This window comes from Sporosarcina obsidiansis (genome assembly GCF_009651005.1).
Classification (GTDB): domain Bacteria; phylum Bacillota; class Bacilli; order Bacillales_A; family Planococcaceae; genus Sporosarcina; species Sporosarcina obsidiansis.
The window spans coordinates 1-115,343 of the sequence record NZ_WHVW01000004.1 but is presented as its reverse complement, the minus strand read 5'-3'; the positions used below and the strand labels follow the sequence as shown (position 1 = coordinate 115,343).

The 115,343-nt window shown below is 41.9% G+C and carries 117 protein-coding genes and 1 other annotated feature (1 of these 118 running past the window's edge); of the genes, 6 read left to right on the top strand and 111 right to left on the bottom strand.

Translation table 11 applies throughout. The annotated features are described in order from the left end of the window. The 49 genes from fliY to GD002_RS04990 all read right to left on the bottom strand — a co-directional run. A protein-coding gene (gene fliY, locus GD002_RS05230) for a flagellar motor switch phosphatase FliY (RefSeq protein ID WP_153731389.1) crosses the window boundary here: on the bottom strand, positions 1-277 show its beginning. Its footprint begins 881 nt before the window's first position; only the first 277 of its 1,158 coding nucleotides appear in the window; it begins with the start codon at positions 275-277; its stop codon lies beyond the left edge, outside the window. After that, complete coding sequence (fliM, locus tag GD002_RS05225) at positions 270-1,271, bottom strand: flagellar motor switch protein FliM (protein WP_153731287.1); 1,002 nt, start codon at positions 1,269-1,271, stop codon at positions 270-272. Before fliM ends, fliY begins: the two co-directional genes overlap by 8 nt. A 48-nt stretch (positions 1,272-1,319) precedes the next feature. Then, positions 1,320-1,751, bottom strand: coding sequence for a flagellar basal body-associated protein FliL (fliL, locus tag GD002_RS05220; protein WP_153731286.1), 432 nt, complete (start codon positions 1,749-1,751; stop codon positions 1,320-1,322). Beyond that, entirely contained in the window at positions 1,741-1,962 is a 222-nt protein-coding gene (locus GD002_RS05215) for a flagellar FlbD family protein (protein WP_153731388.1), read from the bottom strand. The genes fliL and GD002_RS05215 overlap by 11 nt, the downstream gene beginning before the upstream one ends. A gap of 55 nt (positions 1,963-2,017) precedes the next feature. After that, a complete protein-coding gene (gene flgG, locus GD002_RS05210; RefSeq protein WP_153731285.1) occupies positions 2,018-2,836 on the bottom strand; it encodes a flagellar basal body rod protein FlgG in 819 nt (272 codons plus the stop codon). 86 nt (positions 2,837-2,922) lie between these two features. Beyond that, positions 2,923-3,300 (bottom strand): TIGR02530 family flagellar biosynthesis protein, encoded by a 378-nt coding sequence (locus GD002_RS05205; protein ID WP_153731284.1) that lies wholly within the window; start codon positions 3,298-3,300, stop codon positions 2,923-2,925. A 20-nt stretch (positions 3,301-3,320) separates the two neighbouring features. Next, positions 3,321-4,004 carry a flagellar hook assembly protein FlgD gene (flgD, locus tag GD002_RS05200; RefSeq protein WP_153731283.1) on the bottom strand — a complete coding sequence of 228 codons (684 nt, stop codon included), beginning with the start codon at positions 4,002-4,004 and terminating at the stop codon, positions 3,321-3,323. A 2-nt stretch (positions 4,005-4,006) separates the two neighbouring features. After that, positions 4,007-5,404, bottom strand: coding sequence for a flagellar hook-length control protein FliK (locus tag GD002_RS05195; protein WP_153731282.1), 1,398 nt, complete (start codon positions 5,402-5,404; stop codon positions 4,007-4,009). A 28-nt stretch (positions 5,405-5,432) separates the two neighbouring features. Further along, positions 5,433-6,041, bottom strand: coding sequence for a MotE family protein (locus GD002_RS05190; protein ID WP_153731281.1), 609 nt, complete (start codon positions 6,039-6,041; stop codon positions 5,433-5,435). 1 nt (position 6,042) lies between these two features. Next, entirely contained in the window at positions 6,043-6,495 is a 453-nt protein-coding gene (fliJ, locus tag GD002_RS05185; RefSeq protein ID WP_153731280.1) for a flagellar export protein FliJ, read from the bottom strand. After that, positions 6,492-7,823, bottom strand: coding sequence for a flagellar protein export ATPase FliI (fliI, locus tag GD002_RS05180; protein ID WP_153731279.1), 1,332 nt, complete (start codon positions 7,821-7,823; stop codon positions 6,492-6,494). The genes fliJ and fliI overlap by 4 nt, the downstream gene beginning before the upstream one ends. Before the next feature lie 2 nt (positions 7,824-7,825). Continuing rightward, positions 7,826-8,596 (bottom strand): flagellar assembly protein FliH, encoded by a 771-nt coding sequence (gene fliH, locus GD002_RS05175; protein ID WP_194841476.1) that lies wholly within the window; start codon positions 8,594-8,596, stop codon positions 7,826-7,828. Then, a complete protein-coding gene (gene fliG / locus GD002_RS05170) occupies positions 8,589-9,602 on the bottom strand; it encodes a flagellar motor switch protein FliG (protein ID WP_153731277.1) in 1,014 nt (337 codons plus the stop codon). Before fliG ends, fliH begins: the two co-directional genes overlap by 8 nt. A 14-nt stretch (positions 9,603-9,616) precedes the next feature. Continuing rightward, positions 9,617-11,209, bottom strand: coding sequence for a flagellar basal-body MS-ring/collar protein FliF (gene fliF / locus GD002_RS05165; protein ID WP_153731276.1), 1,593 nt, complete (start codon positions 11,207-11,209; stop codon positions 9,617-9,619). Positions 11,210-11,270: 61 nt separating this feature from the next. Further along, entirely contained in the window at positions 11,271-11,579 is a 309-nt protein-coding gene (gene fliE / locus GD002_RS05160; protein ID WP_153731275.1) for a flagellar hook-basal body complex protein FliE, read from the bottom strand. Positions 11,580-11,612: 33 nt separating this feature from the next. Next, positions 11,613-12,074, bottom strand: coding sequence for a flagellar basal body rod protein FlgC (gene flgC / locus GD002_RS05155; protein WP_153731274.1), 462 nt, complete (start codon positions 12,072-12,074; stop codon positions 11,613-11,615). A 2-nt stretch (positions 12,075-12,076) separates the two neighbouring features. Further along, a complete protein-coding gene (flgB, locus tag GD002_RS05150; protein ID WP_153731273.1) occupies positions 12,077-12,466 on the bottom strand; it encodes a flagellar basal body rod protein FlgB in 390 nt (129 codons plus the stop codon). 372 nt (positions 12,467-12,838) lie between these two features. Continuing rightward, a complete protein-coding gene (codY, locus tag GD002_RS05145) occupies positions 12,839-13,615 on the bottom strand; it encodes a GTP-sensing pleiotropic transcriptional regulator CodY (RefSeq protein WP_153731272.1) in 777 nt (258 codons plus the stop codon). 86 nt (positions 13,616-13,701) lie between these two features. Continuing rightward, entirely contained in the window at positions 13,702-15,096 is a 1,395-nt protein-coding gene (hslU, locus tag GD002_RS05140) for an ATP-dependent protease ATPase subunit HslU (RefSeq protein ID WP_194841475.1), read from the bottom strand. Positions 15,097-15,099: 3 nt separating this feature from the next. Beyond that, positions 15,100-15,636 (bottom strand): ATP-dependent protease subunit HslV, encoded by a 537-nt coding sequence (hslV, locus tag GD002_RS05135; RefSeq protein WP_153731271.1) that lies wholly within the window; start codon positions 15,634-15,636, stop codon positions 15,100-15,102. An 11-nt stretch (positions 15,637-15,647) separates the two neighbouring features. Continuing rightward, positions 15,648-16,547, bottom strand: a complete 900-nt coding sequence (gene xerC, locus GD002_RS05130; RefSeq protein WP_153731270.1) for a tyrosine recombinase XerC — start codon at positions 16,545-16,547, stop codon at positions 15,648-15,650. A gap of 549 nt (positions 16,548-17,096) precedes the next feature. Continuing rightward, entirely contained in the window at positions 17,097-18,407 is a 1,311-nt protein-coding gene (gene trmFO / locus GD002_RS05125; RefSeq protein ID WP_153731269.1) for an FADH(2)-oxidizing methylenetetrahydrofolate--tRNA-(uracil(54)-C(5))-methyltransferase TrmFO, read from the bottom strand. 51 nt (positions 18,408-18,458) lie between these two features. Continuing rightward, the gene (gene topA / locus GD002_RS05120; RefSeq protein WP_153731268.1) at positions 18,459-20,534 is read right to left on the bottom strand and encodes a type I DNA topoisomerase; all 2,076 of its coding nucleotides are present in this window, start codon (positions 20,532-20,534) and stop codon (positions 18,459-18,461) included. A gap of 125 nt (positions 20,535-20,659) precedes the next feature. After that, a complete protein-coding gene (gene dprA, locus GD002_RS05115; protein WP_153731267.1) occupies positions 20,660-21,538 on the bottom strand; it encodes a DNA-processing protein DprA in 879 nt (292 codons plus the stop codon). A 72-nt stretch (positions 21,539-21,610) separates the two neighbouring features. Beyond that, positions 21,611-22,513, bottom strand: coding sequence for a succinate--CoA ligase subunit alpha (sucD, locus tag GD002_RS05110; protein ID WP_153731266.1), 903 nt, complete (start codon positions 22,511-22,513; stop codon positions 21,611-21,613). A gap of 18 nt (positions 22,514-22,531) precedes the next feature. After that, complete coding sequence (gene sucC, locus GD002_RS05105; RefSeq protein ID WP_153731265.1) at positions 22,532-23,692, bottom strand: ADP-forming succinate--CoA ligase subunit beta; 1,161 nt, start codon at positions 23,690-23,692, stop codon at positions 22,532-22,534. Between the two features lie 115 nt (positions 23,693-23,807). Continuing rightward, a complete protein-coding gene (locus GD002_RS05100) occupies positions 23,808-24,095 on the bottom strand; it encodes an EscU/YscU/HrcU family type III secretion system export apparatus switch protein (protein ID WP_153731264.1) in 288 nt (95 codons plus the stop codon). Beyond that, positions 24,092-26,149 (bottom strand): hypothetical protein, encoded by a 2,058-nt coding sequence (locus GD002_RS05095; RefSeq protein WP_153731263.1) that lies wholly within the window; start codon positions 26,147-26,149, stop codon positions 24,092-24,094. The genes GD002_RS05100 and GD002_RS05095 overlap by 4 nt, the downstream gene beginning before the upstream one ends. Further along, entirely contained in the window at positions 26,146-26,919 is a 774-nt protein-coding gene (locus GD002_RS05090; RefSeq protein WP_153731262.1) for a ribonuclease HII, read from the bottom strand. Before GD002_RS05090 ends, GD002_RS05095 begins: the two co-directional genes overlap by 4 nt. A 119-nt stretch (positions 26,920-27,038) precedes the next feature. Continuing rightward, on the bottom strand, positions 27,039-27,890 hold the full coding sequence (gene ylqF, locus GD002_RS05085; protein WP_153731261.1) for a ribosome biogenesis GTPase YlqF: 852 nt from the start codon (positions 27,888-27,890) through the stop codon (positions 27,039-27,041). A gap of 18 nt (positions 27,891-27,908) precedes the next feature. Beyond that, the gene (gene lepB / locus GD002_RS05080; RefSeq protein WP_408020077.1) at positions 27,909-28,469 is read right to left on the bottom strand and encodes a signal peptidase I; all 561 of its coding nucleotides are present in this window, start codon (positions 28,467-28,469) and stop codon (positions 27,909-27,911) included. Between the two features lie 103 nt (positions 28,470-28,572). Further along, positions 28,573-28,917 carry a 50S ribosomal protein L19 gene (gene rplS / locus GD002_RS05075; RefSeq protein WP_153731259.1) on the bottom strand — a complete coding sequence of 115 codons (345 nt, stop codon included), beginning with the start codon at positions 28,915-28,917 and terminating at the stop codon, positions 28,573-28,575. A gap of 126 nt (positions 28,918-29,043) precedes the next feature. Then, the gene (gene trmD, locus GD002_RS05070) at positions 29,044-29,781 is read right to left on the bottom strand and encodes a tRNA (guanosine(37)-N1)-methyltransferase TrmD (protein WP_153731386.1); all 738 of its coding nucleotides are present in this window, start codon (positions 29,779-29,781) and stop codon (positions 29,044-29,046) included. Then, the gene (rimM, locus tag GD002_RS05065) at positions 29,781-30,296 is read right to left on the bottom strand and encodes a ribosome maturation factor RimM (RefSeq protein ID WP_153731258.1); all 516 of its coding nucleotides are present in this window, start codon (positions 30,294-30,296) and stop codon (positions 29,781-29,783) included. Before rimM ends, trmD begins: the two co-directional genes overlap by 1 nt. Positions 30,297-31,121: 825 nt before the next feature. Beyond that, positions 31,122-31,355 (bottom strand): KH domain-containing protein, encoded by a 234-nt coding sequence (locus GD002_RS05060; RefSeq protein ID WP_099638043.1) that lies wholly within the window; start codon positions 31,353-31,355, stop codon positions 31,122-31,124. A gap of 15 nt (positions 31,356-31,370) precedes the next feature. Continuing rightward, positions 31,371-31,643, bottom strand: a complete 273-nt coding sequence (rpsP, locus tag GD002_RS05055) for a 30S ribosomal protein S16 (RefSeq protein ID WP_040758254.1) — start codon at positions 31,641-31,643, stop codon at positions 31,371-31,373. Positions 31,644-31,735: 92 nt separating this feature from the next. Beyond that, positions 31,736-33,091, bottom strand: a complete 1,356-nt coding sequence (gene ffh, locus GD002_RS05050) for a signal recognition particle protein (protein ID WP_153731257.1) — start codon at positions 33,089-33,091, stop codon at positions 31,736-31,738. A 12-nt stretch (positions 33,092-33,103) separates the two neighbouring features. Then, on the bottom strand, positions 33,104-33,436 hold the full coding sequence (locus tag GD002_RS05045) for a putative DNA-binding protein (protein WP_194841474.1): 333 nt from the start codon (positions 33,434-33,436) through the stop codon (positions 33,104-33,106). Positions 33,437-33,498: 62 nt separating this feature from the next. Continuing rightward, entirely contained in the window at positions 33,499-34,518 is a 1,020-nt protein-coding gene (ftsY, locus tag GD002_RS05040) for a signal recognition particle-docking protein FtsY (RefSeq protein WP_153731255.1), read from the bottom strand. Between the two features lie 12 nt (positions 34,519-34,530). After that, complete coding sequence (gene smc, locus GD002_RS05035; protein WP_194841473.1) at positions 34,531-38,091, bottom strand: chromosome segregation protein SMC; 3,561 nt, start codon at positions 38,089-38,091, stop codon at positions 34,531-34,533. A gap of 2 nt (positions 38,092-38,093) precedes the next feature. Continuing rightward, positions 38,094-38,861, bottom strand: coding sequence for a ribonuclease III (gene rnc, locus GD002_RS05030; RefSeq protein WP_153731253.1), 768 nt, complete (start codon positions 38,859-38,861; stop codon positions 38,094-38,096). Between the two features lie 217 nt (positions 38,862-39,078). Then, positions 39,079-39,318: an acyl carrier protein gene (locus tag GD002_RS05025; protein ID WP_029052326.1), complete on the bottom strand. Its 240-nt coding sequence runs from the start codon at positions 39,316-39,318 to the stop codon at positions 39,079-39,081. A gap of 123 nt (positions 39,319-39,441) precedes the next feature. Next, on the bottom strand, positions 39,442-40,188 hold the full coding sequence (gene fabG, locus GD002_RS05020) for a 3-oxoacyl-[acyl-carrier-protein] reductase (protein ID WP_153731252.1): 747 nt from the start codon (positions 40,186-40,188) through the stop codon (positions 39,442-39,444). Beyond that, a complete protein-coding gene (gene fabD, locus GD002_RS05015; protein ID WP_153731251.1) occupies positions 40,188-41,132 on the bottom strand; it encodes an ACP S-malonyltransferase in 945 nt (314 codons plus the stop codon). The genes fabG and fabD overlap by 1 nt, the downstream gene beginning before the upstream one ends. Further along, positions 41,129-42,121, bottom strand: coding sequence for a phosphate acyltransferase PlsX (plsX, locus tag GD002_RS05010; protein ID WP_153731250.1), 993 nt, complete (start codon positions 42,119-42,121; stop codon positions 41,129-41,131). The genes fabD and plsX overlap by 4 nt, the downstream gene beginning before the upstream one ends. Positions 42,122-42,127: 6 nt before the next feature. Continuing rightward, positions 42,128-42,700 carry a transcription factor FapR gene (gene fapR / locus GD002_RS05005; protein WP_153731249.1) on the bottom strand — a complete coding sequence of 191 codons (573 nt, stop codon included), beginning with the start codon at positions 42,698-42,700 and terminating at the stop codon, positions 42,128-42,130. Positions 42,701-42,810: 110 nt separating this feature from the next. Further along, positions 42,811-44,850, bottom strand: coding sequence for an ATP-dependent DNA helicase RecG (recG, locus tag GD002_RS05000; RefSeq protein ID WP_153731248.1), 2,040 nt, complete (start codon positions 44,848-44,850; stop codon positions 42,811-42,813). Between the two features lie 116 nt (positions 44,851-44,966). Beyond that, complete coding sequence (locus tag GD002_RS04995) at positions 44,967-46,625, bottom strand: DAK2 domain-containing protein (protein ID WP_153731247.1); 1,659 nt, start codon at positions 46,623-46,625, stop codon at positions 44,967-44,969. 18 nt (positions 46,626-46,643) lie between these two features. Further along, positions 46,644-47,006, bottom strand: coding sequence for an Asp23/Gls24 family envelope stress response protein (locus tag GD002_RS04990; protein ID WP_153731246.1), 363 nt, complete (start codon positions 47,004-47,006; stop codon positions 46,644-46,646). Between the two features lie 214 nt (positions 47,007-47,220). Here GD002_RS04990 and rpmB point away from each other — a divergent pair, with 214 nt between their 5' ends. Next, positions 47,221-47,409, top strand: a complete 189-nt coding sequence (gene rpmB / locus GD002_RS04985; protein WP_153731245.1) for a 50S ribosomal protein L28 — start codon at positions 47,221-47,223, stop codon at positions 47,407-47,409. 281 nt (positions 47,410-47,690) lie between these two features. Here the strand turns inward: rpmB and spoVM are convergent, their stop codons facing one another. The 13 genes from spoVM to gmk all read right to left on the bottom strand — a co-directional run bounded on the left by spoVM (position 47,691) and on the right by gmk (position 60,535). Then, the gene (spoVM, locus tag GD002_RS04980) at positions 47,691-47,852 is read right to left on the bottom strand and encodes a stage V sporulation protein SpoVM (RefSeq protein WP_153731244.1); all 162 of its coding nucleotides are present in this window, start codon (positions 47,850-47,852) and stop codon (positions 47,691-47,693) included. Positions 47,853-47,865: 13 nt separating this feature from the next. Next, on the bottom strand, positions 47,866-48,519 hold the full coding sequence (locus GD002_RS04975; protein ID WP_153731243.1) for a thiamine diphosphokinase: 654 nt from the start codon (positions 48,517-48,519) through the stop codon (positions 47,866-47,868). Continuing rightward, complete coding sequence (gene rpe, locus GD002_RS04970; protein WP_153731242.1) at positions 48,516-49,184, bottom strand: ribulose-phosphate 3-epimerase; 669 nt, start codon at positions 49,182-49,184, stop codon at positions 48,516-48,518. Before rpe ends, GD002_RS04975 begins: the two co-directional genes overlap by 4 nt. Then, positions 49,184-50,068 carry a ribosome small subunit-dependent GTPase A gene (rsgA, locus tag GD002_RS04965; protein ID WP_153731241.1) on the bottom strand — a complete coding sequence of 295 codons (885 nt, stop codon included), beginning with the start codon at positions 50,066-50,068 and terminating at the stop codon, positions 49,184-49,186. The genes rpe and rsgA overlap by 1 nt, the downstream gene beginning before the upstream one ends. A gap of 12 nt (positions 50,069-50,080) precedes the next feature. Next, positions 50,081-52,051, bottom strand: coding sequence for a Stk1 family PASTA domain-containing Ser/Thr kinase (pknB, locus tag GD002_RS04960; protein ID WP_153731240.1), 1,971 nt, complete (start codon positions 52,049-52,051; stop codon positions 50,081-50,083). Then, entirely contained in the window at positions 52,048-52,806 is a 759-nt protein-coding gene (locus tag GD002_RS04955; protein ID WP_153731239.1) for a Stp1/IreP family PP2C-type Ser/Thr phosphatase, read from the bottom strand. Before GD002_RS04955 ends, pknB begins: the two co-directional genes overlap by 4 nt. 28 nt (positions 52,807-52,834) lie before the next feature. Continuing rightward, positions 52,835-54,175 carry a 16S rRNA (cytosine(967)-C(5))-methyltransferase RsmB gene (gene rsmB / locus GD002_RS04950; protein WP_153731238.1) on the bottom strand — a complete coding sequence of 447 codons (1,341 nt, stop codon included), beginning with the start codon at positions 54,173-54,175 and terminating at the stop codon, positions 52,835-52,837. Next, positions 54,172-55,110 carry a methionyl-tRNA formyltransferase gene (fmt, locus tag GD002_RS04945; protein WP_153731237.1) on the bottom strand — a complete coding sequence of 313 codons (939 nt, stop codon included), beginning with the start codon at positions 55,108-55,110 and terminating at the stop codon, positions 54,172-54,174. The genes rsmB and fmt overlap by 4 nt, the downstream gene beginning before the upstream one ends. Continuing rightward, positions 55,107-55,595: a peptide deformylase gene (gene def / locus GD002_RS04940; RefSeq protein ID WP_153731236.1), complete on the bottom strand. Its 489-nt coding sequence runs from the start codon at positions 55,593-55,595 to the stop codon at positions 55,107-55,109. Before def ends, fmt begins: the two co-directional genes overlap by 4 nt. A 365-nt stretch (positions 55,596-55,960) precedes the next feature. Then, positions 55,961-58,369, bottom strand: coding sequence for a primosomal protein N' (priA, locus tag GD002_RS04935; RefSeq protein WP_153731235.1), 2,409 nt, complete (start codon positions 58,367-58,369; stop codon positions 55,961-55,963). Next, the gene (coaBC, locus tag GD002_RS04930) at positions 58,359-59,576 is read right to left on the bottom strand and encodes a bifunctional phosphopantothenoylcysteine decarboxylase/phosphopantothenate--cysteine ligase CoaBC (protein WP_153731234.1); all 1,218 of its coding nucleotides are present in this window, start codon (positions 59,574-59,576) and stop codon (positions 58,359-58,361) included. The genes priA and coaBC overlap by 11 nt, the downstream gene beginning before the upstream one ends. A 113-nt stretch (positions 59,577-59,689) precedes the next feature. Further along, on the bottom strand, positions 59,690-59,914 hold the full coding sequence (gene rpoZ, locus GD002_RS04925; protein WP_153731233.1) for a DNA-directed RNA polymerase subunit omega: 225 nt from the start codon (positions 59,912-59,914) through the stop codon (positions 59,690-59,692). Between the two features lie 3 nt (positions 59,915-59,917). Further along, positions 59,918-60,535 (bottom strand): guanylate kinase, encoded by a 618-nt coding sequence (gene gmk, locus GD002_RS04920; RefSeq protein ID WP_153731232.1) that lies wholly within the window; start codon positions 60,533-60,535, stop codon positions 59,918-59,920. Positions 60,536-60,875: 340 nt separating this feature from the next. Here gmk and GD002_RS04915 point away from each other — a divergent pair, with 340 nt between their 5' ends. Then, entirely contained in the window at positions 60,876-62,564 is a 1,689-nt protein-coding gene (locus tag GD002_RS04915; protein WP_153731231.1) for an Rqc2 family fibronectin-binding protein, read from the top strand. Between the two features lie 264 nt (positions 62,565-62,828). Here GD002_RS04915 and pyrE read toward each other — a convergent pair whose 3' ends face one another. From pyrE to GD002_RS04695, 44 genes are all read right to left on the bottom strand, one after another. Beyond that, positions 62,829-63,458 (bottom strand): orotate phosphoribosyltransferase, encoded by a 630-nt coding sequence (gene pyrE, locus GD002_RS04910; RefSeq protein WP_153731230.1) that lies wholly within the window; start codon positions 63,456-63,458, stop codon positions 62,829-62,831. After that, positions 63,455-64,168: an orotidine-5'-phosphate decarboxylase gene (pyrF, locus tag GD002_RS04905; RefSeq protein WP_153731229.1), complete on the bottom strand. Its 714-nt coding sequence runs from the start codon at positions 64,166-64,168 to the stop codon at positions 63,455-63,457. Before pyrF ends, pyrE begins: the two co-directional genes overlap by 4 nt. Beyond that, positions 64,165-65,079: a dihydroorotate dehydrogenase gene (locus GD002_RS04900; RefSeq protein WP_153731228.1), complete on the bottom strand. Its 915-nt coding sequence runs from the start codon at positions 65,077-65,079 to the stop codon at positions 64,165-64,167. Before GD002_RS04900 ends, pyrF begins: the two co-directional genes overlap by 4 nt. After that, a complete protein-coding gene (locus GD002_RS04895) occupies positions 65,076-65,855 on the bottom strand; it encodes a dihydroorotate dehydrogenase electron transfer subunit (protein ID WP_153731227.1) in 780 nt (259 codons plus the stop codon). Before GD002_RS04895 ends, GD002_RS04900 begins: the two co-directional genes overlap by 4 nt. Next, positions 65,852-69,049: a carbamoyl-phosphate synthase large subunit gene (gene carB / locus GD002_RS04890; RefSeq protein ID WP_153731226.1), complete on the bottom strand. Its 3,198-nt coding sequence runs from the start codon at positions 69,047-69,049 to the stop codon at positions 65,852-65,854. Before carB ends, GD002_RS04895 begins: the two co-directional genes overlap by 4 nt. Further along, positions 69,042-70,142, bottom strand: coding sequence for a carbamoyl phosphate synthase small subunit (locus tag GD002_RS04885; RefSeq protein ID WP_153731225.1), 1,101 nt, complete (start codon positions 70,140-70,142; stop codon positions 69,042-69,044). Before GD002_RS04885 ends, carB begins: the two co-directional genes overlap by 8 nt. Then, positions 70,142-71,419 carry a dihydroorotase gene (locus tag GD002_RS04880; RefSeq protein WP_153731224.1) on the bottom strand — a complete coding sequence of 426 codons (1,278 nt, stop codon included), beginning with the start codon at positions 71,417-71,419 and terminating at the stop codon, positions 70,142-70,144. The genes GD002_RS04885 and GD002_RS04880 overlap by 1 nt, the downstream gene beginning before the upstream one ends. A gap of 1 nt (position 71,420) precedes the next feature. Next, complete coding sequence (locus tag GD002_RS04875) at positions 71,421-72,299, bottom strand: aspartate carbamoyltransferase catalytic subunit (RefSeq protein WP_153731223.1); 879 nt, start codon at positions 72,297-72,299, stop codon at positions 71,421-71,423. 60 nt (positions 72,300-72,359) lie between these two features. Continuing rightward, a complete protein-coding gene (locus GD002_RS04870; RefSeq protein WP_153731222.1) occupies positions 72,360-73,640 on the bottom strand; it encodes a uracil-xanthine permease family protein in 1,281 nt (426 codons plus the stop codon). A 21-nt stretch (positions 73,641-73,661) separates the two neighbouring features. Beyond that, positions 73,662-74,210, bottom strand: a complete 549-nt coding sequence (pyrR, locus tag GD002_RS04865; protein ID WP_153731221.1) for a bifunctional pyr operon transcriptional regulator/uracil phosphoribosyltransferase PyrR — start codon at positions 74,208-74,210, stop codon at positions 73,662-73,664. Positions 74,211-74,436: 226 nt separating this feature from the next. Beyond that, on the bottom strand, positions 74,437-75,342 hold the full coding sequence (locus GD002_RS04860; RefSeq protein ID WP_153731220.1) for an RluA family pseudouridine synthase: 906 nt from the start codon (positions 75,340-75,342) through the stop codon (positions 74,437-74,439). Beyond that, positions 75,342-75,821: a signal peptidase II gene (gene lspA, locus GD002_RS04855; RefSeq protein ID WP_153731219.1), complete on the bottom strand. Its 480-nt coding sequence runs from the start codon at positions 75,819-75,821 to the stop codon at positions 75,342-75,344. Before lspA ends, GD002_RS04860 begins: the two co-directional genes overlap by 1 nt. A gap of 142 nt (positions 75,822-75,963) precedes the next feature. Next, on the bottom strand, positions 75,964-78,723 hold the full coding sequence (gene ileS, locus GD002_RS04850) for an isoleucine--tRNA ligase (RefSeq protein WP_153731218.1): 2,760 nt from the start codon (positions 78,721-78,723) through the stop codon (positions 75,964-75,966). Between the two features lie 91 nt (positions 78,724-78,814). After that, positions 78,815-79,033 (bottom strand) — a binding site (T-box leader). Positions 79,034-79,095: 62 nt separating this feature from the next. Next, a complete protein-coding gene (locus tag GD002_RS04845) occupies positions 79,096-79,605 on the bottom strand; it encodes a DivIVA domain-containing protein (RefSeq protein ID WP_153731217.1) in 510 nt (169 codons plus the stop codon). A 103-nt stretch (positions 79,606-79,708) separates the two neighbouring features. Further along, positions 79,709-80,482 (bottom strand): YlmH family RNA-binding protein, encoded by a 774-nt coding sequence (locus GD002_RS04840; RefSeq protein ID WP_153731216.1) that lies wholly within the window; start codon positions 80,480-80,482, stop codon positions 79,709-79,711. Between the two features lie 74 nt (positions 80,483-80,556). Then, complete coding sequence (locus GD002_RS04835) at positions 80,557-80,844, bottom strand: YggT family protein (RefSeq protein WP_153731215.1); 288 nt, start codon at positions 80,842-80,844, stop codon at positions 80,557-80,559. Between the two features lie 114 nt (positions 80,845-80,958). Then, positions 80,959-81,408 carry a cell division protein SepF gene (locus GD002_RS04830; RefSeq protein ID WP_153731214.1) on the bottom strand — a complete coding sequence of 150 codons (450 nt, stop codon included), beginning with the start codon at positions 81,406-81,408 and terminating at the stop codon, positions 80,959-80,961. Next, positions 81,405-82,097, bottom strand: coding sequence for a YggS family pyridoxal phosphate-dependent enzyme (locus tag GD002_RS04825; RefSeq protein ID WP_153731213.1), 693 nt, complete (start codon positions 82,095-82,097; stop codon positions 81,405-81,407). Before GD002_RS04825 ends, GD002_RS04830 begins: the two co-directional genes overlap by 4 nt. Positions 82,098-82,163: 66 nt before the next feature. Continuing rightward, a complete protein-coding gene (locus GD002_RS04820) occupies positions 82,164-82,409 on the bottom strand; it encodes a PRC-barrel domain-containing protein (protein ID WP_153731212.1) in 246 nt (81 codons plus the stop codon). A gap of 152 nt (positions 82,410-82,561) precedes the next feature. After that, positions 82,562-83,350 carry an RNA polymerase sporulation sigma factor SigG gene (gene sigG, locus GD002_RS04815; protein ID WP_153731211.1) on the bottom strand — a complete coding sequence of 263 codons (789 nt, stop codon included), beginning with the start codon at positions 83,348-83,350 and terminating at the stop codon, positions 82,562-82,564. A gap of 104 nt (positions 83,351-83,454) precedes the next feature. After that, positions 83,455-84,165 carry an RNA polymerase sporulation sigma factor SigE gene (gene sigE / locus GD002_RS04810; RefSeq protein ID WP_153731210.1) on the bottom strand — a complete coding sequence of 237 codons (711 nt, stop codon included), beginning with the start codon at positions 84,163-84,165 and terminating at the stop codon, positions 83,455-83,457. Further along, positions 84,159-85,007, bottom strand: a complete 849-nt coding sequence (locus GD002_RS04805) for a sigma-E processing peptidase SpoIIGA (protein WP_153731209.1) — start codon at positions 85,005-85,007, stop codon at positions 84,159-84,161. The genes sigE and GD002_RS04805 overlap by 7 nt, the downstream gene beginning before the upstream one ends. 150 nt (positions 85,008-85,157) lie before the next feature. After that, complete coding sequence (gene ftsZ, locus GD002_RS04800; protein ID WP_153731208.1) at positions 85,158-86,327, bottom strand: cell division protein FtsZ; 1,170 nt, start codon at positions 86,325-86,327, stop codon at positions 85,158-85,160. A gap of 48 nt (positions 86,328-86,375) precedes the next feature. Next, a complete protein-coding gene (gene ftsA / locus GD002_RS04795; protein WP_153731207.1) occupies positions 86,376-87,662 on the bottom strand; it encodes a cell division protein FtsA in 1,287 nt (428 codons plus the stop codon). Between the two features lie 238 nt (positions 87,663-87,900). Beyond that, on the bottom strand, positions 87,901-88,266 hold the full coding sequence (locus GD002_RS04790; RefSeq protein ID WP_153731206.1) for a small basic family protein: 366 nt from the start codon (positions 88,264-88,266) through the stop codon (positions 87,901-87,903). A gap of 4 nt (positions 88,267-88,270) precedes the next feature. Further along, positions 88,271-88,990 carry a DUF881 domain-containing protein gene (locus GD002_RS04785; RefSeq protein WP_228548305.1) on the bottom strand — a complete coding sequence of 240 codons (720 nt, stop codon included), beginning with the start codon at positions 88,988-88,990 and terminating at the stop codon, positions 88,271-88,273. Positions 88,991-89,009: 19 nt separating this feature from the next. Next, positions 89,010-89,735, bottom strand: a complete 726-nt coding sequence (locus GD002_RS04780) for a DUF881 domain-containing protein (protein ID WP_153731205.1) — start codon at positions 89,733-89,735, stop codon at positions 89,010-89,012. Next, on the bottom strand, positions 89,710-90,492 hold the full coding sequence (locus tag GD002_RS04775) for a cell division protein FtsQ/DivIB (RefSeq protein ID WP_153731204.1): 783 nt from the start codon (positions 90,490-90,492) through the stop codon (positions 89,710-89,712). The genes GD002_RS04780 and GD002_RS04775 overlap by 26 nt, the downstream gene beginning before the upstream one ends. Before the next feature lie 14 nt (positions 90,493-90,506). Next, positions 90,507-91,568 (bottom strand): putative lipid II flippase FtsW, encoded by a 1,062-nt coding sequence (ftsW, locus tag GD002_RS04770; RefSeq protein WP_330583377.1) that lies wholly within the window; start codon positions 91,566-91,568, stop codon positions 90,507-90,509. 84 nt (positions 91,569-91,652) lie between these two features. Beyond that, the gene (gene murD / locus GD002_RS04765; RefSeq protein WP_153731203.1) at positions 91,653-93,002 is read right to left on the bottom strand and encodes a UDP-N-acetylmuramoyl-L-alanine--D-glutamate ligase; all 1,350 of its coding nucleotides are present in this window, start codon (positions 93,000-93,002) and stop codon (positions 91,653-91,655) included. Then, positions 93,003-93,974, bottom strand: coding sequence for a phospho-N-acetylmuramoyl-pentapeptide-transferase (mraY, locus tag GD002_RS04760; protein ID WP_153731202.1), 972 nt, complete (start codon positions 93,972-93,974; stop codon positions 93,003-93,005). A 54-nt stretch (positions 93,975-94,028) separates the two neighbouring features. Then, positions 94,029-95,924 (bottom strand): penicillin-binding transpeptidase domain-containing protein, encoded by a 1,896-nt coding sequence (locus tag GD002_RS04755; protein WP_153731383.1) that lies wholly within the window; start codon positions 95,922-95,924, stop codon positions 94,029-94,031. A 75-nt stretch (positions 95,925-95,999) separates the two neighbouring features. Next, positions 96,000-98,180: a penicillin-binding protein gene (locus GD002_RS04750; RefSeq protein ID WP_228548304.1), complete on the bottom strand. Its 2,181-nt coding sequence runs from the start codon at positions 98,178-98,180 to the stop codon at positions 96,000-96,002. Between the two features lie 32 nt (positions 98,181-98,212). Continuing rightward, a complete protein-coding gene (gene ftsL, locus GD002_RS04745; RefSeq protein WP_153731200.1) occupies positions 98,213-98,581 on the bottom strand; it encodes a cell division protein FtsL in 369 nt (122 codons plus the stop codon). A gap of 18 nt (positions 98,582-98,599) precedes the next feature. Beyond that, positions 98,600-99,532: a 16S rRNA (cytosine(1402)-N(4))-methyltransferase RsmH gene (rsmH, locus tag GD002_RS04740; RefSeq protein WP_153731199.1), complete on the bottom strand. Its 933-nt coding sequence runs from the start codon at positions 99,530-99,532 to the stop codon at positions 98,600-98,602. Between the two features lie 32 nt (positions 99,533-99,564). Next, positions 99,565-99,996 carry a division/cell wall cluster transcriptional repressor MraZ gene (gene mraZ, locus GD002_RS04735; protein WP_153731382.1) on the bottom strand — a complete coding sequence of 144 codons (432 nt, stop codon included), beginning with the start codon at positions 99,994-99,996 and terminating at the stop codon, positions 99,565-99,567. A gap of 235 nt (positions 99,997-100,231) precedes the next feature. Continuing rightward, complete coding sequence (gene bshC / locus GD002_RS04730; RefSeq protein ID WP_153731198.1) at positions 100,232-101,848, bottom strand: bacillithiol biosynthesis cysteine-adding enzyme BshC; 1,617 nt, start codon at positions 101,846-101,848, stop codon at positions 100,232-100,234. Positions 101,849-101,934: 86 nt separating this feature from the next. Further along, a complete protein-coding gene (locus tag GD002_RS04725; protein WP_153731197.1) occupies positions 101,935-102,315 on the bottom strand; it encodes a DUF3397 domain-containing protein in 381 nt (126 codons plus the stop codon). Further along, the gene (locus GD002_RS04720; RefSeq protein WP_153731196.1) at positions 102,315-103,211 is read right to left on the bottom strand and encodes a ketopantoate reductase family protein; all 897 of its coding nucleotides are present in this window, start codon (positions 103,209-103,211) and stop codon (positions 102,315-102,317) included. Before GD002_RS04720 ends, GD002_RS04725 begins: the two co-directional genes overlap by 1 nt. Positions 103,212-103,270: 59 nt before the next feature. Further along, on the bottom strand, positions 103,271-104,821 hold the full coding sequence (locus GD002_RS04715) for an acyl-CoA carboxylase subunit beta (protein ID WP_153731195.1): 1,551 nt from the start codon (positions 104,819-104,821) through the stop codon (positions 103,271-103,273). A gap of 19 nt (positions 104,822-104,840) precedes the next feature. After that, positions 104,841-105,056, bottom strand: coding sequence for a biotin/lipoyl-containing protein (locus GD002_RS04710; RefSeq protein WP_153731194.1), 216 nt, complete (start codon positions 105,054-105,056; stop codon positions 104,841-104,843). Positions 105,057-105,193: 137 nt separating this feature from the next. Further along, complete coding sequence (locus GD002_RS04705) at positions 105,194-105,955, bottom strand: enoyl-CoA hydratase/isomerase family protein (protein ID WP_228548303.1); 762 nt, start codon at positions 105,953-105,955, stop codon at positions 105,194-105,196. Between the two features lie 104 nt (positions 105,956-106,059). Beyond that, complete coding sequence (rpmF, locus tag GD002_RS04700) at positions 106,060-106,233, bottom strand: 50S ribosomal protein L32 (RefSeq protein ID WP_009765612.1); 174 nt, start codon at positions 106,231-106,233, stop codon at positions 106,060-106,062. A 24-nt stretch (positions 106,234-106,257) separates the two neighbouring features. Continuing rightward, the gene (locus GD002_RS04695; RefSeq protein ID WP_153731192.1) at positions 106,258-106,791 is read right to left on the bottom strand and encodes a YceD family protein; all 534 of its coding nucleotides are present in this window, start codon (positions 106,789-106,791) and stop codon (positions 106,258-106,260) included. 126 nt (positions 106,792-106,917) lie between these two features. Here GD002_RS04695 and GD002_RS04690 point away from each other — a divergent pair, with 126 nt between their 5' ends. Further along, a complete protein-coding gene (locus GD002_RS04690; RefSeq protein WP_153731191.1) occupies positions 106,918-108,120 on the top strand; it encodes a nucleotidyltransferase in 1,203 nt (400 codons plus the stop codon). Positions 108,121-108,128: 8 nt separating this feature from the next. Here the strand turns inward: GD002_RS04690 and GD002_RS04685 are convergent, their stop codons facing one another. Continuing rightward, the gene (locus GD002_RS04685) at positions 108,129-109,175 is read right to left on the bottom strand and encodes a SepM family pheromone-processing serine protease (RefSeq protein ID WP_153731190.1); all 1,047 of its coding nucleotides are present in this window, start codon (positions 109,173-109,175) and stop codon (positions 108,129-108,131) included. 128 nt (positions 109,176-109,303) lie between these two features. On the opposite strand from GD002_RS04685, the gene GD002_RS04680 reads away from it, so the two are divergent. Then, positions 109,304-110,191 carry a hypothetical protein gene (locus GD002_RS04680; RefSeq protein ID WP_153731189.1) on the top strand — a complete coding sequence of 296 codons (888 nt, stop codon included), beginning with the start codon at positions 109,304-109,306 and terminating at the stop codon, positions 110,189-110,191. An 87-nt stretch (positions 110,192-110,278) separates the two neighbouring features. Here the strand turns inward: GD002_RS04680 and coaD are convergent, their stop codons facing one another. The 3 genes from coaD to GD002_RS04665 are packed head-to-tail and all read right to left on the bottom strand — an operon-like array spanning position 110,279 to position 112,762. After that, the gene (gene coaD, locus GD002_RS04675; protein ID WP_153731188.1) at positions 110,279-110,764 is read right to left on the bottom strand and encodes a pantetheine-phosphate adenylyltransferase; all 486 of its coding nucleotides are present in this window, start codon (positions 110,762-110,764) and stop codon (positions 110,279-110,281) included. A gap of 4 nt (positions 110,765-110,768) precedes the next feature. Continuing rightward, positions 110,769-111,323 (bottom strand): 16S rRNA (guanine(966)-N(2))-methyltransferase RsmD, encoded by a 555-nt coding sequence (gene rsmD / locus GD002_RS04670; RefSeq protein WP_153731187.1) that lies wholly within the window; start codon positions 111,321-111,323, stop codon positions 110,769-110,771. Then, positions 111,320-112,762 (bottom strand): hypothetical protein, encoded by a 1,443-nt coding sequence (locus tag GD002_RS04665; RefSeq protein WP_153731186.1) that lies wholly within the window; start codon positions 112,760-112,762, stop codon positions 111,320-111,322. Before GD002_RS04665 ends, rsmD begins: the two co-directional genes overlap by 4 nt. A gap of 145 nt (positions 112,763-112,907) precedes the next feature. Between GD002_RS04665 and GD002_RS04660 the strand changes: the two genes are divergently transcribed. After that, positions 112,908-113,303 (top strand): DUF7147 family protein, encoded by a 396-nt coding sequence (locus tag GD002_RS04660; protein ID WP_153731185.1) that lies wholly within the window; start codon positions 112,908-112,910, stop codon positions 113,301-113,303. A gap of 17 nt (positions 113,304-113,320) precedes the next feature. Here GD002_RS04660 and GD002_RS04655 read toward each other — a convergent pair whose 3' ends face one another. Then, on the bottom strand, positions 113,321-113,593 hold the full coding sequence (locus GD002_RS04655; RefSeq protein WP_153731184.1) for a YlbG family protein: 273 nt from the start codon (positions 113,591-113,593) through the stop codon (positions 113,321-113,323). Positions 113,594-114,365: 772 nt separating this feature from the next. Between GD002_RS04655 and GD002_RS04650 the strand changes: the two genes are divergently transcribed. Further along, the gene (locus GD002_RS04650; RefSeq protein ID WP_153731183.1) at positions 114,366-115,244 is read left to right on the top strand and encodes a glycerophosphodiester phosphodiesterase; all 879 of its coding nucleotides are present in this window, start codon (positions 114,366-114,368) and stop codon (positions 115,242-115,244) included. Positions 115,245-115,343 lie beyond the last annotated feature (99 nt).

Here is a 115,343-nt window from a genome sequence, read left to right as displayed (position 1 = left end):
AAGGATGGACAAACTCGTCACCCAACTCATCGCGATTGATCAGTGAAATGGTCGGCGTGGTAATATCCACTTTTTGTCCAAGTAACGCTGACAAGGCTGTCGCTGAACTGCCGAATGAAATATTTCCAACTTCCCCGAGTGCGTCTTGCTCCATCTCTGTTAAGTAATCACTAATTTGTATCTCGGCTGAATCGGGCTCTGATTGCTCAGCCGGTTCCAGCGTTTCGCCACGCAATAACGCTTCAATTTCTTCCTGTGAGAGAATGTTATCACTCATCATCCTCATCCCCTCCCGTCTCCAAAATATCCATTATTTGAACAGCCATTCGATTTCGCATCTTTCCTGGCTGTGCAGTAAATTTCGGTGTCTCTCCCACCCTGATCGTAAGCGGCTCATCAATTCGGGTATCCAATGAAATGACATCTCCCATTTGCAAGTAAAGAAAATCCTCTACGGATATTTCTCCCTTACCTAAGTCAGCAACAATTGGTAATGTGGCTTTTTTGATTCGTTTCTCGAGTAGCACACTTTGCTCAGGTGTCGGTTCTTTTTTATTCGTCTGCATCCAATAACGTACCGATAAGTTTGGAATAATCGGCTCTAGAACGATATGTGGTATACAAATGTTAATCATACCACTCGATTCTCCGATGACAATATTGAAGGAGATGACAACGACTGTTTCATTAGGTGAGATCATCTGCAAAAATTGAGGATTCACTTCCATTTCTGCAAGGTACGGATCAATTTCAATTAGCCCCGACCAAGCTTCCCGTAAATTATCAAAAGAACGCTCAAATAAGTTAGTTAAGATCTTCGTTTCAATCTCCGTCATATTGTCAACTTTTCCGGAACTTGAGCCGAACCCACCCATTAGCCGCTCAAGCATGGAATACGCGACATTCGGATTGACTTCCATCAAAATATTACCTTCTAATGGCGAAACATCAAATATATTAATTAATGTCATGTGCGGAATGGAACTAATAAACTCTTCAAACGGTATCTGATCGACCGACACCACATTGATCTGGATGTATGTACGCAGCTGAGCGGAAAAATACGTCGTCAGCAATCTAGCGAAATTCTCATGGATTCGTGTTAAACTTCGAATCTGATCTTTTGAGAAACGCAACGCCCGTTTGAAATCATATACTCTTACTTTCCGGGTCTCATCTTCCTTTTTCATTTCTTCTGCTGACATTTCACCCGTTGATAGCGCAGATAACAACGCATCTATTTCATTTTGGGACAGTACATCTCCCGACATAAGCCCACCTCCTCTTGCGTAAGCACCTCTTACAGACCATAACGCCCGTTACTGAATAATGTAAGAGACAATATACACTTTCTCTATTTTACCGTCTTGCATTAGTTCATTCAGCTGGGCTTTGATGGAATCTTGGAACTGCTGTTTCCCTGCTTTGCCTTCAAAATCTTTCGCAGATAACTCGGAAAGCTCTTGGATGACGAGGTTTTTCACTTGGAAATCACGCTTCGTCAATTCTTCCGCTGCTTTCTTGCTGTCTGTTTGAATCTTCAAAGACACACGAATAAAATTACGTCCAGAAAGATTGGTTGTAATTTCTTCTATATCAACAGAGGATTCAATAATCTCATCAATATTCGGCCCCTTCTCTGAAGCTTCATCACCTTTATTAAAATTCAAAATAAGAACGACAGCTACCACACCAATCAATGTGATACTTACTAAAATAATCAATGAAATCGTCAATAATTTATTCTTCATCTTCTTCACCCCGGGTATGCGGATTCGACAGCAATTGGACCGCTTGATAAAATTCAATGATCCGGCTGTTCACTTCCTCAACCGTATCAAGGACGATATACTTTGACCCTGTCGTCAACGTAATCGTCGTATCTGGAAACGACTCGATCTTCTCTATGTATAATGCATTCAATGTGAATGTAGTCCGATTCAATCGCGTTACTTTAATCATATGTAAGGGCCAGGCCAAGGCCGGCCCGACCCTCCTTTTTCATTCTATGCTAGGCTTATCGTTTCAAGTTCACCAATTCCTGCAAAATTTCGTCGGATGTTGTGATGATTCGTGTGTTGGCTTGGAAACTACGTTGTGCAACGATCATTTCCGTGAATTCTTCGGAAAGGTCTACGTTGGACATTTCTAGAGAACCGGATTTGATGGCGCCATGTCCGCCATCTCCTAGTGGTTCACCAAGAGTCGGAGCACCTGAGTTTGTAGACTGTTGGTAATAGTTACCTCCAACTTTCGATAACCCTCCAGGATTATTGAATTTCGCTAAAGAAATCGTTTGGTCATCATTCAGAGTACCTGCTTGAACATAGCTAACCACACCGTTTTGACCAACAGAAAGAGATGTTGCATCTATAGGAATTGTTATGGGACTTCCATCTTCTTGTACTAAATAACGTCCTTCTCCATCAACAATTCTAGCTTCAGTAGCATTTTCGTCTTCACCTTGATCTAAATAGAAAACTCCCGCTCTCGTGTATAAAAATTCCCCAGCAACATCACCTGCTACTCTAAAAAATCCATCCCCTTCAATAGCCATATCTAGAGTATTCCCGGTAAATTGTGTGGAGCCAGGAGTATGAAGAGTGTCAATTGAAGCTATTTGACTACCCAAGCCCACCTGATTAGGATTTACTCCACCTCTATTACCTGTAGGACCTGTAGCACCTGACACAGTCTGCGAATATAAATCCTTAAAAACAGTACGTCCCTTCTTAAATCCATAAGTATTCACGTTGGCAATATTATTACCAATTACATCTAATTTCGTCTGAAAGTTTTTCAATCCTGATATTCCTGAGTACATTGAACGAATCATAATGTAGTTTCCCCTCTCGGTTATAAAGTGCACCGCGTCTATCAGTCGGCGGTGCGTCGGCATCCTGTTCTAGGTCCTGCCGTGTTTTAGCTAAGTAGTATGGTGCCGTCGATATTCGTAAATAGTTGGTCTTTCGCTTCCAAGCGATCCATCGCGGTGATGACGGTTGCGTTTTTTGCACTGACGATGAGTGCAGCTTGATCAGTCAACACAAGCGATTCACGGATTCCCTTCCTCTTCGCCTCGTCTACTTTTTCTGAGATGCGTGTCCATTCCGCATCAGTCATTTGAATTCCTCGTTCTTGCAGGCGGTCATTGGCATGCTTACTGATCTTCAACTTTTCAGGTTGCGTCGCTTGCTGCAAATGTTCAAGGAATGACTGGTTCGATTGTACTGTCTGCTGTGTTTGTCCTGGGCGTATGAGTGGCTGTGATGGAATGCGATGGAAATCAATCTTGTTCATATCATCGCTCCATTCCTATTTTACTCACTGATTGATGTGAATTGGTTTCCTTCAATTTTAGTGCCATCATCTAAAATATAATGTAACTTGCCGTCTTTGTTCGTAACAGAAACGACTTTACCCGTACGTTCTTCGTCGCCCTCTGTATAACCGACTGTCTTGCCGATGAGCATACTCGCCTGTACTAGACTGTTCGGCTGGCCTCCAGAAACCCCACCTGTACCACTTGCCAATACTTCAGAAATATTGCCAGGTGTTAATTCCTTACCATCCGCCAATGTGAAGATTACTGAACCATCGACATATTTAATGGACTGGATATTTCCGGTTCCTTCGTTGATAATCGGTTTGCCATCTTCATCTTTCTTGTCAGTGACTTCATGCCATTTCACGTCTTTGCCGATGAAGCTGTTATATTGGATCAACTGACTCTGGCTTTGTGCTTCCGCGAACTTATCAAAAGCTTTCGCCATGTTCATTGTCTGTTCAAGTGCCGAGAACTGTGCCATCTGCGCCATGAATTCCGTATCCTTCATCGGATTTGTCGGGTCCTGGTTCGTCAGCTGGGTGATCAGAATTTTCATGAACGCATCCTTGCCCATCGTATCCGGCCCGGTTTTCCGTTCATCGCGTTTTTTATTGATCAGGTACATTTCGTCCGTAATCGGTTTTTGTGCTGAAGTTGAATTATTCACTTCGGGCATGTCTATACCTCCAGTTCAATCATGAAATCTTCAAAAGACAGTTCATGTTCATCCTGATTTTGGTCTTGCTCGGATGTCTGTTCTTTCTGCTGTTCATGTTGCTTAGTAAATGCTTGCTCGCGCTCATTTTTGGATGGCTCCTGAATCGTTTGGGATAAGTCGATTCGATCTACCTGCAGATTTTGCTGATTGAACGCATGTCGTAGCTGGTGCATCTGACTATCAAGCATTTCACGTGCCATCGCAGTAGACGCCAAAATTCTTGCGGTCATGATGCCATTTACCTCAAGCAATTCAATACGGATTTGCCCTAGATGCTCAGGGTAGAGCTTGATCATCAGTCGATTCGTTCCACCTGTTTGTCCAAAATTAGCACGATTTAAGATAGCTTGAAATTCTCTCATTAACGCTTCACTACGACTTTCTGGTGCTTTTTCGGTCTGTGTCATATGGAATACAGGCTTCCCTTCCGTATGAGTCAGTGCAGATGGTAAGGTCGAAGATTCATTTGGCTTCACCTGTTGCTCTTGTTGTTTCGTATCGGTAGCTTGCTGGTCAGTTGTAAAGCGGATCATATGCTGAACAGTAGTTGGCAACGGTACGGTTTGTTTTACTTCAGGCTGAAGAATCTTATCTTCCAGTTTATTAACGAATTGTGCAAGTAGCGGCTGAATTGTTTTGACTAGATCAACTTGTCTACCATAGAGATCCAGTTTTGGTGCTGCCAATTCAATAGCTTTAAATAATGCTGTCATCTCTACTACAGCTTTTTCAGATAGTTGCTGAACTGCTGTCTGGATTTGCTTAGCAGGCATTTTTTGCAAAGTATCTAGTACAAACCATATATCACCTGTAGCTTGCATTTGTTCAATTTCATCTTTCGCAACACCTGCATCTTCCAGAATCTTTGAAAGCTCTTCTACTAGTTTATCAGGATTTTTGCTAATTAGAGACGCCAATTGTTGCAGACTAGGAAACTTATGCAAGTTTGGTAGATCGGTAAGTAATAATTCATCCGCATCCGCTATGTTATCTAGTGGTAGAAGTTCAGACGACACAGAGTCTCCAAGATCTCTCGCTTCTTCTCTAGGAATCATTTGGCGATTACCAAACTCCTTCAATAACTGAACAATCACAGGCGATGTTTGTTCACTTTTCTCCAACTGTTCCAGAATACTCGCAAGTTCCTCTAACGTTTCAGCTTGCATAATTCCATCAAACAATTGAGCCAAATTTGCATCTTTACCAATTGGTTGTTGCACATCAGGTAATTGAGTTGCTCCCATCAAGCTTTGAAAAACGCTTCCAAATCCAGTACCGCCACTATTGGACGCTACCGAGACTGATGAACTAGTTGGCACACTCGGAGAACCTACATTCATTAATAGTCCTAAATTCACTTTTTCACCTCCCTCAACTACTATTATACTACTTTGTAAGCATAGAAGTATATTTCGCGGCTTCTTCTGGAGACATTTTTTCAAGAATAGATGCTAAAGTTGCAGGCTTTAAGCTAGATAAAATTTGAACTGCCTCCGCGTCTCCCATTTTCGTGATTACAGGGGCTGCTGATTTTGCTGACATTTGTTCGTACGTAGTGATTATTTCTTTAAAATCTCGTTTGGTTTCACTCTGCGCAAGCTTCAACTTTTCGATTTCTTCGTTTAATTTCTCTTTTTCTATTTCAAGCACTTCATTGGAATCTTTTACTTGTGTGAGTTCATCTTGGACTTCAAATAACTGCGCTTCTTTTTCCTGAATTTCAGCCTGTAGAGAAATGACACGTTCCTCTAGTATTAAGTCACCTTCCACTTTTTCATCAGGTGCTTTTTCTTCCAGAAAAGGAACTTTAGACGTCCATTCTTTTGCTTGATCGAAAACATTTATATCGGCAACCTTCGCGATGATTAATACAACAGCTGTTGCGAACATAAGAGGAATAATAATCCATGCCAATAAAATCTGAAAAAAACTGGCTGACTTCTTCTCTTTCACTTCAACAGATTCGGTTTCTTTTATCTTTTTTGCTTTAGCCACTTTACCACCTGTCTTCTTTTGAGCGAAATTTCATCGTCGACAGTTCGTCAATCCGATTTGCCTCCATATGGTCCATTTCTGCATCATATTGTTGTTGTCCTTTTTCTTTCATTTTCTCAAATTTCTTCACTTCAATATTTTTCTCCAGCAACTGTGATTCGTACCAGTTCATTTTGGAACGAGATTTCATTACTTCCTGCTGAATATGATCAATTCTTTGATCCAATGTACTGATAAAACGTGAATAATGATGCAAATCATCAATAGAAAAACCCTTGCTCATTCGTTCTTGTTGTTGTTCTAGCGTATCTTCTTTCTTCTTCAGCTGATCATACAGCTCCCTCGCCACTTCTTCAAATTGCTGAATGGCTTCTTTGTAAGCCATCTCTGTTTCATCACGCTCTTGTTCTCGCAATGTCAGCACTTTTTCAAAACGATAGTGGTAAGAAGTCATATACGGCCCCCTCCAGCAGCTAAGGCTATTATTTCATTCACAGTATCTTCCAACTGCACATTATCTTTATAGCTTTGCTTCAAAAAGTTCGTAATAATCGGCTCATATTCAATCGCTTCATCAATCTCTTTCGATGTCCCTTTTTTATAGGCGCCAATGTTGATCAAGTCTTCCGATTTATCGTAGGTATAATAGAGTTCTCGTAATTTCTCTGCTGCTTTGACATGTTCTGGCTCCGCGATATGATTCATAAGACGACTGACACTTTTCAAAACATTGATCGCAGGATATTGACCTTTATTGGCAAGTGTCCTGTCGAGCACGATATGTCCATCTAGAATTCCCCGCACCGCATCCGCGATCGGCTCATTCATATCGTCACCATCCACAAGCACAGTATAGAACGCTGTGATGGCACCTTGCTCATTCGTTCCGGTTCGCTCAAGCAACTTCGGCAAAATAGCGAAAACGGACGGTGTATAACCTCTCGTAGCTGGCGGTTCACCTACAGCTAGTCCAATTTCCCGTTGCGCCATCGCTACACGCGTAACAGAATCCATCATGAGCATAACTCTCATACCTTTATCACGGAAATACTCTGCAATCGCAGTAGCGGTAAATGCTCCTTTAATTCGCATGAGAGCAGGTTGATCTGAAGTCGCAGCGACCACAATTGTTTTCTTCATCCCTTCAGGACCTAAGTCTCGATCAATAAATTCTCGGACTTCCCGGCCACGCTCACCGATCAATGCAATGATATTAATATCAGCTTCTGTATTGCGGGCAATCATTCCTAATAACGTACTCTTACCAACACCAGAACCTGCGAAGATCCCGACACGCTGGCCATTGCCAACAGTCAACATACCGTCAATCGCTTTAACACCGACCGCAAGCTTATCGTTGATCGTCGGACGTGTCAGCACATTCGGCGGGCTGTTTTCTGTCCGCACAGTTGCCAAGCCTTTTGGCAACGCACTATGATCAATGGGATTCCCCATAGAATCAAGAACTTGCCCTACCAAATTCATTCCAACCTTCACTTCAAGTGGTTTGCCAAGTGTTTCCACCAAGCAACCACTTGAAATATTACTAATGTCCGTATACGGCATGAGCATAACGATTTCTTCTCGGAATCCTACCACTTCCGCTTGAATGATCGAACGACCAGCAACTGGGACATTCAAATGGATTAAGCATACATCGCCAATAGAAGATTCAGGTCCTTGTGATTCGATCATTAGACCGACTACTCGGATTACTCGACCATACTTTTTCATCGTGTTTAAATTTGGAATGATTCGAATAAGATCTTCTGCTTTTCTCAAAATTACACACCACTTTCCATAATTTCGACAAGCTGTTCCTTTAGTTCGTTCAATTGTTCATCCACGCTTACGACAATGCGACCGTGATTCGTTTCTATAAAGCAATCTGTAGCGTCAAAATCCTCATTGACAAAAATCAGGAACGGCGTTTCAGGAGGAAAGATTGATGCTAACTCCGCTCGGTTATCTGTCACCATTTTAAAGTGTTCTGCTGGAACAAATAATTTAATTTCTTTCATTTCCTGCGCTTCTTTTATGCCCTTGCGCACAATAGATAAGTACGTTTCTTCATCTTCTTCAATTGTTTTATTAATAATTTGTTCTGCAGAACGAATTGCCAAGTCCAAAATGACACGTTCTTGGTTGATCAAATATTGAGTGGCGTTCTGATAGGACAAAGTAGTCGTTTCATTTGCAGCAAGTATCATTTCTTGCATGTCAGAAATCGCTTTATTGCGACCATCCTCAAACCCTGCCTGAAATCCTTCGTCATAGGCTTCTTGCTGCAACTTCTCTTTTTCGCTATCCCATGCCACTCGCATGGCTTCTACATCTGCAGCAGCTCTTTCCATCCGTTGCTGGATTTCCGCATCAGCTATATCACTACGTTGCTGAATTTCTTGCAACATCTTGTTACGTTCTGCGAATATGCTTGCATTATTCACCGGCTCCTCAGAAACCTGAACAGACTCCTGCTGTAGTCTACGGATAGAGATTTCTTTCACTTGTTCCTGATTTACTATCGTACGTTCCGAACGAAATAGATTAGACAATAATGTCATCTCCTCCGCCACGGGCAATAATAATCTCACCTGCATCTTCTAGTCTGCGTATGATCCCAACAATTTTCGATTGTGATTCTTCAACATCTCGCAGGCGAACAGGTCCCATAATTTCCATTTCTTCTTGGAATGATTCGGCCATCCGTTGTGACATATTTTTGAATAAAATTTCTTTTACTTCTTCGCTCGATACTTTCATCGACAAAATGAGATCTTCATTTTCACATTCTCGTACCACACGCTGAATGGAACGATTATCCAGTGTAATAATATCTTCAAATACAAACATTCTCTTCCGAATCTCTTCAGCAAGCTCGGGATCTTGAATTTCCAACGCATCGAGTATAGTTTTCTCTGTTGCACGATCCACACCATTCAATACTTCGACTACTGCATCGACACCGCCCGTTTCTGTGAAATCTTGTGTCACAGTAGAAGACAACTTCCGCTCTAATACTGCTTCAATTTCACTGATGACTTCCGGTGAAGTGGATTCCATTGTCGCAATCCGTTTGGCAATATCCGCCTGCACTTCTTGAGGTAGAGAGGAAAGAATCAATCCTGCCTGCTCCGCCTCTAGATAAGACAAAATGAGCGCAATCGTTTGCGGATGTTCATTTTGAATGAAATTCAAAATTTGTGACGGTTCTGCGCGTCTTGCAAAATCAAATGGTCGAACTTGAAGCGACGAAGTGAGCCGATTAATGATTGCTTGTGCATGGTCTTTGCCGAGTGCTTTTTCAAGAACAGTCTTCGCATAGCCAATACCACCTTGAGAAATATAATCTTGAGCAAGCGCGATATTATGAAATTCTTCTATAATTTCCTCTTTCACTGAGGACTCTACTTTTTTAACACTCGATATCTCTAATGTCAATCTCTCAATCTCTTCTTCATTCAAATGCTTGTAAACCGCTGCTGAGACTTCAGGCCCTAGAGAGATGAGCAATAGGGCAGCTTTTTGTTTGCCTGACATTTCTTTGTCTTTCTTCACCAACTTGCACCCCTCCGTTACTCCTCAGCAATCCACGTTCTTAATAACTTCGCAAATTCTTCTGGTTTATCCTTCGCCATTTTTTCTAGCTGTTTTCTGCGTGCAGTCGCTTCTGTTTCTTGTTCCATATTAATGTCATCCACTTGGACTGCTTGTAACTGCTGTTCAAGTGCTAATTCTTCTTCCATCTGCGCCTCTCTGCGTCTCTTACGCATGAACAAGACAACTAGGACGATGATAGCAAGTAGCAAAACGCCGCCAATTACGTAAACCCACCATGGGATGACTGTCTTCGGTTCTTCAAATGCAACATTTTTACCTTTTAGCGGTTGGACAGAAACAGCGATTTTCTCTGCCAACAATTCGTCTGTCAATTCTCCTGCAGCTTCCTTATCTAATGAAGTTCGTATAATTGTCTCTAAAATCCCTTCGACGTCTTGTTGAACTTCAGGAGCGAGGGAAGTCGGATCATCAGCCGTCGGTGGCTCAATCATTACTTGTATGCCAAGATCCCGAATTTTATAAGGACTTTCTACAATATCTTTGCGGATACGATTCACTTCATTATTGATCGTTTCTTCCAAACGTTCGTAGTCACCGTTGCCCATATCCCCTTCAACATAAGTTGTACGGTTATCAGTTGGATCTTCGGCCTCAGGTGTGCCGCCTACAGCAGGATTAGTTCCTGAAAACGACTCAGTAATTCGCTGCACACTAAGAGCAATTCCTTCCATGTTTTCCTCATCGACCGGTGTCACGAGATTTTCTTCTCGCTTTTCCACCTTGAAATCGATATCTGTGGTCACAGATACTACTACCTTGTCTTGACCCATCATTGTACCAAGCATCATTTGCACTTGTCTCTGCAAGTCACGTTCAATGGTCTTTTTCACCGCCATTTGGTCAGTAACACTCTGTCCGTAAGAATTTTCTGTCCCTTTCAGATCAAAGTACTCAAAATACTGGTTCATGATGACGATATTATCAGTAGATAAGTTCGGTAAGCTTTTTGACACGAGATTATAAAGGGACGCGATCTGAGGTTCTGTGAATTGCTGGCCAGGATTCGTTTTCAACATGATGGAAGCACTAGCTTCTTGTGTCGCATCGTTCACGAAGATTCCTTCTGTCGGCAAGGTGAGCATGACTTTTGCATCCTTTACACCTTCTATCCCCTTTATTAGATTAGCAAGTTCCGTCTGCATGGCCGCTAGTTTGATCATATTGAATTCATTGTCTGTCGTGCCGAATCCCGCGTTTTCCGAAAAGAAGGAGTAGTCAATCATGCCAGAGTTAGGAAACCCTTCAGCTGCTAATGAAACACGCAGATTATCTACCTGTTTTTCCGGTACAGAGATAGCAGTACCGCCAGGCTCAACTTGATACATAACACCTTGGCCATCCAATACTTCTTTAATGCGGCCTATTTCAGATGGTGACACTTCTGAATAGAGCGTTACGTATGTAGTTCTAGATAAATATACCGTTAAAAAAATGGCCAATGCGATTACACTGGCTGCTGTGGCAATATATGTGATTTTTTGATTTTTGGAGCGACTTTCCCAGAACGCCTTGAGATCCGCTCTGAGTTTTGTAAATCTTTCCTTCATTCTAATCCCCCGGTCAGCCTAACTAGGCAAATTTTCAGATCTGCCTAGTGTTCTCTTTCTGTTAGACAGGCATTCTAATGATTTCTTGGTAAGCTTCTACCACTTTATTCCGCATTTCTACAGTCGCATTTAGTGCGATGCTTGCCTTTTGAGAAGCGATCATCACGTTGTGAAGATCCACATCTTCACCCTTGATCAACTTGGTCGTTAGCTTGTCAGATGTAAACTGAGCTTGATCTACCTTATGGATCGCTTCATTTAGCATGGCAGAGAAACTTTGCTGTGCCTCAAAAGGGGTCTTTTGCGTTTTTAAATCGCTTTGTTGGACTTGGAGATTAGGTACGGCACTTGTAATTGATTGAATCGGCATCTTTTTCACTCCTTTAGCTTGAGCTGTTGCTCATTACTTTCCAATTTCCAATGCTTTCATCAGCATGGATTTGTTTGCATTCAGGACTGTGACATTTGCTTCATAGGACCTGGTGGCAGACATCAAGTCTATCATTTCACGTAATGGGTCTACATTCGGCATCTGAACATATCCTTCTTCATTTGCATCTGGATGTGATGGATCGAAGACCAACTTGAACGGCGTTTCACGATCTTCTTTTATACGCGAGACCTTCACTCCATTACCTGCATTACTATGGGAATGAACACCTTTAGCCGCTTGTAGAAAAGAAGCAAATTGTCCTTCTTTCGGCTGCAAGGTTACCGTTTTCCTACGATAGGGTTGCCATTCGCCATCCACCTGCTTAGCACGAGTTGAATCGATATTCGCCATATTAGAAGAGATGACATCCATTCTAAGTCTTTGAGCAGTAAGGGCTGAAGAAGATGTATTTAAACTATGAAATATACTCACAATCAGCGACCTCCTTTAATGACATGTTGCAGTGTATTGAATTTGCCATTTATCCTTTCGATTAGTGCCGAATTATAGATTTGATTCGCTGCTAAATCTGCCTGCTCTTTATCCATATCGACTCCATTGCGATCTTGACGGTAACGCATATTGGATATATCAAATGTTTTACTTCCTGTAGAATGAGTAAAATCTAAGTGTTTTGGATTAGTTTTGTATGCTTCAAGTCCTTTACTTTTTTCATTAGATAATACTTCTTTAAAACTCACAGTTTTCGCTTTGTAGTTTGGCGTGTCAACATTCGCTATATTTTGCGAAATAGCTTTGCTTTTAGCAGACGAGTAGTCTAGACCTTTTTCTAGCTTCGTGATGGTACCACCATAAATATTCACCATCTTCCCTCCCTTTCTTTACGCAATTATATTTTTTTCAGCAATTTTCGCTAGAAATGAACTTCTCACTATTTTTCTCTATTTTCTCTATAAAGAATATAATTTTTTTAGAATCTATTAGTCTATTGTAGCGGATTATAATGATTTTTGTCCAATGAATTCTAATAGTTTTCATAGTGCTTACTAACCCTTTTTCCAATAACAAACAATTAAGAAATAATAATTTCACAACTAAATATCATCTGAATTTTCTACTTTATATTACTAATTAAGTTTTACATAAAAATATATATGTACTTGTTGCTAAAGCCGGATGACCTTCAAACTTCACATTATAAAAGCACTACCCCACGACGGAGGCAGTGCTTATTTTTATGACTGATGTTTTTCTAATTCCATTAAGAATTTATCATTCAATACTTTAATGTACGTACCCTTCATACCCAATGAGCGAGATTCAATTACGCCCGCACTCTCCAATTTACGCAATGCATTTACAATTACCGAGCGCGTAATTCCTACACGGTCTGCGATTTTAGAAGCAACTAGCAAACCTTCATTGCCATCAAGCTCTTTAAAGATATGCTCAATCGCCTCATGTTCACTGTAAGAAAGGGAATTGATGGCCATTTGAACAACTGCTTTACTGCGTGCTTCATGCTCGATCTCTTCAGACTTTTCGCGTAAGATTTCCATACCTACTACTGTTGCACCATACTCCGCAAGTATCAGATCATCTTCCGTAAAGCCTTCCTTTAATCTAGCTAAGATCAAAGTTCCCAAACGCTCACCGCCGCCAATGATTGGAACAATCGTTGTCAGACCTTCCTTAAATAAATCTTTATTTTCTACAGGGAAAACTGTATAAATACTTTCGATATCAAGATTTGGTGATGTTTCCTGTATTTCAAATAAGTGACGTGTATATTCTTCAGGAAATTTACGTTCTTCAAACATCTTTTTCATACGGTCATTTTCTATTTGATGATGTACTTCTAGACCGAGCAACTTACCTTTCCGGCTAACAATAAACGCGTTACAATCGATGACATTACTTAGTTCTTCTGCCATCTCTTTAAAATTGACCGGGCCGCCTGCGCCTTCTTGTAACATTGCATTAATTTTTCTCGTCTTGACTAATAAACTCATTTCTATAGTTCCTCCTCAAATTGTACAGTTGACTTTAATGAATATTCTAAAGGTTTTTAATCATTAAATAAACAATAATGACTTCATTAAAGGATAAAATGTGACAAATCTTTGTTTTTTACAATTCCTTGTAATTTTTCATCGACATATGCAGGTGTGATTTTAATGGATGCAGGTCCAATATCAGCTGCTTCGAACGACAGATCTTCTAGTAATTTCTCCAAAATAGTGTGTAATCTTCTGGCTCCGATATTCTCTGTTTCATTGTTCACTTCAAATGCAATTTCCGCAATCTTACTAATGGCATCATCTGTAAATTCAATTTCCACTTCTTCCGTCGCCAACAGCCGTTCGTACTGTCTCAACAATGAAAAATCAGGCTCTCGAAGTATGCGCTCAAAATCCTGTTTTGTCAATTTGTCAAGTTCTACCCGAATTGGAAATCTTCCTTGAAGTTCCGGAATTATATCCGACGGCTTGGACATATGAAAAGCACCTGCAGCTATGAATAGAATATAATCCGTCTTCACCGCTCCATATTTAGTGGTTACAGTGGAACCTTCAACAATAGGTAAAATATCACGCTGCACGCCTTCACGAGACACTTCTCCGGAAGACTGCCGGTTACCGCTTGCAATTTTATCCATCTCATCCAAGAAGATAATACCAGCTTGTTCCGTCAATTCGATTCCTTTACGTGCCACTTCATCTTGATCGATTAGTTTATCTGCTTCTTCGGCTTCCAAAACAGTCCGTGCGTCCTTCACTTTCATACGTCGTTTAACCGTTTTTTTCGGCATCAAAGAAGAAAGAGCATCTTGCATCCCTGAGCCCATTTGTTCCATACCAGAGCCTTGTAGAGCATCAAATAACGAAGGTTGCTGTGCTGTCACTTCTACCGTCACCATTTGCTCTTCTACTTGACGATTTCTGAGCAACTCAGCGATTTCTGAACGTTTACGTTTGATTTCAGTCTGTTCTTCAGGATTTTCTACTTCAGGCTGTTCTTTTTGACCGAAAAACATTTCAAAAGGATTCTGTCCGCTGGGTTTCTTTTTGGATTCCGGTACAAGCAACTTGACTAAACGCTCTTCCGCCGACTTCTGCGCTTGTTCCTTGACAGATTCTCGCATGTCTTCTTTGACCATACGCACGCCTACTTCAGTTAGATCACGTATCATTGATTCCACATCTCGCCCTACGTAACCTACTTCCGTAAACTTTGTAGCTTCCACTTTGACAAATGGCGCATGAATCAATTTGGCGATCCGACGAGCAATTTCCGTTTTCCCGACGCCTGTAGGACCGATCATCAAAATATTTTTCGGTATAATTTCTTCTTGTTCTTCCTCCGACAACTGCATTCGTCGATACCGATTCCGCATGGCAACAGCTACTGCTTTTTTCGCCTTCTCTTGCCCTACAATAAAACGATTTAAATAGGCAGTCAGTGCTTTTGGTGTCAATTCTTGTTTCATCATGGATCAAAGCACCTCCACAATAATTTCATGATTTGTATATACACAAATGTCAGCAGCAGTCTCTAAAGAAGCTTTGGCAATATCTGCTGCAGTTAAACCACTGCCATACTTTTTTAATGCTCTCCCCGCTGCTAGTGCATAATTACCACCGGAACCAATAGCTAAAATCCCATCATCCGGCTCGATAACTTCACCGGTGCCCGATACGAGTAGTAAGGTTTTTTGATCCATGACAAGCAACATGGCTTCCAATTTACGCAAAATCCGATCTCCTCGCCATTCCTTCGCCAGTTCCACGGAAGCTCTTTGCAGATTGCCATCATACTCCATCAACTTCGCTTCAAACAGGTCAAATAACGTAAAGGCATCCGCCACGGAACCCGCAAAGCCAGCCAATACTTGGCCATTGAATAATCTGCGCACTTTCTTTGCCGTATGTTTCATGACGACTGTATTCCCCATTGTCACCTGCCCGTCTCCTGACATAGCGCATTGACCGTCATGGTGGACCGCAAAAATTGTTGTTGCATGAAATTCCATTTTCTCTCCTCCTAAGCACGCGGGTGCGTTTGTAAATAGGTTTGGCGCAAGTGCTCGTTTGTAATATGCGTGTATACTTGAGTCGATGATAAATGACGATGACCGAGTAATTCTTGAACGGTGCGCAGATCAGCACCTGCTCCTAGTAAATGGGTAGCAAATGTATGCCGAATCATGTGTGGAGTAATTTTCGTATGTAAGGCAGCCCGTTCCATCAAATCATTCAATATATATCGAACACCTCGCGCAGTTAACGGATCACCTCGTAGGTTGACGAATAACATCGAATGCTTCTTTTCTTTCATCAAACGCGGTCGGCTGGCTTCAAGGTATCGTTCTAATGCTTCGTCAGCAAAACTTCCATAGGGAACAAAACGTTCTCTGCGTCCCTTTCCCATCACTTTCACGATACCCAAATAATGATCCACGTCTTTCACCTCAATTGAAACAAGCTCACCGACTCGAATCCCTGTAGCATACAGCAATTCTAATAACGCCCGGTCACGAAGCGAACGGTGATCTTCTCCGATCGTCACTTCAAAAAGCTTCTCTAGTTCCTGTTCATAGAAAAAAGCCGGAAGACGCTCTTCTTTTTTGGGATGATACAGCAGACGGAACGCCTGATCTTGAATACCATAGCGAGCATTTGCAAACTTATAAAATGATCTAATAGAAGAAATTTTTCTTGAGATCGTTGTCCTCGCAAACATGCGGTCATATAAACGAGTTACATAAAGGCGCGCTACTGCATAGTCGACTTCATCCAAATCATTGATATGTTCATGTTCCAAGAACGCAAAAAATCCCTGTAGATCTTTTTCGTACTCAGCTACGGTATACGATGAATAGTTTTTCTCAAGGCGAATATACGATACGTATTCATCTGCCAAGTCTCTTATTTCAGGCACCATCTGATCACCTCGCTGCTTTTGTAGATCATTCAAAATGCTACCGAAGATTCTAAAGATTCGTGAATGTATATAGTTTGGAATTTAAAATCTAATCCAAATGTTCTCCATCAAACACTATACAATAGCAAGCATTATTGGGCAACTTTCAAATTGGATTCATGGACAGTTATTCCCCAAAACTTACGATTTGACACATATCGTTCAAAAAACATGAAAAGAATACCATTACATACCCCATCAGCTAACTTAAAAGACGTTTGGACTTCATTTTAGTTTCTTAAATTTGCATTCAAACAACACAAGAGACAGTCCTGAAAGTCAGAAATATCTTTCATCGTCAGCTTTTTCTATTATAATTGCGTAACAACGTAGAGGAACGCGCCAATTGAATGTCGCCCCGCTTCAAAACATACCTCGGTGGAATCCAGCCAGCTACATACATTATATATTCTCCGCCAAAGAAACTGCCAAGAACGCAAAAATAGTTCCTCATACAAAAAAGCTACCTGAAAAGTCATATGAAAATGACTTCTCAGACAGCTCCTATTTTCAAAGTGTTGTCGTTGCTTTAAATTGCTGCAATGCGTCTAGTGCGCGATTGGCGTGTCTTTCCGCGCGTTCCGCTTTTGATTTGATACGCTCGCCTAGATCCGGAAACAGGCCAAAGTTAATATTCATTGGTTGAAAGCCTTTAGGATCAGCTTCGGTAATGTATCTTGCCATACTGCCTAGCGCTGTTTCTTTTGGAAAACGGACAGGCTTTTCACCTTTCGCTAAATGTGCAGCATTAATACCGGCTATCAAACCAGAACCAGCAGATTCAACATAGCCTTCAACACCAGTCATTTGACCGGCAAATAGAATTGTCGGCTGGGATTTTAATTGGTAAGTACAACTTAACACTTTCGGTGAGTTAATAAATGTATTTCGATGCATTACGCCGTAACGGACGATTTCCACATTCTCCAACCCAGGAATTAGTTGCAATACTTCTTTTTGCGCTCCCCATTTCAAATGTGTCTGAAAGCCCACGATATTATACAGCGTACCTGCTGCATTATCTTGCCGAAGCTGGATCACCGCTTTCGGTCGCTTGCCAGTTTTTGGATCTTCTAATCCAACTGGTTTCAACGGACCGAAAAGCATTGTTTTTTCTCCACGCTTCGCCATAACTTCAATTGGCATACAGCCTTCGAAGTACATTTCCTTTTCGAATTCTTTCAAAGGAGCCACTTCAGCTGCAATAAGTGCTTGGTAGAAACGATCAAACTCTTCCGCATTCATGGGACAATTCAAGTAGGCGGCTTCCCCTTTATCATAGCGAGATTTCAAATATACTTTCTCCATGTCAATCGAATCACTTTCCACGATTGGAGCCGCAGCGTCATAGAAATATAAATAATCTTCACCAGTAAGCTGACGAACTTTTTCAGCTAATGCCGGTGATGTCAATGGACCGGAAGCGATGATCGTAATGCCATCCGGCAATTCCGTCACTTCCTCATTGATGACTTCAATGTTCGGATGATTACGAATCTGTTCTGTCACATTGCCAGCAAACTCGTGACGATCTACCGCCAATGCTCCGCCAGCAGGAACTGAACAATGGTCTGCTGCAGAAATGATCAACGAATTTAACTGCCGCATTTCCTCTTTGATTACACCAACCGCATTGGTTAAGTTATTGGCGCGTAATGAATTACTGCACACTAGCTCCGCAAATTTGTCTGTATGATGGGCCGGCGTCTGTTTGACCGGACGCATCTCGAACAATTTTACTTGGATTCCCCGATTGGCAAGTTGCCAGGCGGCTTCACTTCCAGCCAGACCTGCACCGATTACATTAACAATTTGCGTCATTTCGATTCCCTCTTCCTGTTGCGCTAAGTTGCTTTCTTGTTACAAATTTCGTTAACTTTGTGGCTGCTCTTTATAATCGCATTCTGTACATTGAATTTGGACACCTTTTTTCAGGCGTTTCTCCACTAATGTATTCTGACACTTTGGACAAGGCCGTGCAATAGGTTTATCCCAAGAAACGTAATCACATTCTGGGTACCGATCACAACCGAAAAATATTCTCTTCGTTTTACTCTTCCGCTCCACCACTTCGCCTTCCTTACACTTAGGACAAGTAACGCCAATTGGCTTCACAATCGCTTTTGTATTCCGGCAATCTGGGAAATTGGAGCAAGCCATGAACTTTCCGTAACGTCCCATTTTGAATACCATAGGAGACCCACACTTCTCACAGTCTTCTCCGGCAGGTTCGTCCTTGATTTCAATTTTCTCCATCTCTGCATCTGCTATTTCCACGTGCTTCTCAAAATCACGATAGAATTCATCAATAACTTTTCGCCATTCAATACTACCTTCTTCTACATGGTCCAGACTTTGTTCCATCTGAGCTGTAAATTCGATATTTATGATGTCGGGAAAATATTGATCTACGGCTTGATGAACAATTCCACCGAGTTCTGTAGGAATGAAACGTTTTGCATCCAACGTGACGTATCCACGTTTTTGAATCGTATCTAACGTAGGTGCGAAAGTAGACGGACGTCCTATCCCTAATTCCTCCAACGTCTTCACTAAGCGTGCCTCGGAGTATCTTGGCGGTGGCTGTGTGAAGTGTTGTTTTGGATCTACTTCTGCGTACTGCACATGCTCCCCTTCTTCGAGCGGAGGGAGAATATTTTCCTTTTCTTCTTGTTGATCATCATTGCCTTCAATATATACTTTCATGAAACCAGGGAATTTCACTTGAGAACCTGAAGCTCGAAAACGAATATCGCCATTCAAAAAGTCCGCTGTTACCGTATCCAAAATAGCAGGTGCCATTTGGCTTGCCACAAACCGTTCCCAAATCAGTTTATATAAACGTAACTGATCTCTGGATAAAAACGCTTTCATCGCCTCAGGTGGTCTCATAACTGAAGTGGGACGGATCGCTTCGTGAGCGTCCTGTGTATTAGCTCCCGCTTTTGCCTTACGTCCACCAGTTGAAATATATTCCTCACCGTACATGGTATGGATAAATGATTTCACTTCGTCTTTAGCGGTTTCTGAAATTCTAGTAGAGTCGGTACGCATGTAAGTGATCAAACCGACTGTACCTTCTTTACCTATTGCAATCCCTTCATACAATTGCTGAGCAAGCATCATCGTCTTCTTCGCTCGGAAGTTCAGTTTACGTGCAGCCTCCTGTTGAAGAGATGACGTTGTAAATGGCAAAGCAGGATTCCGTTTCCGTTCTTTTTTCACCACTTTGGACACTTCAAACTCATCTGTCTGAAGTGAACCCACAATTTTCTCCACTTGTTCTTGATTAGTTAGCTTCACTTTTTCTTTTGCATCACCGTAAAACGCAGCTTCAAAAGTATTTTTACCTTTTGTGAACTGAGCAGTAATACTCCAGTACTCTTCTGGTACAAATGCATTAATTTCATTTTCACGATCTATGATTAAGCGCAATGCGACTGACTGGACACGTCCCGCTGACAATCCTTTTTTTACTTTTTTCCAAAGAATTGGGCTAATATTGTATCCGACTAATCTGTCTAAAATACGTCGCGCTTGCTGTGCATCTACTAAATTCATATTGATCGGACGAGGATGCTTAAAAGATTCTTTAATCGCATCTTTTGTTATTTCATTGAATACTACGCGGCAATCGGATTCTGTATCAATTCCGAGCTGATGTGATAAATGCCAAGCAATTGCTTCCCCCTCACGATCGGGGTCAGCCGCGAGAAAGATTTTTTTTGCTTTTTTTGCTTCTTTTTTCAATTCTTGAAGAATCGGTCCTTTTCCTCGGATCGTTATATACTTCGGCTCATAATTATTTTCGGTATCTACACCCATTTGACTGCGGGGTAAATCACGTAAATGTCCAAGTGATGCGCTCACTTTATATTTTTTTCCCAAATAGCGCTCAATCGTTTTCGCTTTAGCAGGTGATTCTACAATTACTAAGTAATCCGCCATACGTTTCCCTCCTCAGAGAGATTTCTTTATATTTATTCATCAAAAGAATATCTGTTGCAAAATGTATAACAGTTTTCGGGATAATGCAACCTTTTAAACATGTTGATTGAATAAATTATGTCGGATCACAAGAGTGAATCGATAATCTGAAAACCACTCCATATCGGCTTGGCGCCTTCATCTAACAGCTTATTAGGACCTGCTGATAAAGGAGAATCAATGGCTCCGGGCACTGCGAAAATTTCTTTTCCATGATCCAGTGCGTGCTCGACCGTACTCATTGTTCCACTCCTTTCAACCGACTCTGTAATGACAATGGCGCTCGATAGTCCACTAATAATTCGATTGCGCATAGGAAATGTCCATTTGGCCGGCGGAATATATGGTGGATACTCTGTTACTAATAAATGATTTTCAGCCATTTCACGTGCGATTCTTTCATTCTTCTTCGGATACATATGAGAGAATCCATGGCCTAATACGCCGATTGTATCACCACCGTAATGTATGGCTGCTTGGTGGGCCATTGTGTCTGCACCTGCTGCCAAACCAGAGACAATTGGTATTTGGTGATCAACGAGCGGAGGAACAATGAAATCTAGTGCTTTTTTGGAATATACTGTCGCTTTACGCGAACCAATAATTCCTACACGTAAGCCCCTCTTTAATAAATCCCGATTTCCTCTACTATACAAAACAGCTGGTGGATCGCACAATTGTGTTAACTCTTCTGGGTAGTCTGGATGAAAGTAAGGAATGGGTGTGCAATTGCTTTGTTGTAACATTTGAAGAAGTGGTAGTCTTGACACTTCAGTATACTGCTTCTTAAACTGTTCCGCTTTCTCTTCTGAAAGGCCAAGCAAATGTTTTAAATAGACAATTGAATACGCTTCCATTGTTTCAAAAGTTGGGTTTTCCTGCAATAACGACTGAAATCGATTCATTGGCACGGGGTGAATATAATGTAGATTTATCAATTGTTTTTCCTGATCAGTAAATTGCATACATTACTCCTTACATCAACACTACAAGCAAAGCACGAAAAAAGGTGTAGCGCGTTCGCTACACCTTCTAGTTTACTTCGTTTTACATTTTTCGTACAGACCTTTTTCCTTTAGAACTTTAATCAACGTCTCGCCGATGACAGATGGTGTATCTGCCACTTGGATATCCGCTGCTTCCAAAGCTTTAATCTTTTCAGCGGCTGTTCCTTTACCGCCTGAAATAATCGCACCTGCGTGTCCCATACGCTTTCCTGGAGGTGCTGTTTGACCACCGATAAAGCCAACGACAGGTTTCGTCATATGCTCTTTAACCCAAGCAGCTGCTTCTTCTTCAGCAGTACCACCGATCTCACCGATCATGACGACTGCATACGTTTCAGGATCTTCATTGAATTCCTTCAATACATCGATAAAGTTCGTACCGTTTACAGGGTCTCCACCGATTCCAACAGCAGTTGTCTGGCCGATACCTTCCTGCGTCAATTGGTGTACTGCTTCATACGTTAATGTACCAGAACGTGAAACTACACCGACATGACCTTTTGTATGAATATAACCCGGCATAATGCCGATTTTAGTTTCATCTGCAGTGATCACGCCAGGACAGTTTGGACCGATCAAACGAGTCTTTTTACCTTCCATATAACGCTTCACTTTAATCATATCAAGTACTGGAATATGCTCAGTAATACAGATCGTCATATCCATTTCTGCGTCAACAGCTTCCACAATCGCGTCTGCTGCATATGGTGCAGGTACATAAATGATGGAAACAGTTGCGCCTGTAGCTTTCACAGCATCTTCTACCGTGTCGAAAACTGGCACGCCTTCAACTGTTTGTCCACCTTTGCCCGGTGTTACTCCACCGACGATTTTTGTACCATATTCCAACATTTGCTGCGTGTGGAACAGGGCAGTGGAACCTGTAATTCCTTGTACAATTACTTTGGTGTCTTTATCTACATAAATACTCATGCTTTGTACCTGCCTTTCTTATCCTATCAACTCAACGATTTTTTTCGCGCCTTCAGCCATTGAATCCGCAGCTACGATATTAATACCGGACTCTTTAAGCAAAGCTTTTCCGCGTTCCACATTCGTTCCTTCAAGACGTACAACAAGCGGTACTTGAAGTTCCACTTCTTTCGCTGCTTCAATAACACCTTCAGCGATAACGTCACATTTCATGATACCACCGAAAATATTGACGAAAATGCCTTTTACTTTCGGATCGGATAAAATGATTTTGAAAGCTCCAGCGACTTTTTCTTTCTTAGCGCCGCCCCCAACGTCAAGGAAGTTAGCGGGTTCGCCGCCATAATAATGGATGGTATCCATTGTTGCCATTGCCAAACCTGCACCGTTAACCATACAGCCAATATTTCCATCTAAAGAAATGTAGCTTAAGTCAAATGTAGATGCTTCGATTTCTTTTGGATCTTCTTCATCGAAGTCGCGCAGTTCGACAATATCTTTGTGTCGGAATGTTGCGTTATCGTCAAAATTGAACTTGGCATCCAAAGCCAGCACTCGCTGATCCTTTGTTACTACAAGTGGATTAATTTCAACAATTGATGCATCTTTTTCAGTAAACACTTTATATAGACCTAAAAATAGGCTGACTGCTTTATTAATCAGTCCGCTAGGGATTTCCATATTGAACGCCATGCGACGCGCTTGGAATGGAGCCAATCCAACTACTGGATCGATGACTTCATAGAAGATCTTTTCAGGGTTCTTCTCAGCCACTTCCTCAATTTCTACGCCACCTTCAGCAGATCCCATCAATGTGACACGATCTGTTGCACGGTCTACGACAAGACTGATGTAAAATTCTTTTTCGATATCAATTCCTTCTTCAACAAGAAGTCTTTTTACTTCTTGCCCTTCAGGACCTGTTTGGTGGGTCACCAATTGTTTCCCGATTAAGTCTGCCGCAACAGCACGGACTTCATCAAGATTCTTGACGATTTTTACTCCACCCGCTTTTCCTCGGCCTCCCGCATGGATTTGTGCTTTTACCACAATGGGCTCTGTTCCGATTTCTTTTGCTACAGCCATCGCTTCTTTTGGCGAGAATGCAACACGACCCTTCGAAACAGCAACACCGTACTCTCTCAAAAGCTGCTTCCCTTGGTATTCATGGATGTTCATAAGTACTGCCTCCATTCGATTTGCAAATGCTTGAAGTTCAACTACTTAATCATTGTAATCAAATCGTCACACATTGTCCAAGAATGACTATTCCCAATTAAAATTTCTCTTTTTTTCAACTATTTCTACTACCTTTTTCACGATCTAAACGGTAAATGTAGGCAAATACTTCAGATACTGCCTGGTATAATTCCTCTGGGATTGTTTCATTGACATTTAGTTGTCCGAGCAATTCTAGTAAACTGGGATCTTCTTGAACAGGAACATCATGTTCTTTAGCCTTTTCAAGAATATTTTCCGCGATCATACCCTTCCCTTTTGCAACCACTTTCGGCGCATCAGATGCTTCAGGGTCATAAGAAAGTGCAACGGCTTCTTTTCGCACATAACGTTCGTCTTTCATATCCGATAATCCACTCCTCCGTCTTCCGTATACAAGGAGCCAACTGATTTTTTTACAGGTTGCTGCGATTCAGTAAATGGTTTGAATGATACTCCTGAAAGCTTATAGCCAACTTGTTCCAAGCCATCTTTCAGCATGGATTGGAATGTCAGTCCAGTTGTGCGTAATGACTCCTGTTCATTAAATATGGTCAGATTGACTACTTTATTTTGTACATGCATGTCGACAAGTGTCGTCGATAAAGATTCTAATTCCAAATAAAATAAAATTCTCGCAAACGCCGGATCGATTTGTCCATTTTCTTTCATTCGGCCGTTCCACTGTAGAGTGGCATCAATTTTCTTGCCGAATAAATCTAACGGCATCTGCATGATCAACTGTTGCTGAACACTTGTATCTGCTGTCTGAATAACGGTTCCATTCATTCTCAAGACCATCGTCTCGGCTGCCTCACGCAATGGAGGAGACAACGATGGATCTTGAAGCAATGTCAATAATTGCGGTTTTAAGGTATTGGCCAAATTCGCTAAATTCGGATCTTTTCCATTTAACATGGCTTCGTAATTGAAGCCGAGCGTACTCAACACACTTTGCATGGCTTCCTTCATCACAGGTCCATTCACAGCTTGAGAAATCTGCATTTCAGCAGCTTGTACCCATTGTTTCACTTGTGCATTGGTCGATTTATCAGCAGTTTGTATGAGTGCGCGCATTGTCTCATTCGCTTGATCGGCAGGAACGGAAACAAGCGACAGTAATGCTTGCTGTGTTTCTGCTTTTGCGACAACTGACTGAGGCATTGCATTTGCAAGTTGTGTCGTTTCAGGGCGGCTTAGTTGTTGCAATAGCGTCTGGCTGATTTGCTCGATGAATGCCGACTTTGTGTTTTCATTCATAGGTTGTTGGGCAATTTGATTGATGATAGTTTGTAATGCTACTTTCATTGGTTCAGGAAGAGCCTGGCTGTTGCTGATTTGCTGCGCCAAGTTTTGGACTAGTGCTTTTGCTGTTTGTTGATCAGAGAACGGCGTTTGGCTTAACTGACCGAGTACAGACTGGACAGTTTTTAGCGTAGCAGTATGATCGGATTTCATGACTGCACTAGAGCTCGCGGAAGGCGTTACACTAGTAACAGGTGTCTGAATGCTCGCCGCTGCCTTATCGGACGTTGCAAGGCTTTGTATAGCTTGATTTACCGAAACGGACTGCTGTTGAACAGGTGGAGCCTTCACGTCACTTGATTGTGTTACCAATTGGGCTAACACTTGAGGTAAATTCGCCAGCGATGTACGCGATGGTAAAATTCCTGCTGTTTTCAATAATTGCAAAGCCGCGAATTGGTCCCCTTTACTTGCTTGAGGATTTAGTAATTGCGTAATCGTTTGACTGAGCAATTCTTTTCCAACGGCTTGGCTTGCCGGATTGGCTAACGCTTGCAATGCATTGAGCAGTTGTTCACGTACGGCAGGTGATAAATTAGGATCGCTTTGAATTGCAGTTTGCAGAGCAGCTAAATTTTGAGTGATTGTTCCTGTCTGCGCTTGCAACAGAGATTGAAATATTGCAGGTGTGAACGGTAAGCGAGCGTTCGCCATTTTCCCGATTGTCGCTAACGCTTGTGCTTTCATATCGTCTGGCACAGATTTCAGAAGGTTCACAGCTTCCAATATATTTTCTTTTGTCATAGGAATCTTTTGTTTGATGATCGTCGCTAGCAATTCTTTCATTTCTGCAGTCTTCGGTAAATTAAGCGACTCCATCAATTGCGTCAGTTGGCCAGATTGACCTTCCGCTCCACGCATAGGTCCTGCAATGACTTGCAACTGCACTTCTGGCTCTGTTCCGTTGACTTTGAAGTAATACGTATCCCCGGCTTGCATCGGAACTTCTAACTTTGCAAAGATTTGCTGATTACCCACTTGGACTTGCGCCATCTGACCAGGAAATAGTTGCTGTACTTTGCCATGAATCATCTGGCCCTCTCTTAGAGTCAGCGACTGTGGTTCAGCCGAAACGCCTCTTGCAGTTGAAACGGATAATGGATTCATATTCATTGTCGATCACTCCACATCGTTTTAATTGGTTCGAATGATTTTCGATGATGCACAGTAAAACCATGAGTTTCAAGTCCCTGCAGATGCTTCGCCGTTCCATAGCCTGCATTTTCATCAAAACCATACCAAGGAAATTGTTCATGTAATTCCGTCATCAGATCATCTCGCGTCGTTTTGGCCAAGATGGAAGCAGCCGCTATCGCCAAACTTTTTTCGTCCCCTTTAATGATCGAGTACGCAGGACAGTCGACATTCAAGTTCATAGCATCCGCAACTACGGTATGCGGCTTTATTGTAAGTTGGTTGACCGCCTCTTCCATGGACTGCTTCGTTGCCTGATAAATATTCAGTTCATCAATGACCACTGCCGGCTGAATATGGACGGAATACGCTACGGCTTGTTCTTTTATCAGCTCTGCAAATTGCTGTCTTTGTGCTTTTGAAATTTTCTTCGAGTCATCTACCCCTACCAGGATCGCACATTCTTCCGGTAAAATCACAGCGGCTGTCACAACAGGACCAGCCAAGGGGCCTCTCCCCGCTTCATCTATTCCTGCAATCAACGAGATATTCGTCGTTTTATAAGAATCATCGAATGCTTTCTTCTGCAAATAGTCTGCGAACAATCGTTGCTTTTTCTCGTATTGTTTTTTCCATTGTGTAATTGCATTCTGGACGCCTTTGCGTTCATCTGATTGAAGTTCTTCCAGCCATTCATTCGGTTCTTGTAAATCGCGTAATAGGTCTTTTATTTGCTGAATCGTTGTCAAATTCTTCACCTGTCCATCTAACAATTTTCTTGTCTATGTATTATATCGGTTTTAGAATCAATTTTTCGATTAAAAAAGCAACTGTCGGGAAATGAATCCCTAACAGTTGCTTGTTTTCATTATGATTCTTCAGGAAAATCGAAAGTTAATTTTCCAACCTGCTGATCGCGTATGTCTTGGACAATTAAATCCGCCACTTTATCATAATCGATCTCCGCACCCGCGCTATACACTTTACGTCGTTCACCAATTTGATTAAATATCGCTAAAATGTCCTCATCAATTGTTGTTAACTGATAGCGCGCTTCCAATCGTTCTGGATAATGGTCAGCTAAAAATCGAAGTCCATAGACAGCCAATTCTTCCATGTTCAGAACAGAGTCTTTAATCGCGCCTGTCAGTGCCAACTTGAACCCTACTTCGGGATCTTCAAATTTAGGCCAAAGTACGCCTGGAGTATCCAATAGTTCCAGCTCTTTATTGTATTTTATCCATTGCTGCGCTTTGGTCACGCCTGGTTTGTTTCCAGTTTGTGCAATGTTTTTCTTAGCCAATCGATTGATCAGTGTCGACTTCCCTACGTTCGGTATCCCGACAATCATTGCCCGAATGGCACCTGGACGAATTCCTCTTTGCTTCATTCGATCATATTTCGGCTGCAGGATCTCTTTGGCCACCTTCGTAACCGTTTGAAGACCTTTGCCTTCAAACGAATTGATTGCAACCGTACGGAAACCTCGTTCTTCAAAATAAGCGATCCAACGCTTTGTCTGCACTTCATCCGCTAAATCCATTTTATTTAAAATGAGCAGCCTTGGTTTTTGCTGAATCACTTCATCAATCATCGGATTTCGTGAAGATAGAGGAAGTCTCGCATCTATTAATTCAAATACGATATCAACTAATTTAAGCTTCTCCGATACTTCTCGTCTTGCTTTCGCCATATGGCCTGGAAACCATTGAATAGTCATTCGAATCGTCTCCTTTCGTTATTTCACAAAACCGAAATCTTTGATCGGCCAAAATACGATGCTCGTGCTACCAATAATTTCATCAATTGAGACAGCACCTATATGTCTGGAATCTTTACTCTTACGACGATTATCTCCCATAACGAATACATGGCCTTCTGGTACAACGTCAGTACCAATCTTTTCTTGTAACGTGAAATCCTCCGTTAGTGTTCCATCTTGAATTTCCGCCTTGTATTGATCGAGATACGGCTCTTCATATGGTTTATCATTAATGTAAAGGACATCATCTTTATATTCGACTTTATCCCCTGGTAGTCCGATTACGCGCTTAATATAATCTTTTTGCTCAGGTGCATGGAACACGACGATATCAAAGCGGTTCGGTTCTCCAATGGTATAACCGATTTTGTTGACGATCATTCGGTCTCCATGTTCTAATGTCGGCATCATGGATATGCCATCGACGACGATAGGGGTAAATAAAAAGATTCGGATAATTGCAGCTAACCCAAACGCAATCAATAGTGCTTTAACCCATTCCAACCCTTCACTTTTCGTTTTTTTCTCTTCCATCAATCTAGCCTCCTGCCTTGTATGCTTTTATTGTAACGCCAAATTGCATTTGGAGCAAAAAGAAAGGAGGCCAATTGTAAGGCCCCCTTTGTTTCTACGTATCGGATTAGCGGAGTTCTTTAATACGTGCTGCTTTACCACGTAGGCTACGTAGGTAGTACAATTTAGCACGACGAACTTTACCGCGACGAGTTACTTCGATCTTAGCAAGTTTTGGTGTGTGTAGAGGGAATGTACGTTCTACTCCAACACCGTTTGAAATTTTACGGACAGTGAACGTTTCGCTGATGCCACCGCCACGGCGTTTAATTACAACACCTTCGAATAACTGGATACGCTCACGAGTTCCCTCGATGATCTTCACGTGTAAACGAAGTGTATCTCCAGGACGGAAATCAGGATGCTCAGTGCGTAACTGATCTTTTGTAATGTCTGCAATTAGTTTTTGCATGGTTTTCTCTCCTTCTTTTCTGAAGTTCTTGCACGTTTTGCATTGCAGCGGAACAACAGTAAATAGGCACTTTTTAAAAAGTGCTTCACAAATCATATCACAAGCATTCTACCAAATCAAGCAAATTCAGTTTCTTTTTTGTTTCCATTGTGCATAAAGTTTTTGCTGATGTTCAGTCAGCGTCGCATTCTCCAGTAATTCAGGCCGGCGCTCTGCAGTACGCAAAAACACTTGCTCTTCTCTCCACTTATCGATTTCCGCATGATTACCGGATAACAGCACAGCTGGCACTTCTAAGCCATTGAAAGACGCGGGGCGCGTATACTGCGGATGTTCCAACAAACCAGTAGAAAATGAATCATGGACAGCTGACTGGTCATTCCCAAGCACATCAGGCAATAAACGGACGACACTGTCAATGATCGCCATCGAAGCAACCTCACCGCCGGTTAAAACAAAGTCACCGAGGGAGATTTCATCTGTCACCAAATGCTCACGAATTCGCTCATCATAGCCTTCATAGTGACCGCAAATGAAAATCAGATGTTCTTCCTGTGCCAACTCTTCCGCTTTCTTTTGGGTGAAACGCTCTCCCTGCGGGCACATCAGAATCACACGCGGGGTAGTTTCACTTGTGTGTCGTAGTTCATCGACTGCGGCAAAGAGTGGCTCCGGCTTCAACACCATACCTGCGCCTCCGCCATATGGATAATCGTCCACTTTTTTATGCTTGTTCGTTGCGTACTCACGGAAGTCTGTGACACGGAAAGAAGCCGCCTGCCGATCTTGCGCCTTTTTCATGATGGACGAATGAAGAACACCTTCGAACATTTCAGGAAATAAAGACAATACATCGATTTGCATCATGAAAGTAGACCATCCATCAATTCGATAGTGATGAGCTTCTCGTCAATGTCGATGTCTTTTACGACCTGCTCGATATAAGGGATATAATGCGGCTTGCCTTCTGCAGGCGTGACAGTCCAGACATCATTCGCACCTGTCTCAATGATTTCCGTAACGTTTCCGATGTCTTCTCCCGTTTCTGTGACGACGCGGCAACCGATGATTTCATGGTAATAAAATTCGTTCTCTTCTAACTCTGTCAGTTCTTTCTCTGAAACCTTGACGATGCCGTCTCGTAGTTTTTCTACGTCGTTGATCGTCGGGTAGCCTTCAAAAGTTAAAAGGTTGAAGTTTTTATGTTTGCGATGGCTTGCCACAGTGACGTAAATAGGTGTTTTACTTTTAGGCATGAAGATCGCAAGTTCACTTCCAACAGCATAACGTTCGTCAGGGAAGTCTGTAGTTGACATGACACGAACTTCCCCTTTGATACCATGTGTATTGACAATCTTCCCAACATTAAACCATTCCATTCCTTCGCCTCCGTTATTAATAAGATATGTTCAACTTAATTTTAAAACAAGGGTGAGTGGTCGAGATACCGTTGATCTGCGTTCCGGGTGGACGCTTTCCTGGGGGCGTGGCTTGAGCCTCCTCGTCCGCTTCGCTCCCTGCGGGGTCTCAAGGCACACGCTGATCCCCAAGGAGTCGCCACCCTGCACTCCGATCAACTGGCATATTGTCCTGAAGTAAGTGAGTTGACTGTCCTACCATAGAGATGGTAAGTACAAGAAATAACACTAGAGTTAAAGTACAGATATCTTTTCTGTTCAAGGAAATAGAAATTTATACTTTATGTAGTTGTTATAAAATCTGAGAAGAGATTTCATATTCAGATCGCAAAACTGGCATCTTTCGTTGACTAAGATCAAAGTCGTTAAGTAATTTTAACTGCAAAAGCCCATGAATAAAGCTGTTTATCATTTGCTTTTGAACTTTGGTCATTATTGTGAGGAAGCAACATTCTGTCACTTAAAAACTACAATGGATTAGCCATTATACTACCCGTTACAAAATAGGGATTGCAGCGTCGGGCGGCGACTCCTGTGGGATTAGCGTGACAGGTGAGACCCCACAGGGAGCGTAGCGACCGAGGAGGCTCACCGCACGCCCCACGGAAAGCGTCCGCCCAGAGCATAAATCCCCAGACCACAAGCCAAAGTCCGCCTTGCTCATTTGAATACCCTTATTTATTATAGCCAACTATACCTCTCATCTAGACCGACACTCGATAGCTTACCCAGTAAAAGCATTTATACGTGCAAAAAAGGAAGGAACCGGGGCTCCTTCCTTTTGGATCAATCCAAGATATCCAAATACACTTTTTTGCCGTGGTGGCTGCCTGCTGCTGAATAAACAATCGTCCGGATCGCTTTTGCCACACGACCTTGCTTTCCGATTACTTTTCCCATGTCCTCCGCATTCACTGATAGCTGATACACCACTCGTTGTGATTGCTCTTCTGCTACCACCTTCACGTCGTCTGGATAATCGACTAACGGCTTTACAATTGTTTCAATCAGCTGCTTCATGTCCACCCCTCCAAATTACTTGCTGTATTTAGCGTTATGGAATTTTTCCATGATGCCTTGCTCTGAGAACAAGTTACGTACTGTATCAGATGGCTTTGCACCATCTTGTAGCCATTTCAAAGCCAACTCTTCATTGATATTAACTGTTGCTGGCTTTGTAAGTGGGTTGTATGTACCCACTGTTTCGATTTGACGGCCGTCACGTGGTGCACGTGCATCAGCTACTACAATACGATAAAAAGGAGATTTCTTAGCTCCCATACGTTTTAGACGAATTTTAACTGCCATTTTAATCTACACCTCCGAATAGTTTCACACAAGATAGTATATTATCAAGGTTTTCTTTGTTTGTAAAGTGTTTTTTCTTAACACCTATAATTTTATTTAAAAAACGAATCGAAACCAGGCATTTTGCCCTTCTTTTTACCTTTTTGCTGCATATTAGTCATTTGCTTGACCATTTTCTTCATTTCTTCAAATTGCTTTAATAATCGATTCACTTCTTGAATAGAAGTACCCGACCCGACAGCAATCCGCTTTTTTCGACTTGCATTAATGATGTCCGGACTTTCACGTTCAGCAAGCGTCATGGAATAAATGACTGCTTCCACACGCCCCATTTGGCTCTCATCTACTTTTGCATTGTCTAACCCTTTAATTTTATTGAAACCGGGCATCATCTTCAAAATTTCATCGAGTGGTCCCATTTTCTTCACTTGTTGCAGCTGATCGAGAAAATCGTCCAGCGTAAAGCTCTGTGTACGCAGTTTTTGTTCGAGTTCTTTCGCCTTTTCCTCATCAACATTTTCTTGCGCCTTTTCAATCAAGGACATGACATCACCCATACCAAGTATCCGCGAAGCCATTCGTTCTGGGTGGAACGGTTCAAGGGCATCCATTTTCTCGCCCATACCGACAAATTTGATTGGTTTTTCGGTAACGGAACGAATAGATAGAGCGGCCCCACCGCGTGTGTCGCCATCTAGTTTTGTCAGGACGACACCGGTGATGCCAATCATTTCATTGAAACTTTTCGCTACGTTAACAGCATCTTGACCTGTCATAGCGTCAACAACGAGAAATACTTCATCTGGCTGCGTCAATTCGCGAATGTCTTTCAGCTCTTGCATCAACGCTTCATCCACGTGCAAACGACCGGCAGTATCGATAATGACCACATCATTGTGCTCTTTTTCTGCTTCTTCCATCGCGCGACGTGCAATTTCCACAGGAGACTGATCTGTTCCCATAGAAAAAACAGGAACCGATATTTGCTTTCCTAATGTTTCTAATTGCTGAATCGCTGCTGGACGATAGATATCCGCTGCTACTAACAAAGGACTTTTATTATGCTTCTTGCGTAATACCGTTGCTAATTTCCCAGTTGTTGTAGTTTTACCAGCACCCTGTAATCCTACCATCATAATGACAGTAGGGGCTTTGCGAGCAAACTGTATCGGGTTTTGTTCTCCACCCATCAAGTTTGTCAGCTCATCTTTAACGATTTTCACAACTTGTTGCCCAGGTGTCAGACTCTTCATGACATCTTGGCCGACCGCACGTTCACTAACGGTTTTGACAAACTCTTTTACTACTTTCAAGTTGACGTCCGCTTCGATCAATGCAAAACGTACTTCTCGCATCATCTCTTTGACATCAGCTTCATTGATTTTTCCTTTGCCTGTAATTTTATTTAGTGTCCCTTGCAGGCGTTCGGCTAAACCTTCAAATGCCATAGACAATCCCCCCTATTCAAAATCTTTCAAGGTATGTAACAGTTCTAGAACTTTGGCAGAAGAGGCATCATTTGTCGGCAAGATTTGCTGTAATTGTTCGATTACTTCGAGACGCTTCTCGTGCTTTTCAAATAAATTGAGTTTTTCCTCATAATCTTCTAGCATGGCTTCCGTTCTTTTCACATTATCATACACTGCCTGTCTCGATACGCTATATTGTTCTGCGATTTCACCGAGAGACAGATCATCCAAATAATATAATTGCATATATAATCGTTGTTTATCTGTTAATAATGATTGATAAAAATCAAAGAGGAAGTTCACTCTTGTCGTTTTTTCAAGCATGATAGCAACCCCTTTCCTTCACCATTCATAGTAGCCTTAGCAAACATAACTGTCAAGTAATTTTACTTGTCTTCTACATTTTCTTTGTCTTCATCCTGGTCTTCCATTTCAAGACCATCTGCAAACAAACCATAGACATATTTTTCAGGATCGAACGGTTGTAAATCCTCAATCCCTTCACCAAGCCCAACAAATTTCACAGGGATATCCAGTTTACTACGAATGGCCAGGACGATGCCCCCTTTAGCTGTCCCGTCAAGCTTCGTTAACACAATACCCGTTACATTCGTCGCTTCATTAAAAGTTTGCGCTTGAATCAAAGCATTTTGTCCTGTCGTCGCATCTAATGCCAACAGGACTTCATGAGGAGCACCTTCAATTTCACGACCGATGACACGATGTACCTTTTCGAGCTCATTCATTAGATTCACTTTATTTTGCAAACGCCCTGCCGTATCACAAATCAGTACATCAACATTTCGCTTTTTTGCAGCTTTCACGGCATCATAAATGACAGCTGCTGGGTCTGATCCTTCTGCCTGACGGACGACTTCGACTCCTGTCCGCTCTCCCCAAACGACGAGTTGTTCAATAGCCCCAGCACGGAAGGTATCTCCAGCAGCTAACATGACGGTTTTTCCCTCTTTTTGCAAACGCGCTGCCAGTTTACCGATCGTAGTGGTTTTCCCAACTCCATTGACACCGACCATTAAAATGACATTTAAACGGCCTTCTTCTAAATTCAAATCATTGGACATTTCCTCACCCGCATTATAAATCTCCACGAGCTTTTCAGAAATCAACGACTGCATACCTGCTGTGTCTTTAATATTTTTGCGTTTCACTTCATCTTTCAACAAATCAATTAATTCCATCACCGTATCGAAGCCTACATCTGCTTGCAGAAGAACTTCCTCCAATTCCTCAAAAAACTCCTCATCTACGACGCGAAACCTTGAGACTAAATCATTAACTTTAGACGTGAATGAATCACGTGTTTTGGTTAACCCATCTTTAAACTTTTCCGTAACTACCTCATTAGTGCCTGTAATTTTTTCTTTTAGCTTTTTAAAAAAAGACATGCTTTCCACTCCTTAAGTACTGATTTCTTCTGCAACCTCTGAAAGTTTGACGGATAACAGCTTAGAAACACCTGATTCTTGCATCGTGACTCCGTACAATACATCAGCGCCTTCCATCGTTCCTTTTCGATGCGTGATGACGATGAACTGTGTCTGGCCCGAAACTTTCTTCAAATAATTACTATATCTTACTACATTCGCCTCATCTAGCGCCGCTTCTACTTCATCCAGAATGCAAAATGGAACAGGCCGTACTTCTAGGATGGAAAACAACAATGAGATAACGGTTAGTGCTCGTTCACCACCAGAAAGAAGACTAAGATTTTGGAGTTTCTTACCAGGTGGTCGTGCAACAATATCGATCCCCGTCTCTAACAAATTGGATGGATCTGTCAAAATCAAATCTGCTTCTCCACCACCAAACATATCTTGGAAGACCTGTTGGAAGTGAGTTCGGATAGCTTCATAAGTTGTCTGGAAACGACTCTTCATTTCTTGATCCATTTCTGTCATCGCTTCTTGCAACGTATTTCTAGCCTCGACTAAATCATTACGTTGCGCACTTAAAAATTGATGCCGCTCAGAAACCACATCAAATTCCTGTATTGCATTCGGATTGACAGGTCCTAGGTCCTCAAGTTGTTGTTTATATTTTTCTACCGCCATTCGCAACTGTGACAGATCGAGTGAGTCTGTTAGATATGCAGAATCAGGACGCAACCCATATTCTTCATCCAAGCGATTGATCACCATTTCGCACTGCGTCTCCAACCTGGACAGTTGAACTTTCACTTCACTCAACCGTTCATTGATCGTATTGGCTTGTTGCCGAAATTGCTTCATTTGTTGTTCATGTTGGATCACGAGTTCAGCTTGTTGAAGCCGCTTCCCTCTCTCCACGTCAATCATTTCTTCCAATTGTTGTTTTGCTGCGTTCGACTGTTTCATATGTAGATCAATTTCTTCTGGTGAGAGTTCCTTGCCCACTAAATGGTCTTGAACGTATTGCTGTTCTTCGCGCAAACGACTAATCGTCTGTTCCAAGTCAGTAATCATATTTTGTGTTTCATGAATAGAACTGGTCTGATACGTATTCTGTTCCTTCAAAACCGCGCTCTTTTGTTGAAGTTCAGAGAGTTTTTGCTTTAACGACTCTTGCTCTTCTCTACGATTTTCCACTAGTCGCTCTAGACTTTCTAGCTTGGTTGAGATTTCGTTCAATTCTTGTTGAATGGCCGTATGCTGGGTACGCAATATTTCTTTTTTGTTTGTCAATTCCTTTTCAGCATACTCGGTATCTGTTCTTCCCATTTCAATAGTAGATAATTCTACTTTAACAGAACGAATTTCAATCTCCGTTTCCCGTAATGAAGAATGGGCAATGGACTTCTGCTGCTGTAGCTCTTCCATTTTCCCTTGCAATTGATCGCGATGTTGCAAAGCAATTCCCACTTGTTCTCTTGTTTTAGCAATTTGTTCATTCGCCTGTCGAATCGATTCCTCCATTTGTTGCAACTGCCCTGTAATCAATTCCAATTCTGCTTTACGCGAGAAGACAGTGGATTGTCCTTTTGCTCCACCACCCGTAAGAGATCCTCCTGTGTTGACGATATCACCGTCCAGCGTCACGATACGGTAGCGGTAGCCAATTGCCTTGGCGATAACGGTAGCTTCTTTCAAATCACTTGCCACAATCGTTTGACCTAATAAATTCTTTGCAATCGATTCGTATTTGGCAGACGTCTGAATTAAGTCAAATGCAGTTCCGATAAATCCAGGCTGACGGCCTATCAGTTGTCGACTATTCATTGGCAATTCACGTGGTTTCAAAATATCTAATGGAAGAAATGTCGCACGCCCAAAATTTTTAGACTTCAAGTAACCGATCGCTTTTCTTGCATCGTTCTCTGTCGACGTAATAATATGCTGCATCGCACCGCCAAGCGCTGTTTCAATAGCCTTTGTGTAAGCAGGTCCAGTAGAGATTAACTCTACTACAGCCCCTTCGATACCTTGAATACGATCTTGTTTTTTTGCATGGAGAACCTCTTTAACACCCGAATAAAAACCAGAAAAGTCTTTTTCCAAACTTTCAAGAGCTCTCGTTCTTCCTTGCATCTCAGATTGCTTACGTAGTGCCTGCTGTAGAAATTGCTGTTGAGTTGTCAGGCGCTGTTCTGCTTCCTTCAACTGGAGTGCACATTCCTTGCTCAACTGCTCGGTCTGATTGATTTGTTGTTGAATGACTTCCTTTTGTTGAGTTTTCTCACTTTGCTCTTTTGTTAACAATTGCATACGTTCTGACAGCAAAGCAGTTTGTACAGTAATTTTTTCGGTCGAGGACTTTTCCCCTTGCAACCTTTCTTCTACATGCTTCACGTCACTGCGTAGCGTAGCTTCTTCATTCAGTTTTTCAATATACACCGATTTCAAATTCTCAATTTGCTGTTCTGTCTCTTTGAGCGAACTATTCAGCATACTTGTGACATGGTTGATGTCTTTAGAAGTGCTTTGCAAATCTTTTTTTAATGTTTGCTGTTTCGACTGCATTTTTCGAAGCTTTTCTTCAGCTATTTGTTTTGTTTTTTCAGCAGCTTGTAACTCAGATTGAATCCGATCTAGTTGTTGTTTTGTATTACGACTTTTTTCAAGAGACAGCAATCGTCTGCCTTCCCATTTTTCCGCATCGGACGTTTTGCTGATCAGCTCATTTTGCAATTGATCAAGCCTATATTCCAGTTTCTGCAGATCCTTCTTATCGTTTTCCAACTCTTGCTCTCGCTTCGTAAGCTGAGCATCTAGTTTTATCTGTTCAGCTTCGTCCGCTTTCATTACATTTGTTTTATCAAAAATCTGTTGTTGAATTGTCCAAGCATCATGATTTAATAAACGAACGTCCGCTTCACGCAACTCCGCCTGCAACTGCTCCGCTTGACGAGCAGCTGTGGCTTCTTTTTCCAAAGGCACTAAACGATCATCAATTTCTTTCAATATATCAAGGATCCGGTCTAAATTATCCGTCGTCTCAAAGAGTTTATGTTCGGCCTGCAACTTCCGTGTCTTGTACTTCAACACGCCTGCTGCTTCATCGAACACATTTCTACGTTCATCCGCACGACTATTCAAAATCTCATCGACTCTACCTTGTGATATGATGGAAAATGCTTCTTTTCCTAAACCAGAATCCATGAACATAGACGTAATATCTTTTAATCGACATGTCTGCCCATTAATTAAGTAAGCACTTTCACCCGAACGAAAAACACGCCGACTGACACTGATTTCTGTATAGTCAAGTGGAAATAAATTTTGAGTATTATCTAACACGAGTGTGACTTCTGCAAAATTAACAGCTTTTCTGGAGTCACTTCCAGCAAAAATGATATCTTCCATCTTACTGCCACGTAGAGATTTAGCCGACTGTTCGCCGAGTACCCATCGAATAGCATCGATAATATTACTTTTCCCACTGCCATTCGGTCCAACAATGGCTGTTACCCCTGGAACAAAGTCGATATGGATTTTCTCTGCAAACGACTTAAATCCTGTAATCTCCAATTTCTTCAAAAACACGATTAGCTCTCCCCTTCATTTGTTTGCGATTGTAATTGTTCAATCGCACGACGGGCAGCTTCCTGTTCGGCTTCTTTTTTAGACTTTCCAATCCCTTTACCGAGCTGTTGGTCATTTAAATTAACTACGGTAACAAACTTTTTCGCATGTGCAGGACCTTTTTCCTCAACCACTTCATATTGAAGAGGTCCATTATTCTTCTGTTGCACTAATTCTTGCAAACGACTTTTATAATCTGTCACATGCGAAAAAGCTCCGATACTGATTTTCGGAAAAACGATTCTTTGTAGAAACTCTTCAACCACTTCCATGCCCTGATCCAAATATAGTGCGCCTATATATGCCTCAAACACATCCGCAAGCAATGCAGGTCGCATTCTACCACCTGTCAACTCTTCGCCCTTGCCTAGCAAAATAAAATCACCAAAATGGAGTTCATTGGAAAACTTAACAAGTGAAGGCTCACATACAATTGCTGCTCGGAGTTTTGTCAGCTCTCCTTCACTTTTCCCAGGCTCTGTCCGAAATAGAAATTTAGATACTCCTAATTCCAACACGGCATCACCGAGAAACTCTAGTCGTTCATTATCGGAGAATTTCTTCCGGCGATGTTCATTGACATACGAAGAATGGGTGAATGCGTTAAATAATAGATTCTCATCCTGAAACTGAATGCCTAATTGCTGTTGGAGAAGCTTAAATTTCTCGCGGACCGCATGGGGCAAGGTAGGATGGGACGGCGTCTCTTTATAGGGTCTTTTATTTTTCATATACAATTCTGCCTCTCATCTGTAATCTATGTTGATCTTCATGTCAGTTACGTTTGAATTTAGTTCAATACTCAGGTCTTTCCAAAAAGGAAAAGAGCACCTTTGTTGGCTGTCTTCCAACGCCTGTCGGGGCTGAACAGCCGTCCTCCGCTTTCGGATGAGAAAAGAGACGCTTTCTTCCTTTCAGATGAAAGGTCGAAAGAGTCTCACCGAAAAGTTATTCGCCAACTTTTTCTGTAATGTACGTTACTGCATCTCCGACAGTTGCAATTTTTTCTGCATCGTCATCTGAGATTTCTGTTTCAAACTCATCTTCAAATTCCATAACAAGCTCTACAACATCTAATGAATCAGCTCCTAAATCCTCACGGAAAGAAGCTTCAGGTTTTACTTCGCTTTCATCGACACCTAGACGGTCGACAACTACTTTCGTTACACGCTCAAGTACTGTTGACAACATAGTCACCTCCTCTCAAGACCAACTGCTGGCCCATTCGCTTCTATTGAATTATAGAGGTTTCTCTCCTCAATGTGCAACCATAGATTGGTGCTTATACCGAAAGTGGTTCTATTTTATCGGTTACATCACCATACCACCGTCAACATTGATGGTTTGGCCTGTAATATAATTTGCTTCTTCAGATAAAAGGAATGCTACGGTATTTGCCACATCATCAGCATTTCCCAATTTCCCCAAAGGAATGGTAGAAAGCAACTGTTCTTTCATTTCGTCACCCAGTTCGTCTGTCATATCCGTTGTGATAAAACCAGGCGCTACCGCGTTCACTAAAATATTTCGGGCTGCCAATTCTTTCGCAGACGTTTTTGTCAAGCCAATGACCCCTGCTTTTGCGGCAACATAGTTTGCTTGTCCCGCATTTCCAGCAATCCCCACAACCGATGCCAAATTGACGATTTTTCCTGAACGCTGACGCATCATTTGACGAGTGACTGCTTTCGTACAAAGAAAGACACCCTTCAAATTGATAGATAGTACATCATCCCATTCGCTTTCCTTCATGCGCATCAATAAATTATCACGAGTAATTCCTGCGTTATTGACGAGGAAGTCGATCGTGCCGAATTGTTGTAATGTTTCATCCATCATTTCTTTTACTTGTTCGGCATCAGAGACATTCGCTTGAAATGTGAATGCTTCTCCTCCAGCTGAACGAATCTCTTCTACAACAGCTTCTGCCTTCTCTTGACTACCACTATAATTGACTACCACTTTGGCACCTTCAGAAGCTAGACGTAATGCAACGGTACGTCCGATTCCTCTAGAAGCACCTGTAACAACTGCCGTTTTCCCATCAAATCTTCCCATTACGACCACCCTTTCGCTTCCTCAAGTACTTTTTGCAATGACTCCTCGTCATATACCGGATACACGTGCGCTTTCCGATCAATTTTACGGATCAATCCACTCAGTACTTTTCCAGGGCCGCATTCTATGAAACGGGTAACGCCAAGCTCCAAAAGTTTTTCCACAGATTCTTCCCAGCGAACAGGTGAGTATAATTGTTCGACTAATAAGTTTCTAATATCTTGTTGACCTGTCACGAGATCGGCTGTCACATTAGCAATAACCGGAATTTCTGCATCTTTCATCTCAATTCCTGCCAATGTCTTTTGTAATTCTTCAGCAGCTGGTTGCATTAAGACAGAATGAAATGGTCCGCTGACGTCTAAAGGAATCGCACGTTTTGCTCCTGCTTCCTTTAACGCTGTACATGCTTTATCCACACCTGCTTTTGCACCTGATATGACAATTTGGCCAGGACAATTAAGGTTAGCCGGCTGAACCGGATCCCCTGATTCTGTAATATTACGAGTAATCGATTCCAAAACATCCCGGTCCATACCCAATATAGCAGCCATTGTCCCTTTTCCTGCAGGTACTGCCTCATTCATGAAAACCCCACGTTTATGAACTGCAACAACTGCATCTTCAAACGAAATAACACCCGACTCAACCAGTGCCGTATATTCACCAAGACTGTGGCCAGCTGTATAGTCCGGTGTAATGCCGGCCTGTTCTAACTTAGCAGCGATCATTGCTCCAACTGTCAGTAGTGCGGGCTGTGCATTATATGTCAATGTCAGCTCGTCTTGAGGCCCTTCCAGTATCAATTTACTCAACTGAAAACCAAGCGCCTCATCAGCCTGTTGCATGAACTTTTTACATCCTTCATCCGTATCTACAAATTCCTTACCCATCCCAACGGCTTGAGAGCCTTGTCCGGGGAAAACAAATGCCAGTTTGCTCAAGATTCCTCTTCCTCTCCAATTGTTTCTCGGATCGTTTCACACACTTGATATTGTACCATGGTTCGTGCTTGGCGAACTGCATTGAAAAAAGCATTAGCATTCGAAGAGCCGTGTGCTTTGATGACTGGATGATTCAATCCGAATAAACCTGCTCCACCATACTCGGAATAGTCCATTTTTTGCTTCAAGCCTTTTAAATCATCCTTTACCAAACTAGCAGCAAGCTTCGTTTTCAAAGAGGACATGAATACGTCCTTGATCATGGAAAACACGTTAAGTGCAGTACCTTCTATCGTCTTCAACACCATATTTCCTGTAAAGCCATCCGTCACGACTACATCAGCTACTCCATTCAGCAATTCACGTGATTCGACATTACCAATGAAATGAACCGGCGCCGCTTGTAGTTCTTCAAACGCTTGCTTTGTCAGTTCATTCCCTTTACCTGGTTCAGTTCCTATATTCAATAACCCGACACGCGGCTTCTTAATGCCTCGTACTTTTTCGGCATAAACACTCCCCATGACCGCAAACTGAGCTAACTGTACAGGTTTGCTATCCGAATTCGCTCCCACATCTAGCAATACAAAACCGCTTCCGTCAATGGTAGGTAGAGTGGGGGCCAATGCTGGTCTTTGAATTCCTTCCAAACGACCAACGATAAATAATCCTGCAGACATAAGAGCTCCTGTGTTTCCAGCAGACACACAAGCTTGTGCCTCTCCATCTTTCACCGCCTGCGCCATGCGAACCATCGAAGCATCCTTCTTTTTCCGGATAGCGCGAACAGGCTCATCATCAGGCTCAATGACTTCAGAACAATGAAACACTTGTAAGCGTGGATGAGTTTCTAGGAATGGTGCCATCTTCTTCTCATCACCGAATATATGTATCGTAATATCATCAAATGCACGTAAGCTTTGCAATACTCCTTTTATAATTTCTCCTGGAGCATGATCGCCACCCATTGCGTCAACTGCGATAATCATGTGCATTTATCCGCCTTTCCGTGTGGTACGGTACATCAAAAACTCTCCAGAAAAAACAGGTTCATTTTCCACTGTAGAAATGACATCCACTACCGTACTTTTATTTTTTAAAGTTTCCTGCCGTACAATTGCCCTAGCGATCACTCGATCTCCCGCCTTCACCGGCTTTGAAAAATGAAGAGAAGTTCGAACAGTCAAAGCCAAATCATCATCCAGAACCGCAACGGCAAGAGAATTCGCCTGTGCGAATAAATGATGTCCTCTAGCAATTCCGTTGCGCTTAAACACATGATCTTCCGTCACATCAAAGATGGAGAGCGCTTTATTGTCCAGTTCGATGTCGATAATTTCTCCGAATATCTCTTCCGTCTGCAAGGATTTCACCGTTTCCTGCATGTGCTGCGAGGCAACGGACTTCAGACGCTCTCTTAATTCGGGAATGCCACATTCAAGACGATCTAGTCGAACGGTTTGAACACTCACCGAAAAATGCCGGGCAATATCTTCATCCGTTAAAAAAGGATCTACTTCTAGCAAGCGATTTAGTAATTGCTGCCTCTCCTTCTTCGGAACTCTCAATTGTTCCACCCCTTCAGATTAGCACTTGGTATTAACACTTAGTATATAAAGAGAGAAAACAGATTGCAAGAGGAGAACCGAATTCTCATTAAACCAATACGGACTTTCTTTTAATCTATCCTCTTTTCCGTTAATGCACCAGACTCTTCAAGTTGTTTCCGCAGTACCGCGTACTCTTCATCATGCCAAAACTGTGGCAAATTCAATAAACGTTCTGCATCTTGTCGCGCAGTTGTTAGTGCTCTAAAATCATGCACCAAGTCAGCTACTTTGAATTCAGGCATCCCACTTTGCCGTTTCCCGAAAATATCTCCAGCTCCTCGAAGCTCCAAATCCTTTTCAGCCAGAATAAAGCCATCATTGGTTTCGGTCATGGACTGCATCCGCATTTTGCCTTCCTCAGATGTCGGGTTTGCTAGCAATACACAATAGGACTGATCAGAACCTCGCCCCACTCGCCCTCTTAATTGATGCAATTGCGCCAATCCAAACCTCGTCGCATCATAGATGAGCATAAACGTAGCATTCGGGACATTCACACCTACCTCTACAACTGTTGTGGAAACTAAAATATCTAATTCTCCCTCACTGAACGCCCGCATCACTTGCTCTTTTTCAACAGATGGTAAACGACCGTGCATTAATCCTACCGCGTAACGGCCAGCAAAATAGGTGCTTAACTCCGCGTGTACTTCGACTGCATTTTGCACATCCAATTTATCCGACTCCTCTATAAGAGGACAAATAACATACGCTTGCCGCCCCGATTGCAATTCCTTTTCCATTTTTTGAAGTACAGGTGGTAACGATTCCTCTTTCAACCAATGAGTTTCAATTTCTTTTCGCCCTGCAGGTAGTTCATCAAGTACGGACACATCCATCTCGCCAAAAACCGTGATAGCCAGTGTTCGAGGAATCGGCGTTGCTGTCATAAAGAGAACATCTGGACTGACCCCTTTATCCCGCAACACTCGCCGTTGTTCCACACCAAAACGGTGCTGCTCATCCGTTACGACAAATCCCAGCCGATGAAATTGAACTTCAGGCTGAATGAGTGCATGTGTTCCGATCAGCAAGTCGATATCGCCTGATTCCAATTTCTCAAGTAATTCTTTTCGTGCTTTCGCTTTTGTAGAACCGGCCAAAAATGCAACTGTGACGCCAAATGGTTCAAACCAATCTGCCAGTACTTCAGCATGCTGCTCCGCCAAAATTTCTGTAGGCGCCATGAGAGCTCCTTGAAAACCAGCCGTAATTGCTGCATATAAAGCAATCGCAGCGACAGCCGTCTTTCCGGAGCCCACATCACCTTGCAACAAACGATTCATTCGAAGAGGTGCTTTTAATTCCGCACATAGCTCATTGACTACTCTTTTCTGAGCATTGGTCAATTCAAATGGTAAGGAATCAATAAACTTCTTCAAAAGTTCCAAATCATACTGGATGACGAGCCCTCGCTCCTGTTCTTTCCGTACTTTTTTCATTCCTTGAATCTTTAACTGAAAGAGTAGCAATTCCTCATAGACGAATCTTCTACGCGCCTGTTTAACGTCTTCTGGCTTCATTGGAAAATGAATCTTTTCTAATGCTTCTCCTACTGTCGGCAGACGATATTCTTCGACAAGATTAGCAGGTAGCGTCTCCACAACAGATTCAGCGGCGACGTCCAGCACATTACGCATATATCGTCTAAACGTTTTTTGGTGCATTACCCCTTTCAAGCTATAGACCGGTTCAAAATCGATCTGTTCTCCCGTATGCAAGCGATTCACGGTGATCGTTTGGCGCCCTCTATCCCAAGTGCCTGACACACTAATTTTCATACCGATCGATAGCCGATCCTTCAAATAATGTTGATTAAAAAAAATGGCCTTCACTAAATGATGCCCTACTAATAAACGAAGTTGAAGGCGGGATCGATTTTTCCCAGAATAAAAAACGGTAGCTTCCGATTCGATACGTCCTTCGACGGTGACGCGCTCATTATGTGGAGTTTCCATCAAATCTGACATTCTAAAATCTTCATGTCTGTAAGGAAATGTGTATAAAAGATCTTCAATTGTTTCAATGCCCAGCTTTTGAAACTGTTCCATAGTGGTCTTCCCGATCCCTTTCACTGTTCCGACGCTATTTTTCAGCAAACTCTTCATAAGAGTCACCCACCTCCTTTCTATATAATTCAAAAACAGATGTTCTTCTTTGTAGTTTACCACGAAAAAGTTGGAAAATAAAAACGTTGCCCCTGTAAAAAAGGACAACGTACGGATTATTCTACTGAAAGTATATATGGATAAAGTGGCTGTTTCCCAGCGTATAATTCTACATCTACATAATCGAATTGGTCTTCAATATAAGCACCAATCTTTTCTGCTTCATCTGAAGATACCTCTTCCCCATAAATGACCGTGACAATTTCATCGTCCTCATCGATCATAGAGGCTAACAAGCGCTTCGTTACGCCATCCAATGAAGGGTCTGAGCTAGTGATTTTCCCTTGGGCAATACCCATAAAATCATCTTTCTTAATCGAAATGCCATCTATGGTCGTATCACGCACTGCATATGTGACTTGACCCGTCTTAATAGAAGAGGCAGCTTCCTGCATAGCCTGCGCATTTTTCTTAACTGTCGCTTCCGGGTTGAAAGCTAAGATAGCTGCTAACCCTTCTGGCACAGATCGAGTCGGTACTACTTCCGCTTCAATTTCCAATACCTCTGCAGCCTGTTCAGCCGCCATGATGATATTTTTATTATTGGGCAAAATCAGTACTTTTTCTGCTCCAATTTCTTGTATTGCCTTGACGATATCTTCTGTAGATGGATTCATCGTCTGGCCGCCTTCGATCACAGCAGAAGCACCGATGCTCTTTAATAGTTCAGCGATTCCTGTACCCATCGAGACCGTAACAATGGCATACTTATGCTGCTGTTTAGGTGTGGCCGATGGAATGCTATCACGGTCCATGATTTCACTGTGCTGTTCGCGCATATTCTCTATTTTCATCCTAGTTAACGCCCCATATTTTTGCCCATATGATAACGCGTTTCCTGGTTCTTCTGTGTGAATATGTACTTTTACTACTTCATCGTCAGAAATGACAAGCAATGAATCACCCAGCTCACTCAAGTCTTGACGGAACGTTTCTTCATCGAAAGGCTGCTCAAGAAGTTTGGCAGAATCCAATTTCACCATAAATTCTGTACAATATCCAAAAACGATGTCTTCTGTATTCATAAAGCTTTGCACACTTCGATGATGTTCGGTCTTCACAAGATCATCCATATTATGCACAACCGTCTTTTCAGGTAAATCTTCACCCTTCAAGCAAGCTAAAAAGCCTTCATAGACATATACTAGGCCTTGTCCTCCACTGTCCACAACCCCTACTTCTTTTAATACAGGCAATAATTCAGGCGTTCTTTTTAATGATGCTTTTGCTTCTTCCACAATGAGCTCCAGTAATGCGGCTAGATCCGTTACAGTTTCCTGATGTGAAACCGCTGCATTGGCTGCATCTTTTGCTACAGTTAAAATCGTTCCTTCTACTGGCTTCATGACTGCTTTATAGGCAGTTTCAACACCGTATTGCAGAGCTTCTGCAAATTGCTGTACATTGACCTGCTCTTCATTCTCAATTTGCTTGCTAAACCCTCTAAATAACTGTGACAGAATCACGCCTGAGTTACCTCGGGCACCCATCAACAAACCTTTAGAAAAAGCTTGCGCGGTCAAACCGATATGTTCCTGCGCATTCCGTTCCGTTTCACGCGCACCGGAAGTCATGGATAAATTCATATTCGTTCCCGTATCGCCGTCTGGCACAGGGAACACATTTAAAGAATCCACATAATCCGCATTTTGGTGAAGGTGATGTGCACCCATTTCCACCATCTTCGCAAATTGTAATCCATTAATTGAACTCATTAACTAAAAGGCCTCCTTCTACACGTTCGTAACCCGAACTCCCTGAACAAAAATATTTACCGAACTTACTGCGAGACCTAACGTTTTCTTCACTGTATATTGTACTTTTGATTGTACTTGATAGGCCACCTCAGTAATTTTCGTACCATAGCTCACAATGACATACATATCGATATGGAATGCATCTCCTTCGTTACGTACAACTACCCCGCGAGCAAAGTTTTCTTTTCGGAGAATTTCTGTAAGTCCGTCACGAATTTGATGTTGTGAAGCCATTCCTACAATTCCGTAACACTCGATAGCCGCCTCTCCGACCACTTGGGCAATTACGTCATTCGTTATATCAATGGTTCCATGTTCATTTTTCAGTTCGATTGACATTCCCTTCTCCTCCCAACTCTAATCACACTTCATACCTACATTATACGGAAAATCATCAAGAAAGAAAGTATTGTTGTCGCTGAAATATAGTGTAAAGGAAAAAAGCTTGAAGGTAACCTAAAAAATTGTTGCATCAAACAAGCGCTTATGATAAAGTACTATGGTATGCGAATTGTAACGTGAATCGCTAAATAATTCACGAGGAGGTACTAAAATGGCTAAACAATGTGTTATCACTGGACGTAAAGCTCGTTCTGGAAACTCTCGTTCACACGCTATGAATTCAAGCAAACGCACTTGGGGCGCAAACCTTCAAAAAGTTAGAATCTTAGTAGATGGAAAACCTAAACGTGTTTGGGTATCTGCAAGAGCTTTGAAATCAGGCAAAGTAGAACGAGTATAATAATCAAATGCTGAAGACGGCGTCTAGCCGCGACAGGCACTGGAGGGCCAGAAAAGTAAGGCGGGTTTTTGCCTTACTCTTCTGGCCTGAAGTGTCCCGAGCGGCTGCCGTCTGAAGCTGGATGTAATCAAATGCTAAAAGCGCCGGGTAGCCTCGAAAGACGTTGGTCGACTAAGATCGCCGCGTCCTGCGGCAACGTCGGCACTAGTACATCCTGTACGTCGAAGACTTACCATAAAGGCGCTTTTTGCCTTTCTTCAAAAAAACACAAGGCGCCTACATTAGGCACCTTGTGTTTTTTCTTTCTTACGTTTCTTCGACTTGCTAACTTTGCTATTGGCAGCGACTGTTGATTTTGCACGGCCGTCCTTCTGGAACGCGACTGCGCACTTTCTAACGATATTGCTGACAAATTTCGGCAACGTAAATGTATATACTCGCAAATCCCCACTCCTTTCAGGAATCTGAACTCCTTACCATTAAGCATATGCCGTCTCGGAAAGAGATAGTACAAACATCTGCAACCGTTTCATTACTTGTGAATCGCGTCATACCAATTTCTAGTCTCTCGTTAACCGTTTCATATTTAAAACCGGTCAATGTCAACCCTGTTACGACAGGGCCAAATGAGAAAAAAGAAGTATAAGGATAACGCGTATCTTTCTTTACACGTCTTACACCAGGTAGCATCACACGAATATCATTGGTCGTATTGTGAATTTTAAATTTCACTCCACGATGGGCAGATTGGACCGTATACAATAAATGCAGAGCAGATTGTAAATGATCCAATCGTCCGCCTGTCACACCTGTCAGCACAATATAATCCGGCTCATAGGTCAACGCACGCTGCACAGCCAATTCTGTATCGGTTTCATCTTTTTTTTCATTTACGCGATGTACCACTTCCACAGATGAAGCAATTTTTCCAAATTCATCTGGAGAAACTGAATCAAAATCACCAACAGCCTCCTGGGGTTGAATTCCTTTTTCTAATAAATAAAGTGCACCCCTGTCGACTCCGATGTACACGGTATCCTCTTGATTGTATTCTTCCAAGTCTACAACTTCTTCAATGGGACCTGCTGCACAAATGATGGCGTATTTCATTTTCTCATCACACTTTCACCTGCTGATTTAATAGCTTGCAGTGCCTGCGCTCGGTTTTCTTGATTGTAAATAGCAGAACCTGCAACGAAAATCGTAGCTCCTGCTTCCACACATGGCTTAATCGTCTTTTCATTGATACCCCCATCAATTTCAATCTCAATCGACAGACCGCGCTCTGCAATCATGTCTGACAATTGCTTGACTTTGGGAATGACAGTTTCAATGAACGACTGTCCACCGAACCCTGGATTGACCGTCATGAACAAGACCATGTCCACATCTTCCAAAACATGTACAATTTGCTCAACAGGTGTATGAGGGTTCAGCACCACTCCCGGCTTAGCTCCTGTTGATTTAATCAATTGTAACGTTCTGTGTAAGTGGCGGCACGCTTCCACATGCACCGTAATATAGTCCGCACCTGCTTTAGCGAAGCTTTCGATGTATGCATCGGGATTCTCAATCATTAAATGAACGTCTAGCGGTAAAGTGGTTAGAGGGCGCAACGCTTCCACTACAATCGGACCCATTGTAATATTCGGTACAAAATGTCCGTCCATTACATCAATATGAATCAGGTCGGCTCCTGCTTGTTCGACTTCCTTTACTTCTTCTCCTAGCTTGGAAAAGTCAGCTGCTAAAATAGATGGCGCAATTTTTATCATTATGAATACCTCGGCTTTCGATCCGTAATTTCTTGTAAGAACAGCAAGTAATTCTTGTAACGCCCCTCAGAGATCGTGCCCTCTTCCACTTGTGCCTTGACGGCGCAGCCAGGTTCTTTTACATGAAGGCAGCCTCTGAACTTGCATCCAGCACCTGCTTCTCTAATCTCTACAAAATAATCTCGTAATTCTTCCCGGTCAATATGTTCGAAATCCAATGAACTAAAGCCAGGCGTATCCGCTACCAATCCCTTTGCAATTTCGATCAGTTCTACATGGCGAGTCGTATGCTTTCCTCGCCCCAGTGCATCTGAAATTTCACCAGTTTTCAAGTCCAACTCTGGAAGAATCGTATTCAATAAAGTCGATTTCCCAACACCGGACTGTCCTGCAAGTACCGTTGTTTTTTCGCTTATATATGGACGCAAGACTTCTAATAAAGACTCTTCAGGACTACTATTTCGTAACACTGTATAGCCAATATTTTGATAGTAGGCCAAATTCGCTTCATTATTTTCTACTGTCTGCTTGTCTGCTAAATCTTCTTTGGATACGTAAATGATCGGTTCCAACTGATGCGATTCAATAACTGTGAGAAAACGATCTAGCAAACGAAGGCTCATATCTGGTTCAACCACAGAAAATACTAGAAGAACCTGATCTACATTCGCTATTGGCGGTCTGACGAGCTCACTTTTTCGAGGATGAACATCTGTGATGGTAGCATCATTCTCACCATCGGGTACATACGTGACAAGATCACCTACGAGTGGGTTGATCCCCTTTAAACGAAATATTCCTCGACTTTTACATTGAATCAATTCTCCATCATGCTCCACATAATAGAAGCCACTAATCGCTTTCCGGATTTGGCCTTCCGCCATCGAACTCCTCCTCTAATTCAATTCTTTATAGTTAAATTTATCTTCTTCTATAACCGTTTGATCTCGTAGAATTTTATAGCCGCCCCTTTGTCCTTCCTCTAGTTCGATCGTGATTTTACGTGGCGTATCTTCCGTAATTTCAAACTCTTCGACAGGATCATTCATAGAATGCTTTCGATCTTGTATATAAATTTGAATTTTCTGGGGTTGTGGTTCAATTACTTCTCCCCACTCATTTTCTTCTTCACGATATTCGTAGGGGATGGTAACGGTCTTCACTACCAGCTTGACTGGCTTGGAAGGAGCTCCTTTTGATAATACGACATCTACACGTTCCCCTTTATCCATCTTCGTACCTTTAGACGGCTTTTGGGAAATCACACGTCCTTTTTCGACTTTTTCAGAGTGTTCTTCACTGACAATGTGAATATACAATCCTGAACTTTTTGCATAACTTTCTAACTGTGGTTGCGTCATGCCGCTCAAATCTTGTAAAGACTGCAACTCTTTTCCTTTACTAACGGTAAAGACCAGATCAGTTTCTTCAGGTACAACTTCTTCATCAGCTTCAGGTTGCTGTCCAATGATTGTTCCTTTTGGCTCGTCTGAATACTCTTCTACAGGTTCGATTGACTTAAATCCATAGCTATCCAAAAATTGCGCAGTCGCTTCATAATTACGGCCTGTATAGTCTAGCAATTTCATTAGATCTTTGCCTGTACTGACAAACAGTTTAATGCCGTCTCCTTCTTTACGCTTTTTCCCAGCTTCTGGAACTGTCTTAATTACCTGTCCTGCGGTAAACTCATCAGAAGTTTCTTCAAAACGTTCATCAATGACAAAACCTTCTTTTTCAAGAATCTCAGTAGCAGATAATTCTTCCTCACCTACTACATCAGGTACGCTAATTTCTTTTGGTTTCAACCACATCGTGAACATCACGGCAAGTAAGGCAATGACAAGAAAGCTGATCCCTACAATAAGCGGCCACTTTTTCTTTTTCTTTTCCTTTTTCTTTTCAACCGGAGGAACTGGTTCAACTATAGGCGATTCGTGTTTCACAGTATTTTCTAAATGATCGAATTTCGGAACATCTTTGACAATTGGAATCGCTACCGTTCGATCGTCATCAAAAGGCAAGGTGAATTTCTGTTCTTGTGCACGCTCTGATGAAAAAACGGTCAAAAGATCTTCATACATTTCATCAGCAGATGCATATCGGTAATTGGCATCTTTTGCTGTCGCTTTCAGGATGACATTCTCTACACTTTGAGGAATTTCAGGCAGTTGCGCCCTTACTGAAGGTGTTTCTTCCTGCAAATGTTTTAACGCAATCGCTACAGCAGTTTCCGCAGAAAAAGGGAGTTTCCCAGTTAATAATTCATAAAAAACGATGCCAAGTGAATAAATATCTGAACGCTTTGTTGCCATCCCCCCCCTTGCTTGCTCAGGAGACAAATAATGAACCGTTCCAATCACTGAATTTGTTTTCGTATGAGCAGTGGAATTGAGTGCCATCGCGATTCCAAAGTCGGTAATTTTTACATCATCTTCACCATTCATTAGAACATTTTGTGGTTTAATATCGCGATGGATGATCCCATTATGATGTGCATGAGAAATTGCAGAAACTAATTGTTGCATAATAGACACTGCATGTTCTGCAGGTAATGCCCCATGCGTGTGAATATATTCTTTTAATGTGCGGCCAGGTATGTATTCCATCACTAAATAATGGAGTTCGTCTTCTTGGCCTACATCAAATATGTTAACAATATGAGGGTGAGTTAAACTTGTAGCTGAAAGTGCTTCACGTTGAAAACGTCTTTTTAATTCATCTTCATTGGCAAAGTCATAGTGTAATACTTTAATTGCCACATCCCGATCGAGAATCATATCATGAGCTAAATAAACTCGTGACATCCCCCCATCACCGATCACACGGATAATCTCATAGCGTTTCCCAATCCGTTTACCGATCATGTAGGAATCACCTCGATTTCAGGGATCTCTAGCAAGATCACGGTAATATTATCTTCGCCACCACGTTCATTCGCCATGTTCACAAAAGTATCCACTTTCTCTGCTAACGAAATCGGCTGCAGAATAATGTCCAACATCATTTCTTTTTCCAGTTTATTACTCAATCCATCTGTACAAAGCAACAAGTATGATTGAGATGGCAATGGGATCGTATAAAGATCAGGCACAATCGATTTTTCGGATCCTACTGCTTTCATAATCCAATTTCTCTGCGGATGAACTTCTGCTTCCTGTTCGGTAATTTCGCCACTTTCAATGAGTACATTGACAAATGAATGATCCTTTGTAATTTGCTGAATTGCTTTCCCCGTCACTTGATAAATACGACTATCTCCCACGTGAAAAACTAAACACTGATCACGTAGAATTAACGCAATATCAAGCGTCGTCCCCATTCCTTTAAAACTTTCATCTTCTTGAGCCGTCGTATATAAAAACAGATTTACATCAACTATCGTATCGTATAGTAAATCATACCAGTCCTGCTTTGTCTCGACGTCAGCACCTGCAGACATGAATTGTTCTCCAATTATCCGTACCGCAGTGGCACTCGCAAAGTCGCCACCTTTATGCCCTCCCATACCGTCCGCAATCACAGCAAGTACCGTATTGTTTTCAGGATGAACGAACACAGCCGCTTCATCTTCATTCACTGTTCGTTTCCGACCCGTGTCTGAGCGGATTTCATATTTCATAAGCCAACCCCCGTTCCTATCTATCAGGTCAGTTGTTTCTTTGCAAAGCTGCTACAAAGAAGCCGTCACTTTCGTATTGATGAGGTAATATTTGTAAGTATTTATTATCATTTGTTTGATCAATCAACTGTAAAGGAGCCAATTCAAAGTCTGGATTCTCTTGTAAAAACCATTCGATGACCGCTTCATTTTCTGTTTTATCAATTGTACACGTACTATATACTATACGGCCGCCTTTTTTTACTAACTGGCTGGCGACACGCAACAGATCCTTTTGAATGACCGATAGATTCTCGATATCTGATATTGTTTTTTTATATTTAATTTCTGGTTTTCTCCGAATAACGCCTAATCCGCTGCAAGGAGCATCCACCAGAACACGGTCAAACGATTGCGGCTCATATGTCTTCAGTAACTCTCTGCTGTCTCCGCTATTTGTCTGAATAGAAGTTAAACCAAGTCGCTGTGCATTTTGCTCGATTAAACGTAACTTATGCGGGTGAAGATCATGTGCTTGAACTTCTCCATCATCTTTCAAACACTCTGCAATCTGCGTCGTTTTACCTCCGGGTGCTGCACACATATCGAGAACTTTCATCCCAGGTTCTACTTCTAAAGCTAACGCTGGTAACATGGAGCTTTCATCTTGAACAGTCAGCAATCCTTGTTTATAGGCTTCCGTCGAGGCTAAATTACCTGATTGAACTTGAATGCTTTGGGCAGTCATATTACCTGGCGTTGCCTGTACGTCTTCCTTCTTAAGCAAGCCAATGACTTCGCCTCTGTTCGTTTTCGTTGAATTAATCCGCGCGGTTGTGATAGGTGGAAGATTATTTACCACTGCAATAGCCGTCGCTTCTTCCATGCCATACTGTTCTATCCATCTTCGAATCAGCCATTCAGGGTGGCTTGTTTCAATTGACAAACGGGTAATTGGATCTCCAATTTCATCTAGAGAAGGTACACCTTCACGTAAAATAGAACGCAATATTCCATTCACCATCGACGAAACACCTTTATGCCCACGCTTATTTGCGATTTTCACTGCCTCATTCACAACAGCATGCGGGGGGATCTTGGACAAATAGATGATTTGATAAACGGACATTCGCAATAATTGACGAACCCACGGCTGCAATTTCCCACGAATAAAAGGAGCCAGATAATAATCCAATGTCATTTGCTGCTGCAACGTCCCATAAGTCAATTCCGTTAATAACGCCCGATCCTTTTGAGGGAGATCGTATAACTCAATCGTTTTATGCAACAATAAATTACTGAATGCTTGCTCGTTTTCGATATCCATCAAAATAGACAGTGCAGCATCACGTACATTTCCACGCCAAATTTTCTTTTTATAATGTGTCATTCAAACTGGTCTCCCACTTGCCATTTAGATCCGATTCCATTCAAGAAAACGCTGGCAGTCATTCGTTTTTTCCCAGCAGGCTGCAGGTCGGTAATTGCAAACGTGCCGTCACCTGTTTGGACGGTGATTCGGTCTTTCTCTAGCTTAACAATTTCACCAGGTACTGCATTAGATGATGGATCTTCAATACGTCCCCACCAAATTTTCACTTGATCGCCTGCAAATTTTGTATAGGCTACGGGCCATGGATGCAGCCCTCTCACCTGGTTATAAATAGAACGAGCAGAACACGTCCAGTCAATTCGTTCTTGCTCTCTGGAAATATTCTTTGCAAAAGTTACTTGTGACTCATCTTGAACAGTACGTTCATTCGTTCCTTCCACAATGGCAGGCAATGTCTCTTTTAGTAAAGACGTTCCGGCACTAGATAACTTTGTGAACATGCTACCTGTATCATCATCTTCTTTGATTGGTATTGTGACCTGTGAAATGATGTCACCTGCATCCAATTTTTCCGCCATATACATAATCGTGACACCTGTTTTAGTTTCTCCATCCATCACAGCTTGATGAATCGGTGCACCGCCACGATACTTCGGCAATAATGAAGCATGGACATTAATACAGCCAAGCTTTGGGGCATCCAATAATTCTTTGGGAAGCAATTGGCCAAAAGCCGCGGTAATAATTAAGTCTGGTTCCAAATCAATAATTTCCTTGAGTTCAGCAGAACCTTTCAGCTTTTCCGGCTGAATAACAGGCAAACCAAGACGCAATGCCTCCTCCTTTACAGGTGGCGGCGTCAGCACTTTCTTGCGGCCCACTGGGCGATCGGGTTGTGTTACAACTGCCAATATGTCGTAGCCTTCTTCTTGTAACATCGCCAAGACAGGTACGGAGAATTGAGGCGTGCCCATAAAAATAATTTTCGTCATTCGTCGTCCTCCTCTTCTTCAAATTCAGAAGGATCTACAATTCGTTGTATTTTCTTATCGAATAAAATTCCGTTCAAATGATCGATTTCATGCAAAATAGCACGCGCTTCATAACCTTCCGCTTCTAACTCATACAACTTACCATCGCGTTCTTGTGCTTCTATACGTACAAAGAAAGGCCGTTCCACTTCACCGAACAATCCGGGAAAACTTAAACAGCCTTCCACATCCACTTCTGAACCTCCCGTGGCAGTCACAACAGGATTGATCATCTCAATTACATCTTGTTCTTCATCAAAATCCACAATTGCTACTCGTATCGACTTTCCAATTTGCGGAGCGGCGATACCTACCCCATCGTTCTCCATCATCGTTTCATGCATATCATCGAGTAACGTCCCCAGCTTTTTATCAAACACCGTAACTTCTTCACAGGGAGTAGTCAAGATAGGTGATGGGTGCTTTACAATTTCTAATATCGTCAACATAATTCCTCATTTCTTAAACTGAAAAATTGTTCTTTAAAAGTGTGGCTCATCGCCAAAATATGTGCTTGAAAACATACGTAGTGAGTGTTCCGGGATTAAAGGAAATGATGTGCTCCTATCGCTTCGCTTTACTCGCAAAAGCCGTTCTTCGTGACAGCTCTCGCTCCAATCCTACTTATAAAACTGTAACTAAAGGATTTCCGTTTCAGGCGGTGACTCCTGCGGGAATAGCGAGACAGCTGAGACCCTGGACGTAGCGCAGCGGAGGAAGCGGCTCAGCCTCGCCCTAGGAAAGTGTCCACCTGGAACGGAAATCCCTGCGCTATTTACCTGTCGTATGTTTATATTAGTATTGAATAAGTTTAAAAAATCGCAGTAGGCTCACGGTTGATGGACATGACTAGGCCATCTTTTGCCCAGTTCGTTTTATAATGTTTCAGCAACTGCTGCAATACGGGTATGAGCGCTGGTTCTTGTTTGTATTTTACCAAACATTGATAACGATATCTATTGTTGAGACGGCTTATCGCAGCTGCTGTCGGTCCGATTATGAAAGAAGAAGGAGACAGTCGTTCTGCCATGAAACTCGTACCTTTCTGCGCATAATCAGCAGCTTTCAATACATCTTCATGGCTAAAATGCACAACCGTTACATAATAATATGGCGGATAACCAAGCTGTCTTCTCCTTGCTAGCTCCAACTCGTAAAACGGCTCAAATTCCTGAGTTTTCGATAACTCAATCGCATAATGCTCCGGGTCATACGTTTGAATATAAACTTCACCAGGCAACTGATCCCGCCCCGCTCTACCGCTAACTTGTGTGAGCAGCTGAAACGTTTTTTCTGCCGCTCGAAAATCAGCTAAATGGAGTGATGTATCGGCAGCCAGTACACCAACAAGCGTAATCCGAGGAAAATCCAGCCCTTTCGCAATCATTTGCGTGCCAAGTAATATATCCGCTTTTCCTTCTCCGAAATCATATAATAATCGCTCATGGGCTCCTTTTGTCCTCGTAGTATCCACATCCATCCGAATCACTCGTGCTTCCGGTACAATCTTAGCCAGTTCTTCTTGCGCTTTTTGCGTACCCGTTCCGAAAAAACGTATATGCTCACTCGTGCATTCCGGACATTCTAGCGGCACAGGTTGCTCATGGCCACAATAATGACATTTCAGACTTTCAGTAGATCGATGATAGGTCAATGAAATATCGCAATTCGGGCATTCTACTACCGTACCGCAATCACGACACAACACAAAACTAGAGAATCCCCTTTTATTCAGTAGTAGAACGATTTGTTCTTTACGTTCCAGGCGTTCACGCATCGCTTCTGCCAATCCTAAGGAAAACATCGAACGGTTTCCCGCCTTCAATTCCTCACGCATATCAATAATCTGGACGCTCGGTAACGCCTGCTGTTTTGCACGTTTAGTTAACGTTAATAACGTATAGACATCTTTCGTAGCTCGAGCATAGGATTCTAAAGAAGGGGTGGCACTTCCTAATATGACTGGACATTGATGATACTCAGCACGCCAAATGGCTACATCCCGAGCGTGATACCGTGGAGATTCTTCTTGCTTATAAGTGGCTTCATGCTCTTCATCTAAAATGAGCAGACCTAAATTGGTAAATGGAGCAAATACAGCAGAGCGCGCACCAATGGCCACTTTTACTTCCCCACGATGAATACGCCGCCATTCATCATATTTTTCACCAGAGGACAATCCGCTATGCAACACAGCTACCAATTCACCGAACCTCGCTTTAAATCTTGCGGTCATTTGCGGAGTCAATGAAATTTCAGGTACCAGGACAATGGCTTCTTTCCCTTGTTTCAATACATGATCAATTGCCTGCAAATAGATTTCCGTCTTCCCGCTACCGGTTACACCGTGCAGCAAAAACGTTTCGGCCTGCTGACGGTCACTAGCTTGTTCAATCGCTGCCAATGCCACTTGTTGCTCGTCTGTTAGCTGTTCAGGCTTACCGTTATCTCGCATTTTAGGTGCATCGAGCTCACGATACACTTCTACCTGCGACTGTTCGATGATTTGTTTATCGAGCAACGTTTTTAATACGCTAGCATTCACACCTGATTGATTTAGAATTTCACTAGCTTCTAAAGAGCTGGAAGGATGAAGAATCAACCAGCGTAATAATTCAGCTTGTTTCTTCGCATTCGGATGTGTATCCGCCAAAGCCGCTTCCAAATGCTCCGTATCAGGAATATGAATCATCCGTACTTTTTTCATCTTCGTTTTCTGTTGAACGGCTGTATCAATTTGGACGATTCCCTCTTTACTGTATTTCTTTGCTCCGCTCAATAATCCCGCATCTTGTAGCTGCTTCAATGTCACTTGTTCGCGATTCCCTAAAAATTTTCGGAATGCTTCATCCAACTGCTCCAATTTAATCACGCGCATAATTTTCTCATACTTCGCCCGCATGGCTGCCGGTAGCATTACTTGTAGCGCATCTATTTCGTAAGCAATTGTTTCTGCTGCCATCCATCGTGACAATTCTAACAATTCCGCTGACAAAACTGGCTCTAAATCTAGTATCTCCAATACTGGCTTGATCTTGTCAGATTCCAGTTCGCTTTCCGTTTTAATCCCTGTTACATATCCAATGACCTTGCGAGGACCAAACGGCACTTTCACTCTCACTCCTGGCTCCATCACGCTTTCCCATTCTACTGGAACTGCATAGTCAAATGGACGGTCAATCGGATAAGCAGCCACATCGACGATGACTTCAGCGATCATGTAGCTTACTGCTTTCTTGTTGAAGAATCGTTTCAAATAAACAAGTCGCTAATTGTTCCTTAGGCATAGCAGAAAATGGAATGGCCTCGCCCTCTCTTGAAAGCAACGTCACGACATTCGTATCACTGCCGAATCCACCACTTGGATCCGTCACGTCATTCACAATAATATAATCCAAATTTTTAGATTCTAATTTCTTTTCTCCATAAGCAATGACATCCATCGTTTCAGCCGCAAATCCAATCAATAATTGCTGTTCTTTACGCTTTCCTAACGATTTCAGGATATCCGTTGTACGCTCTAGCTCCAGCACGTCGTCGCCTTCTTTTTTCTTCATTTTCTGGGCATGAACTGATTTAGGACGATAATCTGCAACTGCAGCAGATTTCACGACGATATTTGCATCATCATACTGACTGAGCATCGCATCATACATTTCAGCAGCACTCTCGACACGAATGATTTGTACGCCTGTAGGGATCGGCAATTCAACAGGACCCGAAATGAGCACCGTTTCTGCCCCTAGTTTTTGAGCAGCTGCTGCCATTGCGTAGCCCATTTTGCCACTTGAGAAATTAGAAATGTAGCGTACCGGATCGATTCGTTCACGTGTCGGCCCCGCAGTGATCACTACTTTTTTACCTTTTAATGGTTGATCGTTCATTTCATTAAAATATTGACAAACTAGTTCGGTAATCCGCTCAGGTTCTTCCAAACGACCTTTGCCTACATAACCACACGCCAAAAATCCTTCTGACGGTTCGATAAAGCGATAGCCATCTAAATAAAGTCGCTCGATATTTCTTACAACAGCTGGATGGGAATACATATGTACATTCATAGCAGGCGCAATCCAGACATCAGCCTCGGTAGCTAGCAAGATCGTAGTGACCATATCATCTGCAATTCCGTTTGCCAGCTTCCCAATGACATTAGCCGTTGCAGGAGCTACTACAACCAAATCCGCCCAATCTGCTAAATCGATATGCGCAATCACACGGGAGTCTTTTTCGTCAAATGTATCGAAGTAGACATCATTTTTAGACATTACTTGAAATGATAGTGGTTGCACAAATTCCTTAGCAGAATCAGTCATGACCACTTTCACAGTAGCTCCTGCTTGCGATAACTTACTAACTAGCGCTACTGCTTTATAGACAGCAATTCCACCTGTCACACAAAGCAAAATGTTTTTATTTTCTATCATAGGGGGTCCCTACTCCTTTCAAAAAATAACAAACTCCCTGAGAACGGTTGAATTCCAAGGGAGTCGTTTTTTATTCACTCTATTCAGCCAGGGTTTTCCTCGCCTAAATTCAGTTATACTTCGTCTTCGTAAATGATTGATTCATCTGCCTGTTGGTTGATCAATACACCAGCAGCTACTTCTTCTAGCGCTCTTCCTACGCTTTTTTCGGAACGATATGAATGTAACAATTCGTTCTCTTTCTCCTGTAGTTCACGCGCACGTTTGGCAGCCAATGTAACCAATGTGTATTTAGAATCAACTTTCCCTTTTAATGAATCAACTGATGGATATAGCATCGTTTATTCTCCCTCCAACATTTGTAAGTATCTCTTTTCCACACGTTCTCTTCGGCAATGCTCTGCTGTAACAATAGCATTGACTCGATCACATGCTTTGGAGACCTCGTCATTTTCTACTACATAATCATACAAGTGCATCATTTCGAGTTCTTCTCGTGCTTTGAGTACACGATCTGCAATGATATCAGATGCTTCTGTACCTCTTCCGATCAAACGAGTTTCTAAGTCACTTAAACTTGGAGGTGCTAAAAAGATAAACAGGCCATTTGGTACTTTTTCGCGGACTTGTGCGGCTCCAACTACTTCAATTTCAAGAAACACGTCGCGGCCTGCGTCGAGTGTTTGATTGACGTAGTCAAGCGGTGTGCCGTAGTAGTTTCCTACGTATTCTGCGTACTCGAGAAGTTTGCCTTCTTGAATCATTTCTTCAAATACTTCTCTTGATCTGAAGAAATAATCGACGCCGTCCACTTCGCCTTCGCGTGGATTTCTCGTCGTCATGGAGATGGAGTATTCATAATTGGTGTCCGGACTGGAGAAGAGTTCTTTACGAACGGTTCCCTTTCCTACTCCGGATGGACCAGAAAGGACGATTAGGAGTCCTCGATGTTTGTACATGTAATCCCTCTTTGTTATGTATTCATTTACACGGCATGCCTAGCCCTAGTCAATTAGACAACTTGTATAGAGTGTACAGTACTTATACCGTTGATTTCCGTTGCGGGCGGACGCTTTCCGCGGGGCTCGCGGTGAGCTAATCCCGCAGGAGTCGCCACCCTCCACTCCAATCAACTAGATACGCTCCAACTTACAGAACAGTAAAATTCTATAATCGAATAATATGTCGTTGATTTGTATAGTTAACCGAACTGGCCCATGCATGCAATCTGTTCATATTATACCATAATCATACGATGAGTGCTAAAATGGAACAAAACGAAATGAAAGAGGAATCCGTATGGCATTTGATGGTTTATTTACGAAAGCAATTGTGAGCGAGTTGCAGCAATTGAAGACTGGCCGGATTTCTAAAATCCACCAGCCGAATTCTCAGGAAATTATTTTTCAGATACGAGCAAATAACAAGAATCATAAATTATTAGTGTCTCTTCATCCTTCATTTGCGAGGCTGCAATTGACGAATGAAGTGCTGACTAATCCTTCTGAGCCGCCTTTGTTTTGTATGGTGTTGCGCAAACAGTTGGAGGGCGGTGTGATTACATCTATTGAGCAACAAGAGACAGATCGAATTGTGGTGATTCAGGTACAAGCTCGAAATGAGCTAGGTGATCAGATTGAGCGGAAGCTAGTTATTGAAATTATGGGCAGACACAGTAATTTGATTTTGCTGGATGCAACACGTGATCTCATTATTGATAGCATGAAGCATTTGCCACCTTCCGTGAACAGTTATCGGACGATTTTACCTGGACAGCCTTATATACCAGCACCTCCACAGGATAAATTGGATCCTTTTCAAGTGTCAAAAGAGGATTTCATGAATTTCTTACCAACTGTGCATGAACCGAAAAATCTGGTTCAGCAATTCGCAGGCTTTTCTCCTTTGACGGCTGCTGAGCTGCTGTATCGTTTGCAGCAAAATGATGCGAACCCTTATAGTGTTTGGGAGTCTTTCTTACACAGTTTCACCATTGATTCAATGAAACCTACAGTTGTAGAAAACGATCGGAAAACGCTATTTTCTGCAGTGGAATTGACGCATGCACCTGGGACATCTCAAACATTTTTCACATTAGCTGATTTGCTCGACAAAGTTTATTTTGCAAGAGCCGAACGAGAACGAGTCAAATCACAGGCGATTGATTTGGAACGCTGGTTATCCAATGAAATCTCTAAGTTAGAAAATAAAACGAAAAAACTGCAAAAGGAGCAACAAACAGCTCAGAATTTAGATACGTTAAAGCTGTACGGTGAATTATTGACAGCGAATAACTACTTATTGCAAAAAGGCGATAATGAAGTGACGGTAGAAAATTATTATGAGCAAGGGTCGACTGTCACCATTCCGCTTGATCCGCGAAAAACACCGATCGATAACGCGCAACAATATTTTTCTCGTTACACAAAAGCTAAAACGGCACTTGTCCGAATTGCGGAGCAACTAGAAAAAACAAAAGATGATATCGAATATTTCGAGATGGTGCGACAGCAAGTATACCAAGCTTCCCCAATTGATATAGAAGAAATACGTGAAGAATTGGTCGAACTTGGATTTATGCGTGCTCGTAGAAGCAAAAAGAAGGCCAAACCAAAGAAGCCTGCACCGGAAGCTTTTGTTTCTTCAACAGGAATCGCGATCTCGGTTGGAAAAAATAATAAGCAAAATGATTATTTGACGTTTAAATTAGCAGCACGAGACCATGTCTGGTTACACACAAAAGACATACCTGGTTCTCACGTAGTCATCCATGATGCTAATCCTGATGAGGAAACCATTGCAGAAGCCGCCACACTATCTGCTTATTTCAGTAAAGCACGTGAATCTTCATCCGTGCCAGTGGACTTTACGGAAATTCGGCATGTGAAAAAGCCTTCTGGTGCAAAACCTGGGTTCGTTATTTATTTTGAGCAAAAGACCGTGTTTGTTACACCAGATGAGGATTTAGTGCGAAAACTTCGGAAATAAGATGGAAGTGGGCAAGATACCGTTACTCTGCGTTCCAGGCGGACGCGTTCGGGAGGGCCCGCGGTGAGCCAACTAGTCGCAAGCTCCTTAAGTTGTCTCACCAGTCGGGCTGATCCTCCCCGAGTCGCCGCCTTCCACTCCGATTCACTAGCATATTTTTGAAGTTAGTGAGCTAACCTGGATCATTCACTAATATCTTATTTGTCGTATTTCCCCTCTTTTATCTACAAAAAAGGTTCCTGTCATATGACGGGAACCTTTCTCTTATAATGTACCTTGCTTCAATTTCGTATGCCATTCCATCAATTCATTCATAGACTCTTCCTGAATTGCCCCGTCTTCTTTAGCCACTTCTGTCAAGGCAGCGAAGTTTGTCAAGCTATGGTAAGAAAGGTTAGCTTCTGCGAACTTTTCATCTGCTTTTTGAAGTTCATATGTGAAAATAGAGACGATGCCGCTCACTTCTACGTCTTCAGCCAGCAAAGCGTTCGCTGCGTTCAAGCTACTGCCGCCTGTTGAGATCAGATCTTCAATGATCACTGCTTTTGCATTCGGTTCGATCTTACCTTCGATTTGACGACTTTTGCCATGCGCTTTTGCTGAGGAACGAATGTAAACCATCGGCAATTTCAAAATATCCGCCACCCATGCTGCATGCGGAATACCTGCTGTTGCCGTTCCCGCAATCACAGTCGTTTCAGGATAATGAACTCGAATTAACTCCGCAAGACCTTCTGCAATTTCTTTTCGTCCTACTGGATCTGCCATCGTTAAGCGATTATCGCAGTAGATTGGCGATTGAATACCTGATGCCCATGTAAATGGTTCTTTGGGATTCAAAGCAACTGCTCCGACATGTAATAAAATTTGAGCTACTTGTTTTTCTCTAGTCATGGAGTGATCCCCTTCCATAGTGTATTCACTTTTTCATAGGCTTCGCGCGGATTTTCGGCACCCGTAATTGCACGTCCGACAACAATATGCGTTGATCCTTCTTGCCAAGCCTTTGCTGGTGTCGCTACCCGTTTTTGATCGTGTACATCACCTTGTGCCAAACGAATACCTGGTGTCACTTTAAAGAAATCTTTACCGCAGATTTCCTGAATCGCTTTCGCTTCTTGTACAGAACATACGACGCCATCCAAGTGAGCAGATGCAGCGAGTTTTGCATAATGCGCTACTGACTCGTGAAGTGGTACGCTAATCAGCTGTTCTTCCCGTACTTGACGATCATCAGTGGACGTCAGCTGCGTCACTGCGATCAGTGCCGGTCGTTTTCTCCCTGTAGGTGTACCTGATTCTAAGCCTTCGAGTGCTGCTTCCATCATCGTTTTGCCGCCAGCTGCGTGTACATTAACCATATCCACTTCTAATGAAGCCAAGACTTTCATTGCGGATTTCACGGTATTTGGAATATCATGCAATTTCAAATCTAAAAAGATAGAGTATCCCTCTTCTTTTAATCGAGCGATCATCGCAGGTCCTTCTTTATAATATAACTCCATTCCTACTTTTACATTGACCGACTGATCGAATGCGTTAAGGAACTCAAATGTTTTGTCAGCTGAATTAAAATCTAACGCGATAATTGGGGAGTTGTTCATACGCGATGACTCCTTCCGATCAATTCTGAGATATGGTCTACATGCAGCTCATCGAGTTTCGTTGGAAGCTGCTCAATAATGGTTGGACAAACAAATGGGTCTACAAAATTTGCTGTCCCGACCGCCACTGCACTTGCACCAGCAGATAAAAAGTCGATTACGTCTTGCACACACGTGACACCACCCATTCCAATGATTGGAATATTGACGACTTGACTCACTTCATACACCATGCGGATCGCTACAGGCTTAACCGCTGGACCTGACAAGCCACCTGTCTTATTCGCAATCACTGGTCTTCCTGTTTTTTCATCCAAACGCATACCAACCAGTGTATTGATCATCGTAATGCCGTCCGCTCCACCTGCTTCTACTGCAATTGCCATGGACTTAATGTCAGCTACGTTTGGTGATAACTTCACATAAACCGGTACAGAAGATACCGCTTTTACTGCGGCCGTTAATTCCTTCGCTACGATTGGATCTGTACCGAACGCAATGCCACCACATTTAACATTTGGGCAAGATATATTCAATTCTAATGCATGAACGTTTGGAGCTTTTGATATCTCCTTGGCCACTTCTACATAATCCTCTGTTTCAGAACCTGCAACATTTGCGATAATCGGTACATCGAATTTTTCAAGCCACGGCAATTCATTCTGCAAAACTCCTTGCAGACCTGGGTTTTGTAAACCAATTGCATTCAACATACCAGAAGACGTTTCTGCAACCCGAGGTGTGGGATTTCCGTACCGAGTCTCAAGCGTCGTTGCTTTGATCATGATCGCACCCAACTGAGAGAGGTCATACAAATTGCCGTACTCTTTTCCGAAACCGAAACAACCGGATGCGGGCATAATGGGATTTTTTAATTCCAAGCCAGGTAATGTTATCGCTAATCTATTCATAGTTGCACCACCCCTGCTGGAAATACTGGACCATCTGAGCATACTTTGACATATGCTTTGTCTGTTGCATTTTCATTCGTATGACAAACACATGCAAAACAAGCGCCGATTCCGCAGCCCATACGTTCTTCAAATGATAAATACCCTTTTTTGTGAGCATACGCTTTTTGGACTGCATTCAGCATTGGCATAGGTCCACAACTATAAAACGTTTCAAATTCATCGGAAAGTTCCCCCATTACATTTGTGACGAAACCTTCCGTACCATTGCTTCCGTCTACTGTGGCAATGTACGTATCACCGAGTGCGGAAAATTGCTCTTCATAAAATACTACATCATCTGATTGAAAGCCCAAAATATGGATACAGTTGACACCTTTTGCTGTCAACTGCTTGGACAATTCATATAGTGGCGGTACACCTATTCCCCCACCGATCAACATAGCGGTTTGACCAGAAGCTGTCTCTTCAACGGGAAATCCATTACCAAGAGGTCCCAATACATTCACTACGTCTCCTTCTCGCTTTTGAGAAAGTAGTTCTGTACCGCGTCCTTCTGCTCGATAGATGATCGTCATTTCGCTTTTATCTGTATTGATTTCCGCTATAGAAATTGGACGACGCAATAACGGTTCAAATGAATCCGAGACCCGGACATGGACAAACTGGCCCGGAGAAGTAATTTCTCCGACCAGCTTTCCAGTGAGTTTCATTTCAAAAATATTTTTAGCGATTTGCTGCTGTGATTCCACGGTCATCACATCTTGGATGATCATTTTATCACCTTCTGCTTTGGCATCGCGTCTGTTTGGAATGTCATAGACTCAATAACAGATAACATCGCGTCTGCTGTGTCGATAGAAGTGAAGCAAGGCACTCCATTTTCTACGGACTCACGACGGATTCTGAAGCCATCACGGGCAGGCTGTTTTCCTTTAGTCAGTGTATTAATCACTAGCTGTGCTTGACCTTTTTGAATGACGTCTATTAACGTCGGGCCTTCCGTTCCAATCTTACCAACTGTTTTCACTTGAACCTCTGCTTGTTCTAGTGCTTTAGCTGTTCCTTCTGTTGCTAAGATGCGGTATCCGATTTCGACAAAACGTTTTGCGATCTCGATAATTTCTTCCTTATCTTTATCAGAAACAGTCATTAAAACAGAGCCGTATTCCTTCACTTCCATGCCCGCAGCGACTAAGCCTTTATAAAGTGCTTTCTCTAGCGTACTGTCTTTCCCCATTACCTCACCTGTCGATTTCATTTCAGGTCCGAGTGTAATATCTACGCGACGCAGTTTTGCGAAGGAGAATACAGGTACTTTTACATACACGCCTTCAGGTGCTTCTGCAAGCCCATCTCCATAACCTTGTGTAGCGATTGATTTACCTAAAATCGACTGAGTCGCGACATTCGCCATTGGAATATTCGTGATTTTACTTAGGAATGGCACCGTCCGGCTCGAACGCGGATTCACTTCTATCACATATACTTGTCCTTCCGAAATGACGAACTGAATATTGAGCAAACCTCTAATATTCAAGCCTAGAGCTAAACGTTTCGTATAATCCGCAATCGTTTCGATCATGGATTGTGAAAGATTTTGTGGAGGATAGACCGCAATGGAGTCACCGGAGTGTACGCCTGCACGTTCAATATGTTCCATGATGCCCGGGATCAATACCGTTTCTCCATCACAAATCGCATCCACTTCAATTTCAGTACCAGTCAAATATCGGTCAATGAGTACTGGATGCTCTGGACTTGCTTTCACCGCATTTTCCATGTATTGCAACAACTCTTGTTCATGATAGACAATTTCCATCGCACGACCACCTAATACATAGGACGGACGTACAAGAACTGGGTAGCCGATTTCATTGGCGATCACTACTGCCTCTGAAACAGATAATGCTGTTTTACCAAGAGGCTGAGGTACGCCAATTTCATGAAGTGCTCGCTCAAATTTATCACGATTTTCTGCACGATCGATATCCTCTAATGAAGTTCCAAGGATTTTGACACCGCGAGCTTCCAATCCGGCCGCTAAGTTAATCGCAGTTTGTCCGCCAAATTGAACGATAACGCCTTCTGGTTGCTCTAAATCAATGATGTGCATAACATCTTCAATCGTCAATGGTTCGAAATAAAGCTTATCTGAGATCGAGAAGTCCGTCGAAACCGTTTCAGGGTTGTTGTTAATGATAATCGCTTCATAACCCGCTTCTTGAATCGCCCATACACAGTGTACCGTCGCATAGTCGAACTCCACGCCTTGTCCAATACGGATTGGGCCTGAACCTAAGACGACCACACTCTTTTTATCTGTTCTGACAGATTCGTTTTCATCTTCATATGTGCCGTAGAAATATGGTGTATCTGACTCATACTCTCCTGCACATGTATCTACTTTTTTGTAGACCGGAATCAACTCTCGCTCTTTTCTCCACTCATATACTTCACGCTCAGTTGTGTTCCATAATTTTGCGATTGTGATGTCAGCAAAACCTAGACGCTTCGATTTATAAGCAACTTCATGATCAAATGGATTATTTTTCAACAATTCCTCGTAACGTACAATATTTTCAAACTTACGCAAGAAGAATAAGTCGATGGCACTCCATTCATTTAGAGTCTCAATCGTCACACCACGTCGTAATGCTTCACCGATGAAGAACAAACGCTCATCGCCCGCTTTTCGAATACGCTTTTCAATCCATTCATCTGTCATCTCCGCTCCACCTGGAAGTGACAAGTCAAATTGACCTGTTTCTAGTGAACGAACGGCTTTTAGAATGGACTCTTCGAACGTACGACCCATTGCCATTACTTCGCCTGTTGCTTTCATTTGTGTACCTAGATTACGCTTCGCTGATTCGAATTTATCGAAAGGCCAACGCGGGATTTTCGTTACAACATAATCTAATGTTGGCTCGAAGCACGCATACGTATTGCCCGTCACAGGGTTCATCATTTCATCCAGTGTTAAACCAACAGCAATTTTCGCAGCGAGCTTCGCAATCGGATAACCCGTCGCTTTTGATGCGAGTGCAGAAGAACGACTCACTCGCGGGTTCACTTCAATAATATAGTAATCAAAACTATATGGATCGAGTGCTAGCTGAACGTTACAGCCGCCTTCGATTTTCAAGGCACGGATAATTCGTAGGGAAACGTTACGTAACATTTGATTTTCGCGGTCCGTCAATGTTTGGCATGGTGCCGCCACGATAGAATCGCCCGTATGGATACCAACTGCATCGACATTCTCCATATTACAGACAACAATCGCATTGTCAGCGGAGTCACGCATTACTTCATATTCAATTTCTTTAAAACCAGCAATGGATTTTTCAAGTAAACATTGCGTGACTGGACTATACTTCAAACCGCTCGTTACGATCTCTTCCAGGTCCTCATCATTATGACAAATTCCGCCACCTGTTCCGCCGAGTGTAAATGCCGGACGTACAATGACAGGATAACCAATTTGTTTGACGAAAGCATAAGCTTCTTCCAAGTTATGGATAATATCACTTTCTGGAACTGGTTCTCCCATTTCATTCATCAATGTACGGAATAAATCACGATCTTCTGCTTTATGAATCGCATCTAGTTTCGTCCCTAGAATTTCAATTTCTAGTTCATCTAAAATTCCTGATTCTTGTAACTCAATCGCCATATTCAGACCTGTTTGTCCACCTAATGTAGGCAATAGAGCATCCGGACGTTCTTTACGGATAATGCGGCTGACAAACTCTAGCGTGATGGGCTCGATATATACTTTATCTGCAATTTCTGTATCCGTCATGATCGTTGCAGGATTGGAGTTGATCAAGATGACTCGGTAGCCTTCTTCTTTTAGGGAAAGACACGCTTGTGTACCTGCGTAGTCGAATTCTGCAGCTTGGCCGATGACAATCGGACCTGAGCCGATGACGAGAATGGATTTGATATCTGTACGTTTAGGCATTGGTATTCTCCTTTCGATTGCTTGCTGTCATTTGTTGAATGAAACGATCAAATAAGTAGCTTGCATCTTGTGGTCCGGGTGATGCTTCTGGATGGAACTGTACAGAAAAAGCTTCATATTGCTCACTGCTAACCCCTTCGACACCACCATCATTTAATGCTTTGTGTGTAACTTTAAGACCAGTACCCTCTAAAGAATCTTCTAGCACTTCATAGCCATGGCTTTGTGAAGTTAGATCCGTACGGTTTGTCACCAAGTCTTTTACTGGATAGTTACCTCCAATATGACTATTTTTCATTTTAGCTGTCTTTGCTCCACAAGCGAGTGCAAACAACTGATGTCCTAGACCTATACCGAAGATCGGCTTCTTGCCAAGCAATTCTTTAATGGTCTCGACTGCCCCTTCGACATCTTCTGGATTTCCAGGGCCGTTGGACAATAAAATTCCATCCGGGAACAATGCCAAAATTTCTTTAGCAGATATGTCATAAGGTACGACGATGACATCGCAATCCTTTTTATTTAGTTCGCGTAAAATACCGTGTTTAATACCGTAATCAATGACAACCACGCGCTTTCCTAAACCAGGGCTTGGATATGGACGTTTGGTTGAAACTTTTGCTACTAAATCCGTTGGCAAGTCATAGTTTTGTACTTCTGCTAGGACTTCATTGACATTGATATCTTCTCCAGCAGCTGTTAATTTCCCTTTCAATGCACCCTTATCGCGTAAAAGACGAGTCAATTTTCTCGTATCAATTTCTTGGATACCCGGAATACCTTTCAATGTAAGAAGGTCCCCTAAAGTCATGCCGCTGCGGAAGTTTGAAGGTTCCTCTGTCAATTCTCTGACGACTAAGCCATTAATGGCAAGGTCGATTGATTCGTAATCATCTCGATTAATACCATAATTACCAATCAACGGATACGTCATGACGACAATTTGTCCACAGCCTGAAGGGTTGGAAATAGTTTCTTGATAACCCGTCATTCCTGTTGCAAACACCGCTTCACCTACCGAAGCGCTGTCTGCTCCAAATGCCGTTCCTTCAAAAATTGAACCATCTTCTAATACTAAATATCGTTTTTTCATTATTGACCATCCTTCCAAACGATGTTTCCACCGAAAATTGTCATTACAGGCCAGCCCGTGCAATTCCAGCCGTCAAATGGTGTGTTTTTTCCTTTAGATACAAAAGTAGTGCGATCGATTTTTTGCTCTTTTTCTAAATCAATTAAAACGAGATCCGCTGCTGCACCCACTTCAATTTTCCCATAAGGCAAACCGAACACTTCAGCTGGTTTACTTGTCATCCAGTCTACCAATTGTTTTAGCGTCCAATGACCAGGCTTGACGAAGTGTGTATACAATAAAGGAAATGCCGTTTCAAATCCAGTAATACCGAATGGCGCTTTTGCAATCCCAGCAGATTTCTCTTCTGCCGTATGTGGTGCATGATCTGTTGCGATACAATCCAATGTACCATCCAATAGACCTTGACGTAATGCTTCACGGTCTTCTTCAGAACGCAAAGGAGGATTCATCTTCCAATCTGCATCATCACCTGGAATATCATTTTCCGTTAACAACAAGTGATGCGGGCTCACTTCACCCGTTACATGGATACCTGCTTTTTTTGCATCGCGGATTGTCCGTACAGATTCTTTCGTACTCACGTGGCATACATGGTAATGTGCACCTGCAGCCTCTGCTAATAAAATATCTCTCGCAATATGTACTGATTCAGCGATTGAAGGGATACCTGGCAATCCAAGTTCCTTATTGCGCGTTCCTTCATGCATGGCACCACCATAAATCAATGTATTGTCTTCACAATGAGCTACAATTGGCATTTGAATAGCCGCTGCATCTTGCATCGCTTCATACATCATACCTGCTTCTTGGACACCTACCCCGTCATCCGTAAAAGCAAATGCTCCGTGTTCTTTCAACTCTGCCAAATTCGTTCGCTCTTTTCCAGCTTCCCGGATCGTAATAGATGCATATGGCAGCACACGAATCTTCGCGTTTTCTTCTATTAACTGATTAATCTTATCAAGATTTTCTTTCGTATCAGGCACAGGGCGTGTATTCGGCATCGCACAGATTGTCGTGTACCCGCCTTTTGCTGCAGCGTGTGTTCCTGTCTCAATCGTCTCTTTATGTTCACCACCCGGTTCTCTCAAGTGAACGTGCACATCAATCAGACCTGGCGATAGCAACAGGCCTTTTCCATCAATGACTTCAAAGCCGTCTGCTGTTAACTGGCTGCCGATCTCAGCAATTTTCCCTTCAGAAATTTTCACATCTGTTTGGACAAGGTTGCCTTCTTCGTTTAACATCTGTACATTTTGAATTAAAGTTTTCATATTACTTCCGCCCCTTCAAAATTAGTTCCAAAACAGCCGCCCGAATATAAACTCCATTTTCGACTTGTTTAAAAATACGAGATTGCGGGCTTTCAATTAAGCTATCTGCAATTTCCACATCCCGGTTTACTGGTGCTGGATGCATGATAATCGCTTCTTTCTTCATTCTTCTCGCTCGTTCTTCCGTCAAACCGAACTGCTCATGATAGGCCGTTTTCGTATAGGCCATTTCTGTATTATGGCGTTCATGCTGCACACGGAGAAGCATGACGACATCGCTTATTTCGATGACTTCATCCCAGTTGTCTACACTATCGAATTCTCCTGCCCATTCCGGCGGACAGAGGAATGTGACCTCAGCACCTAGTTTCCGTAAAGCTTCTGCATTAGAACGGGCAACTCGGCTATGCGCGATGTCTCCTGCAATGAGAACTTTCAACCCTTCAAAACCACCGAACTCTTCCTGTATCGTAAACAGATCCAATAGGGACTGCGTCGGATGCTGGCCTGATCCGTCACCCGCATTAATGATCGCTACGTTCGTCCGACCGATCAATTCTTCATAAAAACCATCTGAAGGGTGACGAATGACCAATGCGTCTAAGCCAATTGCTTCCAACGTTCGGATCGTATCATATAATGTCTCGCCCTTTAATGTACTGGAGAAACTTGTTTCAAAGGGAATGATCTGCGCCCCTACTTTTCGTTCCGCCATTTCAAAACTCGTTTTCGTTCTCGTGCTCGGCTCGAAAAACAGATTGCATACAGTATAAGTCCCTGGCAGTTCACGGAAGCCCAGCCGTTTGAAAATGGCTGCCCGCTCCAATATAAGCATGATTTCTTCCACTGTTAGATCTTTCATTGAAACTAAATGTTCCATTGGACGTTCCTCCCTCATGAAGTGCAGGCATGTTCTGCAAGTAATTCGTTATGTCTATTATTATTCGTCCATTAATGTATCGTCTTTCCTACCTGGCAATACTAAGTTCAGTACAACCCCGACAATCGCCGCTAATGCCATACCGCCTACTTCGAATGTAGGACTGAATTTAATCGTTGCACCGCCTATGCCAATTACCAGAATGATCGAAGCAATGACCAGGTTCCGCTGATTATCGAAATCGATATGGTGATCGATCAGCATCCGTAATCCGGAAGATGCAATGATCCCGAACAGCAGTATGGAAATCCCGCCCAAGACTGCTTGCGGAATGGTAGCAATTAACGCCATGACTTTCCCTAAGAACGAGAAGAATATCGCAAACACTGCTGCGCCAATAATGACATAAACACTATAGACACGAGTAATGGCTAGTACACCGATATTTTCTCCGTATGTAGTTTTCGGAGGACCGCCTACCAATCCGCTGATCAGCGTACCCAGTCCGTCACCGAGCAATGATCTATGCAAACCAGGATTATCAATGTAATTACGATCGACCACTTTGCCAAGTACGAGCTGATGACCGATATGCTCAGCAATCGTCACAATTGCGATCGGCACCATGATGATGAGCAATGTAGGTGTCACAACGAATTGATAATCAATTCCTGGTATGAGCATTTCCGGCACTGCAAACCATTTCGCTTCAACGACCTTGCTGAAGTCCAATATACCGATTGCAGCTGAGTAAATGTAACCTACTATGATTCCAATCAAAACCGGCATCAGGCTAATAATTCCCTTGAAGAACATCAGACAGAATACCGCAGAAGCAAGCGTTACGAGTGCGGCTGAAAAATGAAGACCGCTATAGACATTTTGACCATCCACATTTATCGTGCTTGCCATATTGATGGCAGTCGGTGCAATGGCAAGTCCGATCACCATGATAACCGGTCCAACGACAATTGGTGGCAAGATCTTCATGATCCAGCGATAGCCTGTCTTCCAGATCAGTAACGAGATGATCGCATAGACCAATGCGACGAACATACTCCCGATCATCGCACTGCCAATTCCACCAGTCTGCGTCGCAATCTGGATCGGAATAATAAAGGCGAAGGAAGAACCTAAGTACGCCGGGACTTGAAACTTCGTTACTGCAATAAATACCAACGTGGCAATACCGCTTGTCAGTAAAGCGATTGCCGGGCTCAACCCGACTAGCTGAGGCACTAATATCGTGGCGCCGAACATTGCAAACATATGCTGCAGGCTCAATGCCAGCCATCGCACCGGCTGCGGTTTTTCATGTACATCTAATACTTTTTCGCTCATCTACTTTATTCCCCCAGCTATTTATAATGTCCGCGTATGGATAGTTACACTGTCTGTTCCGTCTGTTTCGATCATACTGACCACTACTCGCTCTTCGCTAGAAGTCGGGATATTCTTTCCTACGAAATCCGGACGAATCGGCAACTCCCGATGTCCTCTATCCACTAGAACGGCCAGTTGAATCGAAGAAGGTCGTCCCAAGTCCATGACCGCATCCAAAGCTGCTCTAACTGTGCGTCCTGTATACAGTACATCATCGATCAAGATCACTTTTTGATCAGCAACATCGTGCTCAATATTCACTTGCTGTACTAAGGCTTCTGCCTGATCATGTTTTAATTGAAGATCATCTCTGTAAAGCGTGATATCCAATTCACCTTTTTTGATTGGCTTTCCCTCAATTTGTTCAATTTTTTCTGCTAAACGTGCAGCTAAAATGGAACCCCTAGTTTTGATTCCTACCAATATACAGTCATCAATGCCTCTGTTCTTTTCAATGATTTCATGGGCAATCCGCGTGATCGCCCGTGTGATGGCTTGATCATCCAGTATTGCTGCTTTCTCCGCCATATCGATGGTTTCCCCTTTCTCTTGTACATTTCTCCATAAAAAAAGCCCCCAGTCAGAGTAGACTGAGGGCAGACGTGCAGAAAAAAGCATACAGTGGTCCTTGCCGCAGCAAGGCACCATGTAATTCCGTGCAACCTTCCCAGCCTCACAGGACTGACTTTAAAGGTATCGCTATTCATTTGCTTAGTTGAGTATATATCTAGGTACTTGTATTTGTCAACGTTTATTATGCGCGTAGTTCATTTAGCAACTGTTGATAATTTTCTGGCAAAGGAGCGGTAAATTCCAAATACTCATCAGTTGTGGGATGTTGGAAGCCAACCGTTCCAGCATGAAGAACTTGCCCGCCAAAATCGATCGTTTTTCGCGGACCATATTTAGGGTCTCCAACAAGTGGATAGCCAATATATTTCATATGGACTCGAATTTGATGTGTTCTGCCCGTTTCCAATCGACATTCCACCAGTGTATATTCACCAAAACGCTCCAACACTTTAAAATGAGTCACTGCGTTTTTACCATTATCCACAACCGCCATTTTCTGACGATCCCGTTGATCTCTGCCGATTGGCGCATCAATGGTTCCGTTATCATGTGGTATATGTCCATGAACAAGTGCCGTATAAACGCGTGTTACGGATTTCTCTACAAGTTGATTGACCAACGATACATGTGCTTTATCATTTTTAGCAACCATCAATAAACCTGATGTATCTTTGTCAATCCGATGCACAATACCTGGTCTCATCACGCCGTTGATGCCTGATAAGTCAGAGCATTGATACATTAACCCATTTACTAGAGTACCCGTCAAATGTCCAGGTGCAGGATGGACAACCATTCCCGTAGGCTTATTGACTACGAGTACGTCAGGATCTTCATATACAATATCAAGGTTCAGTTTCTCCGCTACGATATCATACGCTTCAGGTTCTGGTTGCTCTACAGAAATGATATCCGCTGTTTTCACTTTATAGTTAGGTTTCACAAAGCTGTCATTCACTTGAATACGTTCTTCCTTCACCCATTGCTGTATTTGCGTCCGAGACCACTCTGTCTGTACCATTGCGAGTGCCTTGTCGATTCTGTTTCCAGCCGTTTCTTCGGTAATTTCAAATTCAAATCTTTCCATTAAGAGACCTCATTTTTCTTTTTCTTTTTTTCATCCAGTAGTACGTGTAATAAAATTAAAATAACAGCGATCGTTAATGCCGCGTCTGCTACATTGAATATCGGGAAATCGTAACGGATAACAGGAATCAACACATCTACAAAATCCACGACTTCCTTTCTCCATAGACGGTCGATAAAGTTTCCTACCGCTCCACCAAGCAAAAGCATCAAACTGACTCCGAGAAGTCGATCCTTCTTTCCTTCCGTATGGAAAAAATACAAGATCGCTACGATGACTACAACCGTCACAATATAAAATAACCACATTTTACCTTCCAGCATCCCCCACGCCGCACCACGGTTACGGTGTGACAACAAACCAAGGTAAGGATCCAGTAAAGGAATTTGTTCGCCCAATTCCATATGTTTCACTACTAGCCACTTTGTTAGCTGATCAAGTCCGATGATCAGCACAGCTATTGCATAATAAACGATCACTACGTCTACCTCCGTCCAACAAATCTCTACTTCATTTTACCACAAAGTCTATCCATTTTTACTGTTTACAGTTTTCTCAAATCAAAAGTAAAAGCCATCGTCATCCACGAATGAATGATGATGGCTTTTACATCAAGATTACTTACGCAAAGTGTTCTTTTACAACAGCTGCACATCGAGTACATAATGCCGGATGTTCTGAATCGTCTCCGACTGTTGTGGAGATTGTCCAGCAGCGCTCACATTTTTCTCCATCTGCTGGTTCAACCAATACAGTAGCACGATCTAATTTCAGTGCATTAGGCAACTCAGCATTGTTGCTTTCTTCAAACGCAGATACGATGAAGAATTGTGCAAAGTCGATGTCATCAGCTTGCAGAATTCCTTGCTGTTCTTCTGGAAGTACAATAGTTACTTTCGCTTCGAGGGACTTACCGATAACTTTTGCATTTCGCGCTTCTTCCAAAGCCTTCAATACATCATCACGGATATCCATCAAGTTATCAAAACGTTCACGTAGCTTGTCTGCTACTTCACCTTTTTGATCCGCTTCCGGCATATCTGTCAGTTGCACACTATCTGCTTCTTTGACAGCTAAGTAGCTCCACATTTCATCAGCTGTATGCGGCAAAATCGGTGTAATGAGTTTCACTAACGTAATGAGTGTGTCATACATAACCGATTGCATTGCACGACGATGTGGATGGTCAACACCTTCGATATATACAACATCCTTCGCAATATCCAAATAGAAGGAACTAAGTACGCCCGTACAGAAGTTATTCACCGCATGGTAGACGCCAGCAAATTCATAGTTATCAAACGCTTCACGTACATCTTGGATCAAATCCTGCAACTTCACATATACATACTGATCGACAGGACGCATATCTTTAAACGCTACACGATTTGTTGCTGGGTCAAAGTCTGCTACATTCCCATGTAAGAAACGAATCGTATTACGGATTTTACGGTAGACCTCTGAAACTTGTTTGAAGTTAGAATCAGATACTCGTACGTCTGCTGTGTAGTCCACTGACGCAACCCATAGTCGCAAAATGTCAGCTCCTAATTGATTGATGACTTTTGCTGGAACAATGACATTTCCGAGGGATTTACTCATTTTACGGCCTTCTTTATCAAGCGTAAAGCCATGGCTTAAAATTCCTTTGTATGGAGCAATTCCGTTAATTGCCACACTCGTTGTCAAAGAAGAGTTAAACCATCCTCTATATTGGTCAGAACCTTCCAAATATAAATCAGCCGGATACACAAGGTCATCTCGTTCTTCTAATACACCTTGATGTGTCGTTCCAGAATCAAACCAGACGTCCATAATATCCGTTTCTTTCGTGAATTCCCCATTCGGACTGCCTTCATGCGTAAATCCATCAGGTAATAATTCTTTAGCAGATCGCTCAAACCAAATATTTGATCCATTCTCACGGAATAGCTTGGCTACATGGCTAATTGTTTCATCGGTCAAAATTGCCTCTCCGTTTTCCGCATAAAACACTGGAATCGGAACACCCCATACACGTTGACGGGAAATACACCAGTCTCCACGATCACGAACCATATTGAATAGACGCGTTTCCCCCCAAGATGGCGTGAACTTCGTATTACGGATCGCTTCCAATAAGTCACTTCTAAATAATTCAATAGAAGCAAACCATTGAGCTGTCGCCCGGAAGATCACCGGTTTTTTCGTCCGCCAATCATGTGGGTACGAGTGCGTAATGAATGACAGTTTTTGAAGAGCGCCTACTTCTGTCAGCTTTTCAGTTACTGCTTTATTGGCATCCTCGTAGAACATGCCTGCAAAATAAGGGGCTTCCTCTGTCATCACACCACGATCATTTATTGGAGAAAATGCATCGATGCCGTATGACTTACAAACATAGAAGTCATCCTCCCCGTGGCCAGGTGCGGTATGAACGCAGCCTGTACCTGCATCTGCTGTTACGTGCTCACCTAGCATAACGAGTGAATCACGGTCATAAATTGGATGCTTTGCCACAATACGGTCAAGATCCGCACCTGGCAACTCAAGCTCTACTGAATATTCTTCCCACTCTAGCTCTTTCGCCAAAAATTCCACTAAATCTTTTGCAACGAGGAATTTCTCACCATTCACGTTGACTACTGTATACGTAAATTCAGGATGAACTGAAATCCCAAGGTTGGCAGGAATCGTCCAAGGTGTAGTCGTCCAAATTAGAAACTTCACGTCATCAGCTAATACACCTTTTCCATCACGAACCGGGAAGCTAACATAAATAGATGGCGATTTCTTATCCTTATATTCGATTTCTGCTTCTGCTAAAGCCGATTCACTTGATGGAGACCAATAGACCGGCTTTAATCCTTTATAGATATATCCTTTTTTCGCCATCTCACCGAATACTTGAATTTGACGAGCTTCGAATGCAGGTTTCAACGTAATATATGGGTTTTCCCAATTTCCACGCACACCTAAACGTTTAAATTGTGTACGTTGATTATTGATTTGCTCATATGCATAGTCTTCACACATTTTACGGAATTCAGCGATGCTCATTTTCTTGCGGTCGACGCCTTTATTGACAAGTGCTTGCTCAATTGGCAAACCATGCGTATCCCAACCTGGAACATATGGGGCATGGAATCCAGACATGGACTTATAACGTACAATAAAATCTTTCAACACTTTATTGAGTGCGTGACCCATGTGCAAATCGCCATTTGCGTACGGAGGTCCGTCGTGTAGTACGAAAAACGGTCTACCCGCAGTACGTTCTTGAACTTTTTGATAAATATCTTCTTCATTCCATTTCGCTTGCATTTCCGGCTCTTTATTCGGCAAATTCCCGCGCATTGGGAACTCAGTTTTCGGCATAAGCAATGTATCTTTATATTCCATTTTAATTCCTCCTATTTGTCAATTAAATCCACATTTTTATTTTTCCAACATCTTACTATTTATAAATGAAAATAAAAAAATCCCCATCCCAAAAAGGGACGAGGCTTATTCTCGCGGTACCACCCTACTTGCAATCATGTTCTACATAATTGCCGCTTAGACACTGGTAACGGCAGTGTAACCGGGATCATGTACATATCCATAATCCAGCTCAAGAGTGATTTTCGTCTCTACATCACCACCAGGCTTCCACCACCCCCGGCTCGCTATTGGAAAAGTTAGAAAGTACTCTCTCCATCATCGCTACTTCATTAATTAGTTGTTACGTAATAATTGTCATTATAGAAATGTCGATTTAAATTGTCAAGCTTCTTACGATTCCTCGTCTGCAGCACTTTCTAAGTTCGTTGTGTCCAACTCGTAACGAAGCAATCCGTCCCAATCATCTGTCTTGATCAAATCAAGTTGCGCTTCTACCATCATCTTAAAGCGGCTTCTAAAAACTTTCGATTGTTTTTTCAGATCTTCTACTTCCAATGCGATCTTTCGTGCGCGAACAAGGGCATCATTTACAATTCGATCTGCGTTCTTTTCTGATTCCTTCACAATCAGTTTGGATTCTTGCAGGGCATTTCTGCGCACATCCTCAGCTGCTTCTTGTGCAATTAGGATAGATTTCTGCAGAGTATCCTCAATTGTATTGAAATGAGCAATTTTCGCTTCGTTATTTGAAATAATTTGTTGTAACTCTTCATTTTTCTTTATCACATTTTCATAATCTTTCATGATTTGTTCTAAAAACTCATTGACTTCATCTTCATCATAGCCACGGAACTTCGTGCTAAATGCTTTGTTATGTATATCCTCAGGGGTTAAAGCCATGAACTGCTTGCTCCTTTCCGTCTGATCCATCTTGCATCGAACCTTTTCAACCTGTACTACTTGATTAAACACTACTTTTCTAATTTTATCAAGGTTTACTCTATCAGACTAAGGCACCAATCACAACACGTATCTTATCTTTTCTCGTTCGTCCCTCAATGCTTATTATCTTGTAGCGTCCAAACCCTCTGACAGATAAAACATCATGTTCCTCCACTTCGAAAGCTTGCTGATCGATCATTGCCCAATTCACTTTTACCTTCTCACCTTTTATAAGAGATGAAGCTTTTGCTCTTGAACAATTTGTTATGGAAGCTACAATGGTGTCTAAACGTAACGAACTAATGATATGCATTTCTTCTGTCCATTCTTCCTGTACGTCTATTACATCATCCACTAAAACTGGCTGCACGGAAACCTTTATCTTTCCGACATGCGTAAAATTGACATGTATATAGTCAGATACTTCAGTTGCTATTGCAAATTGCACAACTTCCTCCATCATCTGGATATCGCCAAATCTCGAACGGTCAATACCAACAGATAACAGTGAACCAAGCAATTGAGAATGTTTCAAAGTGACAAATTTCTGTGGATAATGGAGTTGGTATAGGCTGATCTGAAAGTCATCCGTTGATGGTATATAGTAATCAGGATAAATTAATGCACGTTTGCGCTCCGCATTAGGAAATCCTCCTTCTCCAGCTAACACGAGATCAGAATTTCTAACGATGGATTCCGCAATGAATCGTTGCCGTGGATCCAAGAACTCCGTCAACTTAGGGGCATATGTATCCTCTACTTCTTTCACCCAGCTATTTACTTTTTCAATAAAAGGTTGTTCTTCTTTCCGAAAATGCTGGAAAAGCGATTCCATGACTAACATTCTCCTTATACTAAAAAATCCCCACCCTTGTGAGGATTTTCGTTCTCAGTTGATTTTTAATCTTCTCAGACGAGGGCTCTAAATAAGATTAGATATATCTGACCGATCCCTCTGCCGATTAACTGCAATGCTAATAATGCAGCGATAGGTGAAATATCAATCATTCCTAATGGCGGTATGAACTTTCGGAAAAAGCCGAGATATGGTTCTGTGATCTTTGCCAAGATTTGACCAAATTTCGTTTCTCTGGTCGACGGCACCCAAGACATTAAAATATATATCACCAGTAAGATTGAATATATTTGAAGTGCTCCTGAGATTAATAAATAAGCGTTGTTCAATAATACGACCATAATAGCATGTACACCTCATTCAAAATTGTTCAACTTTTACTTCCTTCGAAGTCCAGCACTTACAGATAAATGTAATGTTATACATCTGCAACATGACAACGTGATGCATTGCTGTCATTCTGAAATATATTCTGTAATCGAGCCAGCAACTTCCACATTGTCAGGTGCACAAAGAAATATATCCGTTCCCACTCGTTGAATATCTCCACCGAGCGCATATACAGTACCGCTTAAGAAATCGATGATGCGGAAACCTTGATCACGATCAATCCGCTGCAAGTTCACCACTACGGAACGCTTGTTCTTCAAGTGTTCCGCAATATCTTGCGCTTCTGCGTAGGCGCGGGGTTCTACTAAAATCACTTTTGACGACTTCTGTACACTTTGCAAACTGATCACTGGTGTAGCGGGAGTGGCATCTACAACTTGTTTTTTAGTACTTACTTTTTTTGGCTCTTTTCGGGCAGGCGGCTGATTAACCATTGGCTGTCTGCCTTGCGGTTCATTGACGGTTTCCTCTTCTTCCAACCAAAACAATTTTTCAAATCGTTTTTTGAGGCTCATTCATCTTCCTCGCTTTCTGATCCGACTAACGCGGTACCAACGCGTATGTGAGTTGCACCTTCTTCAATTGCAATCATGAAGTCATTTGACATGCCCATCGATAACTTTGTACAGGGAGCATAAGGCAATTGTTTGGCAGCGATGTGATCACGTAATTCTCGTAAAGAGCGAAACACACCACGAATGATCGATTCGTCTTCGGTATTGGGTGCCATTGTCATCAGTCCGATTACATGAAGATTTTCATAAGATGCCAATTCTTCAAAGAACACATCTGCTTCCTCTGGTGTAATACCAGATTTGGATTCCTCTCCAGAGACATTGACTTGTACAAAACAATCCAGTGGCTGTGTGGCTCGTTTATGAACTTCTTTTACAAGGCTCATACGGTCTATGGAATGGAGACAATCAATTGTATGAATCAAATCTTTCACTTTGCGTGTTTGCAAGTTCCCGATAAAATGCCAATTGACTGTGCCTTGAATGTTCTCTTGCTTTTCCAACAAACCTTCCAACCGATTTTCACCCAGTTCTGCAATCCCAAGATCTACTAATGATTGCGCTCTTTTAGATGAGACTGATTTTGTAACCGCAATCAACGTGATATCTTCCAAATTACGATGCGCTTTTTCACATGCTTCTTCAATTTGTTGCTGTATAGTTTTTAATCGTTGTTCCACTTGTTTCACAATATCACTACTTTTCTTCTTCTTTGCTACATTGTATCAAGCGGAGCACTAGATATCAACGATTAGTCATTGATTCGGGTGTTTCTTCTGGACGAGGATAATATCTTTTCCGATCGTCATGACGTCTTCATAACCGACTTTTTGTACACCTTTTGATTTGCCATCAGAAAAAAACGAACGTTGGATTTCGCCAATATGCAATTTCTCAATTTTTCCATTGTCGATATCGATGGTCGCATCTTGTACAAATCCAAGAAAAGAACCTTTTTTTAATTCGATGACTTCTTTTTTCTGCAAGCTGGAAAAACGCATAGTTCCCCCTCCTTATTTCATACTATGCAGAGGGTGTTTCTTCAAGAACGAAAAAGCTGCCTCCAACAATTCTCTTGTTGTGGGCAGCCAATCATAACTAAGTTATATATCTAATTCAAGTGAGTCCTATTTATACAATATACAGGTTCTATTCAGGAGTTCTTCTGCTCAATTCCTAATCGAATCTTTTCCATTGCGTGTTTTTCAATACGGGAAATTTGGGCTTGCGATATTCCTAGTTCTTTGGCTATTTCGGTTTGTGTCTGACCTAGATAGAATCTTTTTGAAACGATAAGTTGTTGACGTTCGTTTAGTTCTTCCACACTGTCTTTGATGGATACGTAGGTCATCCAGCGTTCTTCAGAAACTCGTTGGTCTTGTAGTTGGTCCATCATGTAGATCGGGTCTCCACCATCACTATTCATTGGTTCATGTAAGGACATAGGATCTTGGATGGCATCTAAAGCAAAAAGGATATCTTCTTCTGGAATGCCTGTTATTTTTTCCAAATCAGAAATACGAGGTTCACGTTGGTGTTCATTAATATACTCTTCTTTCGCTTTAATCGCTTTATATGCAATATCGCGTAATGACCTAGACACTCGAACAGCGTGATGATCTCGTAGATGGCGTTTAATTTCTCCGATAATCATGGGGACGGCATAGGTGGAAAAACGAACATTATGTTTCAAATCAAAATTATCAATGGCTTTCAACAACCCAATACAACCAACTTGGAATAAATCGTCCGCCTGTTCACCACGATAGTTAAAACGCTGAACCAGACTTAGTACGAGACGCAAATTCGCAAACACCAATTCATCTCTGGCGAATTCGTCACCACTTTGCAAACGAATGAATGTTTCTTTCATCACTTCGCTTGTTAATAATGGCAGCTCGGACGTATTGATTCCACAAATTTCTACTCTAGTACGTACCATTGGCTTTTCCTCCGCATTCTATAGGTGAGTGTAATGAGTAGTTTGTCCTCAACTCTTTAGAATATGCGGATTCGAAAAGCACCAATTTCTGCCGATACATCCAATTAAGAAATTGGTTGATTTAGCCGATCGCGAAGCTCAGAGATGATCTTCTTTTCCAATCTGGATATATAGGACTGTGAGATACCTAGGAGATCTGCCACTTCTTTTTGCGTCATTTCCATTGTCCCCATCAAGCCAAAGCGTTGTTCCATAATATATCGCTCTCTCTCATCCAAGCCTTGAATCGCATCGATCATATATTGTCGTTCCAACTTTTTTTCAACGTCATCTGTAATAATATCTTCATCTGTTCCCAAAATATCAGAAAGAAGTAATTCATTACCATCCGCGTCCGAATTCAGCGGTTCATCAAATGAGATTTCCGAACGCATTCGGCTCGTCTTTCGCAAATGCATCAAAATTTCATTTTCAATACAACGTGAAGCATACGTAGCGAGCTTAATATTTTTGTCAGCTTTAAAAGTCTCAATTGCTTTAATAAGTCCGATGGTGCCAATACTAATTAAATCCTCAATATTTGTATTGGTATTATCAAAACGTCTGGCAATATACACAACAAGTCTTAAATTCTTTTCAATCAACGTATCTCTAGCAGCTGGATCGCCATTCATCAAGGCTTGAATTGTCTTGGCTTCTTGTTCTTTATCAAGTGGTTTGGGAAGGGATTCATGTCCTCCGATATAATATGTTCCGTTCTTTTTTCTAAAGAAGCCTGCAATATAGGAAACCCACTTTTTCACTTCAATTAACATGTATCCGTTCTCCTTTCTTCTTTCATAACTTCCATTGCACTAACTTGCAGGATTGCCGATGCACCTTGTGGATAGTGGCGTTGTTCTTTCGTCAAGACAATATATCCCGCAGGTAACGGCTGTTCAGCCACTAACCAGCTTTCATACTTGATACCGACCGTCCATGACGCTCCTTGCACAGTCTGCAAGCGAATTAAACGAAGATCTCTTTGAAACAATGTAGGAAAGTCAGATAAATCCGGTGAACTGTCTGGTTTCCATTTTTCCAAAGCAGTTACAAAATCAATTGGTAACTGTTCTTTTACTGCTTGAAGTGCAATAAAATGTACAGGTGCTCCTGAAATTGGTTCTACACAATGATTACCTGTATCAATAAACACCTTTAGTGGAATAGATCGCCCCCACATCTTCAGTTCGGAGTCTAATGTATAATGAATTAATCTTGTTTTTGTGCGCGTATCTAACCATTTGATCTTCACCACATAAAGGGATAGATAGGTAAGTCCAATCGCAAATAACAGCAAGGTGTTTGTTTTTACTGTAGATATATTTGTATAAACGAGTGTCAGGAGTCCTCCAGCAAAAAAAGATGCGATTAAGACAGCAAGCACTGAGCTTTTCCAACTACCGAATGTTTGTCCAAAGGCAATATACGTCATTCCTAAAAAAGTTAAAATAATCGCTAGCATGGAGTAAGGAAACAACGTAACAAAGAAGGCTCCGATAAACGAGGCGCTCCACAACCTCCTTCTACTCGTCTGGTGATTTCCTACTTTATTAGTAAATGACAGGATTGCATAATTAAAGAGCATATTAACTCCTATCATTAGTTCCCCATACATATGCCGGCCTCCTTAGGAACAGATTATCACGGAAATTCTAAAAAAAATGTCAGGACGCGGACGATTCTCAGGAAAGCCTTCGACAATATTTGAACAAAAAAAGCTTTCCACTTGAGAATATCTTCTCTTGTGGAAAGCTTGGTATAAAAATTATTTACGTCGTTGACGATTACGTAAGAAGGTTGGGATGTCTAATGCTTCTTCTTGTTGATTGGTTTGTTGTTGTCTTGGCTCAGGTTGCTCGTAGCGAGGCTCTTCACGTCTGTTTAGTGAAGGCGCTGCTTGTTGTGGTGGTCTACTACTTTCACGTTGTCGAATACCACTTCCTACGCCTGGGCTTCTTCCTGGCCTTGGTGCTATCAGTTGCTCTTCATTGAAACCGGTTGCGATAACTGTAACGATAATTTCATCTTTCAGATCATCGTTGATCACTGAACCAAAGATCATATTAACATCTTCATCAGATGCTGTCGCTACAATATCAGCTGCCTCTTGAACTTCAAACAAGCTCAAGTTGGAACCACCTGTGATGTTCATCAGGACACCTTTCGCTCCGTCAATGGACGTTTCAAGCAATGGACTCGAAATGGCTTTTTTCGCTGCTTCTGCTGCTCTGTTTTCTCCTGTTGACATACCGATTCCCATCAGGGCAGAACCTTTGTTGGACATGATGGTCTTGACGTCTGCAAAGTCCAAGTTAATAAGTCCTGGAACCGCGATGAGATCGGAAATCCCTTGAACACCTTGTCGCAATACATTATCAGCTTCTCTGAATGCTTCAAGCATCGGAGTGTTTTTATCAACGATTTCAAGCAATTTATCATTCGGAATGACAATTAATGTGTCGACCGCTTCTTTCATGCCAGTAATCCCGCCAATGGCTTGAGTCGATCTCTTTCTTCCTTCAAATGTGAACGGACGAGTCACAACGCCGACTGTCAACGCGCCTAGGTCTTTAGCAATTTGAGCGATCACAGGAGCTGCACCTGTACCTGTACCTCCGCCCATTCCCGCTGTAACAAATACCATATCGGCTCCGCGTAATGCTTCTTCAATTTGTTCCTTGCTTTCTTCTGCTGCTTTTTTCCCTACTTCAGGATTCGCACCCGCACCTAAACCTCTAGTAAGTTTTGCACCAATTTGCAACTTCACTTCTGCCTCAGATAGTTTCAATGCTTGGGCATCTGTGTTTACCGCTATAAATTCAACACCTTGTACTCCATGTTCAATCATACGGTTGACTGCGTTGTTTCCACCGCCTCCAACTCCAATTACTTTTATTACTGCTAATGCATCTACATGCGTCTCAAATTCAAGCATTGGTTCTCCTCCTCGTCTTTATCTGCGCTTCCTCATCCAATACATCTTTTATTCAAAGAAATTATCAAACATCTTTTTGGCTTTTTTCATGAATCCTTCGCCTTTTTCTTTTTTCGGTCTTACGGTTTTAGTACTTTGTTCAGCTGACTCATATACAGGTTCATTTGTATTAGCTATAGCAACTTGTCCTTCTTCATGACCAAAGAAAACATCTTCCATGTACGCATAACGGATCAAGCCCACCGCAGTAGAATACATCGGCTCTCTCACACCAATATATTCCGGTGTATATAGTCGGACTCTCGTTTTAAAAATTTCACGGGCTAGCTGTAAAATCCCATCCAATTTAGCAGTGCCGCCAGTAATGACGATTCCACCAGGCAAGTCATGAATTCCAGCTGCATATAAATCCTCTAAAATCAGATCAAACACTTCTTCCAAACGTGACCCGATAATTTCAGAAATATATCGTTGGCTGTATTGATCTTTCGTATCCGCACCAATTACCGGAACTTCAAATAACTCATCGTCAGAAGCATCATCATAATAGGTGTGTCCATACTGGTGTTTAATCATTCGAGCTTGTTCTGTTGGTGTCTTCAAGACAATTGATAAATCTTTTGTAATATGGTCTCCGCCGATTGGCAATACAGACGTATTGACTAAACGATTCTCTGCAAACACGGAGATCGTAGTAGAACCCCCGCCTATATCAATAAAGGCTGTCCCATGATTCATTTCATCTTCAGATAATGCGAAAGTGCCTGCTGCTAATGGCTGCAAATAAATTTCACGGATTTGAAGACCTGCCCGTTCCACACATCGTAAAATGTTATGTACTAGAGTTTTGGACGTCGTAATAAGCGTCGCGTCCATTTCCAATCTAACCCCCATCATACCACGAGGATCTGTTATTTCATCATAATCATCGACAATAAATTGTTTCGGTACTAGATTGACGATTTCTCTTTCAGGCGGTACGTTCATTACTTGAGAAGATTTCATTACTCGTTCTAAGTCATCATCAGTTATTTCTCGATTTTCTGAGTTAACAGCTACCACACCCTTGACGTCTTGAAGATGAACGCCATTGGCTGGAATCCCCAGTACTACATCTTCTATTTTCAGGCCTGTCATTCTTTCAGCCTGTTCAATCGCTTTGCGAATCGATTGAACGGTTGCATCGATATCAATAATTGTTCCTTTTCGAATGCCAGCTGATTGAACATTCCCTACTCCAATTACATGTAGGGAATTTTGATCCATTTCTCCGATCAACACTTTAATAGTAGATGATCCTATATCAAGTGATACATAATTATATGATTGACTCAATTATTGACACCTCCTAAAGGCAACTAGTAACTTCCATTCTATTGCATTTTGACTGCTTTGTCTAAATATTTTCAGTACCTCTATTAATCAATTACACCTTGGCGTGATTGCGTCCCATTTTTTTCAAAATTACTTGAAAAACTCCCAGGAAAATTAATGACATTTGTTGGCTGTTTTAACTTAATTCAGCCGCTTATAAAATTGGTAGCTCCTGCTGAAGCAAGTTAAAAGTAATACGCTAGACATTCGTACTGGAATTCTTGTTCCTTCCTGTCCACTTTGCCAATAAAATTCTTCGTATGACCGCTATGTTTTGGAACAATCTTACGCCAAAAGCAAAAATCGCCGCCAAATATAGGTCTACTCCTAAATGAACACCGATAAAAGCTAAGGCAGCGGCCAGAAGAATATTAAAGAAAAATCCTGATACGAAAATCCAATCATCATAAACTTGCTGAAGATAAGCCCGAATTCCACCGAATAGCGTATCAAATGCGGCTAAAATCGCGATAGATAAATAGTTATTATAAACTTGCGGGATTTGGATATCCGAGAGCAAACCAAGTGAAATGCCTAGGAGTAGCCCAAGCAAGGGTAACCACATATTGTCATTCCCCTTTCGTTTGTTCTTTTAAAAATTGATTTTCGAAACCACCCGTCCAGCTTTGTAATGTAATATGGTCTGTCGGTTTACTAATGGTTAGAATTAAGTTGTCCAAATAAAATTCATCTTGTATCGCGGATGACAGTAGATGATTGTAAAGCTTTTTACTGTCCTCGATGGTTGGCGAGACAATTTTAATTTTGAAAGGAGGCGTAGAAACATTCTCCCCATTGACGGTCAGTTTACCATTAATATCACGGATCCAACTAAGCGTCGTAAAGCGTTTCCCGTCAATCTCCAACTCATTTCCTTTATGCTGATTCACCACATTGATAAACCGTGTAAGAAGCTCCGAAGATACCGGTTCTACTTCATAACCAAATGCAATACTTTCAGGCGATGGTGCGACTTCTATTACAAAGCCTGGACCCGTGGTCGGCATAAAACCCGCTTGTTTGTACAATTTATCCAACGTATTTTGTAAAGCTTCTGCCGTATTTTCATTGGTCAATGCTGTATAGGAAGCAAGTGTTTGATCCGCTTCTCGTATTTCCCCCAACAATTCAGAATGAATTTTCTTTTCCTTGGCCAATTCATTGCGGATCGCCCATATATCTCTCGTGTCTCGGGGAGACGGTGTATTCAAGGAATTATATTGTAAAGCTAACATAAAGCCGACAATACACAGAATAAATGTGAACTTCCAACTTATTTTCCCACTCACTCTAACCCCCCTCTACCTATTATGCTTTGTCACGTATCGCAGATAGTTGAATCTCCTTTGCCTCCTCTGTCGTGACCACAATATTGTCTCTCAGCAACCCGTCAACCACGCCCCCTTTTAAATGCAGAGCAGGAGACAGTACTTTCGGATCGCCAATCGCTTCTATTGTAAAAGGAGCTGGAAACGTCCTACCGTCAATCATAATAACAGGGCCTGTACACTTTATGTACGAATTTGAATTCACTCGTTGTCCATTAATCGCGATTCCTTGAGCACCCGCAATTTTCAACTCGTTAATTACGCGTAACACATGGCTTTCATGGACAATATAATCATTCGGATTTTGTGTAGAAGGATCATAATCTGCATCCTCCAGTGTCACCTTAATGCCCGTCCCTTTAGCAGGTATTACACCTAGAAGTAATCGTAAATCTCGTGCTTTTTCCACAAGTACCGCATGATTCTTTTCCCTACTTGAGAAGTCTTCTTCTAATTCACGAACTTCTTTTTGTTTTTCAAGCAATTCTTCTGTTAGCTCTTTATTACGTTCTTGCTGTTCAATCAATTCTTCCCGATATTGCTCTTCCTGCAAAAATAGTTCAGATTGCACTTCATCCAGTTCTTTATGGCTACTACCAACCGTCCGATAGGAAAAGGCCAAGATAAAACCCAGTACAAGAAAAACAACAGAAAATAGTAATTGCTTTCCTCGTTTTTTACTAGCGGCTTTCTGGTTCTTGCTCATTCTTTTCCCCCTGTCCTAATTCATTGTAATAATCAGTATAGGTTTTAAAGAACACACCGATTTCTACATCCAGTACACCTTTCTCTTCTTTAGGCAGTTGAGCAATGATTTCGGTATAGTACGACATTTTTTCCGCGAAGCTGTTAATGGCTGCGTGCACTTCGTATCCATCGTTCATGAATACTTTGATTTTATCTTCCTCTGTATAATGTATTTCTGATATCAATTCAAATACAGAGTTGTCCATCTGCTGAAGTTGCTGAATCATTTGCTCAATCACATCTGGTTCTGTAAAACCGGAAAGGATGGGTGCATGTAAAAGTGAGTCAGGATCGTTTACTTCAATTCGTTCACCGTTCACTAACAATAGATCGAATTGAGCTTTATTTTCTATATACGCTATGGGTTCCCATTCTGTGACTTTAATTGTTACGTGGTTAATAAACTTTCTTGAGACCGTAACTTCTTTCACACTAGGGATTTTCAACAACTTCTTTTCAATATCTTTTGTATGGAATCCCCATAACGATTGCCCAGTAAATAATCCGCTCTGATCTTTGTAGAAGACTCCATCGGCTAACTTCGTATCGTTAATGGAAATATCTTTGACATCACTTAACGGAGATTGAAAGTAAAGCAATGAAAGGAGAACAACTAGGAATAAAGCAACGAGCAGAATAAACCTTTTATTCGTCTTCCGCCTACGCTTCTTGCGCATTGACGGAATCCGTTCTTCAATATCGATTACTTTATCCATACACTGCTCTCCTTTCAGCCCGTCTTTTTATCTTTTGAAAAGTGCAAAATAGTTCCTACTGCTAGCCAGGTAGTCAGTAACGAAGAACCACCGTAACTAATAAAGGGGAGTGTAACCCCAGTCACTGGTAGCAAACCCGATACAACGCCCATATTTAAAAAAGTTTGAAAGATGATCATGGAAACCATACCCGACACAATCAAGAATGAATTCCATTCACGTAACCGAATCGCGATGCCAAATGTCGATCCGAGCAATAACAAAAACAACAAAATAATAGACGCTGCGCCGATAAAACCAATCTCTTCTGCGATGATGGAAAAGATAAAATCATTTTGAGGCTCAGGCAAGTATAAAAACTTTTGCCGACTATTACCGAAGCCATGTCCGAATAAACCACCTGGCGCAATGGCAAACAACGATTGAATGCTTTGAAATCCGGTACCTAATGGATCAGTCCACGGGTCGATATAAGACTTAATGCGGTCCAATCGGTATGGAGCAGCCAAGATCAATCCAACAAATGCCGCGACTCCTGAAACTGAAAGAAAGATAAAGAAAGAAAGTGGATAACCGGCTAAGAAAAGAATAACAAAAGCAGAAACGATCATTATGACGGCAGAACCTAGATCAGGTTGCATCATAATTAAAGCAGCAGGCAATAAAATTAATGCAAAATGTTGCCATTGCCATGACTTTTGCTTATTCTTCTTCATTGTACTGGCTAATTTTCCAAGCAAGGCGACCTTTACAAACTCAGCCGGTTGTAAACTGATCGGTCCTAACGCTATCCAGCTTTGAGAACCGTTACGAACCGCTCCAATTCCAGGAATTAACACCGCAACTAACATTAAGATGGAACCGACATAAAAATATGTCCAAAATATTGGGTGAGAAGTCAGAGGACTTCTGTACAATACATAGGCAACACCTAAAGAAATAGCCATGTAGATCCCTTGCTTAACTATAAATGGAGAAGAATCCTGGTAATGTACTTCCCCCCAATAAGAACCTGCCGATTGGACAAATACCAATCCAATAAACGACAGCAGCAACGCAGATATCAAAAAGACCACACGATATGTTCTCTCCAGCGCTCGCATCCTTTCCAAATTTAATCAGTCGTTTTTCAATTATACTCTCCAACTATTACAACCTATTTACAGTTTCATTACTGCATGAATAAATTGATCGCCCCGAATTTCAAAATTTGGATATTGGTCCCAACTTGCACAACTCGGTGATAACAGGATGACATCATTTTCTGTGCTTGCTTCATAAGCAGTCAGCACCGCATCCTCCATCGTACTAGCTCTCAAGGTTTGCTCGACACCACATGATTCAGCAAACTCATTGAAACGCTGCGCTGTCTCCCCTATCGCAACCACAACTCGGACATTGTCCATATAAGGCCGCAGTTCTTCAAATGAATGACCTCGTTCTAGTCCCCCTGCAATTAAAACAATGGGTGTACGAAACGAGGACAAAGCACTTTTTGTCGCTAGCGTGTTCGTTGCCTTCGAATCATTATAGACGGTGCGTCCCCTAACCTCTCGAACATATTGCATTCGATGGCGGACACCGGTAAATGAACTTAAGACATTTTCAATCGCGGGTTTGTCACATCCCGAAAGAATGGCTGCAGCTGTTGCAGCTAAAATGTTCTCTAAGTTATGTCGTCCAGGTAATTTGATAATTCGGATTGAAATATATGGATCTCCTAACCAATAAATCCACTCTTCATCTGCTGAAATACCTTCAGACGTCCTCCCTTGTACAGAAAAAGGTACTTTTCGTGAAGGAAGCGATGTAATCGACTGTCGGATAAGCTCTTGATCTTGATTGAAGATCAAATAATCTTCCGCTGTCTGATTGTTGGCAACTTGCAATTTGGCCTCTAAATAAGCTTCGATGGAGCCGTGATAATCCAAATGAGCTTCATACAAATTAGTGAAAATTGCAATCTGAGGTTTAAAGTTTACAGTCCCAGCTAGTTGAAACGAAGAAGCTTCCAATACGATAATTTCATCCGACTTTGCCTCTTCAGCTACTGTACAAGCCACCGTTCCAATATTGCCAGCGATGAGTGGCTGTTTCTTTCCGATATTCAGTATGTGATAGAGCAAAGTTGTTGTCGTCGTTTTACCATTTGAACCGGTAATCGCAATGAAAGGTGCTTCACTAAGTATCCCGGCTAATTCAATTTCTGTCCAAATGGGGATGTTCTTTGAAACTGCCTGGGTGATTAACGGATTACTATATGGAATCCCCGGGTTTTTTACAATGAAGTCAAAATTCCGATCCAATAAATCACTCGGATGACCGCCACCAATCACTTCAATTCCTTGTGCTTGAAGATCTGCCGCTTCCTCATTTCCTTCTAGCGGCTTTGCATCATTTACGACTACCTTCGCACCTAAACGCTGGAGTAAACCCGCGGCTGCAACGCCACTCTTGGCTAGACCGACAACGAGCACTCTTTTCCCTATGAATTGATCTGTATTCTTCATTTACATGACCTCCAAAAAGACAGGTACTAGGGCAGCTAATAAGGCTACTCCCCAAAATACAACGACAACTTTCCACTCTGACCAACCCGATAATTCAAAATGGTGATGAATCGGACTCATTTTGAAAACACGTTTGCCTGTCAATTTAAAACTAATAACTTGAATAATGACAGATAACGTTTCGACTACAAACACAATACCGATCACGAGTAGTAGTAATTCTTGTTTGATTAACACTGACAACATGGCAAGAGCCCCGCCAAGGGCCAATGAACCGGTGTCTCCCATAAACACTTTTGCCGGCTTGATATTAAACAATAAAAAGCCGAGCATCGAGCCTGCCACTACAAAAGCGAACAACGCGATATCATTCTGCTCATAAATTAAAGCAAAGACGCCAAACGTTGTGAATGCGATTGTCGATGTTCCGCCAACCAATCCATCCAGCCCATCGGTCAAGTTGACGGCATTCGAAAAGCCTACTAACCAGAAAATCAAAAACGCCACATAAAATACGCCTAAGTCCAATCCGATCGTCGTGAAAGGTATAGTGACCGTTGTTTCGAAAGGACCTAACTTTAGAAGGAAAAAAGCTACAATCGCGATCACAATTTGCCCGACCAATTTCTGCAGAGAGGTCAATCCCAAGTTCCGTTTCGCTATGATGATAATGAAGTCATCTAAAAATCCGATGAACCCAAAACCGACAAGCACAATTAATAACACAATCGTATGGGTTGTCAGTGTATCATGTATGTAAGAGAGTGTGAGTGTGGAAATTATAATAGAAATTAGGAAGATGAGTCCACCCATTGTGGGTGTACCGGCTTTTTTCAAATGAGCCTGCGGACCTTCTTCCCTGATGCTTTGGCCGAACTTCAACCTTCTAAGTAATGGGATGATGATCACCCCGACAATCGCTGAAACAAAGAATGCTACAGCAATTGTCGTGATTGTCGTACCGAGTGTCATGATAAGTTCTCCTTCTAATTCATAGCAGAACTCGAAATGGATCTGCTGTTTTTGTTATTCTGTGTACAGATGAATGGTGTCTTCCACAGTCATTAATGTATTGGGAGCAGGCAATTGACGAATCACTTTCTTGCCTTTGCCATGCCACTCCATTTTAAACGTGTAATTTTGTGTAAGGAGCTCCTTTTTATTCATACCGAGTAAATCCGGTGAACGAAATGTTTCAGCATCTCCCCATCTATATTCCTTTTCCAGTTGATCTTTCCTTCGTTCAATTTGAGCAATCGGCGCTACTTCCTCAATAATACGGCCCACAATTGGTGCCGCGATGACGCCGCCAAATTGAAGGGAGTTTTTCGGGCTATCGACTGCCACATAAACGAGTAATTCAGGATCATCTGCTGGCGCAAATCCTATGAACGATACAATGTAATCTCCGTCTTTATATCGCCCATCGACTACTTTTTGAGCAGTTCCCGTTTTTCCTCCGATTCGAAGGCCGTCCGCAAAAGCATTGCGACCTGATCCATTCGCTACAACAGATTCTAACGCGTGTCGAACCTGTGCCGATGTCTCTTCACTGATCACTCGCCGTTTCAACTCTGGTTCAAACTTTTGCAGTGTCTTTCCTTGATGATCTTTTATCTCTTTAATAATATACGGCTTAAAAAGATTTCCACCGTTAATAGCCGCTGCAACAGCTTGAACTTGCTGGATAGGCGTAACAGAAATTCCTTGTCCGAAAGACGTAGTCGCTTGTTCAACAGGACCAAAAACTTTCTTTGAGAATAAAATACCCTTTGCCTCACCAGCGATTCCTGAATCAGTAGAAGCACCAAAACCGAATGCTCGTATGTAGCGATCTAATTTTTCGCTTCCTAATCGCTGACCCATCGTAATGAAGCCTGGGTTGCAAGAGTTTTCCACTACTTGAAGAAATGTTTGGTCTTTATGTCCTTCCCGCTTCCAACAACGTAAACGAGCATTCGCTACCATAGTGTACCCTGGATCATAAAACCCTTCATTTTCTAAATTTATTACTTTTTCTTCAAGACTTGCCGCTAAGGTGACAATTTTGAATGTAGAACCAGGTTCATACGTCATCCATACCGGTAGATTTCGGTTATAAATCGTTGAATCAGTCGATTGGTAATCAGTAGGGTGAAAGCCAGGTACTGATGCTAACGATAACAGTTCTCCCGTTTTAGGATTCATGATGATGGCTAGGGCTTGTTGTGCATCGTACTTTTCCATCGCTTGTATCAGTTCACGCTCAACAATTTGCTGCATCTTCAAATCGATCGTTAGCTCAAGAGACGCTCCTTCTTTACCAGGTTCAAATCCATCTTCGACATGTGGTAATGGAATTCCTTTCGCATCCGTGAACAGTCTAATTTTATCACCAACACCGCTCAGAATCTCATCATACGCATACTCAATACCTGCCAATCCTTGGCTGTCATACCCTGTAAACCCAATTAATCTGGCTAGCAGGTCGTCATACGGATAATGACGGACAAAATCGACACCCACATACAGGCCTTTTACTTGGAGTTTCGTAATTTCTTCTGCCTGCTCTTTGGTAATATTTTTAGCCTCTGGTGCAAGTTTCACCATATATTCTTTTTTCTTCATCTTCTCTTCTAATATTTCTGAAGGAATACCTAGTATTTTCGCAATGTCAGGTATAGAACTTGAAATATCAGGGTTCTGAGAAGGCATAAAATAAAGCGTAGGGGCTAATTTATTGCCTACCACCAAGTTTCCGTTACGATCCGTAATTTCGCCACGCATTGCGCCAAAAGGAATTTCTCGATCCCAGTTTTCTTTCGCCTTCTCTTCTAACCATTCATGTTTGATAATCTGAACATGAAATAGCTTACCGACAACAAGTAGCATAGAGATTAGGAAAATGATGAACGCTGCTCGTAAACGCTTCTTCGACTGCATATCAATGAATGATCGCAATGACTCACTACCTTTGTTTTTCTACTAAGGTATGTCAGCAAAATGCACCCTATTCATTTAGCCACCAATGATTTCTTTCTCTTCTTGCTGCTCTTTAGATTTCTCATCATTGAATTGTTCTTGCGGAGTACGCAACTCAATGACAATTGGATCATCTGCATTCACTTTCGTACCTTTTGTTACACTTTGGCCAATTACATAGCCTTCACCGTTTATTCGAATATCTAGATTGGAAAGGTGTTTAAATGACAGCACCGTTTTTTTGGACCATCCTTTGAAATTTGGCAAAGTCGTTTTTCCCGATGTCTTTAAGAGTACAATAGAGTTCTCCGTCAGTTTTGATCCTGCTTCTGGGATTTGTTCTGTCACCTTTCCACCTTCACCGATGAGAATCGGCTTGAAACCATCCTGTTGAGCAGTGCCCACTACCTTTTCCGCATCGTTCCCGACATAATCGCCGACTTTCGTGACAGGTATTTCCGCTTCGTTTTCAGGCGCGATATTTAAATACTTCAAACTGTTCTCCATGATCGGGTTAAAAACTTTAGATACAGGATCTGCACCATATTCCCCTATCTTTAGTTTAGGTTGCTGAACTGTTACATAAATTAGCAACTGTGGATCATCGATAGGTGCCATTCCTAGAAACGAATACAAATAGTTTCCAAATCCGGACATATAACCTGAACCTTTTTTCCTTGGTATTTCCGCAGTCCCTGTTTTTCCACCTACCGCATAGTTAGGTAACTTATATTTTTGAGCCGTACCATTTTCTGAAGTTACGGTAGTCGCCAATATTTCTCGAACTTTTTTTGCAGTTTCTGCAGAAATCGGAGACCCACTCTGTTCAGGTTCATGATTCTCTACCACTTTATCTGTATTTGGATCGACAATTTGATCAATGACATACGGTTTCATCATGACCCCATTGTTTGCAATAGCGGAAGCTGCCTGAATCATTTGCAATGGCGTCACGGTAGAACCTTGACCATACGAAGTAGTCAATCGTTCTGCTGGATATTTATCCAATATGACCCCTTTTACTTCATTCGGCAAATCGATCCCAACACGTTCTCCAAAGCCAAAATCGTGAACATATTCAATGAACTTCTTGTCGCCTATCCTTTCAAGCAAATAGGCCATTCCGACGTTAGAGGAGCGTTGCAAACCTTCAAGAAAGGTGATCGTTCCCCATCCAGTTTGGTTGACATCTCGAATCGTTCGATCATAAATTTTATAAGAACCCGATTTAAAATAGGCGTTCGGATCCCATTTTCCTTCTTCTACTGCTGCCGCCAGTGTAAACATCTTCATAGGTGAACCAGGTTCGATTGTCTGCTCTACTGCGTCATTCAACCAGTTTTCCGTCAAACCTTCTCTTGTCATTGGATTAAACGTCGGTCGTTGACTCATCGCTAAAATTTCACCAGTTTTCGGGTTCGACACGAGGACCAGCATTTTTTTGGGAGCATATTCTTTCTCCACTTGATCCATAGCTTCTTCCACGAAGTTCTCAATCGTTTTATCAATTGTCAATTTGATGGTATGACCATCTAAAGGAGGCTCTATTTTTTTATTAGTAGATGGCAAGATATATCCCCAACTGTCGGACTGATAATTCACTTTCCCATCCTTGCCGGTCAATTGTTTGTCATACGTCTTTTCCAATCCCATCTTTCCAACGGTTACGGTTTTCTTATCTTTCGTTTCTTCTTTTTGGGCAAAACCAACTAGATAGGAAGCAAAGCGACCATTCGGATAAAATCGTTTCTTACCCTCTACAAACAAAATGCCTGATAACCCTTTACGTTCGAGCTCTTCATCCATCCGTAAGACGGTCTCTCGGTTCAAATCCTTACCTGCACGTCCAAATTCAATTTGCCATGTACCTTCTTTTGCATTGTGCATTTTCGCTAATATTTCTTGTTCTTCAAGCGGCAAGTACTTAGCTAATACCTTTGCCGTTTCTTCATAGTCCACGACATGATATTTCTTTTTGCTATTTTTACTAGCAGCTTCACTTAGTACAGCCACTACCTTGTAGCTCAGCGTGTCCGATGCAATCGGATCATCATTCCTGTCTATGATCGCTCCGCGTTCTGCCTGTAGAACCGAATTCTTTTCATATTGATTGGCCGCAATTTTCGCGAGCTCTTTACCATCTACTTGGCCAGTTAACTGGATGAATAGAATTCTGCCGAATAATATGAAAAAGAGCCCTCCGTATACTACAAACATAAGAAAGGCTCCCCATTGAAATCGAAACTTCTTCATCGTCCCGGCACGACCTTTACGTTATTTTCGTTTAGGTTCAAACCATTTTCTTGTGCTTTTTTCCAAATGCGCTCATACGTAGACTTATCGCTCACCTGGATGGACAATTCGGTATTTTGTTTTGTAGTTTCTTCAATTTCTTTATTCATCAATTGTACTTCTTTATTTACAGCGTTTAAATCGGAATGCGTCTGTAAGAGCATAGAAGAAAAAAAGATTGTAAATGCTGCAAATAAAGCGAACAATATATTTTCGCCCTTAGAAAAACGTCTTTTGACACGGCGAACAACATGTTGTTCTTTCGTTGTATGTTGTTCGACTTCCGGCGTATATGGTGTGTATAGTTTCCGTTGTTCTAGTCCCATTGCTCGATTTCCCCTTTTCTACTTTTTCTCTGCAATCCGTAATTTTGCTGATCTAGCCCGTTTGTTTCGTTCCACTTCTTCATCCGTAGGAACGATCGGCTTTCTTGTAATCAGTTTAAAATCAGGTTCCATTCCATCTGGTATTATGGGTAAATTCGGTGGTAGGTCTGGTATGGAAGACGCCTCTTTAAAAATACTTTTACATAAACGATCTTCTAACGAGTGGAATGTGATGACGCTAATTCGACCTTTCTTACTCAGTAAATCAAGTGCGTCTGTTAGTGACTGTTCCGCGGCACCCAACTCGTCATTCACCGCAATTCGTATGGCCTGAAAGACTCGTTTTGCAGGATGACCGCCTGTCCTTCTGGCAGCTGCTGGAATACCTGTTTTGATCAGTTCTGCTAGCTCACCCGTTGTAAGAATGGGTTCTTGCTTCCGTGCCTCTTCAATCTTCCGAGCAATTTGCTTAGAAAATTTTTCTTCACCATAACGGAAGAATATCCTCACTAGGTCTTCATACGGCCATTCATTCACCACTTCATATGCAGTCAATGGGGCAGTTGTGTCCATTCGCATGTCTAATGGTGCATCATGATGATAACTAAAGCCTCTTTCCGGCGTATCAAGTTGTGGAGATGAGACGCCAAGGTCATACAAAATGCCATCCACTTCAGAAATCCCCAGTTTAGCTAATTCATTTTTAAGTTCTTTAAAATTTGCATGCACAAATTGTACTTGTGCTGCGTATTTCTCTAATTTCTTCTTTGCGGCTTCAATTGCAGTCATATCTTGGTCAAAGCATATGAGTTGTCCTTCTGGAGAGAGTAATTTCACAATTTCCTCACTATGCCCTGCACCACCAAGAGTACAATCCACATAAATGCCGTCTTTCTTTACATTCAAGCCTTCGACGGCTTCATGCAATAAAACAGTAGTATGGTTAAACATGATTACACCGCCTGCTTTCCAAAAATCAAAAGTTAAAAGTCAAAATCAATAATGTTCTCTGCAATGTCATTGAACGATTGTTCAGATTCCTCGTAGTACGCTTCCCAAAGTTCTTTAGACCAAATTTCGATCCGGCTCGAAACACCGATGACCATACAGTCTTTTTCGATTTTAGCGAATTGAAGTAAGTTGGCAGGAATATTTACTCTACCTTGCTTATCAATCCCTACTTCAGTTGCCCCTGAGAAGAAAAAACGCGTGAATGCTCGGGCATCTCTTTTCGTAACCGGCAACGCTTTCAATTTTTCTTCCAACCGATGCCACTCATCTAGTGGGTATCCGAATAAACAATTGTCTAGTCCACGGGTCAAAATAAAGCCTTCTGCCAAAAGTTCCCGAAATTTAGATGGAACGATCAGACGGCCCTTCATATCAATTGTGTGTTGATATTCACCCATGAACATACCATTCACCCCACTATATGAAATAATGTACCACATCCCCCCACTTTCCTCCACCCAGTAAACCACTTTTCTTTGCATAATCAATAAAATGTGTCAATAGTACTTCTTTACGCTCTGGTTTGTGCATATTCGCGTTGGATATTCACGAGTTTCTACATGTTCTTCATAAACCCGCCAAAATTAGACCAAACAAAAACGCCCTTCATAATAGTGAAAGGCGTTCTGTCAACTCCATTTACAGATAAACCAATTGATGTGCCCCATCGAAACGATAAGGTTGCTTCAGTAATTGCTCGATGAAACCTTCGCCGTATTGATTAATGAAATAGTAAGGCGAATAAAGACGCTCCTGTAAAGAACCCTCTGGAAATAGCTGTTCACTAAGTAGTTGGTAGCGTTCGTATTGCACATGGTTTTTCAGCAACAAGGACTGCTCATTTTTCCTTTGCAAATAATCGAATTGACTTATATGAAATTGCAAATTTTTATTTAACATCGGAACTAGCCCTGGATCTGTCTCAAGAAGATGTGCTTGCATCTTCTCATACTGCATTTTTAGCTGTTGCCTCGATTCATTGAGCAGTCGTTCGAACTGTTCATCTCGTTGCTCATGAACCCATCTCTCTTGAAGTTGCGGCAGTTCATGATTGAACACTTGGCTGATGGTTACACCAGTCAATTTCAACGCTTCTTGTGTCTGTCTGGTTATAAGGCTGATTGATAGTCTTGGCACTATGACTGGCATACGGATACCTAGAATATGGAAAGATTCCCGTAATAACGACCAGTAAGCTATTTCTCCGGGCCCACCCACGAAAGCTAGTACAGGAAATACCAAGTCTTGCATAAGGGGTCGTGTAGCTACATTATTACTTAACAACCACGGCTGTTCTTCTGCAATTTTATACATCTCTTCCTCAGAAAAAGTCAAACCTGTCTGCTCATTGACAAATTCATTATTTTTCCTTTTCAAGAGCACTCTGCCTGTTTCATGTACGTAAAAGAGATTAGCATCTTCTTCATTTGATTCAATCGGCTTATTATACCCAATGGAATGCAAATGCTGCTCTGTCGAGTAAATGCTAGAAGCCATTGCCGACGCATTCTCAATCATTTTCGAGAAATAGACAGATTCTAATTGCCGGAGTGGTTTATAAGCTGCATCCAGAAGCAACAGACCATGTTTCGTAAATAACTGATTCATCAAAGAGGTGAAGAATCCCGTATACGTTTGTTGTTCTTCAACGGTCTTCAACACATTTTCCAATAAATCTTGCGTGTAAGCCGTCTCTCCATAACTTTTGAAAATTCTTTTAATAAATGTACGCATTTCTTTTGAATCATACACCGTATGCGAAGCCATTTTCTTTAAGACTGTCGGCTGTTTAAACTGTTGCTTTACCGCTTTCCCTTGACGCGCTGTATATGTATGATTAATCTCGTTAATATCATGATCTTCACCAGCAATCCAAAAAACAGGAATGACAGGTTTTCCAAGTGCTTCCCTCTGTTCGCGAGCTAATAAAATGACGGAAATCGCTTTATGTACAGAATATAATGGGCCAGTTAACACACCTGCCTGCTGTCCCCCGATGACAACCAATGCATTTGAAGAAAGCTCTTTGATATGTTGTTCTGCCAATTTAGATATACCAAATGGTTGCATATATTGCTCAATGACCGATGCCAGCTCATCTCTTTGGAAAGAACGTGTTGCTAACTCCTCTGCTCTTTCTTTATATCCTACAGATGTAACTTCATAATCAAAAAATCTATATAAAAATTGCTGATCGTGTTGATATGCTTCTAATAATTTATTTTTTTTAGGCAATTCTATTGTGTCCAGTTCCATCTCACAAACTCCTTTATGTCGAATACTCCAGCAAGTATATCATCTCATACAGGCAGGTTGAATAGATACGCCTGACCAGATCGTAATTAGTTGACGTATTGTATAATTTGCCACGTGATTCCGAAGATGATTAAAAGGATATAGCAACATGTTAATAGTAAAAAATATACTCGCCATGTTTTTCGTAGAACTAGCGTCGTTCGGAATTCTTTCACTCTCAATCGTTCGATGACCGAAAAAATGATGGCTAGAACACAAACCACCCCCATCACGTAGAACCCAAGCCACTCATCCCAAATCGCATGAATGAGTATAATTACTGCCACGCTCAAAAATGAAGTTGTCCAATCTACTGCCCATCCAAATCTTCTTGATGGAGATATGCCTAGTTTTTTTGCCAGCGCTACTAATACAATTAATATGATGAACGGAAATAATAAAAGGCCTCCAAGTATGTTTTCAACCATTAGCTCGCTTCACTTCCATTGATACCATATAACATACTTTCCAATAGTTTCAAAAACGGCGCATGCCCACCCCTTTGTTCAATTTTCTGCAACACCGCTGTGACAATCGTCTCAATTTCCATAGGTTTTCCTTTCAAACGATCTACTAGCATAGAAGATTGATTGCTAGCAGTTCTGCGACATACAGAAGCGATGTCCTCATAAGATAATTCTTTTTCCATTTCTGGAAAGTTGGATAATAATTCGTCACACAGCTGATTAAACAATTGTAGAAAATAGACATTATCAAGTAATTGACCATTTCTTACTTGCAGAATCGCTGTCAATGGATTAATCGCGCAATTAATGATCACTTTTCTGAGTAGCAATTTTTCGGCATTTGTATGAGTGTTAATCGGGAAGTGCTCTACATCAATACATTGTAACCATCGGATCATGTGATCTATTCTTTCATCAGCAGCAATCGTGATAGGACCTACACCATTATGTCGAACCGTTCGATCATCTATTCGTTTGGCTCCATGCTCCACCGTCGCAAAAGATACATGTGTAAGTTGGTACTGGTCAATAACAGACACGTGACCAATTCCATTTTGGACGAACAATAGGTCTGGCTGTTTTTTCAATGTACTGATCGATAGCAAGACTTCAGGCAACGCGTCATATTTCACAGCTATAATCCACAATGCGTCAATCGGCAACTCTTCAGGAGCTACTACAGCACGTACGGCGAAATGGTCATGAGCACCCATACTATCTAACCGAATTAAGCCTTCCCTCAACTGAATAGCCTGTTCTTCCCGTCGTACCCAAAAAGTCACATTTGCTTTATGTTGCGCTAAATAGGAGCCAATTAACAATCCAATAGAGCCTGCCCCAACTACTACAACCCGCATATATAGGTCCTCCTTGAAAAAGAGAGACCCGTCTAACGTGTCTCTCTTAAATGATTCTATTATACAGGATAGACAGGATGTTTTCTCGGAGAACGAGCTATTACTTTTGATTCATAATAATCGAACCTATTAGCTAATACACTTCGAAGATTATGGGGAGCCACAATTTCATCGATGATCAGTTCAGAAGCCATCTTATAAATATCAATTTCCTGTTTATATTCCTCTATTTTCTCCTTACTAAAAGCAATTCGTTCTTTCGGATCCGTGATCGCTTCGATTTTGTTGGAATAGACCGCATTGACAGCAGCCTCAGGTCCCATGACAGCAATTTGTGCAGTTGGTAGCGCAATACAGACATCTGGCTCAAAAGCAGGCCCTGCCATCGCGTATAAGCCGGCTCCATATGCCTTGCGGACAATCACTGAAATTTTAGGAACCGTAGCAGAGCTCATCGCCATAATAAGCTTCGCACCATGACGAATAATCCCTTGCCGCTCTACCTTTGTACCAATCATAAAGCCAGGAACATCAGCAAGAAATAAAAGCGGAATGGAAAATGCATCACATAATGTAATGAACTTGGTCACCTTATCAGCTGAGTCGACAAACAATACGCCTCCTTTTACTTTAGGCTGATTCGCGATCACCCCGACTGGACGACCTTCGATCCGAGCAAGTGTGGTGATGACTTCCGGAGCAAACAGTCGTTTAATCTCAAATAGACTATTTTCATCCACCAATTGTTCGATCGCTTCATACATATCAAACGGTGCGTTTTGATGTTCAGGAATGATCTCTTCTAATTGTCGCCCTTCTTTAACCCGGCCTGCTTTCGCCAACTTAGGAGGCGCTTCATAATGCGCAGGGAAGTAGGATAAATATCTGCGGGCTTCAACTATTGCTTGCTCCTCGTTGTCGACTAGGACATCTCCACATCCGCTAACCGTGCAATGCATGCGTGCACCGCCCATTTCTTCCAGTGTCACTTTTTCTCCAATGACTTTTTCCGCCATCCTTGGGGATCCCAAATACATGGATGCATTCCCTTCGACCATAATGACGACGTCACAGAAAGCAGGGATATACGCACCACCTGCAGCGGATGATCCGAATAATATACATACTTGAGGAATCATACCTGACAAGCGCACTTGATTGTGGAAAATCCGCCCTGCTCCTCGGCGATTTGGAAACATATCTAATTGATCCGTAATTCTAGCTCCTGCAGAATCGACTAAATATAACAAAGGAACACGCAACTTTTCGGCTATCTCTTGGATCCGGATGATTTTTTCTACTGTCCGTGCTCCCCATGAACCAGCCTTCACTGTGGAATCGTTCGCCATCACGCATACTGTTTGTCCGTTGATTTTCCCTGTTGCCGTCACGACACCATCAGCCGGAAGATCATCCGCTTCACAATTAGCTAACTTTCCATCTTCTACATATTTTCCTTCATCAAATAATAAACCCAAACGCTCTCGGACGAACAATTTTCCTTGTTCCTCTAACTTCTGGTGGTACTTTTCAGGTCCGCCCCCTGAGATTCGAGCAATAATCTCCTCTAGCCTTGCATTATAAGCCGTCTTTGTCGATTCATTTGTCAAGAAATCTCTCCACCTTCCCTCAAGATTGGATTGTGACTAACACATCGTCTTCGTTTACGAAATCTCCTTCATTTCCGTTAATAGCCATAACCGTTCCATCAATCTCCGCCTCTAATGGAATCTCCATTTTCATCGATTCCATAATGATGACCACTTGTCCTTTAGTAATCGTTTCTCCCACTTTGACTTCAATCGAAAAAATTGTACCTGCCATGGCCGCTTTCACTTCATGCATCACAATCACTCCTCTTATTCTATTGGTCTAGATGGTTTTACATAGGACGTCTTCCATTTAGTGTATCTCATCTCTGAAACCGTTTACAAGTAAATATATAGCTGCATCAACAGTGTATGTCTGTCACGACTCGAACTTTACTTGCTTTTTGTTAAGAATTGCTGGACAGCTTCATGATGCGCTTCGCTTTCCCAGAGTACAGAGCAGACACGCGCTTCTTCCTGCATCGCTTGCTGCAAATTATTTGTTTTCCATTTCCTTGTAGCAATTGTTTTATATGCACGATGGACATTACGATGCACTTTTAGCATGGGCGCTAAAAATTGCTCCAGTGCTACGTCAACATCTCCCTCATAGATTTCAGTAGCCCATCCAAGCTGCTTTACATCATCTGCCGAATGAACGCTCGCTCTGCTCGTCATCTGAAGAAGCTGATCATGCGGGCCATTTTTCTCAAACAGCAATGTTGCGCCACCCCAGCCTGAAGTGATGGCTAAAGTCCCTTGAATGAAACCTACTTTCGCATGTGATGCAACTAAACGATAGTCACATGCAGTAGCTAATTCACAACCGCCACCGACTGCAGCACCATTTACTACGGCAATAGTCGGCATGGGCAATGTAGCAATTCTATAGAGTATAGTTGCCCCTCTACTCAGCATAGGCCAAGCATCCTCTGCCGTTTCAAATCCATGAAAATCACTTAGATCACCGCCAGAACAAAACGCCAGATTTCCTTCTCCGGTTATGACAGCGAATGAAATTTCTGGATCGTCTTCAATACGATCCAAGTATTCTTCTAGACCTTCCATGACATCATAATTTATCGCATTTCTCATTTCAGGTCGTTGGATCGTAAAATACGCGATCGAATTCTCAATACTGAATGAATATGACAAAATAATTCCCCCTTTTTTTCTAGCATACCATCTTTTTAAAAAACAAAAAAGACTACCCTGAGCCATGGTCTCTGGGTAGTCTTCTATTCGCTGTGTGAATCTTATTATTCGCCTACAACGTCTTTTCCTTTGTAGTGTCCGCATGATTTGCAAACGTGGTGTGCCAATTTCATTTCGCCACAGTTTTCGCAAGTAGTCATACCTGGCGCTTCAATTTTGAAATGAGTTCGACGCATATTTTTCTTCGTTTTAGAAGTTCTTCTTTTTGGTACTGCCATTGGGGGGCACCTCCTTATAAGGGTTTACTCTTTATCGGTTTCAAAAAAATTAGCCAATCCCGCTAATCGAGGATCCACTTTTTCTTCTGCTTCTTCTGTCCGTTGCGCTTCCAATTCTTCATCGGTTGTATAGGACCAACCTTTACCTTCCGCCTGCTGCCTATCTTCTGCTGAATCACAGAATACTTGCATCGGGATTTCCAGCAAAATAAGTTCTTCCAATACAGGCGTAAAATCGATTACTTCCCCTTCAACTGGATGAATTTCATCATCTGTTTGAAGCGTCTCCGGGTCCCAGCTGAATTGTTCAACTGATTCAATGGAGAAAGGATAATCGACGTCTTCCCACGTACGTGCACAAGGCAAAATTATCGAACCTTCTAGCCGGAGCTGGCATGTTAACTTTTTCTCACCAATTGAACATGTTCCGCTTACTCGAACAGGCGTAATTGCCCTAATTTCGTCATTCCGTTTTTTAACGGAATCTAAATTTACTACTTCGTCAAGCAGTAGCGGGCCTTGCCTATGTTTCCGTAATTGATGAATGGACCATTTCATGTCTATCACCTCAAGACAACAATGTTGATTATAGTATGTAAAATAAGGGATGTCAAGATATTTTCTTGTCACTTCAACTCGCTACACGCTATAATTCACTATACACGAGTTGAGAGGAGGATTCCATTGATAGCTACCGGAATTGTCGTTGAATATAATCCATTTCATAATGGGCACCTCTTTCATCTGAAAGAAGCGAAAAGACAAACTGATGCGGATGTGATCATCGCTGTGATGAGTGGGCATTTTCTTCAAAGAGGTGAACCAGCCATCGTAGATAAATGGACACGCACCAAAATGGCTCTTGCAGGCGGTGCAGATCTAGTGATTGAACTGCCCTATGCATTTGCTACCGCTCACGCACCTCAATTCGCTTCAGGTGCAATTCAACTTTTAGAAGCGCTGTATTGCCGCTATTTTTGTTTCGGCAGTGAAGAAGGAGCCATTTTACCATTTACTAATAGCCTTACATTGATTTCTGAACACCAACAGGTTTATGAAGAAACGATAAAAGAATCAATGAAAGCAGGGATAAGCTATCCAAATGCATTGCGTAAAGGTTACGAGTCCATCTCCAGCGATAGGGAAATTGCCTTAGCAGACCTATCCGAACCAAATAATATTTTAGGATTTCATTACATGCAAGCGGCAAAAGAAATACAATCAACTATGATCCCCGTAACGGTGGAGCGAAAAGGAACGCATTACCATGATCCTACGTTACCTACGGATTCAATAGCGAGTGCGACGAGCATTAGACATACGATTTTCACAAACAATTCAGTTCCAGATGTGCAACCGTTCATGCCATCAGCTTCTTTTCATTACTTGAAGAACTGGGGGCATCAATATGGGTTTCAAAGCTGGGAAAATCTCTATCCTCTTCTCCGTTACAGTATTCTTCGCGAAGAGCCAGAACGCCTGATAGAGATTGCTGACATTACGGAAGGAATTGAATGTTTACTTTTTCGGGCTGCAAAAGAACAAAATACCTTCCAAGGTTTTATGCAAGCCGTCAAATCAAAACGCTACACATGGACAAGAATCCAGCGAATGCTTGTGCATATTTTAACGGGTTATCGTAAAACGACTCGAGCACAGATTAACACCCCTTCCTATCTACGACTGCTGGGCATGTCAGAGACAGGAAGAACCTACTTACAGTCCGTGAAAAAACAGTTACCATTACCCCTTGTCAGTAGGGTGGCCTCCCATTCAGACTGTTCTTTACTAATGGATATAAAAAGTACAGATATTTATATGTGTGGCATCCAATCGTCCGCTTCCTCACTTGGTCTGGATTACCGAACCCCGCCAATCTTTCTGTAAAAATATATTTATTTCTCTTCTAGCTGTTCTAAATAACGTAACGCATCATCCACTGTTTTCACTGGCACGATTTTCATTTTCGTGCCAATTTTATCAGCTGTCGTTTTTGCTTCTTCATAATTGGATACAAGCTGTGGGTTTTTCCGTTTCACTTCTATCGGCAATTCATCGTCTGGAGCAAAAAATATTTCAATATCCTGGCGATCTGCCGCAATTACTTTAAAGTCGATACCACCGATACGCCCGACTGTTCCATCTTCCAGCATTTCCCCAGTTCCAGCTATATTGTATCCTTTTGTCAGATCTTCATCCAACAACCGATTCATTAGCTCTAGGGTGAACATCAAGCCAGCTGAAGGTCCTCCGATATCTTCCGTATGAATATCCACTTTCGGTTCCGTTCGAAGTTCTATCTCTTCCTCAAATTGAATGCCCAGCCCCACTCGCTTGTCTGTACCCGGAAGTGTTTGTAATTGTAACGGAATTGTCAATACCTGTCCTCCACGCTTCACTTGGAGGCTCACGTTTTCCCCTGCAGATTTATCTCCAATTTCATCCATGAATTCCTGGGCGGAAGATAGTTTCTTTTGGTCAATAGACTGGATCAGATCCCCCACTTGTAATTTCCCTACCGCAGCCCCTTCAGGTACTACACCTACTATATAAATCCCCTTAAAAATCCTTTCAATAGGCAGTCCTGTTTTCTCAAACGCTACAGAAATCGCGTGCATCTTGGAATCTGTCATTAATTTCTTTTGTCGTATAGAATACTCTTCGTCATTTTCTCCGTGCCTTCTCACATTAGCAGCCGGCAACAGCTTCATTTTGTCTGATACATGAGAAAATGCGTAGGTTATAGGCGTTGCTTTCCCAATTGCTATTGTCATCAAACTAAATGTTCCTTGCTCATCTTGATCTCCCCCCACCACTTCCACAAGGGGTTTTAAATTATAAGCCCCACCCGGCCGAGAAATATACATATCTAACGGATAAAGAGCCAGAACCGCTACGAGCGCAAGGATTATAGCTACTATCCCCCATTTACGCATTTTCATAAAAGCACACCTCCATTAATAGCCTGTACGAATCCAACATATATATTACGGTAGATTTCAATGTAGTTCAAAAATTAGGAAGGAGAGGTACAAATGCATAATCATTTTCCTATCCGCCACACTTGCCTATGATCAACGTTACTGTCATTTGGGCACTGATCATTTTATTCATTATTCAGCCTGATGTAGCACACGCAGGGGCTGTCTCAGGTGCCCAATTATTTATTCATGCCTTGCTTCCTTATTTGCTGCCTTATATTATTTTAACGCAATGGTTGTTGAAAATGCCTAGCAATCACCTTCATACGAGTCAATGGAACAGATACATAAAAGCCTATGTACTCGGCTCGTTTGGAGGGTTTCCTGTAGGTGCCGTGACAGTTAGCGAAATGAAAAAAAACGGAGAAATCTCAACCGTAGAAAGCAGTTTGTTATTGGCATCTTGTCATGCACCTGGTCCGATGTTCATCATTGGCTTTGTTGGAAATGAATTGTTTGGCAGCGTATCAAGTGGTTGGAAACTACTCATCGCGATTCATTTGGCGAACTTGTTATTTTTCTTCTTATCGCTGTTCATTTTACGAAAACAACGTGTGAATACAGTGAGAACGACACCCGTGGAACAGGATAAAAAAATGTCGCCGCTACTTAGCTCCATCAAAGATAGTTCATCCGTCATTTTGTTAGTAGCTACTACAGTGATCTTTTTCTCTTCACTCGGCAACGTCTTATCACATCTAATCTCCTCCATTTTCCCGGTCGACATGGAGATTACCAAAACCTTATTATTAGCAATATTTGAAATGACATCCGGCGTCCAATCCGCAACAGAGCATTTTAGCGGGGACACAATCTATCCGCTGTTGATTGCTGCCATTATCTCGATCAACGGCCTGAGCATCCATATGCAAGTCATGACGCTAGCAAAAACCGCTGGCATCGGTATCCTCCCCTATATTATTGGCAGGGTATGGAACACCTTGCTCGTGCCGTTGCTGTTCATTTTGATGTATTAGATTTAGCAGTCGATTTATCAAAATTAAAAATGGTTATGATGATAAATTCATCATAACCATCCTGAAGTATGTCGTTTTTTCAAGAATTCATTCCTTATTGAACTTACGAATCAGTGCATCATTGACATGGGCAGGCACTAGAGAGGATACATCTCCTCCGTATTGCGCAACCTCTTTGACGATACTAGAGCTCAAGAATGAATACTGGCTCTTCGTCATGACAAAAAACGTCTCGATACTTTCATCCAGCACTCTATTCATCGATGTGATTTGCATCTCATACTCAAAATCCGAAATCGCCCGTAATCCACGAACAATCACAGATGCATTAATTTTATGAGCGTAGTCTATCAACAATCCTGATGAAGAATCAATGGACACATTGCCATATTGAGACGTCACTTCTTGGATAAGTGCTATTCGTTCCTCTACAGAAAAGAGCGGTTTTTTCGAAGAGTTATTCATGACAGCTACATGCACTTCAGGAAAAGTTCTAGCTGCTCTTTGTATAATATCCAAATGTCCATTCGTCACCGGATCAAAACTGCCCGGCACAATCGCGATTTTCGCCATACGCTTATCCTCTTTTCTCATAAATAGTGATAGCTGTATTTCCATAAACTGCCGAATTAATTTTTGTATACGCTTCGTACTGTTCTGGCATCGTTACATGTTTCTCATGCTCACAAACGATCATTGCATCTTCTGCTAATAAATCTTCATTCACCATCTCTTTGATCAGATCATAGTATTCCACTGCTGCATAGGGAGGGTCAATAAATAATAAGTCAATGACTACACTTCTTTGCTTTAAAACCTTGGCTGCTTGTCGCGCGTCTTTTCTTTCAATATGTAATAAATCTTCAAAACGGCATTTTTCGGAATTGGATGTAATTACAGCACAAGCTTTCGAGTTTTTTTCAAATACAATCGCTTGATCCATTCCTCTTGATAATGCCTCTATGGCGATGGAGCCACTGCCACCGAAAAGCTCGACGACAGTTCCTCCTTCAAAATATGGTCCAATTTTATTGAATACTGACTCTTTCACTTTGTCAGATGTCGGCCTTGTGGAAGTACCAGGCAAAGACTTTAATGGCGTACCTTTTCTGGAACCGGAAATGACTCTCACTCTTTTTCCATCTCCTTTATAAGCTGTTCAATTTGTTCAACAGCAATTGACTCATCGGACTTTTCGATCAGCACTAAAAATATGCGTCTTAGCCAATTTTCATCAAAATACAATTTTTTATTGATCACTGTATATGGCTTTTCTAGATAGTCATACTTTCGATCATTTAATACATAAAATGGTTCCACTTTTGAAAAACGATAATGACGTTTTGGACTTTCAATATAGATGGACTGTTTATTTGAAGTGATTTCATAACCCATCTGCGTTAATATCTCATCAGCAGGATAAAAGCTTTTTCCCTCTAGTACGACCACCTTCGCCTCTTTCAACTCATTTCCATCCAAAAGCACCTTTCGAGGATCCATCAATAAAAACGGATAACTATATCGCTGCTCATGCATCGTTTTCTGGAAATACTGTGTTTCAAAACTCGTCACTTCCAGTAGTAGATGATCCAACTCTTTAGCCGCAAGCTTTTGACCAATTTGATCTCGCACTTTTTGACGAAACATGTTAAATTGCTCCTCTGATAGTGACTCCTTCAGACGATTGAAAGCTCCTTGTTCCGCTTTTGTACCCACTGCTTGATCTCCGAGGATCGAGGCAAGCATGCTATTCATAGACGGCTCATCTGCTGGAATCATAAATCGTGACTGGACGCTCATTCTAGCCATTTGCTTTAAAACGTTACTCATGTTCTCTGGTTTATCCACTACAAAGCGTTGAGCGTACAATGTCTGATTCCTTGGAGACAGAATCACACTCACATGATCACCACCGATTTCCTCTAGCATCTTTTCCATTTGGTCAATCTGCTTTTTCTCGACACCTTCCCCGTAGACTGACATTTTGTTTCCAGAATATGAAATAGGTATAGCATTTGATTGCCAATACAATTCATTAACGAAGCCAACTCCACGATATAGTCGGTACGTAATCCGCTCTTTATCTGCTATACCGACCCGTTCCAGACCATTCACCCACATACCGCCAATATTTTGTTCATCTGTCATATGAAAAACAGTTGTCAACGGTTTAGCATCCTGCAAGAGTGCGAAAGGTGCTTTAAATAATTTACGCCCTCTCAGCGGCTCTTTTTTCGGTATTTTATACGTAATAGACTGCTGATCCCGTTCGCCTTCATCAAATACGATTCCCGCTTCATTTAACCGAGAACACGTATCGGAATCTTCTTTCCAGCAACCTTGATCTATACTACCTTCTGGCCATATAATTTCATATCGCCCTGTAGCTAAGTCATAAAAGTGATGACGAATGTACAATCCATCTGCCCGATTAATGACTTCAATTTCTTGACGGTACGTATCAGGATGATTTTTCTCTCCATTCGCAGTCGCAGATTGACTATAATGTAAATAAATGAGTCCTGCATTTACACCCACTAATAAAAGAAAAATCCTAATGATAGTTTTCAAAGTACAACACCTCATCACATGGTATGATGGATATGATCCATTCCAACTGTCCTTTCGCAATTTATCCAAGATAGCTAAAGGACGGTACATTTACACGATCATTACTATAGAACAAAACAAATTGCTTGAAAGGAAGATCTTTAATATGATCCAACAACGTTTTATTGAACTAGGAGAAGGTTATAGTGACATTTACGAGTTATTCGAGTTAATGTCTACAAATTCCCATAGAATTTTTAAATCCTATATTTTTTCGTCTGAAACTGATTCGGGCGAACATCTATCATTAGCAGTTTCTTTTTCCCCTGCACGATCCGATAGCCATTACATGCCAATTTATCTCTGCAGGGAAGGTATTAGACATTCTGAAAACAAAACATCAAAACGATACGACTTATTTGTTGAGCATGCAGAGAAGCTTAATAGCACGCCTGTGAGATTAGAAATTAAGCATTCATCTCAATTCGCGGAAAAAGAATTGTTTTACCAATATATTATCGGTATATTGCGTTTGAATCACTTACTGCCACCACTTCACTAAAAAGTGTTCATAACTAGTTATAGACCCGTTTTATAATCGTATTCTTTCGCTTTATCTGGCTTGGCGTTTTCGTATACTGTGCTTACGAATGGACGGTACGAAGGCAAAACTTTTTTCACAGCAGACAACCGTTCTAATTTGCTAATGGTCCCTTCTACTTCGTCTTGATCACAGTATAGAACAACATATTTCATCCTTTTGGAAATATAATGGACATGCCCAAATTTACGTAGTGATTTCGCTTGTTTTAAATGATGGAGATAGACAATTATTCCTTGTCGATCAATCATGATTCTCCCCCTCTTTCTTACTCCATACAATACCATAGGTGAGAAAAGTCCTGCAACCTTGCTTATCAAATGTATAGAGCAGACCTGTTTGAAAATAATTATATAAGACGAGTCAAATTTATTTATCTGGTGGATAATTAAGCTAGCGAGTGCTCGAGGATATGTCCCATACCCCAATCTAGCGTAAGCGCAACTTGCGGAATCGGCCTGACGCCACGAGACAACTAGCGCCCTTTGCTAGTTAGCTCCTGGCGTCAGGCAATCCCCCCAGCACCGTAGCGGTAACAGAACCACTCACACACACACTAATAAAAAGATCGCTTGAACAAGATCAGCAACAAAACGGGATAACTCTCCCTAAACTTACCACTCACCAGCGAAGGCGCAACTGCGGGGTCAGCCGAAGCTAGGAGACAACTAGCGCCCTTTGCTAGTTGGCTCCTGGCGAAAGGCAATCCCCCAGCGCCGCAGCGGTAACAGGACCACTCACCCACTTACTTCCCTTAATAAAAGCAATCCACCAACAGGAACTGTAATTTGATTGATTCACAATCAACTGCGAGGTCTGCTGTTGCGGTAACAGGACATACAACCAAAACTATAAACCTGGAAAATCACATGAATTCAATCTATATAACTTCGAATTCTTTGATTCAATGATTGCACAACTTCAAACGAATAGGTTACACTAAGTTAGATATAAGCATTCATTCAGTTTAAGCTGATTGAGGAAAAATAGCAGAGTTCCTGTAGTAACTGAGGAGGTTATAGAGTGGGTAGGAAAACAAAAGTTGCTTTAACTGTAGGGGCTGCGAGCGTTGCTGCTTGGGCTGCTTCCAAAGTTGTCGTAAAGCCAGAGCCGCGTGCACTAAAGAAAGCGCTTCAATTTTCTGAAATTGCTGTTATAGCAAATATTGATCATGTTGAAGACTCTTCAATCCATTCGCTCACAGCATACACAAATGCAGCAGATTTGGGCGTTCACGGATTTGTTGCGGATATCCAGCTAACCAAAGATGAAGAAATCATAGTGTCTCCTAGCAAAGAGATAGCATGTTCGGGTACTATCGCTGACTTCACGTTAGCAGAATTAAAAAGTGAATATGGTTCTATTTCTGACCAATCCGAGCAATCTGTACATCCTAATACTACGACGATTATCTCTTTACGAGAGCTGTTGGAAATGTTCCCCCAGTTACTTATTATCATTTCGATGAGTGATTCGCCAAATACGTATGAAGGTAGCTTGATCCCCTCAAAATTATGGCGTTTGTTGAAAGAGATGGATGCTGCTGATCGAGTAGTGGTGACTAGTTCGTATGATGAACAAATTGATCGCTTTAATTTATATGCACAAAATTCTGTAGCTTTAGGTGCGGGCAGTGAAGAAATCAAAAAAGCCTATGTAGCATATACTAGCAAATTTGGTCATTTATACAAACCGAATGCCGACTTATTTTATCTGCCTGAAAAACTCGGTATATTCCCCCTCGTATCAGAAGGATTTGTAGACTTTTTACATCAGCTGAATATTACGGTATTTTATGAGTTATCGGATACTGCCGATATCCAAAAACTATCGAAACTAGAGGTTGGCGGATTCGTTACGAAAACCCCTGATCATATCTTGAAATATTTTAACGAAAATTAAAACCCTACATTTCAATGTAGGGTTCAGACTGTAGACAAAAGGGTTGGAAATCGTAACGATTTCCAACCCTTTTGTCATTTCGGTACTAAAATCAGAGAA

Excerpts from the sequence above, each read along its gene's own strand:
- fmt (WP_153731237.1), bottom strand. The coding sequence starts at position 55,110 with ATGACGAAAATTATTTTTATGGGCACGCCTCAATTCTCCGTACCTGTC.
- gmk (WP_153731232.1), bottom strand. The coding sequence starts at position 60,535 with ATGTACAAACATCGAGGACTCCTAATCGTCCTTTCTGGTCCATCCGGA.
- GD002_RS04805 (WP_153731209.1), bottom strand. The coding sequence starts at position 85,007 with ATGTATGGGGAACTAATGATAGGAGTTAATATGCTCTTTAATTATGCA.
- rplS (WP_153731259.1), bottom strand. The coding sequence starts at position 28,917 with ATGCAAAAACTAATTGCAGACATTACAAAAGATCAGTTACGCACTGAG.
- GD002_RS05045 (WP_194841474.1), bottom strand. The coding sequence starts at position 33,436 with ATGCTTGAAAAAACGACAAGAGTGAACTTCCTCTTTGATTTTTATCAA.
- GD002_RS04750 (WP_228548304.1), bottom strand. The coding sequence starts at position 98,180 with ATGTTTGTAGTATACGGAGGGCTCTTTTTCATATTATTCGGCAGAATT.
- hslU (WP_194841475.1), bottom strand. The coding sequence starts at position 15,096 with ATGATGAAACAAGAATTGACACCAAAAGCACTGACTGCCTATTTAAAT.
- GD002_RS04685 (WP_153731190.1), bottom strand. The coding sequence starts at position 109,175 with ATGAAAATGCGTAAATGGGGGATAGTAGCTATAATCCTTGCGCTCGTA.
- xerC (WP_153731270.1), bottom strand. The coding sequence starts at position 16,547 with ATGGTGCCTGAAATAAGAGACTTGGCAGATGAATACGTATCGTATATT.
- rsgA (WP_153731241.1), bottom strand. The coding sequence starts at position 50,068 with ATGGCGGAAGGCCAAATCCGGAAAGCGATTAGTGGCTTCTATTATGTG.
- GD002_RS04775 (WP_153731204.1), bottom strand. The coding sequence starts at position 90,492 with ATGGATAAAGTAATCGATATTGAAGAACGGATTCCGTCAATGCGCAAG.
- GD002_RS04885 (WP_153731225.1), bottom strand. The coding sequence starts at position 70,142 with ATGAAAAAACGATATTTAGTATTAGAAGATGGTTCAATTTTTGAAGGA.
- GD002_RS04710 (WP_153731194.1), bottom strand. The coding sequence starts at position 105,056 with ATGCATGAAGTGAAAGCGGCCATGGCAGGTACAATTTTTTCGATTGAA.
- GD002_RS05215 (WP_153731388.1), bottom strand. The coding sequence starts at position 1,962 with ATGATTAAAGTAACGCGATTGAATCGGACTACATTCACATTGAATGCA.
- topA (WP_153731268.1), bottom strand. The coding sequence starts at position 20,534 with ATGGCGGATTACTTAGTAATTGTAGAATCACCTGCTAAAGCGAAAACG.
- GD002_RS04995 (WP_153731247.1), bottom strand. The coding sequence starts at position 46,625 with ATGAGTTCAATTAATGGATTACAATTTGCGAAGATGGTGGAAATGGGT.
- GD002_RS05095 (WP_153731263.1), bottom strand. The coding sequence starts at position 26,149 with ATGAATATGAATCCATTATCCGTTTCAACTGCAAGAGGCGTTTCGGCT.
- GD002_RS04835 (WP_153731215.1), bottom strand. The coding sequence starts at position 80,844 with ATGGTCGTATTATTGAACAACGCTTATTTATTAATCTCAGGAGCACTT.
- recG (WP_153731248.1), bottom strand. The coding sequence starts at position 44,850 with ATGAAGAGTTTGCTGAAAAATAGCGTCGGAACAGTGAAAGGGATCGGG.
- coaBC (WP_153731234.1), bottom strand. The coding sequence starts at position 59,576 with ATGATAGAAAATAAAAACATTTTGCTTTGTGTGACAGGTGGAATTGCT.
- GD002_RS04790 (WP_153731206.1), bottom strand. The coding sequence starts at position 88,266 with ATGTGGTTACCCTTGCTTGGGCTACTCCTAGGCATTTCACTTGGTTTG.
- pyrF (WP_153731229.1), bottom strand. The coding sequence starts at position 64,168 with ATGAACAACTCCCCAATTATCGCGTTAGATTTTAATTCAGCTGACAAA.
- flgD (WP_153731283.1), bottom strand. The coding sequence starts at position 4,004 with ATGCCCGAAGTGAATAATTCAACTTCAGCACAAAAACCGATTACGGAC.
- priA (WP_153731235.1), bottom strand. The coding sequence starts at position 58,369 with ATGATCGCTGAAGTCATCGTCGATGTGGCTGCTTATCCGATTGACCGT.
- GD002_RS04830 (WP_153731214.1), bottom strand. The coding sequence starts at position 81,408 with ATGAGCCTCAAAAAACGATTTGAAAAATTGTTTTGGTTGGAAGAAGAG.
- pyrR (WP_153731221.1), bottom strand. The coding sequence starts at position 74,210 with ATGGCGGAGAAAGCAGCAATACTGGATGATCAAGCCATCACACGGGCG.
- sucC (WP_153731265.1), bottom strand. The coding sequence starts at position 23,692 with ATGAACATCCATGAATACCAAGGGAAGCAGCTTTTGAGAGAGTACGGT.
- plsX (WP_153731250.1), bottom strand. The coding sequence starts at position 42,121 with ATGATTATCGCAGTTGACGCAATGGGTGGCGATCATGCTCCAGGAGAA.
- ffh (WP_153731257.1), bottom strand. The coding sequence starts at position 33,091 with ATGGCATTTGAAGGTTTAGCCGAACGCCTGCAAGGGACACTAAATAAA.
- ftsL (WP_153731200.1), bottom strand. The coding sequence starts at position 98,581 with ATGGGACTAGAACAACGGAAACTATACACACCATATACGCCGGAAGTC.
- sucD (WP_153731266.1), bottom strand. The coding sequence starts at position 22,513 with ATGAGTATTTATGTAGATAAAGACACCAAAGTAATTGTACAAGGAATT.
- codY (WP_153731272.1), bottom strand. The coding sequence starts at position 13,615 with ATGAGTTTATTAGTCAAGACGAGAAAAATTAATGCAATGTTACAAGAA.
- GD002_RS04915 (WP_153731231.1), top strand. The coding sequence starts at position 60,876 with ATGGCATTTGATGGTTTATTTACGAAAGCAATTGTGAGCGAGTTGCAG.
- mraY (WP_153731202.1), bottom strand. The coding sequence starts at position 93,974 with ATGACACTCGGTACGACAATCACGACAATTGCTGTAGCATTCTTTGTT.
- rpoZ (WP_153731233.1), bottom strand. The coding sequence starts at position 59,914 with ATGCTATATCCATCAGTTGATTCATTAAAAGGGAAAGTTGATTCTAAA.
- trmFO (WP_153731269.1), bottom strand. The coding sequence starts at position 18,407 with ATGACGCAAATTGTTAATGTAATCGGTGCAGGTCTGGCTGGAAGTGAA.
- GD002_RS04695 (WP_153731192.1), bottom strand. The coding sequence starts at position 106,791 with ATGAAATGGTCCATTCATCAATTACGGAAACATAGGCAAGGCCCGCTA.
- pknB (WP_153731240.1), bottom strand. The coding sequence starts at position 52,051 with ATGATCGGTAAACGGATTGGGAAACGCTATGAGATTATCCGTGTGATC.
- GD002_RS04875 (WP_153731223.1), bottom strand. The coding sequence starts at position 72,299 with ATGGAACATTTAGTTTCAATGAAAGATCTAACAGTGGAAGAAATCATG.
- ftsY (WP_153731255.1), bottom strand. The coding sequence starts at position 34,518 with ATGTCTTTTTTTAAAAAGCTAAAAGAAAAAATTACAGGCACTAATGAG.
- GD002_RS04860 (WP_153731220.1), bottom strand. The coding sequence starts at position 75,342 with ATGGAAAGATTTGAATTTGAAATTACCGAAGAAACGGCTGGAAACAGA.
- GD002_RS04880 (WP_153731224.1), bottom strand. The coding sequence starts at position 71,419 with ATGAAAACTTTAATTCAAAATGTACAGATGTTAAACGAAGAAGGCAAC.
- GD002_RS04755 (WP_153731383.1), bottom strand. The coding sequence starts at position 95,924 with ATGCAGTCGAAGAAGCGTTTACGAGCAGCGTTCATCATTTTCCTAATC.
- GD002_RS04900 (WP_153731228.1), bottom strand. The coding sequence starts at position 65,079 with ATGAATAGATTAGCGATAACATTACCTGGCTTGGAATTAAAAAATCCC.
- mraZ (WP_153731382.1), bottom strand. The coding sequence starts at position 99,996 with ATGTTCATGGGTGAATATCAACACACAATTGATATGAAGGGCCGTCTG.
- fliJ (WP_153731280.1), bottom strand. The coding sequence starts at position 6,495 with ATGACTTCTTACCACTATCGTTTTGAAAAAGTGCTGACATTGCGAGAA.
- GD002_RS04680 (WP_153731189.1), top strand. The coding sequence starts at position 109,304 with ATGATCAACGTTACTGTCATTTGGGCACTGATCATTTTATTCATTATT.
- fliM (WP_153731287.1), bottom strand. The coding sequence starts at position 1,271 with ATGTCGGGAGATGTACTGTCCCAAAATGAAATAGATGCGTTGTTATCT.
- GD002_RS04720 (WP_153731196.1), bottom strand. The coding sequence starts at position 103,211 with ATGCGGGTTGTAGTAGTTGGGGCAGGCTCTATTGGATTGTTAATTGGC.
- fliL (WP_153731286.1), bottom strand. The coding sequence starts at position 1,751 with ATGAAGAATAAATTATTGACGATTTCATTGATTATTTTAGTAAGTATC.
- murD (WP_153731203.1), bottom strand. The coding sequence starts at position 93,002 with ATGAAGAATACAGATCAATTCATAGGGAAAAGAGTGCTCGTTGTCGGT.
- fliE (WP_153731275.1), bottom strand. The coding sequence starts at position 11,579 with ATGCCGATTCAATCAATTACAAGTGCCGTACCTAATCTCCAAGTCCAA.
- hslV (WP_153731271.1), bottom strand. The coding sequence starts at position 15,636 with ATGGAATTTCATGCAACAACAATTTTTGCGGTCCACCATGACGGTCAA.
- sigE (WP_153731210.1), bottom strand. The coding sequence starts at position 84,165 with ATGTTAATTGAAGTGAAAAAGTGGGTTTCCTATATTGCAGGCTTCTTT.
- GD002_RS04780 (WP_153731205.1), bottom strand. The coding sequence starts at position 89,735 with ATGAGCAAGAACCAGAAAGCCGCTAGTAAAAAACGAGGAAAGCAATTA.
- GD002_RS05205 (WP_153731284.1), bottom strand. The coding sequence starts at position 3,300 with ATGAACAAGATTGATTTCCATCGCATTCCATCACAGCCACTCATACGC.
- rpe (WP_153731242.1), bottom strand. The coding sequence starts at position 49,184 with ATGATAAAAATTGCGCCATCTATTTTAGCAGCTGACTTTTCCAAGCTA.
- dprA (WP_153731267.1), bottom strand. The coding sequence starts at position 21,538 with ATGCAATTTACTGATCAGGAAAAACAATTGATAAATCTACATTATATT.
- rsmB (WP_153731238.1), bottom strand. The coding sequence starts at position 54,175 with ATGACACATTATAAAAAGAAAATTTGGCGTGGAAATGTACGTGATGCT.
- rpmF (WP_009765612.1), bottom strand. The coding sequence starts at position 106,233 with ATGGCAGTACCAAAAAGAAGAACTTCTAAAACGAAGAAAAATATGCGT.
- GD002_RS04975 (WP_153731243.1), bottom strand. The coding sequence starts at position 48,519 with ATGAAATACGCCATCATTTGTGCAGCAGGTCCCATTGAAGAAGTTGTA.
- GD002_RS04840 (WP_153731216.1), bottom strand. The coding sequence starts at position 80,482 with ATGGAATCGCTTTTCCAGCATTTTCGGAAAGAAGAACAACCTTTTATT.
- pyrE (WP_153731230.1), bottom strand. The coding sequence starts at position 63,458 with ATGACTAGAGAAAAACAAGTAGCTCAAATTTTATTACATGTCGGAGCA.
- GD002_RS05100 (WP_153731264.1), bottom strand. The coding sequence starts at position 24,095 with ATGAAAGACGAACGTTATGTGCGAAAAGAAGCCGTTGCACTTTCTTAT.
- GD002_RS04725 (WP_153731197.1), bottom strand. The coding sequence starts at position 102,315 with ATGGTTGAAAACATACTTGGAGGCCTTTTATTATTTCCGTTCATCATA.
- flgG (WP_153731285.1), bottom strand. The coding sequence starts at position 2,836 with ATGATTCGTTCAATGTACTCAGGAATATCAGGATTGAAAAACTTTCAG.
- GD002_RS04895 (WP_153731227.1), bottom strand. The coding sequence starts at position 65,855 with ATGATCATCCAAGATGTGATGACCGTGGAATCACAGCAGCAAATCGCT.
- GD002_RS04955 (WP_153731239.1), bottom strand. The coding sequence starts at position 52,806 with ATGAAATATGAAATCCGCTCAGACACGGGTCGGAAACGAACAGTGAAT.
- ylqF (WP_153731261.1), bottom strand. The coding sequence starts at position 27,890 with ATGACTATTCAATGGTTTCCAGGCCATATGGCGAAAGCAAGACGAGAA.
- GD002_RS04820 (WP_153731212.1), bottom strand. The coding sequence starts at position 82,409 with ATGCGTTTTTCCAGCTTGCAGAAAAAAGAAGTCATCGAATTAAAAAAA.
- GD002_RS04870 (WP_153731222.1), bottom strand. The coding sequence starts at position 73,640 with ATGAGCGAAAAAGTATTAGATGTACATGAAAAACCGCAGCCGGTGCGA.
- rpsP (WP_040758254.1), bottom strand. The coding sequence starts at position 31,643 with ATGGCAGTTAAAATTCGTCTAAAACGTATGGGAGCTAAGAAATCTCCT.
- ileS (WP_153731218.1), bottom strand. The coding sequence starts at position 78,723 with ATGGAATATAAAGATACATTGCTTATGCCGAAAACTGAGTTCCCAATG.
- ftsZ (WP_153731208.1), bottom strand. The coding sequence starts at position 86,327 with ATGCTTGAATTTGAGACGCATGTAGATGCATTAGCAGTAATAAAAGTA.
- GD002_RS04990 (WP_153731246.1), bottom strand. The coding sequence starts at position 47,006 with ATGTCAATCGAACTGAAAAATGAACATGGAACCATTGATATAACGAAT.
- carB (WP_153731226.1), bottom strand. The coding sequence starts at position 69,049 with ATGCCTAAACGTACAGATATCAAATCCATTCTCGTCATCGGCTCAGGT.
- sigG (WP_153731211.1), bottom strand. The coding sequence starts at position 83,350 with ATGGTACGTACTAGAGTAGAAATTTGTGGAATCAATACGTCCGAGCTG.
- coaD (WP_153731188.1), bottom strand. The coding sequence starts at position 110,764 with ATGGCGAAAATCGCGATTGTGCCGGGCAGTTTTGATCCGGTGACGAAT.
- GD002_RS04655 (WP_153731184.1), bottom strand. The coding sequence starts at position 113,593 with ATGATTGATCGACAAGGAATAATTGTCTATCTCCATCATTTAAAACAA.
- rsmH (WP_153731199.1), bottom strand. The coding sequence starts at position 99,532 with ATGTTTAACCATACTACTGTTTTATTGCATGAAGCCGTCGAAGGCTTG.
- GD002_RS05060 (WP_099638043.1), bottom strand. The coding sequence starts at position 31,355 with ATGAAGCAGCTGATTGAAACAATTGTAAAGCCGTTAGTCGATTATCCA.
- trmD (WP_153731386.1), bottom strand. The coding sequence starts at position 29,781 with ATGCAAATCGATGTATTGTCTTTATTTCCTGAAATGTTCGAAGGTGTT.
- GD002_RS04660 (WP_153731185.1), top strand. The coding sequence starts at position 112,908 with ATGATCCAACAACGTTTTATTGAACTAGGAGAAGGTTATAGTGACATT.
- bshC (WP_153731198.1), bottom strand. The coding sequence starts at position 101,848 with ATGGAACTGGACACAATAGAATTGCCTAAAAAAAATAAATTATTAGAA.
- rpmB (WP_153731245.1), top strand. The coding sequence starts at position 47,221 with ATGGCTAAACAATGTGTTATCACTGGACGTAAAGCTCGTTCTGGAAAC.
- fliF (WP_153731276.1), bottom strand. The coding sequence starts at position 11,209 with ATGAAGGAAAGATTTACAAAACTCAGAGCGGATCTCAAGGCGTTCTGG.
- rnc (WP_153731253.1), bottom strand. The coding sequence starts at position 38,861 with ATGAAAAATAAAAGACCCTATAAAGAGACGCCGTCCCATCCTACCTTG.
- fabG (WP_153731252.1), bottom strand. The coding sequence starts at position 40,188 with ATGGGAAGATTTGATGGGAAAACGGCAGTTGTTACAGGTGCTTCTAGA.
- GD002_RS04845 (WP_153731217.1), bottom strand. The coding sequence starts at position 79,605 with ATGGCTTTAACCCCTGAGGATATACATAACAAAGCATTTAGCACGAAG.
- rimM (WP_153731258.1), bottom strand. The coding sequence starts at position 30,296 with ATGGAATGGTTTAATGTTGGGAAGATTGTCAATACACATGGTATCAAA.